This window comes from Streptomyces sp. NPDC127595 (assembly GCF_042671685.1).
Classification (GTDB): Bacteria; Actinomycetota; Actinomycetes; order Streptomycetales; family Streptomycetaceae; genus Streptomyces.
Map to the genome: position 1 here is coordinate 187,552 of NZ_JBHXWK010000007.1, position 105,857 is coordinate 293,408.

Genomic DNA, 105,857 nt, shown 5'->3' on the forward strand with positions numbered 1-105,857 from the left:
CCGGGCACCGCCACCCAGACCCGGCCCCCTGGAGCGACGTCCCTCAGAACGTATCCGGAAGAGCTCGGGGCGAGGCGGGAGTCCTCAATCAGTTGCGCCCCCATTCGACTGAGCAGTTCGTCGGCGGGCAGCAGGCCCACAGAAGCACGGACCTCCCCGGCTGCGATCAATTCGCCGCGGTGTTCTCGCAGTTGCCTCGCCCCGGCGAGTTCGAGGCGAAGCACCGTCTCCTCCCGACCGGAGGCGCTCGTCGTCAGGACGATCTCCGGGAGCCTCTCGAACGGGCTGTTGCGGAGCGACATCCACAACCGGTCGGACACACGACGTGTCAGGCCGGTGTGCACGTGGGAGGTCGCGTCTCGCACTCCCAGGGAGTACGCACGCGCGTCGCACCAGAAGGGACATCCCCATCCGACGTGAGCCGGATGAAGTTCGGTGTCACCTGCCCCCTCTGCCGGTTCGTCGTACTGAAGCATTGCCGCATGCTGGATCCGCAGGGTGTGCAGACGAAGCACTTGGCTCTCCACGTCACGGATGTGGGCGCCGAGCCCATCGAGGTCCAGCTCGGCGCTGCCGCCCTCGCAGTACACCCACACCTCCGGCCGAGGACCGTGAGACCCAGCCTCGTGTTCGTGCAACCAGGCGAGGGTGTGCCGTGAGCATTGTCTGCGGAGCACGCCCGTCCGAACCGGCCGGAGTCCTCAGCTCCGCCGGGGCGCCCAGGTGAGCGCCCCGGCGGTCGTCTACGCAGTTCTCCACGCACCAATCCGGGCATCGGCGCGGAGCCTGTGGCCCCTGCGTTCCTTCCTTCTCCGTGTCGTCGATCATCTCCGGTTCCCTCTCATGCCGCCCTCGGCAACGCGATCGCCATGTCGTCCAGATCCCTGTACACACGGAAGTCGCCGTCGCCGGGTCGCCTGCCGAGCCGCTGGACGATCAAGGAACCGGCGAGTCCCCACCCACGACCTGTCACGGGACGGCGCTCACACCCGACGAGGAGCAGTCCGTCTGTCCCCGGCGCCACGAGGCCGTCGGCCATCGCGACTGCCAGCACCGTCGTGAAGCCCCAAAGATCGGCCCGCACATCCGTCGGCAAGTCGGCCCTGACAAACGCGCAGGGTCTTGGCACACCGTTTCTGTACGGAGCGGTCGCCACCGCGCCCAGACCATCCGGTACCGGACCGTCCGAAGGCAGGATGTCTCCGGCCTCGCCACCGAGATGGTCGGTGATGACTTCTCTGAGGGCGAGGATGACCTCACGGTCCGAGCGCCAGCCGCTGCGAGGCTCCCATTGCGGTCCCTGGAACTGGTCCAGGAAGCTCATCGCCGTCTTCCTCCGGCCAGGGCCGCGTCCTTGTGCGGCGGAGGAATGCGGCGGAAACCCAGTTCGGGTCGCCTCGTCCTCAGAATTAGGTGAGAGAACTCGCCCTGACGGGACGGCTCTCCCATGTGCAGCACTTCGGCGGCCATGTACAAATCCACCACGGTCGGCAGCGCACGCAGTTCCCGCACGACGCCTTCCGGACAGGCCAGATGGTCTGACGCATCGTTGCCTCCACAGAGGAATTGTTTCGCAGAGTTCTGGATGCACGTCATGTCAGGCTGCCTCTGTCAGATCCGTGACAGCCAGGCAGGACGGCAGATCCGGCTGCCCGTGGGCAGAACCCGGGACGAGGAGATAGCGAGCAAGGCGCTCCTCGGCGACCGTCCGCCGAATGCGGCACGCGGTGTATCCGAGGCCGAGACGTCGAGCGGCCGCGGCCAGACCTTCGCCCTCCATACGCGTCCGGCCGATCAGCTCCGCCTCCTCGGCGGTCACGGCCCCGGCGCGGACTGCTCGTTCCAGAACGAGGTCCGGATGGCCGGGGGCAGAGTGCCGAGCATGAAGCATCCAGCGATCAAGCAGAGGAACCGCTCGCACCCCGCCCGTGTACAGGGGCCGGGCTCGGAGGCCCCGGCGGTAGCCGGCCCACCAAAGCCGTGATGCCACAGCGCCCGCGTCGACATCGATGGTCCTGAGCTCGTCCAGAAAGCCCTCGATCACTTCGGCTTCGGCATCGAGGAAGGGCGGTCCGCCTCCCCGCACCACTCGGGCTGCGGCCCCCCGCAGGCCCGGAGCCATCATCCACACCGCGGCGAGCGGCCAGTCGCCTCCGTCACACTGTGTGCGGAAGACCAGTTCGGCCCACACTTCGTCTCTCACGGCATAAGGCGTGGCACGGTCCAGGAGTCGTGTCCGGAGTTCTCTCAACGGGCACCGATGCCGCGAGAGTTCCCTTCCGATCTCGATGTCGATACCGCTCACGTCCAAGGCGAATTCCGCTGATTGGGACTCCAGGTTCCGAAAGGCCGCCTCGACTGAATCCAACGGCGCCCACTCACCGGCCCATGGCATGCGAGATTTCCTTCCTCACGCCGCGACCGGGCCGGCGCTCAGCCGGGAGGTCTCGCTCTGCGATTGCGTCACTGGCCCCCGCTGCCGCCGAGACCTGTGCATGAGGGGCGACGCAAGTTCATCGCCGGTTCCTGACAAGGTGAGGCCCGTCGCACTTCGGGCCAAGTGCTCGGCAACTCGCCGCTCCGCTCTGCCGCGCCGTTTGCTGCATGCCTGATAGCTGATGCCAAGGCGCCGCGCCGCAACCGCAAGCGGCTCCCCTTCGAGCCGGGTGCGACCGATCAGATCGCTTTCGGCCTCACTGATGACCCCTTCCTCGCACAGCCTCAGCAACGCCAGGTCCGGATGACTGGGAGCATGGGGCTCGGCAGGAAGGCATTCGCCGAGGTCGGGCACAATGAGCCCGGTGGCGTCCTGGTCGCTCCGACAGGCGCGATTCGCCCCTCGGAAAGCCGCCCACCACAGCCGCTGCGCCAGTCCGCCGGCCATCGGATCAGCCCTGTCCAACTCGGCCAGGAAGCTGACGACTGCTTCGGCGTCCAGGTCGTCCCAATCCCGGCGCATCCCGCCTGCGTGCCTCCTGTTGATGCCCCGTAGTCCCGGCAGCATCATCCCGATCGCGGCCAGCAACCACATTTCCCGTTCAGCGGCTCCTTGAGCACAACAGGCAATGGCCCGCCAGACCGCGTCCCGTGCCGCCGGTTCGGAACTTGCCAAAAGTCGCGACCTCACCTCGTCCAGAGGCATCGGCCCGGGCGAAGCATCTGGCGCCAACAACGCGCCATCCAGCGTAAGCGGATTCGGGTCGGCGGTGAGTGTATGGAAGGCGGTTTCGACTCTGTCCAGCAGTGAGCGGTTCACGGCAGGCGGCATCGCCTATCTCCCTACGGATTCCCTCACGGCACCGGGAGGTCTGCGCCCCCGATGATCACCCCACTACATAAGACCCTCCCCTCCTCTCATTTGAGACAGAGAGAAATAAAATTCACATTTTGAATCGAATAATAGTTAAGCAAGACGGAAGTTGATCGATTCAAAGATCAAATATGAGCGAGTAGATCACTCAGGGGCAGAGGCCACTGTGCGCTAGTCAAGGCTCAAAGGCACAAAAGTCGGGCTGTGTGAGAGGTACCACTCAGAAGCAGCCGCACTACACGCTCAGGCATCGCGGCGCCCCACTCGGATATCCGAGCTCGACGGCCACATCCGACAGGTCAGGGCCCGTCAGCACCAATGTCCGGCCCCACGATTCATGGCTACGTACGTAGCCATCCGACATCAACCGGTACGGAAGGGGGTTTGATCAAACCCCCTTGCTCCCGGCAAGAAGGCCACTGAGATGCAAGGAACTGGCCATAGACCCTGAGCGGCAGACGAGTCGGGCTATACGCCGGGTTCTGTCGCCCGGTCGCCTCGCGGCGGCCGGGGAGACGGCCATCCATCTAGGGCCGGCGTTGCCGCCGGCCTCGTGCGGTCTACCCGCGGACTCGGGCGGGCAGCCCTCGAACGTCCGCGCAGAAACACCGGGGTGTTTCCTTTTGACCTTGCTCCGGGTGGGGTTTACCTAGCCGCCTGAGTCGCCTCAGGCGCTGGTGGTCTCTTACACCACCGTTTCACCCTTACCGGGGACCGAAGTCCCTGGCGGTCTGTTTTCTGTGGCACTGTCCCGCGGGTCACCCCGGGTGGCCGTTAGCCATCACCCTGCCCTGTGGAGCCCGGACGTTCCTCGGGAAGCACCCCCGAAGGGGACTTCACGCGGCCGTCCGCCCGGCTCGTCTGCCGTGTCGACCATGGTACCGGGCGTACGGCTCGCCTTGGGCCCGAGGCCGCCGTGGCCAGGAAGGAGCCCGCCAGGATCAGGGCGAAGGACGCCGCGACGGCAGCGGTCAGGGACTCGTCCAGGAAGGTCACGCCCGCCGCCACCGCCACCGCCGGGTTGACGTACGTGAAGACCATCGCCCGGGTCGCGCCGGCCTCGCGGATCAGTTCGAGGAAGGCGACGAAGGCGAGGGCCGTGCAGATGACGCCCAGGCCCGCGAGGGAGGCCAGGACCGATGAGGAGGGGACCTCGGAGGGCCAGGTCAGGGCTGCCGCGGGGGCGTACACCAGGGCCGCGAGCAACAGGCACGGGGCTATCAGCTGGAGCGTCGGGACGGGCTTCAGGTAGTGCGCGACGATCAGGGGCGCCGTCGCGTAGCCGATGACGGTGACCAGCATCTCCGCCAGGGAGCGGGCGTCGCCGCCGGTGAGGTGCGGGACGGTCAGGACGGAGACGCCTGCCAGGCCCAGGCCTAGGCCGGTGAACCGCCGGGCGCCGAGCCGCTCCGTGTCGCCGAAGAAGCGGGCCAGGACGACACCGACGATCGGTACGCCCGCGATCAGCAGGCCGGCCGTGGAACTGGACAGATGGCGCTCCGCGTCCGTCAGGGTCCACCACGGGCCGATGATCTCGATGACGGCGAAGGCCAGCATCGGGCGCCAGTGCGTCCGTACGACGCGGAACAGGCCCCCTTGCCGTATGGCGAAGGGCAGCAGGAGCGCGGCACCTAGCGCGCAGCGCGTGAAGACGACCATCGACGGGGAGACCCCGTCCACCGCCACTTTGATCATCAGGTAGGGGATGCCCCAGAGGACTCCCATCAGGGAGAAGAGAAGCCAGCCGCGTGCAGTCATGGGAGCAGTCTCGGCCGCGGCAACGGGCTTGTCTTGAACGCTGTTGCGCTTCGCCTTCGCGGTCGATCGCGGAGCTGGAGCACCGGGAACACACTCGTGCGGTACGCCGCCGGAGTCACCCCCAGCACCCGGCGAAACCAGCGCGTCAGATGTGCCTGGTCCGCGAAGCCCACCAGGCCGGCCACCTCGGCGGGGCGCCGCCCGGCCTCAAGCAGCCCGCGGGCCCGTTCCACCCGGTGCTGGGCGAGCCAGGCGTACGGCGGCATCCCCATCGTCGTACGGAAGGCGCGGAGGAGTTGGTAGCGGGAGAGACCGAGGTCGGCGGCGAGGTCGGCGAGTGAGGGCGGGCTCTGCAGTTCGTCGGCGAGGCGGTCGCGTACGGCGTGCGCGATGTGGCCCGCTCCCGGGATCTCGTCGCACACCGGGCGGGCCGTGGAGTGGCGGCGGGCGAGGGCCGTGAGCAGCCACGGTATGCGGGACTCGGCCTCCAACGGGTCGGGGCAGAGAGCGAGTTCGGTGTGTGCGGTGCGCAGGGCCGCGGCCAGTTCGGGGTCGTCGAGGAGCGGTTCGCGGAAGTGCGGCAGGGTCAGGGTGCCCTCGGCGAGGAGGGCGGCGTCCGGGTACATCGCGCGGTACGCGTAGCCCTCGCAGGCCGCGGGCCCACCCGTGTGCGCCTCACCGGGGGCGAGTACGACGATCGATCCCGGTCCGGTACGGATCCGGCCGCCGCGGTAGTCGATGAGCTCGGCACCGTCGACACAGACCCCGACGGTGAACTCCGCGTGGGCGTGCGGGGCGTACCGGTGCCGGTCGAAGCGAGCGGTCAGCAGATCGAGCGAGCCCCCGTCCCGCCCGAGGGTCGCCCTGGTCCAGAGCGCCTGCTCACGTCCGCCCACCCCGTACTCCTCCGCCATCTCGCGTCACTGTCAGGGGTGGAACACCTGAGCGACCCGCTTCCATGCCGCAAGCGAGTTACGAGGTCAGAGCGTCGCTTGACCCTGCCGCAACGTCAACGTTTCTACTGGGGTCATGCGGATCGGAGAACTCGCCACGGCTGTCGGTGTCACGACGCGGACCGTGCGGCACTATCACCACCTCGGGCTGCTGCCCGAGCCGGAGCGGCGGCCGAACAGGTACCGCGAATACGGGCTGCGGCACGCCGTCGTCCTCGCCCGGATCCGGCGGCTGACCGAGCTGGGGCTCGGGCTCGCCGAGGTGCGGGACGTGCTTGCGGATGACGCGGGGCGCGAGCTCGCCGAGGTGCTCGAGGAGCTGGACGAGGATCTGGCGCGGCAGGAGGAGGCGATCAGGGAGCGGCGGGAGCGGTTGGCTGCGCTGATGCGCGACGGGGTGTCCGCCGAGGGGCCTCTCTCCCCCGAACTGGCCTCGCTGTTCCGGGAGATGGCCGGCGGACCCGAGTCGCCCATGGCCGCGAAGGACCGCGAGATGCTGGCGCTCATCGAGACCGCGGCGTCCCCGGAGGAGCGGCAACGGCTGCTGGCCGCGCTGCGCGACGCGTTCGAGGCGCCGGGCGCGGTGGAGCGGGCGCACGAGGTGTACGCCCTGCTCGACGCGCTCGCGGACGCGGATCCGGCCGACCCGCGCGTGGAGGACGCCGCGCGGGCCATCGCCGACCGTCTGCCGGACGCCCTGCTGCCCGGGAGCAAGGTGGACGGCGACAGCAGTTTCCTGCGCGCCTTCTACGCCGATTTCGCACCGGCCCAGGCAGAGGCGCTCCGCCGCACCATGCGGATGGTCGCGGAGCGACAGCAAGAACAAGAACAAGAACAAGATCAACCGTCACAGTCACAGCCACAGCCACAGCCACAGCAAAGGAGTGCGCCTTGAAAGCCACGTACGGACTCCTACGACTACTGCGGCGGCTCCTCGCGCACGAGTTGCGGCTCCTCGCCAGCCTCGGGCGGTGGGTGGCCCGGCGGCCGCCCCACGGGGTGGGTGACGGGCGCGGGTTCGGGTACGCGCGCGGGCAGGCCGCGATGATGTTCGGGCTCGCGTTCGTGTGCGTCGTCGAGACCGTCGGCATGTCCGTGCTGCTGCGTGACTGGCCGCGCGTGGAGCGGGTCGTTCTCGTCCTCGACGTCTACACCGTCGTCTTCCTGATCGGGCTGTACGCGGCCTGCGTCACCCGGCCGCACGTGCTGGACTCCACCGTCCTGCGGGTGCGCAACGGCGCCCATGTCGACCTGCGGATACCGCTGGAGGACATCGCCTCCGTACGCCGTGAGGTGCGTTTCACCCACGAACGGGAAGAGGGTGAACTGAACCTCCCGGTGGGCGCGCAGACCGAGGTGACCCTCGAACTCGCCACCCCGGTAAGGCACTTCACCTTCCTGGGCCGCGAACAGGTCGTACATCTCGTACGTCTGCACGCGGACGATCCCGACGAACTGATCCGGAGCCTCACGCGGGCGCGAACCGTACCTTCGCCGCTCCCGGGTCAGCCTGTGTGAGCCGTACCCGCAGCCGTTCACCCAGCGGCAGCGGTGCGGGCCCGCCCACCAGTCGGGCGAACACCGCCGGAGAGTCCAACTGCACGGTCCCGACAGTGGGTTCACGTTCCTGTACGTCCACCACGCAGCCGTCGAAGACCTCGCCGATCCGGTCCTTGAGCAGTGCGGCCTCGACGATGTCGACGCACTCGCGCTCGACGGTGCCCTGGCGCCGGGTGCCGTCGGCCATCTCCTTGGGGAGTTCGTTCAGGGCGGCCAACACCCAGTCGGGGGGCGGCTGTTCGGCGACGGCCGCGAGGCAGATCTCGGAGGCGTAGCGGTCGGCGAGGCGGCGGAGCGGGGCCGTGCAGTGGGCGTAGGGCGCGGCGACGGCGGCGTGCGAGGTGACCTCCGGGAGGACGCCGTCGCGGAAGACCGTGTAGCCCGCGCCGCGCAGCAGCGTCGTGCACTCCTGGAGGAAGGCGGCGTGGTGGGGCCGGTGCGGGTCGAGGGAGCGGATGAGCTGCGCGTAGGAGACGTGGTGCGGCCAGTCGATGTGCAGGGCCTTGGCGGTACGGCGGAGCCGCCCGACCGCGCCGTCGGGTGCGGCGGGGAGGGTGCGCAGGACGCCGGTGCCGTGGGCGAGCATGAGGTTGGCCGCCGCCATCCCGGTGAGCAGGGAGATCTGCGCGTTCCAGCCGTCGGCGGGGAGCGGGGCGCGGTAGGCGAGTTCGTACATCCCGTCCTCCTCGACCAGCCCGTCCTTGTCGACCAGCCCGTCCTTGTCGACCCTCCCGTCCTTGTCGACCCTCCCGTCCTTGTCGACCCTCCCGTCCTTCTCGACGATCTCCTGCTCGGGCACGTTGAGCGAGATCCCGCCGCGCTCCACTTCCAAAGCCTCGCGCAGCAGCCCGATGGCCTTCAGCAGCGCCAGCGGCTCCTCGGCCGTCCCGTCGTCGATCCGCCGTTGTACGTCCGCGTAGTCGAGCTTGGCGCGGCTGCGTACGAGGGCACGGCGTACGTCGGTCGTCTCGGTGCGGCCGTCCGCGTCGAGGTCGAGCGTCCACAGCACGGCCGGGCAGGTCTGGTCCGGGAGCAGGCTGGCGGCGCCCTCGGAGAGCTGGGCCGGGTGCAGGGGGACCTTCTCGTCCGGGAAGTACAGGGTGGTCACGCGGCGGTGGGCCTCGGCGTCCAGGGCGCCGCCGGGTGCGACGAACGCGGCGACGTCGGCGATGGCGTACCGGACGCGGAAGCCGCCCGGGCGGCGTGACAGGTGCATCGCCTGGTCGAGATCCCTGGACGTCGGCGGGTCGATGGTGAAGAGCGGGATGTCCGTCGCGTCGTAGGAGGGGAGGCGGGGTGGCCGCGCGGCTTCTTCGAGTACGTCGGGCGGGAAGCCCTCGGGCACGTCCAGCTCGGTACGCAGTGCGCGCAGGGCGGCCCGCAAGGGGGCCTCTGCTGCGCCGGTGACACGGATACGACGGCCAGGCATGGGTCGAGCGTAGGCCGCGCCGCGGCGGGCGGCACTCCGGGCGCGTTCCGCGTACCCCTTAGGCTTGCCCGGGCCAGATCCACCGTAGGGAGATACCACCGTGCTCGTGCTGCTGCCGCCCTCCGAAGGCAAGGCCCCCTCCGGCCGGGGAACCGCGCTGAAACTGGAGTCGCTGTCGCTTGCGGGGCTCACCGAGGCGCGTCAGGCGGTCCTCGACGAGCTGGTCGAGCTGTGCATGGGCGACGAGGAGAAGGCCCGTGAGGTGCTCGGGCTGAGCGAGGGCCTGCGCGGCGAGATCGCCAAGAACACGGAGCTGCGGACGGCGGGCGCGCGTCCGGCCGGGGAGATCTACACGGGGGTCCTGTACGACGCCCTGGACCTGGCCTCGCTCGACCCGGCGGCCAAGCGCCGCGCGGGCCGCTCGCTCCTCGTCTTCTCGGCGCTGTGGGGCGCGGTCCGCGTGACCGACCGGATCCCCCCGTACCGCTGCTCGATGGGTGTGAAGCTGCCCGCGCTGGGGGCGCTGGGCGCGCACTGGCGTACGCCGATGGCCACCGCGCTCCCCGAGACGGCCGGCGGCGGGCTCGTCCTCGACCTGAGGTCCTCCGCGTACGCGGCCGCCTGGAAGCCGAAGGGCGAGGTCGCCGAGCGGACGGCGACCGTACGGGTGCTGCACTCCCAGCTCGTGAACGGCGTCGAGAAGCGGTCCGTCGTCAGCCACTTCAACAAGGCGACCAAGGGAAAGATCGTACGCAGCCTGCTCACGGCGGGCGCGGCTCCCAAGGGTCCGGCGGAGCTGGTGGAGGCGTTGCGGGATCTCGGGTACGCGGTGGAGGTCCTGGCGCCGGGCAGGGCGGGGAGGCCTTGGGCGCTGGACGTGGTGGTTACGGAGATTCACTGAGCCGCCGAGGTCAGTTGAACTCCCGACCACGTCAGTTCAACTCCCGCCTTGTCAGTTCAACTCCCGCCTCGTCAGTTCAACTCCCGCCTCGCCGGCTGAACTCCCGCTTCGCCAGTCGTTGCAGCATGTGCAATGACCTTTGCGCATGCTGCGCACCCCGGGCAGGATGAGCGGTATGACTTCGCCGCTGCCCTCATCTCCGTATGCCTCCGTGCTGGACCTCGCGCCGGTCGTCCCCGTCGTCGTGATCCAGGACGCCGCCGACGCCGTGCCGCTCGCGCGGGCGCTGGTCGCGGGCGGGCTGCCGGTGATCGAGGTGACGCTGCGGACACCGGCGGCGCTCGACGCGATCCGGGCGGTGGCGGCGGAGGTGCCGGACGCGGTGGTGGGGGCGGGGACCGTGCTGTCGCCGGCCCAGGTGACTCAGTCCGTGGACGCCGGGGCGCGCTTTCTCGTCAGCCCCGGCTGGACGGACGTACTGCTCGCCGCGATGGAGGGGTCCGGGGTGCCGTTCCTGCCGGGGGTGTCCACGACGTCGGAGGTCGTGGCGCTGCTGGAGCGGGGGGTGCGTGACATGAAGTTCTTCCCGGCGCAGGCGGCGGGCGGTACGGCGTATCTCAAGTCGCTTGCGGGGCCGCTGCCGCAGGCACGGTTCTGCCCTACGGGCGGGATAGGCCTCGCCTCCGCACCGGAGTACCTTGCCCTGCCCAACGTCGGCTGTGTGGGCGGGAGTTGGATGCTTCCCGAGGATGCGGTCGCGGCACGGGACTGGGGGCGGATCGAGTCGCTGGCGCGGGAGGCGGCGGCGCTGCGGCCCTAAGCCGGAGCCTCCCTGAGGTGGGAGGTGTCGTTGAAGACGCGCAGGCTCGCGTTGCCGTCCGCGTAGTACGCCACCGCGGAGAGGGAGGCAGCGGACAGTTCCATCCGGAACAGGGACTCCGACGGGGCGCCGATCGCGAGGCGTACGAGGGTCTTGATCGGGGTGACGTGGGTGACGAGCAGGACGGTGCGGCCCGCGTACGCGGCGATGAGCTTGTCGCGGGTGAGGGCGATTCGGTGAGCGGTGGCCTCGAAACTCTCGCCGCCGCCGGTGGGTTCGACGTCCGGTGAGGCGAGCCAGGCGTTGAGGTCGTCGGGGTAGCGCTCCCGTACCTCGCCGAATGTCAGGCCCTCCCAGGCGCCGAAGTCCGTCTCTCGCAGGCCGTCCTCGATGACTACGTCGAGCCCGAGGCGGGTGGCTACGGCCGCGGCGGTCTCGCGGGTGCGGGTGAGGGGGGACGCCACGATGGCCTGGATCGTGCCGCGTGCGGCCAGCGCGGCCGCGGCTCGCTCGGCCTGGCCCCGGCCTACTTCCGAGAGGGCCGGGTCCGTGCCGCCGCTACCGGAGAAGCGCTTCTGGGGGGTGAGGGGGGTCTCGCCGTGGCGGAGGAGTACGAAGGTGGCGGGGGCGCCCATGTCCGGGGCCGAGCCCCAGCCGGTTGACGGCGCCGTCGTGGCCACGTTGCGCGCGGCCCGCACGTCGGCATCGGCCTTCGCGGCTGCGCCGCCGGGAGTCTTCACAGTGCGGGCCGTGGGGGGCTGGTCGCGCAGTTCCCCGCGCCCCTCAACGGGCGCTCCCCCACCCGACACTTCAGCAGCCCCGCCGCCGGATGACGAGGAGCTGCCGGGAGTCTTCACAGTGCGGGCCGTGGGGGGCTGGTCGCGCAGTTCCCCGCGCCCCTGAAGGGGCGCTCCCGAACCCGGCGTCTTCAGGGCCGCCCGCACCCTGGCCGCACCCGCCGTCGCGTCCCCCGGCGGACCCGACGGCTCGGGCGGCGCAGAGCGTGCCGCCCTCGCGTCCAGTTCCGCCGTCGAAGTCGACGGCGACCACCGCTCGCCCCGCTTCCCCGCATCCATCGCCTCGTTGGCGAGCCGGTCGGCGTGCTTGTTGCTCTCGCGGGGGATCCACTCGTACGTCACCTGTGAGGGCGGGAGGATCCGTGCGGCCTCCGCTGCGAGGGGCTTCATGTCGGGGTGTTTGATCTTCCAGCGGCCCGACATCTGCTCGACCACGAGCTTGGAGTCCATGCGGACCCGGACGGAGGCGGCTGGGTCCAGTTCGCGGGCCGCCCTGAGGCCGGCGATCAGCCCCCGGTACTCCGCGACGTTGTTGGTGGCGATGCCGATGTACTCGGCGGCCTCCGCGAGCGTTTCCCCGGTGGTCGCGTCGATGACCACGGAGCCGTAGCCCGCGGGTCCCGGGTTGCCCCGGGAACCGCCGTCGGCCTCGACGATGAACTCCCGCACCGCACAAGCTCCTTACAGACTCACAGACTTACAGACTCACGGGCCTACCGGCCTTACAGGCCTGACTCGGACGTGCGCACCAGGATGCGGCGGCAGTTCTCGCAGCGGAGCACGGTGTCCGGGGAGGCGGCCTTCACTTCGTTGACCTCGGTGATGTTGAGCTCCAGGCGGCAGCCCTCGCAGCGGCGCTGGTAGAGGCGGGCCGCACCGACGCCGCCCTGCTGCTGGCGCAGCTTGTCGTAGAGCTTGAGGAGGTCGGCGGGGACGGAGCCCGCGATGACCTCGCGCTCCTTGGTCGCCGTGGCCGCCTCGCTGTCGAGCGACTCGAAGGAGGCGTCCCGGCGCGCGGTCGCGTCGTCGATCTTCGACTGGACGGAGGAGACCCGCTCGGTCAGCTCGGCGGACCGCTCCTGCGCGGACTCGCGGCGCTCCATGATCTCCAGGACGACGTCCTCCAGGTCGCCCTGCCGCTTGGCGAGGGAGGTGATCTCGCGCTGGAGGTTCTCCAGGTCCTTGGGCGAGGACACGGCGCCGGAGTCGAGGCGCTTCTGGTCGCGGACGGCGCGCTGGCGCACCTGGTCGACGTCCTGCTCCGCCTTGGTCTGCTCGCGGGCGCAGTCACTGTCCTCGGTCTGTGCGGCGACGAGCAGGTCACGCAGCTGGATGAGGTCCTTGTTCAGCGACTCGATCTCGGCGTGCTCGGGAAGCGACCTGCGCTTGTGCGCCAGCTGCTGGAGGCGGGCGTCGAGGGACTGGACGTCGAGGAGTCGGATCTGGTCGGCGGGCGCGGCGTTCAGTTGGGGGCTCCTGATGTGTCGGTGGTCGAGGCCGCGTGGGCGGTCCAGGGGTCGGTGACCGTCTTGGAGACGTGGACGCGCAGTCCCCATCCCTTCCGGTCGGAGATCTCGTCGAGCTGGGCGGCGGCCAGCTCGCACCAGGGCCACTCGGTGGCCCAGTGCGCCGCGTCGAGCAGCGCGAGAGGACTGTGGGCGCGGGCCTCGCTCACCGGGTGGTGGCGCAGGTCCGCGGTGAGGAAGGCGTCGACGCCGGCGGCGCGTACGTCGTCGAAGAGGCTGTCGCCGGAGCCGCCGCTGACCGCGACCGTCCGCACCAGCGCCTCGGGGTCCCCCGCGACGCGGATGCCCTGCGCGGTGGCGGGCAGCCGCTCGGCGGCGCGCGCCGCGAACTCACGGACGGTCAGCGGGTGGTCCAGCTCACAGACGCGGCCGAGGCCCCGCCGGCCGTCAGGGTCGGTCGGGTCCGGCACGAGGGGCCGTACGACCCGGAGGTCGAGCGCGCCCGCGAGGGCGTCGGAAACTCCCGGGTCGGCGCGGTCGGCGTTCGTGTGGGCGACGTGCAGGGCGATGTCGTTCTTGATCAGGGTGTGCACGACGCGGCCCTTGAAGGTGTCGGCCGCGACCGTCGTCGTACCGCGAAGGTAGAGCGGATGGTGGGTGACCAGCAGGCCGGCGCCCAGCTTCAGTGCCTCGTCGACGACGTCCTGGACGGGGTCGACGGCGAACAGGACGCGCGTGACCTCCTGGTCGGGATCGCCGCAGACGGTGCCGACCGCGTCCCATCCCTCGGCCCGCTCCGGAGGCCAGAGGGCGTCGAGCGCGGCGATGACTTCAGACAGACGGGGCACGAAGAAAGGCTACCTGGCTCACGCCGGTCCCCCACCGGCCGCGGGCGACTCCGCCGGGACCCCCGGCGACGCACCCACCGCGGTCACCGCGCTCCCGCCACCCGCCGCCCGTCCCGTTCAGCACATCCGCCCCCGTTTCCTCAGGCGAATCTCGACATAGCCACCCTTATGTGTGAAGCGTCCGCCCGCCGGTCCCACGCCCGTGCGTACGAAAACTAGCTTCGTGGCCGGAGGTGACCGAACGATGACGGCCTGTGCCACCGAACCCGGGAACGAGGCGGCTGCGAACGAGCGGGCCGCCCGCCCTGCCTGCGTGATCACCGCGGACGGAACGTACGCGGCACGCCTCGCCCTCGACGGCGAGTCCTGGTATCCGGAGCGCTGGACTCTGGACGGCCCCGAGCCGTACGCCGTACCGCTGCCCGCCCACCAGCCGGAGGAGCCCGGCACCGAGGTGCTGCCGCTGACCGACGGACGGGTGCTGATCCATCGTGAGACGGACGGGCGGCACGCGTTCTCGCTGCTCTATCCGACCGGGCCCGGCACCGGTGAGCTGCCGCTCGGCGCGGTGGAGTGTCCGGACGAGGGGACCCTGCTGCGGCTGCTGCCGCCCGCGCCGGACGGGGCTCACGCGTACGCCCTCGCCGTGGGCCGGGGGTCAACAGCGGTGTGGCAGGTGGCGGGCGGCGCCTTCGGGCCCGAGCATCTGGCCGAGGTGCCGGGCCGCTGCTCGGGCGGGGTGTGGCTGGACGGCACCGGACGCCTGCTGGCCCTGGACCGCTTCCAGGACGGCCACACCAAGACGGTCGTCGTCGATCTGGAGCGCGGCGGCGAGGTGTCCCCGCTGCTCCAGATCGCCGAGAACAGCAACGACCGGCTGCTCCTCGCGGACCCGGACAGCGGACTCATCCTGATCCGTTCCGACGCCCCGTCCCCGGGCCACGACCGGCTCGGCTGGGGTGTCCTCGGCAGCACCCTGCCGATCCGCTTCCCGGAGAGCCTCCATCTGGCCGACCGCGCGGTGACCCCCTTCGCGATCCAGCCCCGCCAGGTGCTGATGCCGGAGAACTGCGCGGTCGCCCTGCGCATCGACGGCCCGGCCGGCACCTGGGTGGGCCTGTGGCGCCCATCGGAACGACAGGTCCACCATCTCCCGGCGCCCGAGGGGTGGTTGACGGGGGCGGGTCTGTGGAGCAGCGAGGGGGTGCTCCAACTTCCTTACGCGACGGGGTCGGTGGCGTACGGGGTGGCGAGGGTGCAGGCGCCCGCGCAACCGGAGCCGGCTCCCCAGGAGCGGGTGACTCCCCGCCCGATCCCCCTCCAACAGGCCCCTCTGAGCGGACGGAAACTCTCAGCCCGTCCGGCGGTTGAGGACGAGGCTGTCCAGGCCGAAGGGGGGTCTGGGGGCACAGCCCCCAGGAACGGGCCGGGCAGGGTCGGCGGGGGCGAAAAAAGCACACCCACAATGACCACGCCCGCCGACAGCACACCCGCCGAAGCCCCCGCCCTGACCGCCGGTTAGAATCCCCCGGCACAAGAAGGATCTTGTCTACGGGGTGAACACAAGATGAGCGACACCAGCACCATGGAAAACCCGGTCACTGACACCCGGGCCGAGGGCCACGGCAGGCACCGCGGCCCGGTGGTCTCCGGCGGGGAAGCAGAGGCGACCCCGCAGGGCCGCCACCGCAAGCCGTCCGACCAGGGCAACCCGGCCTGACGACGACAGGCCGCAGTCAGAACCGGTAACCGGCTACACCACGGCCCCGCCCGCTGCACAGCGAGCGGGGCCGTTCCGTGCGCCAATTGCCCCCGCGAGGAGGGCTATCCGCGCCTGAGCCCCAACACCTCCGCCGCCGCGAACGTCTCCCCCGTCGGCCGCTCGGCGTAGTGCGGGCTGAGCAGCGCGTCCAGTTCGTCGTACGTGAAGGTGTCCTGCTTGCTGTCGAACTTGGCTGCCACCCGCGGGCGTTCGACGATCGCGACCATGCCGCCGTGCACGACGAGAAGCTGACCGTTGACCTGCGCGGCGGCGGGCGAGGCCAAGTAGCCGACGAGCGGGGCGACATGCTCGGGGGCGAGCGGGTCCAGGCCGTCCGCGGGCTCGGCGAATCCGGCGAAGACGTCCTGGGTCATACGGGTCCGGGCGCGCGGGCAGATCGCGTTCGCTGTGATGCCGTACTTCGCGAGAGCCAGTGCCGTGGAGGTGGTCAGCCCGACGACTCCGCCTTTGGCCGCCGCATAGTTGGGCTGTCCCGCCGAGCCGGCGAGGAACGCCTCCGAGGAGGTGTTGACGATCCGCCCGTACACCGGGCCGCCCGCCGCCTTGGACCGCGCCCGCCAGTGCGCGGAGGCGAAGTGGGTGGTGTTGAAGTGGCCCTTCAGGTGCACCCTGATGACAGAGTCCCACTCGTCCTCCGACATCGAGAAGACCATCCGGTCGCGCAGGATGCCCGCGTTGTTGACCAGGATGTCGAGCTTCCCGAACTCGGTGACCGCCAACTCGACCAGTGCGCGCGCCTGTTCGTGGTCGGAGACGTCACCGGTGTGGGCGACGGCACGGCCGCCCGCTCCGCGGATCTCGGCGGCGACCTCCTCGGCGGGGGTGGCCGACGCCTCGCCGGAACCGTCCCGGCCCGGCCGGCCGTAGTCGTTGACGACGACGGCCGCGCCGAGTCGGCCGAGTTCGAGCGCCTCGGCACGTCCGAGCCCACGCCCCGCGCCGGTGACGACCGCGGCCAGCCCCTCAAGTGGCAGTGACATCAAGGTCCTTAGAGGTCGCGAAGAAGATGTGGCCGGGTCAGATCTCGATGCACGTACGCAGCGCCGTGCCCGTCCGCATCTGGTCCAGCGCCTCGTTGATCTCGGTGAGCGGCACCCGGTGGGTGATCAGGCCTTCCAGGTCGATGCGGCCCGCGCGCCACAGGGCGACGGTCCGCTCGTAGGAACGCAGGACGTCTCCGCCGCCGTACATCGAGGGCAGGATCCGCTTCTCGTCGAAGAACAGCTCGAACATGTTGAGCTGGAGGAAGTCGTCCATGGCGCCCGCGCCGACGATGACGAGGGTGCCACCGCGCCGGGTGTTCTCGTAGGCGGTGCGGGCGGTGGCGGAGCGGCCGACGACCTCGAAGACGTAGTCGAAGCCCTCGCCGGCGGTGATCCGCTGCTTGGCGTCGGGGAGTTCGTCCGGGGAGACGGCTTGGGTGGCGCCGAACCTCAGCGCGGCCTCGCGGCGGGAGGCGACCGGGTCGACGGCGACGATCTCGGCGGCGCCCTTGAGCCGCGCGCCCTGGATCGCGGAGATGCCGACGCCGCCGCAGCCGATGACGGCGACCGACGAACCGGCTTCCACGTCCGCGGTGTTGAGGGCCGCGCCGAGTCCGGTGGTGACCCCGCAGCCGATGAGGGCGGCGATGTCGAAGGGCACGTCGTCGGGGATCGGCACGGCGCATCCGGCGTCTACGACGACCTCCTCGGCGAAGGTGCCGGTGCCGGCGAAGCCGAACACATCGCCGCCGGGGCGCTTGAAGTTGGGGGTGCCCGCGTTCATGAACCCGGCCAGACACAGTTCGGTCTGGCCGCGCTTGCAGGCGGGACAGATCCCGCAGGCAGGCAGCCAGCAGACGACGACCCGGTCACCGGCTTTGACGTTCGTGACGCCCTCGCCGACCTCGACGACCTCGCCGGCGCCCTCATGTCCGGGCACGAACGGCGCGGGCTGCGGCAGTATGCCGCTCATCGCCGACAGGTCCGAGTGGCACAGCCCCGTGGCCCGCACCCGGATCCTCACCCGGCCGGGACCGAAGCCCACCGCCTCGATGTCGTCGAGGACTTCCAGCTTGTCCTGGCCTATCTCGTGCTGTACGGCTGCGCGCATGGTGCGGCTCCCCTCAGGAAGGACGTCGGGAAGGACGTCACGGAGATAGTCACGGAGGTACGTCACGGAAGTACCTACGGCAGTCAGGCGTGCTCAACGACCGTGTCGGCGAGGACCGGAGCGTCGTCCCGCTCCACCGCGCTCACCGCCACCTGTACTCCGCCGGGGCGCCGCCACATCCGGATGCGGAGGGTCTCGCCGGGATGGACGACACCGGCGAAGCGGGTCGTGTACGAGCGGACGCGGGCCACGTCCCCGCCGAGCAGCGTGTCGACGACCGCCTTGAGCGTCATCCCGTACGTGCACAGCCCGTGCAGGATCGGCCGGTCGAACCCGGCGAGCTTGGCGAACTCGGGGTCGGCGTGCAGCGGGTTCCAGTCGCCGGAGAGCCGGTAGAGGAGGGCCTGGTCCTCGCGGACGGGGCGTTCGACTTCCTTGTCCGGTGGCCCTGTTGGCGCTTCGAGGCGGGCGGAGGGACCGCGGTCGCCGCCCCAGCCGCCTTCGCCCCGTACGAAGATCTGGGCGTCGTTCGTCCACAACGGGCCCTCGGTGTCGGTGACTTCGGTGCGCATGACGAGGATCGCGGCCTTGCCCTTGTCGTACACCGCGGCGATCCGCGAGGTGGCCGTCGCCCTGCCCTCGACCGGGATCGGGCGGTGCAGGGTCAGGCTCTGACCGCCGTGCAGGACGCGGGCGAGGTCGACCTCGACGCCGGGCATGGAGAGGCCGCCGATCACGCCCGGGCGGCCCGCGCCCGCGACGGTCGCGAAGCTCGGCAGGACGTGCAGCCTGGACTCCAGGGTGTAGCGCAGCTCGTCCGGGTCGGTCGCGGGGCTCTCCTTGTCGGGATTCGCGCCCGCGCCGAGGCCGAGGTGGTAGAGCTGGACGTCCTTGTGACCCCAGACGATCTCTCCCGTCCGGGGCTCGGCGGCGAGGGCCTTGGCGGCATCGATGGGCATGGGGCTCCTGGTCACTCGAGATCGCCGGCAATCGGTCGTTGGTCTCTCTGATCGCCTGTGAAAACCTCGGTGCGGCCGTCCGCACCGGCGGCCGCACCGAGGTCGACGCTGGGCCGTGGAACCCGCCTCTTCTAGAACGCGTTCCAGTCCGGCGACCCCTTGTATAGCCCAGCACCCGGTAGTTGTGAAGACTCCTGACACCATGTCAGATAGGGCCGGGATCGACGAGCCATGACATTTGTCCCGCCCAACTCCTTACAAACACCTCTGCCGAACGGCGCCACCGGTCCGTAGCGTCGCCCTTATCGCATTCGACGAGGGGGAAACGCGATGGCCGGGACGAAGACGAAGACGAGGATGAGGAAGAAGACGACGACGACAAGGACGAGGAAGGGGAAGAGGGACTGTCGCAGCACCACGCTCGGGAAGTCCGGGGAGTCGCGGCACGACGACATGGGCCACCCGCCCAGCGGCCTCGCGCTGCTGCCCTGGCTGCTGATGGGCATGGGCGCGTTCTCCAACCTCGTCCAGGGCAAGACGCCGAACCCCTGGATCGGCGGCCTTGGCCTGGTCGCCTTCAACTCCCTCTACATCCACGTGGTGTTCCGCGCCTTCGCGAAGGAGTGGCGGGAGGCCCGCTCCACCCGGGTGGCTCTCATCCTGATGGCACTGCTGACCTGCGGTCTCGCCATCGGGTACGGCGACACCTGGCTGTGGTTCTTCCCGCTCCTCGGCCTGGCCGTGGGCTCGGTGGTCAGGGGCAAGCCCCTCGGCCGGGTCGCGGTCGGCCTGAGCGTCCTCGCGGGTGCCATCGCCTGGTTCCACGAGGGCTGGGCGGCGGTGAACATCGCGTACGGCACCCTCCTGTCCACCGCGGTGACCGCCGCGATCCTGTCCCTCTCCGACGCGGTACGTGAACTGCGCGCCGCCCGCGAGGAGTTGGCGCGCCGCGCGGTCGAGAAAGAGCGGCTGCGTTTCTCCCGCGACCTGCACGACCTGCTCGGCCACACGCTCTCGGTGATCGTGGTGAAGTCGGAGGCGGCCCGCAGGCTGGCCCACCGCGACCTGGGCGCGGCCCTCGTCCAGGTCTCGGACATCGAGTCGGTCGGCCGCCAGGCCCTCACCGAGATCCGCGAGGCGGTCACCGGCTATCGCGAGGGCAGCCTCGACACGGAACTGGACGGCGCCCGCTCGGCGCTCGCCGCGGCCGGAGTCGAGCCGGCCGTCCGCCGTTCGGGCACACCTCTCGCGCCCCAGACCGAGGCCCTTATCGGCTGGGTGGTCCGCGAGGCCGTCACCAATGTCGTACGGCACAGTGGCGCCACGCACTGCGACATCACCGTCGACAGCACCGCCGAACGCGTCCGCCTGACCGTCACCGACGACGGCACCGCCCCCGCCATCTCCCAGGAACCCGGTACCGGTACCGGCATCAAGGGCCTCACCGAACGCCTCGCCGCGGCGGGCGGCTCACTGGAGGCGGGGCCCGGTTCGCGCGGCGGGTTCACGGTGTCGGCCGAACTTCCTGTGGAGCCGCCGGATCCGATGGGCGTGGCGGATGCGGCGGATGCAGTGGACTCGAGAGAGCCCGGGGAACCTCAGTTGGTCAGCCACCGGGGGTAGCACGATGCGCCGGCCGGGCGCCGTGACGGTGTTCCGGTGTCCTCGCCCTGGCCGCGAAGCTCCTGCGGAAGCCCCCGAGCCATACTCTGACCCCGTGAACGAGATGCCCCGGGACCATCGGCCCGCCAAGTCCATCCGCGTCCTGCTCGCCGAGGACCAGGGGATGATGCGGGGCGCGCTCGCTCTGCTGCTTGGCATGGAGGCGGACATCGAGGTGGTGTCGCAGGTGTCGGCGGGCGACGCGATCGTGGACGCGGCGTTGACCTACCGGCCCGATGTGGCGCTGCTGGACATCGAGTTGCCGGGGATGAGCGGACTGGACGCGGCGGCCGCACTGCGGGACGAGGTGCCCGACTGCCGGGTACTGATCCTCACGACCTTCGGGCGCCCCGGGTATCTGCGGCGGGCCATGGAGGCGGGGGCGGCGGGGTTCCTCGTCAAGGACGGGCCGGTGGAGGAACTCGCCCAGGCGATCCGCCGGGTGCTGACCGGCGAGAGCGTCATCGATCCGGCGCTCGCCGCGGTCGCGCTGAGCGCCGGGCCCAATCCGCTCACCGCCCGCGAGTGCGACGTACTGAACGCCTCGGTGGACGGCGCCACCGTCGCCGACATCGCGGCCAAGCTCCACCTCTCCGAGTCGACCGTCCGCAACTACCTCTCCTCCGCCATCGGCAAGACGAGCACGCGCAACCGCATGGAGGCGATGCGCGAGGCACGACAGCAGGGGTGGCTGTGACTCCACCGGGGCCATACTCCACCGGGGCCATAACGCCGCCACGGACGTAACTCCGCCATGGCCGTAACTCCGACCTTGGGCTGTCAGTGGCGCTCGTTAACATCCCGGAGCATGACCTCAGACTCGCCGACGGGCTACCGCGTCATCACCGCCACCGAAGCGGAGGAGCTGTTCGGCCTGTCCGCCGACGTCAGCCATCCGTTCCAGGACTTCGCGGACGAGCAGGAGATACGGCTGTACGAGGGCGGGCTGGCGGTCGCGGGCAGCCTGGCGGCGGAAGCGGACGGCGACTGGGTGCCGTACAACACGATCGTGGCCGGAGATCTGACGGTCGGCGGCGACCTGGAGTGGTGGGACTCGGCGAGCGGCAACTTCCTGCTGGTCACCGGCAGTCTGCGGGCCCGCAATGTGCTGCTGTCCGGCTGCCCCGACGTGGTGGTGCGGGGCGACCTGACCGCGTCCGGCACCGTCCAGGGCAGCTACGGCGACGACGGCGGATACCTCGCCGTGGCCGGCGACACCCGCGCCGGGACCGTCATCAGCACCCTCTACTTCAACATGCACTTCACAGGGCAGCTGGATGCGCTGCTCATCGCCGACCCCCACCGCACCAACCGGCCCGTCGACTTCACCGACGAAGAGCTGGACGACCTCGTCCTGCCCGGGCTCCTCGACAAGGACGACACCGCCGACGAGCACGCGATCAGCGCCGCACTGCGTGCGGGACAGCCGGTCCTGCGCCCCGGCATCCGCCCCAGCCATCTGGCGGCGCTGGACGAACTCGACGCCCTGCTGCCGCGCGCCGAGGAGATCACCGAGCTCGACCTCTCCGGCCGTAAACTCCGCCAACTCCCCGAGCAGCTCTACGCATTCCCCCACCTGCGCGTACTATCCCTCGCCGGCAACGACGCCACCGGCAGCCTCGCCGGCCTCGACGAGCGCATCGGTGACCTGACCGCCCTGGAAGAGCTCGACCTCTCCGGGATGGGGCTGACCGGCCTGCCCGAGTCCACCGGGCGGCTGCGCAACCTGCGCGTCCTGAACATCTCGGGCAACGACTTCACGGCGCTGCCCGAGCGGCTCGGCGACCTGCCCCGGCTCGAAGTGCTCCGCGCCGCCCACCTGAGCTGCCCGGTCCCCGACACCGTCGCCCGCCTCGGCACCCTGCGCGAGCTGGACCTGTCGAACCTGCAACCCGGCGAGTACGACTCCCTGGTCGCCTTCCCGATGCCCGTGACCGGGCTGACCGCCCTGCGCTCCCTCAACCTCTCGCACGTCTTCCTGGAGACACTCCCGGACGAGCTGCTGGCGCTGACCGCCCTGGAGGAACTGGATCTGCGCGGCTCCCTGTCCGCCCTGCTCCCGCGCCTGCCCGACCTCGCGAAACTGCCCCGCCTGCGGGTCCTGCGGCTGCCCGGCAACACCCCCTGGTCCTTCCAGCCCGCACCCGGCCGCGAGCTCCTCTCCGGCATCTGGCAGATCACGACCCTGGAACACCTGGAGATCGGCCACTGGGGCAAGCAGACCGTCGGCGACCATGTCGTACGCACCCCCTTCACCGCGCTGCCCGACGACGCGTTCTCCCGTATGCCGGGGCTGCGCCGCATCGACCTGTCCTTCAACGAGCTCAGCACCCTGCCCGAGTCGTTCTTCCGGCTCCAGCACCTCGAAGCGGCCGACCTGCGGTACACCGCCCTCGACCGGCCGACCGCCGACCGTCTGCGCACCGTGTTCCCCGACCTCGGGCAGGACCTGCGCAACCCGTCCTGAGGCACCGGTCGGCGGAAGATTCTCGAACGTAGGTTTTATTCTGATGCCGGGTCAGATCTTCATGCGTAGGTCAAGAATTCGTTAGCGCGCCGAAGTATCGGAATAGTTGCCCGGGCACACCGGGTTCACCTTGCACGTATCCCGCACGGATCGTCCACCCCCGTTGCTCTCTCTTCCGGCCTGGAGGCCCCACGTAATGACGCACACGACGACCGAACAGCCCACCCGGAGGCCGAGCGGCGCGATCGTGCCGGTGCTGGCCTTCGCGGGCATCGTGGTCGCGGTGATGCAGACCCTGCTGGTGCCGGTCATCAAGGACCTGCCGGAGCTGCTCGGCACCACGCCCAGCAACGCCACCTGGGTTCTGACCTCGACCCTGCTCGCGGGAGCCGTGGCCACGCCGATCATGGGCCGGCTCGGTGACCTGTACGGCAAGCGGCGCATGCTGCTCCTGAGCCTGTCCGTGATGGTCGTGGGCTCACTGATCGCCGGCTTCACCAGCCAGCTCCTTGTGATGATCGTCGGCCGTTCCCTCCAGGGCTTCGCCATGGGTGCGATCCCGCTGGGCATCGGCCTGATGCGCGACATGCTGCCCCGCGAGAAGCTCGGCAAGGCGATGGCCCTGATGAGCTCCTCGATCGGCGTCGGCGGCGGACTCGCACTGCCGCTCGCGGCCCTGGTCGCGCAGCACGCCGACTGGCACGCCCTCTTCTTCCTCGCCGCGGGCCTCGGCGTCCTCTCCATCGGCCTCACCCTCGTCGCCGTACCGGAGTCCCCGATGCGCGCGAAGGGCACCTTCGACGTCCTCGGCGCGATAGGACTCTCCGCCGGCCTCATCCTCTTCCTGCTGCCGATCACCAAGGGCAGCGACTGGGGCTGGACCTCGGTCACCACGCTCGGCCTGTTCGCCGCGGCGGCCGTCGTCCTGCTCCTGTGGGGCGTGATGGAGCTGCGCGTGAAGGCCCCGCTGGTCGACCTGCGCACCACCGCCCGCCGCGCGGTGCTGTTCACCAACCTCGCCTCGATCATGGTCGGTGTCGCCTTCTACGCCGTCTCGCTCGTCCTGCCGCAACTGCTCCAGCTCCCGAAGTCCACCGGCTACGGCCTCGGCCAGTCGATGGTCGTCGCGGGCCTGTGCGTGGCGCCGCTGGGCCTGACGATGATGTTCACGGCGCCGGTGTACGCCAGGATCTCCGCCAAGTACGGCCCCAAGGTCACCCTGATCCTCGGCATGCTGATCATCGCCATCGGCTACGGCGCGGGCCTCGGCCTGATGAGCGCCGCCTGGCAGACCATCATCATCGCGGTGGTCCTGGGCGCCGGTATCGGCCTCGCGTACTCCTCGCTCCCCGCGCTGATCGTCGGCGCGGTCCCCGCCTCGGAGACCGGCGCGGCGAACGGCCTCAACACCCTGATGCGTTCGATCGGTACGTCGGTGTCGAGCGCCGTCATCGGCATGGTCCTGGCGAACACGGCCGACAACGTCGGGGGCGTCGCCGTGCCCACCATGCACGGCTTCCGGGTCTCCTTCATGATCGCCACGGGAGCGGTGGCCGTCGGCCTGCTGATGGCCCTCTTCCTCCCCCGCGGCCGCCCGGTGACCGCACCGCGGCTGCGCGCCAGCAGCCAGGAGGACGCCGCCCTGGAGCGGGCCCAGGAACTGCTCGGCGGCTTCCGCGGCCGGGTCCTCGACGCAGGCGGCGACCCCGTCGCCCGCGCCAAGGTCACCCTCATCGACCGGCGCGGCCGCCAGGCGGGCGCCACGCTCTCCGCCGAGGACGGCAGCTACGCGCTCGCCGTACCCGCCGAGGGCCCCTACGTCCTGGCCGCCAAGGCCACCGGACACGGCCCGCTCGCCTCCTCGGCGACCCACGCCGGGGACGACCGCACGGTCGACGTGGACCTGGCGCTGCCGGGGAAGACCGTCCGGGCCTGACCTGTCGTACGCCGTCCACCCCACCCCCGTAGCCCCGGGCGCCGGGGGTGTGGTGCACCATGGGGCGCCCACAGACACGTACAAACTGGAGGACCCCCATGCCCGCGGCACCCAAGCCGGAGATCCTCGCCGCCTTCGAGGCCGCCAAGGGGTTCATGCCCATGGGCGAGGGGCTCGCGCTGTACGAGGCCGCCGTCGAGGCCGGACGGCTGGGGCTGCCGCTGCTTGAGGTCGGCACGTACTGCGGGCGCTCCACCGTTCTGCTCGCCGACGCGGCGCGCCAGGCCGGAGTCACGGCGATCACGGTCGACCACCACCGGGGCAGCGAGGAGCAGCAGCCGGGCTGGGAGTACCACGACCCGTCCACGGTCGACCCCGAGCTCGGCCTCATGGACACCCTCCCCACCTTCCGCCGCACCCTCCACAAGGCGGGTCTGGAGGACCACGTGGTCGCGGTGGTCGGCCGCTCGCCGCAGATCGCCGCGTTCTGGAGGTCCCCTCTCGGCCTGGTCTTCATCGACGGCGGCCACACCGACGAGCACGCCTCCGGCGACTACGAGGGCTGGGCGCCGCATGTCGCCGAGGGCGGGCTGCTGCTGATCCACGACGTGTTCCCTGACCCGGCCGACGAGTTCACCGGTCAGGCCCCGTACCGCGTCTACCTGCGGGCCCTGGAGTCCGGCGCGTTCACGGAGGTCTCGGTGACGGACTCGCTGCGGGTGCTGCGGCGTACGGGGCCGGGGATCTGAGCCGGGACTCCCTGGGCGGAAAACGCCTGGAACCATGCCCGCCCTCCGTGCTCCCATGGGCCGCATGATGTCCGCCGACCGACTGCTGGCCTTCGCGGCCATGTCGTTGCTGCTGATCGTGATACCCGGCCCAAGCGTGCTGTTCGTGATCGGACGGGCGCTGGCGCAGGGGCGCCGTGCCGCGCTGACGACGGTCGCGGGGAACACCCTCGGGGCGTACGTCCTCGTCGTGGCGGTCGCTCTCGGGGTCGGGGCCGTCGTGGAGCGCTCGGTCCTCGTGTTCACGGCGCTGAAGCTGGTGGGCGCCGCCTACCTGGTGTACCTCGGCGTCAAGGCGGTGCGCCAACGCCGTTCGCTGCACGCCGCGTTCACCGGTGACGGTCCCGCGCACGGCGGACTGCGGACGCTGTGGGAGGGGTTCGCTGTCGGAGTCGCCAACCCCAAGACCATCGTGTTCTTCGCCGCCGTACTGCCGCAGTTCGTCGACCGGAGCCAGGGGCACGTCACGGCTCAGATGCTGCTGCTCGGTCTGGTCTTCAACGTCATCGCGGTGGTGTGCGACAGCGTCTGGGGGCTGGTCGCGGCCACCACGCGCGACTGGTTCGCCGGTTCGCCGCGGCGGCTCGCCCTGATCGGCGGAGTCGGCGGGCTCACGATGATCGGCCTCGGTGTGACGGTCGCGGCGACGGGCCGAAAGGAGTAGTTCCGCCCGGCGGAGCACGGCAGAGCACGGACGGCGGAACACGGCAGAGCAAGGCAGAGCACGGACGGCAGAGCACGGCGCTCGCGGCACCCCGCGGACCACGTGGCGCGCCGACCCGTAGGGTGGCTCCCGTGTCGTATCTGGGCCCTGAATTCTCTCCTTCCCAGCCGCGCCGTTCCCGGCGCGGGCCGTTGACCGTGGCGGTCGCCGCGCTGGTGCCGGGTGCGCTGGCCGGGTGGCTGGTGTGGCAGGCGGTGGGTGACGACTCCGGGGATAAGGGCGCTCCGCAGCAGGCGCGCGGTACCGCCCCCTCCGCGGCCGGGTCCGCGGAGGCGCCGAGCACCGGCGACGGCAAGGAACCGAGCCCCTCGGCGTCCGCTCCCGCCGCAGCGACCCCCCTCAAGGGCAAGGTCGTCGTCATCGACCCGGGGCACAACCCCGGCAACTTCCAGCACACGGCCGAGATCAGCCGCAAGGTGGACATCGGCACGAACTCGAAGGAATGCGATACGACGGGCACGGCGACCAACGCGGGTTACCCGGAGGCGCAGTTCACCCTCGACGTCGCGCGGCGGCTGCGTACGATCCTGCAACAGCAGGGCGCCACGGTGAAGTTCACCCAGGACGGGGACCGTTCCTGGGGTCCGTGCATCGACGAGCGGGCCGAGATCGGCAACACTGCGCACGCCGACGCGGCCGTCTCGATCCACGCGGACGGCGCGGGCGCCGGCCAGCGCGGTTTCCATGTGATCCTTCCCGGGCCCGTCCACGACGGCGCCGCCGACACCCGCCCGATCGTCGCCCCGTCCCGCGAACTCGGCGAGCGCGTCGCCGACGACTTCGCCCGCGAGACGGGCACCGCGCCCTCCAACTACATCGGCGACGGCACCGGTCTCGACGTCCGGACGGACCTCGGCGGTCTCAATCTGTCAACGGTTCCCAAGGTGTTCATCGAGTGCGGCAACATGCGTGACAGCAAGGACGCGGCACTGCTGACCAGCGACGCCTGGCGGCAGCGGGCGGCACGGGGGATCTCTGAGGGAATCGTGAGTTTCCTGCGCGGGTGACGATCAGTGCCCTCAACCCGGCGGACACCCTGGTGGGACGGGAGATAGTGTCGTCCTTACGATGAGGGGCCACCCCCGCGCTTCACACCACGGCCTTACGGGGACAAGGTGACGGCGACGCCTCCCGACCGACGACGAGACGACCTGCGAAGGACCGACTGAAGTGAATATCCGCTCCCTCACTCGAGGCGACGGCGTGGTGATCGGAGCAGCGGTGTTGCTGTTCATCGCCTCGTTCTTCGCCATCTACTCCGCTGACGGTGCCGAAGGCGTCGACCTCCCCAGTGCCTGGGGAAGCGCGCCGCTGCTCATGAGCGTCTTCCTGGCCGGCATCATCGGCGCCGCGCTGATCGTTGTCTCCCACGGTCTGCCGCAGGTGCCCAAGGTCGTCGGCCTCGACCTCGGCCAGTTCGGCGTCGCCTTCACGGTCTTCGCCGCCTGGAGCGCGCTCGGGAACGTCTTCGACCCGGCGGGCGGCTACAACAACCTGGGTGGCCTCAGCGGCAGTGGCCCCGACGCCGGTACCGGCGCCATCCTCGGCCTGGTCGCGACCCTGATCCTCGCCGGCGCCGCCATCGCCACCCCCCTCGTCCCGGCCCTGAAGGTCGCGCTGCTCCCCGCCCCCAAGCCGGCCGCCCCCCAGCCCTACGGCGGCCAGCCCCAGGGCGGATACGGCTACCCGGGCGCCCAGCAGCCCGGTCAGCCCTACGGCGCGCAGCCGCAGGCGGGCCAGCCGTTCGGTGCCCAGCCCAGCCAGCCGCAGCAGGCGCCGGCTCCGCAGGTGCAGCAGCCGGCCGGGGACTTCTCCCCGTTCTGGTTCGCGGTGCCGGTGCCGCGTCCGCTGTACGCGGAGGACGGTTCGCCGACGCCGATCGCCGAACTGGCGCCGGGCACCTGGTACCTGGCCGTCGAGCAGCGCGGCCCGAGCCTGGTGGCGCAGACACAGGACGGCCGTCGTGGTGTTCTGCAGGACACGTCGGGGATCCAGCGCGGCTGACGCGCGGCACGCTCCCGTGCGGCCCCTCGCCCTTCCGGGCGGGGGGCCGTTGTCGTACGCTCACCCGGCCGACAGCTGACACCTCGTCAGAACAGGGCGTCTGGAGGGCACATGCGACTCGGTCTCGCACTCGGCTACTGGGGCCGGGGCCCCTCCGCCGACCACATACCGCTCGCGCAGGAGGCGGAACGCCTCGGCTACCACTCCGTGTGGACGGCCGAGTCCTGGGGCTCCGACGCCTTCACCCCGCTGACCTGGATCGCCGCGCAGACCTCCCGCATCCGGCTCGGCACGGCCGTCGCGCAGATGGCCGCCCGCTCCCCCACCACCACGGCGATGCACGCGCTCACGCTCGACCATCTCTCGGGCGGGCGCATGATGCTCGGCCTCGGTCTTTCCGGGCCGCAGGTCGTCGAGGGCTGGTACGGGCGCCCGTTCCCGAAGTCGCCGCTGACCGCGACCCGGGAGTACGTCGATGTCGTACGCCAAGTCCTCAGGCGCGAGGCCCCCGTCGAGCTGGACGGGCGCTTCCACTCGCACCCGTACCGCGGCGCCGACGGCACCGGCCTCGGCAAGGCGCTCAAGTCCATCACGCATCCGCTGCGCGCCGAACTGCCCGTCCTGCTCGGCGCCGAGGGCCCGAAGAACATCGCGCAGACGACCCGCATCGCGGACGGCTGGCTGCCGCTGTACTGGTCGCCGACCCGTCCGCAGGCGTACGAGGCCTCGCTGACCGACCTGCGTGACGGCTTCCTCATCGCCCCGATGGCCCGCGCCCACGTCTGCGACGATCTCGCCGAAGGGCTGCTGCCCGTCAAGGCCATGCTCGGCTTCTACATCGGCGGGATGGGGCACTCGGCACGCAACTTCCACGCCGACCTGATGGCACGGATGGGCTTCGAGGAGGAGGCCCGGCGCGTCCAGGAGCTGTTCCTCGCCGGGCGCCGCGAGGAGGCCGTACTCGCCGTGCCCGACGCCTTCGCCGACGAGATCTCCCTCGTCGGCCCGCGTGAACGCATCGCCGAACGCCTGGAGTTGTGGCGCAAGGGCCCGGTGACCGACCTGCTCGTGCTCTCCCCCGACCCGCACACCCTGCGCGTCCTGGCCGAGCTCAACACCTAGCCTCGGCTCTCAGCCACCGCTGAGCCTGCGTCCGTCGGCGCAGGGTGAGCGCCACGATCAGGCGCCGTATCGGTACGGGCACGGGAACCTCCGGAAGGGAACGGCTCTCCCCGGTTCCGGGAGAACACGGCTCTGCCGGCAGCGTCGCCCGGCTCCCCTCCCCCCCCCGTTGCGCCACTTGAGGGAACCCGTTCGGGTTTCACCCACCGTTCTCGGGCAACACGGGGGTCATGTCCTCTCGAAACCGCAACGGTTCCAACCAGGCGGGCAGGGTCATCGCGATCGTCGCCGACGTGATGGCGCTCATCCTCGGTCTCTGGATCCTGATGTACCTATTGGACGCGAACCGCGCCAACGACCTGGTGCAGTTCATCCACGACGTGGCCGCGTGGCTGGCGGGCTGGTCACGTGACCTGTTCACCTTCGACAAGGAGTGGGCGCGCGTCGTCGCGGGCTACGGGCTCGCAGCCGTCGTCTACCTCTTCATCGGCCACGCCATCGCCAACCGTATGCACCGGCACTGAGCACTTGCGCACCTGACGCGTCCTGAGACCCCGGCTGAATCTGCTACCGGCAGCAGTCGGGGTCCAGGCCCGTCGGGAGCCGCTCGCCGCTGAAGACGGCGCAGGTGGGCTCGTCGCCGCCCAGCGCGGCGACGGCCAGCAGCAGCGACCCGGCCGTCCAACTGGTGAGTTCCTCCGGCCAGATGGCCTGGTCCTCGTAGACGTAGCCGGTCCAGTACAGCCCGGTCTTCGGGTCGCGCAGGTGCTGGATGGACTGGAGGATCTCCAGGGCGCGGTCGGACTCGCCCACGGCCCAGAGCGCCAGGGCCAGTTCCGCCGATTCACCGCCGGTCACCCACGGGTTGGGGACCACACAGCGGACGCCGACCCCGGGGACCACGAACCGGTCCCAGCCCTCCTCGATACGGGACTTGGCCTGGGCGCCGGTCAACGCGCCGCCGAGCACCGGGTAGTACCAGTCCATCGAGTAGCGGCCCTTGTCGAGGAACCGCTCGGGGTGCCCGCCGATCGCGTGCCGCAGCGCGCCCACCGCCAACTCCCAGTCGGGCTGCGGTTCTTCACGCTGCTCGGCGATGGCGAGTGCACAGCGCAAGGCGTGATGGATCGACGAACTCCCGGTCAGCAGCGCGTCGTTGACGGCCCGCCCGTCCTCCTCGCGCTTCCAGCCGATCTGCCCGCCGGGCTGCTGGAGCCGGAGCACGAACTCCATCGCCGCGTAGACGGTCGGCCACATCCGGTCCAGGAACGCGTCGTCGCCCGTCGCGAGATAGTGGTGCCAGACGCCCACCGCGACATACGCGCAGAAGTTGGTCTCCAGACCACGGTCGGTGACGTCCGCGAAGTCCCCGTCGGCGTACGCCGCGTACCAGGACCCGTCCTGGTTCTGATGGCGCGCGAGCCACACATAGGCGCGCTCCGCCGCCTCGTGCTCCCCCGCCGCGTCCAGCGCCATGGCCGCCTCGGTGTGGTCCCACGGGTCCAGGTGATGCCCGCGGAACCACGGGATGGCACCGTCCGGGCGCTGCACCTCGAGGATCCCGCGCACCGTGGCGGCAGCCTCCTCGGCGGTGAGGACCCCGGGCAGGACGAGGTGTTCTGTCCGGGGAGTCGTCACCGGCCGGCCACCTCGACGGACTCGGCCGGCTGCGCGACGTCTGCGGACTCGACCGCGACGTCTGCGGATTCGGCTGACTCCGCGGACTCGACCGGCAGGTGCGGCTTGGTCGCGTACGCCACGAAGCTCTTGCCGATCAGCGGGTTCAGCGCGTTCTCCGCGACCCGGGTGGCGAGCGGTTTCTTCATGATGTCCCAGACCAGGAGCTTGTGGTACGCCCGCACGGGCAGCGCCTTCTCGTTGTCGACGCCGAACGCGCACTTCAGCCACCAGTAGGGCGAGTGCAGGGCGTGCGCGTGATGGGTGCCGTACGGCCGGAGCCCGGCTTCCCTGATCTTGGCGAGGAGTTCGTCCGCCTTGTAGATGCGGATGTGGCCGCCCTCGACCTCGTGGTACGCGTCGGACAGTGTCCAGCAGACCTTCTCGGGCCCGTAGCGCGGGACGGTGATCGCGATGCGGCCGCCGGGCCTGAGCACCCGGACCATCTCGGCGAGTACGCCCTTGTCGTCCGGGATGTGCTCCATGACCTCGGAGATGATCACGACGTCGAAGGACTCATCGGGGAAGGGCAGCGCCAGGGCGTCGCCCTCCATGGCCGTCGCGGTGGCCCCTGCGGGCGCCTCGCCCGCCTCCTTCATCGCCGCGAACCACTTGGCGACCTCGCGGATCTCCTCGCCGTTCTGGTCCAGCGCGACCACCTGGGCACCACGCCGGTAACACTCGAACGCGTGCCGGCCGGCACCGCATCCGAGGTCCAGTACGCGGTCGCCCGGGGCGAGCGGGAACCGGGAGAAGTCGACGGTCAGCACGTGGCCCTGCTTTCGCGGTCGGGGGTGGGGGGTGCGGGGGCGCCCGTTGCGGTCGCGGGGGCGGGGGTGCCGGTCGCGGGGGCGCCCGTTGCGGTCGCGGGGTCGGGGGTGCCGGTCGCGGGGGCGCCCGTTTCGGTCGCGGGGTCGGGAGTGCCGGTCACGGGGGCGCCCGTTTCGGTCGCGCGGTCAGGGGTGCCGGCCGCGGGGGCGCCCGCGTCGGGGGCGGGGTCTGTGGTGGCCGCGGAGCGGCCGGGAGGCTGGGGCGCGGAGCGGTGAGGGCCTGGCGCGGAGCGGCTGGGGGGTTCGGGCGCGGAGCGGCCTACGGCTCCGGGCGCAAGGTCGGCCGTGGACCTGGCCGTGGGGCCGCTGGGGGAAGTGCCCGCGGAGCGGGTCATGGCCTCGCGGTAGTGGGTCACCGTGCCCTCGGCGGCTCGGGCCCAGGTGAAGCGGGTCAGTACGCGCGCGCGTCCGGCGGAGCCGAGGCGGGCCCGGAGTTCGGGGTTGCCCAGGACGCGGCTCAGTGCGGCGGCCAGCGCTCCCGAGTCACCGGGGGGTACGGCGAGGCAGGTCTCTCCGTCGGGCCCGGCGACCTCCGGGATCGCACCGCCGGTGGTGGCCACGAGCGGCGTCCCCGTCGCCATCGCCTCGGCAGCGGGCAGCGAGAACCCCTCGTACAGGGAGGGCACGCAGGCGACTTCGGCCGACCGTACGAGGTCGACGAGTTCGGCGTCGGAGATCCCCTTGACGAACTCGACGGCGCCTTCGAGGCCGTACCGCTCGATGGCCTGGGCGACGGGCCCGTCCTCGGCGCGCCTGCCGACGACGACGAGGTGCGCGCCGGGGTGCTCGGTACGTACCTTCGCGAGCGCCTCGACGAGGAAGACGAGCCCCTTGAGCGGCACGTCCGCGCTGGACGTGGTGACGATCCGGCCCGGCACCTGAGGCACTGCGGGATCCGGCGAGAAAAGGTCGGTGTCCGCGCCGATGTGCACGACATGGATGCGGTCGTCGCGTACGCCGAGGTGCTCGACGATCTCCTGGCGTGACGTACCGGAGACGGTGAGCACGGAGGGCAGGCGGCGCGCGACGCGCTTCTGCATGCGCGTGAAGGCGTACCAGCGGCGCACGGACATCCGTCGCTTCCAGCCCTCGGCGGCGTCGATCTCCAACTGCCGGTCGACGGTGATGGGGTGGTGGATGGTGGTGACCAGCGGGGCACCGACATCCCCCAACAGCCCGTACCCCAGTGTCTGGTTGTCGTGGATGACGTCGAACTCGCCGCGCCGGGCCCGCAGATGGTGGCGGGCGCGCAGCGAGAAGGTCAGCGGCTCGGGAAAGCCGCCGGTCCACATCGTGCCGACCTCCAGCGCGTCGACCCAGTCGCGGTACTCACCGCGCCTGGGGGTGCGAAAGGGGTCCGGCTGGCGGTACAGGTCGAGGCTGGGCAACTCGGTGAGACGCAGGGCGGGAAGGCCTTCGTCCAGCACCGGATACGGCTGGGAGCCGATGACCTCGACATGGTGTCCGAGTCGGGCGAGCTCACGCGAGAGGTGTCGTACGTACACACCCTGGCCGCCGCAGAACGGGTTCCCCTTGTAGGTGAGAAGCGCGATGCGCAACGGTCGTTCGCCGTCGGCGGCCGCGCCCTCGCCGGGGCCCGCCTCCATGGCCTCAGCGGTCACTCTCGGCCCCCTTCTCCCTGCACTTTCCCGCGAGATTACGCCGGGACGCTAATCTAGAACAAGTTTCAGACTTGATCGTTCACGGAGCTTTGAATCTACCGGCAGGTAGCCCGGCTGTGAGCGGTGGATCAGGTGATTCACGCCACGACCGCGTGGCGCGGTCACCTGGTCCGCGCGACGGCGGCAAGCCCTGCCGTACCGACTCGTCACTCCTCTCGCTGATGTCACGGAATGTCACGGAACGGGACCCATGCCTGCGGAAGCCAAGGCGGACACGAACAGCGCGCGAACAGACGCACGACCACCGGACTCGCGAGCAGGGTCGGGTGCGGACTCGCAACCGGACTCGCGAACAGGGTCGGGTCCGGACTCGCAACCGGACTCGCGAACAGGGTCGGGTCCGGACTCGCAACCGGACTCGCGAACAAACCCGCGTCCGGACTCGCCCTCCGCCGCGCAGCACCCCCCTCGCCCCCTCTCGTACTCCACCGCCCTCCCCGCCTCCGCTCCGCTCACCGAGCGGCAGGAGGCGCGCCGCCGCCGGATCCTGCACGCGAGCGCGCAGCTGGCCAGCCGGGGCGGTTTCGACGCGGTGCAGATGCGTGAGGTCGCGGAGTCCTCGCAGGTCGCCCTGGGCACGCTCTACCGCTACTTCCCGTCGAAGGTCCATCTGCTGGTCGCCACGATGCAGGACCAGTTGGAGCACATGCACGGCACCCTGCGGAAGAAGCCGCCGTCCGGGGACACGGCGGCCGAGCGCGTCGCGGAGACCCTGATGCGGGCCTTCCGCGCCCTGCAGCGCGAGCCGCACCTCGCCGACGCCATGGTCCGCGCGCTCACCTTCGCGGACCGCAGCGTCAGCCCCGAGGTCGACCAGGTCTCCCGGATGACCACGGTGATCATCCTGGACGCGATGGGCCTGGACGACCCCACGCCCGCCCAGCTCTCCGCGGTCCGCGTCATCGAGCACACCTGGCACTCGGCCCTCATCACCTGGCTCTCCGGCCGCGCCTCGATCGCCCAGGTGAAGATCGACATCGAGACGGTCTGCCGGCTGATCGACCTGACGGATCCGGGCGAGAAGGGCTGATTCACGCGATACGGCTATCCCTCGGAGCACCGAAGGACGGGCTACTCCTCGGGCGGGAACACCGGTTCCGCGCTCCCCAGCAGCGTGATCATGATCGCCTCCACCGGGCACCCCTCGGCCGCCTCCAGGATCTTCTCGTTGGCGTCGGGCTCCGGGTCGGCCGGGTGGGACTGCCTGCCGGTGTCGAGGCGGAACGCGTCCGGGGCGAGGTGCACGCACTGGGCGGAGCCGATGCAGACGGAGCGGTCGACCTCGACCTGCCAGCGGTCACCCATCCCTAGGCCTCCCAGCCGGCCGGCAGGTGGATCATCTTGTGCTCCAGGAACTCGCCGAAGCCCTCGGGGCCGAACTCCCGCCCCAGACCTGAGTTCTTGTAGCCGCCGAACGGGCCGAGCATGTCGAGGCTGAAGGTGTTGACGGAGTAGGTGCCGGTACGGACCTGGCGTGCGATGTCGATGCCATGCGCGACGTCCGCCGTCCAGACGCTGCCACTCAGCCCGTAGTCGGAGTCGTTGGCGATCTTCAGCGCCTCGGCCTCGTCGCCGTAGGGCAGGAGGCAGATCACCGGGCCGAAGATCTCCTCGCGGGCGATCCGCATGGAGTTGTCGACGTCGCCGAAGAGGGTCGGCTCGACGTACCAGCCGCGGTCCACGCCGGGCGGACGGCCGCCGCCGGTAAGGATTTTGGCGCCCTCCTCCTGCCCGATGCGGATGTAGTCGAGGCTGCGCTGCTGCTGCCGCCTGGCGACCAGCGGCCCGACCTGGGTCGCCGGGTCCAGCGGGTCCCCGACGACCAGCGCGCTCGCGGCCGTCGCGAAGGCGTCAGCGAACTCGTCGTAGCGCGAGCGCGGAAGCAGGATGCGGGTCTGGGCGACGCAGGCCTGGCCGTTGTTCATCCAGGCCGCCGAGACGATGCCGGGGACGGATGTCGCGAGGTCCGCGTCCGGCAGGACCACCGCCGCCGACTTGCCGCCCAACTCCAGTGTCACGCGGGTGAGATTGCGCGAGGCGACCTCCATCACCCGCCGGCCCGCCGCGACGGACCCGGTGAAGGACACCTTGTCGATCCCGGGGTGCCCGACCAGGTACTCGCTCACCTCGCGGTCCGCCGGAAGGATCGACAGGACACCCTCCGGCAGTCCGGCATCCTTCGCGATCTCCCCCAACAGGTAGGCGTCCAGGGGCGATTCGGGCGACGGCTTCAGGATGACGGTGCAGCCGGTCAGCAGCGCGGGCGCGAGCTTGGCGGCGGCCACGAACTGCGGCACGTTCCACGGCACCACGGCCGCCACGACCCCCACCGGCTCGCGCCGGACGAGGATCTTCCCGAGGACTCCGTCGCGTGTCTCCTCGTACGTGAAGCCGCGGGCGACCGTGATCGCCGCGTCCCACACCATCATCGCGCCGAGGGCCTGCGCGAGGATGCTCCAGGAGTACGGGGAGCCGTTCTCGGAGGAGATGACGCGGGCGATCTCCTCGTGCCGTAGGGCGATCCCGTCCTTGATCCGGTTCACCACCTCGATCCGCTCGTCGAGGCTCATCCGTGGCCAGGGCCCCTCGTCGAACGCCTGCCGCGCGACCGTGACGGCCCGGTCGACGTCCGCCGTCGAGGCGTGCGGCACCCGCCCGATGATCTCCTCCGTGTGCGGTGAGATCACCTCGATGACGTCCTTGCCCAGGGGGTCCGTCAACTCCCCGCCTATGAACAGCTGTCCGTGTTCAGTGAGTTCGGTCATGGCCGACTGCCTCCCCGGCGACGAGCACCGACTTTCTCTGACGATGCATCAGATGACTAGAACTGATACCAGTTCCGGTGAGTGGAGTCCACGGGTCGGACTCTTCGGGCACCTTGGGCACACAGTCGTCTCGAACCCTTCGGGATCTTCGGGCTCTTCGGGCGCTCTTCGGGCAGACGGTCGTCTCGGGCTCCCATTGGAACTGGTTCTAGTTATAGTTGGCCGGTACCCGGGACGCGGCGATTGGTGGAAGCCCATGACGCAGGTGACCGATCACAGCGGCGGCGTACGGTCGATCCGGGTCCCCATCCCGGACAACCCCCTCGGTCACACACTCGTGTACGTCCTCGACACCGACCGCGGCGCCGTCCTGATCGACACCGGCTGGGACGACCCCGCCTCCTGGGACACCCTCGCCGAGGGGCTCACCGCCTGCGGCACCTCCGTCGCCGAGGTGCACGGCGTCGTCATCACCCACCACCACCCCGACCACCACGGCCTCTCGGGCAAGGTGCGCGAGGCGTCCGGCGCGTGGCTCGCGATGCACGAGGCGGACGCCTCGGTCGTCCGGCGCACCCGGGAGAACCGGCCCGAGCGGTGGTACGCGTACATGACGGCGAAGCTGACGGCCGCGGGCGCGCCCGAGGAGCACCTGGCACCCCTGCGCAGGGCCCGCCCGGGCGCCCTGCCCGGCTTCTCCCCAGCACTTCCCGACCGTGAGATCGTCCCCGGCGAACTCCTCGATCTGGCCGGCCGCCGCCTCCGCGCGATCTGGACCCCCGGGCACACCCCCGGCCATGTCTGCCTCCACCTGGAGGAGACCCACCCCGCCCAACTCCCGGGCAACGGCCGCCTGTTCTCCGGCGATCACCTGCTCCCTGAGATCACTCCGCACATCGGCCTGTACGAGGATCCGGACGACGCCACCGTCACCGACCCCCTCGGCGACTACCTCGACTCCCTGGAGCGCGTCGGGCGATTGGCCCCCGCGGAGGTCCTCCCGGCCCACCAGCACGCGTTCGCCGACGCCCCCGCCCGCGTACGGGAGTTGCTCGACCACCACGAGGACCGCCTGACCGGCCTCCACACACTCCTCGCGGCTCCGCTCACTCCCTGGCAGCTCGCCGAACGCATGGAGTGGAACCGGCCCTGGGACCAAATCCCTTACGGATCACGGAACATCGCCGTCTCGGAGGCGGAGGCGCATGTACGGCGGCTGGTGAAACTGGGGCGGGCGGAAGCGGTGACGGGGACCGATCCGGTGACGTACGTGGCTGTTCAGCCACCGCCGGTCCTGTGTCAGCGGCCGTGGACCGCATAGTCCAGCCCCTCCTCGTACCGCATGGTGCGACCCTCCTCGTACGCCTTCTTGTACGCCGTTTCGCCGATCTCGTCGCGGACCCGGAGTTCGTGCGAGCGGCGGGTGGCGATGAGGTCGGGTGAGTCCATCTGGGCGCGGCCGGTGAGATCCCAGACACGGGCGGCTATGCCGAGGAGGCGGGCGGCGCGGGGGCCGTCGCCGGCCGCGACGACGGCGGCGGCGAGGACGTCCAGGGCGACGGCGGCGCCGACGGTGTTGTGCATCAGGACGTGCCCGGCCAGTGCCGTACGGGCGTTGCGGACCGCCGCGTGGACGTTGCCGGTCGCGAGGTCCGCGTGCGCGACGATTCCGTCGGCGAAGGCACCCGCCCAGGACTCGCCGCACTCCGCACTGGCCTCGCGCGCCTCGTCGGCCACGGTGCGCGCGCGTTCGTAGTCGCCGCCCAGCAGGTGCGTGAACGAGAGCGCGACGCGGACCTGGAGCTGGGCGGCCCCGAACGCGTCCGCCCCGATGGGCAGTCGGGGAGTCGAGGCCAGGACGTCGACCGCTTCCGACAGGCGTCCGCTCAAGGCGATTTGACCGCCCGTCAGATACGCGGCGGCGACCATCGCGACCGGGTCGCCCTGCTCCTGAGCCGCGTCCGCGCAGCGCACCGCCCAGTTGGCCGCGACCTTGAGGTCGCCCTGGAACATGGCGACCGCGCCGCGCACCCACAGGGCGCGGGTGCGGTCGGGTCCGGGGGCCGGATCGGTGGCGAGCGCCACGTCCAGGCAGTGCTGGGCGTCGCGCAGATAGCCGCAGTGCCGCCAGAGGAAACCAACGTCGGCCGCCATTTCGAGGGCGACGCGGCTGTCGGGTTCGGTGAGCGCGCAGTCCACGGCGGCGCGCAGGTTGGCGTGTTCGATGAGGACGCGTTCGCACCAGGCGACCTGGCGTCCGGTGTTCCACTCGGCGCAGCCCTCGCGGGCCAGGCCTCGGTAGTAGTCACGATGGCGCAGGCGTACGGCGCGCTCCTCACCGAGGGCGCGCAGCCAGTCGGCGCCGAACTCCCGCACCGTGTCGAGGAACTGGAAGCGGGCCGGGTCGGTGCGGTGGCGTCGCACGATGGACTGCTCGACGAGCCGGCCGAGCAGCCCGGCGATCCGCCGGGCGGGCAGCGGGCCACCCGAGCAGACCTCCTCGGCGGCACCCACACAGAAGCCGTCGGTGAACACCGAGAGACGGGCCCACAGCAGCCGCTCCAGCGGTTCGCACAGCTCATGGCTCCAGCCGATGGCCGTACGGAGGGTGTGGTGACGGGGTGGTCCTTCGCGGGGCGGGGGTTCGGAGGGCAGCCCTTCGGAGCGTGGGCCTTCGGAGCGTGGGCCTTCGCGGGGCGGGCCTTCGGAGGGCGAGCCTTGGGAGCGTGGGCTTTCGCGGGGCGGCCCTTCGGAGGGCGAGCCTTGGGAGCGTGGTTGTTCGCGGCGCGGGGCTGCGGAGCGCGGCCCTTCGGAACGCGGTCGTTCGCGGGGCGGGGCTTCGCGGTCCTGTGCGTCGGGGTCCCATCCGTCGCGGGGTGAGCCTTCGCGGTCCCGTCCCCCGCGGGACGCTCCTCCACCGTCCCGCCCGCCACGGGACGCCCCTCCACCGTCCCATCCTCCGCCGGACGACCCCCTGCCCTCCCGACCGTCCTGGGACGGACCTCCGCGATCCCGTCCCCCGCGGGACGCTCCTCCACCGTCCCACCCGCCACGGGACGCCCCTCCACCGTCCCATCCTCCGCCGGACGACCCTCCGCCCTCCCGACCGCCGTGGGACGGACCTCCGCGATCCCGTCCCCCGCGGGACGCTCCTCCACCGTCCCACCCGCCACGGGACACCCCTCCACCGTCCCATCCTCCGCCGGACGGTCCTCCGCCCTCCCGACCGTCCTGGGACGGTCCTTCGCGGTCCCGTCCGCCGTGGGACGGTCCTCCGCGATCCCGTCCACCGCCCCCCTGCACGTCACTGCCCCGCGCACCACCGCCCGGCACATCACCGTGTCGCGGTTCATCGCCCCGCGGCACGAGCACGTCGAGGCGGGATGCCAGGTGTTCGCCGAGGCGGCCGTGCAGTTCGGCGAGGGAGAGTTCCGAGAGGCGGACGGCCGCGAGTTCGATGGCGAGCGGGATGCCGTCGAGGTGGCGGCAGACGGCCTCCACCGCGGGCCGGTTGGTGTCGTCGAGCGTGAATCCCGTGGCGGCCGCGCGCTCGGCGAACAGAGCCACCGCGTCGTCGGCGACCGGCAGCGGATCGACCTGGAGCACGCGTTCACCCGGCAGGCGGAGCTGCTCCCGGCTGGTGACGAGGATGCGCAGCCCCGGCAGGGTGGGCAGCAGGGTCTCGGCGAGCGCCACGCAGTCCGCGAGGACGTGTTCGCAGGAGTCGAGGATCAGCAACAGCCGCTTGCCCATGGCCCATTCGGCCACCACCTCGGTGACCGGGCCCGTCGACTGGTCCGCGAGCCGCAGCGCCTCCACGACAGCCAGGCCCACCAGGCCCGCGGTGTGCAGCGCGGAGAGCTCCACCAGCCAGACGCCGTCGGGGTACGCGTCCCGGACCCGGGCAGCCGCCCGGGTCGCGAGCCGCGTCTTGCCGACCCCGCCGGCTCCGACAAGACTCACCAGCCGGCCGACGCCGATCCCGGGGTTCAACTCCTCGTCCAGCCAGGCGAGTTCCTCAGCCCGCCCGACAAAGCCCCGGGTCTCCGGGAGCAGATTGCCGGGACGACCGGATTGGGCGGTGGCCCGGCCACCGCTCTCGCTCTCGCTCTTCTCAGGTTCGTCCCTCGCCGGGCTCGGATTCGGGCTCGCGCTCATGCCGTCTCGTCTCGTCGGACACACCGATGTTCGTCCCGTCGGACACATCGACCAGTCTGACCCGATCACACCCACCCGTTGCCGAGGTCCGACAACTCGGACAGAAAGACGACGTAGCTCCGTCAATTCCGGACACCTTTCGACGAGATGCGATCAACTCCCCGTTGGTGACGGCGCGGAGGCCGATATTCGGTGATTGTCGGGTGAGTGAGGGACGGACGAGAGGGAGCTGGGGAACGGATGGCCGCCACAGGCGGAGGCGGTGGGGGCATCAAGAGGCGGTCCGGGGGCGCCGAGAGGCTGACGCGACGACCGCCGGCCCAGCACACCGAGGAACCTGCACGACTGTTGGCGCCCCCGCCGGGCATCGGAAGACGCACGCGGCGACCAGAGCCGACGCCGGTACCGGTGCGGGTGCCGCTCGGGGCGGAGTGGCGGGCCCGCCGGCTGCTGCTCACCCCGCTGGTCGCCTGTCTGCTGATCGCCCTGCCGGACCTGCTCGTCTCCCAGGTACCGCCGCTCATCACGCTGTTGCTGATCGGGCCGCTGCTGGCGTGCGTCAGGTTCGGGGTGCGGCACACCGTGGTGGTCTGCTGTTGGTCGGCGGCGCTGGGCCTGGCGATGGGCATCGGCGACGGCGCGGTGCCCGGCTTCGAGTTCGGCCTGCGCTGGATCGGACTGCTGCTCGGCTGCGCCCTCACCGTGTACGCGGCCCGGCAGCGCGAGCGCCTCACCATGACACTCGCCCAGGCCCGCGAGGTGGCCCGGATCACCCAGGAGGCGATTCTGCGGCCCATCTCCCGCACGCTGGACGGCACTCAGGTCTGCACCCGGTACCACAGCGCCGCCCGCGAATCGACCGTCGGCGGCGATCTCTACGACGTCGCGGTGACGCCGTACGGACTGCGTGTCCTCATCGGCGACGTACGCGGCCACGGCCTGGACGCCGTCCGGCTGACCGCCGACACGATCGCGGCCTTCCGTGAACTCGCCTACACCGCTCCGACGTTGACCGTCCTGGTCAGCGCCCTCGACACGCGGCTCGCCCCGGAGCTGGGCCCCGAGGACTTCGTCACCGCCGTGTTCGCCGAGTTCGCGCCCGGCGAGGTGCGGCTCGTCAACTGCGGCCACCCGCCGCCGTTGCGCTCCGGACATCGAGTCGAGTTCCTCGAACCCGCCGTCCCCACACCGCCGTTGGGGCTTCGCCCGGAACCGCGCCAGTACCGCGTACGCCTCCAGCCCGGCGACCGCCTGCTCCTCTACACCGACGGCCTGACCGAGGCCCGCGACACCGAGGGCACCCCCTTCCCCCTCCTCGGCGAAGCCGCCCTGGCCCTGCGTGAACCCCTCCCCGAGGAGGCCCTCGACACCCTCTACTCCCGCCTGACCGCCCACACCGGCACCGAACCCACCGACGACCTGGCCCTCGTCCTGTTGCAGCCCACGGCAGCGACGATCCCGGCACGCATCTTCTGAGGTTCAGGGACGAGTCTTCTGGGTTCAGGGACGAGCAGATCCCGAAGAGGGCGGCAGCAGCGTACGGACCAACTCCTCGGCCTCGCCCAGGATCTGGACCTCGGTCTCACTCATCGTCGGGTTGACCGCCCGTCGCTGCCTCGCCTCACTGAGTCCGGCCTCGGTCACGCCGGGTGCGCCGTCGCCGAGCATCGCGACCAGCGTCTCGCGGGCCACCTGAGCGTGGGCTTCACCGGCGACGGCGACCTGGGCGAGGATCACGGCGGACATGCCCCAGTCGAGTCCGGGCGGACCCTCCTCGGCGTTGGCCCAGTCGATGACCTTGGGGCCTTCCGGGGTGAGCATCACGTTGTCGGGGTGCAGGTCCAGGTGCAGGACGCGGACTGCGGGGTCGGCGGAGAGCCGGGCAGGCACGGCGTGCAGGGTGCGGAGCAGTCGGGCGAGGGTGACGCCGGCCTCCTGGGGGCCGAGCTCCCCCGCGACGAACGCCTCCAGCATGGTCGGCCCGGACAGCCGCTCCATCACCAGGTCGGTGCGGGTCGCGAGCCGCACACCCGGCGCCGGAAAACCGTGATCTCGTACGTGTGCCATCACCGCCGCTTCGGCGGTGGCGTCTCCCCATCCCCCGCGGATCCGGCGCAGTACCCACGCCTCGTCTATCTCGTAGACGTCCGCCGAACGCCCCGAGCCGAGCAGTCTCCCCGTTGACCTCATGAGCCGAACCTACCCGGGGCTCACAGGCGGCCCTCAGCGGCCGGCCAATGGGCCGGTAGAGTGAACCAGTCGTCATCACACCCGTACGGGGGGAAGCCGGTGCAAATCCGGCGCTGACCCGCAACCGTGAGCCACGTGAACAGGTGGTGAGCCGGATTGCCCCGCCCGGGACGTGACCGGCTCGCGCCATCGGCAGTCCGCCGGTGGCCGGCACCGTCGAGGCATACGGAGCCGGAGCCGCCCGGATACCAGCGTGCCCGGTGCTGCCCGGCTCCCCCACAGGGGAGAGTCATGATCGTTCGCCGCAGCGCCGCGGTTCACGCAGCGGTACACGCAGCGGTTCACGTCACGAGGCCGGCAGCGCTGTTGGCCGCGATCGCCGTGGCCGGTACGGCGTTCACGCCGACCGCCGCGGCCGCGACCGACGACGCGTCCCCCTCTCCTTCTCCTTCCCTCGCGCTCCCCTCCGGTCTGTACGGCTCCGCCGACCCCACCTACGACGGCGTCTGGCGCCAGTCGCTCGCGCTGCTGGCCCAGCACACGGTGGGCGTGACGCCCGCGGCCAAGGCCGTCGACTGGCTGACCGGGCAGCAGTGCGCCGACGGGTCGTTCGCTCCCTACCGCGCCGACGCCACCGCGAAGTGCGACGCCAAGACGATGGTCGACACCAACAGCACCGCGGCCGCCGTGCAGGCCCTCGCGGCCCTCGGCGGGCACGACTCCGAGGCGGGCAAGGCCGTCGCGTGGCTGAAGTCCGTACAGAACAAGGACGGCGGATGGGGATACGTCGCCGGCGGGGCGAGCGACGCGAACTCCACGTCCGTCGTCGCCGGGGCGCTGGCCGCGACGGGCGAGAAGCCCGTGGACGTGACGTCCAAGGGCGGCAGGTCTCCGTACGACGCCCTCGCGGCACTGTCGATCCCCTGCGACGCGGACGGCGGCGGCGCCTTCGCCTACCAGCCCGACAAGAAGGGCAAGCTCGCGGCGAACGCGGACGCCACCGCGGCGGCCGTGACCGGCGCGCTCGGCCAGGGCTTCACCGGCGCCGACGTGAAGCCGACGAGCGACGGCGTCTCCTGCGAGGCCGCGGACGGCGTCGACCCCGAGCGTGCCGCGCAGAACGGCGCCGCGTACCTCGTCGAGTCCCTCGCCAAGGACAAGTACCTCAAGTCGGCGCTGCCCGGAGCCGAGGACCAGCCCGACTACGGCAACACCGCGGACGCGGTCGTGGCCCTCGCCACCGCCGGCCACGCCGACGACGCGGCCGACACGGTGCGCTGGCTGGAGGGACACTCCGCCCAGTGGGCCGAGCAGAGCGGACCGGCCGCGTACGCGCAGCTGATCCTCGCCGCGCACGCGAACGGGGTCGACCCGCGCGACTTCGGCGGCCAGGACCTCGTCAAGCAGCTGGGCGGGACGGGCCCGGCGGCGCAGGCGGTGTCCGACACCTCCACCGCCCCCAGCGACAAGGCGCAGGAGGAGAAAAGCGACGACGCCGGCCTGGGCGTCTGGTGGATCGTCGGCGTCGGTCTCGTCGCCGGTATCGGCATCGGTTTCCTGATCAGCGGCCGCAACAAGAGGCAACGGCTGTGAGCCGACGTCGTACGACTCCCCTCGTCCTGGCCCTGCTCCTGCTCGCCCTGGGACTCGGTTCCGCGGGGCAGGCCCAGGCCGTCGGCTACCGCTACTGGTCCTTCTGGGACCTGACCGGCGGCCAGTGGACGTACGCGACACAGGGCCCCTCGACCACGCGCCCCTCCGACGGCGACGTCCAGGGTTTCCGCTTCGCGGTGAGCGAGGACTCCCAGCACGCGACGAAGCCCCGCGGCGACGCCGACTTCGCGTCCATCTGCGCCAAGTCACCCGCCCAGCAGGGCAAGAAGCGCGTGGCTCTCGTCATCGACTTCGGTACGTCCACGGACGCGCCGTCCGGCGAGACCCCACCGTCCCCGCGCACGGCCTGCGCCCGCGTCCCCTCCGACGCGACCTCCGCGGAAGCCCTGGCCTCGGTCGCCAAACCCCTCCGCTACGACACCAACGCCCTCCTCTGCGCCATAGCGTCCTACCCACAGACAGGCTGCGGCGACCCGGTCTCCACCGCCACCCGCCCCCAGCCCCCTTCCGCCGACCCCGGCCCGTCACTGAGCCTCCTCGCCGGAGCAGCTGCCGTCGCCGCACTGGCGGCGGCGGCAATCTGGCAGACCCGTCGCCGCAGGAACTGACGTGAGGAGAGGTGACACTGCTGTGGGCAATCGTCCCGCAGGGCGATGGGGGTCCCCCGGCTCGAGCGCAGCCGAGAGTGGGGGAGGGTGGGCACAGCCACCAACGCCGGGTGCCGACAAAACCAGGGCCCGCCTCCGGCGCCGTAACCTCACGCCGAAGACGAACCGAACCAACGCCCTGCACCCCGGCGCCTGGTGGATCTGGGCCCTCGGCTTCGGCACCGCAGCGACCCGCACCACAAACCCCCTCCTCCTCACCCTCCTCATCGGCGTGGCCGGATACGTAGTGGCGGCCCGCCGCAGCGACGCCCCCTGGGCCCGCTCATACGGCGCGTTCCTCAAGCTCGGCATCGCCGTCCTCGGCATCCGCCTGGCGTTCGCCGTAGTCCTCGGCTCCCCCATCCCCGGCACGCACGTCATCGTCACGCTCCCCGAACTCCCCCTCCCCCACTGGGCCCAGGGCGTCCGCATAGGCGGCCGGGTCACCGCCGAGGGCCTGGTCTTCGCGCTGTACGACGGCCTGAAACTGGCCGCCCTCCTCATCTGCGTAGGCGCGGCGAACGCCCTGGCGAACCCGGCGCGCCTGCTGAAGTCGCTGCCTGGCGCCCTGTACGAGGCCGGCGTGGCGGTCGTCGTCGCGCTGACCTTCGCGCCGAACCTGATCGTCGACGCCCAGCGGTTGCGCGCCGCCCGCCGCCTGCGGGGCCGCTCCGACCGAGGCCTGCGCGGTCTGCTGCATGTCGGACTCCCGGTTCTGGAGGGCGCGTTGGAGCGCTCGGTCGCGCTGGCGGCGGCGATGGACGCACGCGGCTACGGCCGTACCGCCGAGGTACCGCCCGCTGTCCGCCGCACCACGGCCGCACTCACGCTGGGCGGCCTGCTCGGCGTCTGCGCGGGGACGTACGGACTGCTGACCGCCGAGGGCGGGACCTACGGTCTGCCCCTGCTGCTCGCCGGGCTGGCCGCGGCGCTCGGCGGACTGCGGCTGGGCGGCCGTCGTTCACTGCGGACGCGGTACCGGCCGGACGCGTGGGGCGTACGGGCGTGGCTGGTCGCGGGTTCCGGCGCCGCCGTCGCCGCGCTGCTGATCGTCTCCGCCTCGTACGATCCGCAGGCGCTGCGCCCGGGCGTCGTACCCCTGATGGCCCCCACCCTCCCCCTTTGGCCCGCGGCGGCGGTCCTGCTGGGCCTCCTGCCCGCCTTCATCACCCTGGCCCCCAACTCGACTTCCAGGAAGCAGCCGTCATGATCCGCTTCGAGGATGTCTCCGTGACGTACGACGGGGCGGCCGAACCCACCGTCCAGGGCGTGGACTTCGAGGTCCCCGAGGGTGAACTCGTGCTGCTGGTCGGCCCGTCGGGGGTAGGCAAGTCGACGATCCTGGGTGCCGTCAGCGGTCTCGTCCCGCACTTCACGGGCGGCACCCTGCGCGGCCGGGTCACGGTCGCGGGCCGGGACACCCGCACACACAAGCCCCGCGAACTCGCCGACGTGGTGGGCACGGTGGGCCAGGACCCGCTGTCCCACTTCGTCACGGACACGGTCGAGGACGAACTCGCGTACGGCATGGAGTCGTTGGGCCTCGCCCCGGACGTGATGCGCCGCCGTGTGGAGGAAACCCTCGACCTCCTGGGCCTCGCCGAACTCCGTGACCGCCCGATCGCGACGCTCTCCGGCGGCCAGCAACAACGCGTCGCCATCGGCTCGGTGCTGACCCCGCACCCGAAGGTCCTGGTCCTCGACGAGCCCACGTCGGCCCTGGACCCCGCCGCCGCGGAGGAGGTCCTCGCCGTCCTGCAACGCCTCGTCCACGACCTCGGCACCACGGTCCTCATGGCCGAGCACCGCCTCGAACGCGTCATCCAGTACGCCGACCAGGTCGTCCTCCTCCGCTCCCTGGGAGCCGCTCCGCTGCTCGGCCCGCCGTCCGAGGTGATGGCGGTCTCCCCGGTGTACCCGCCGGTCGTCGGCCTGGGCCGCCTGGCCGGCTGGTCCCCGCTGCCCCTGACGGTGCGCGACGCCCGGCGAAGGGCGGGCGAGCTGCGCGAACGCCTCACCGCCCCGACGCCCCCAACCCCCGTACCGGCACCCACCCCCGTCGCGAGGCCGATCCTCCGCACCCGCTTCCTCCGCAGGCACACCTCGGGGACCCCAACACCCCACCCCCCGGCCGCAGTCGAAGCCCTCGCCGTCCGCCGCGGTCGCATCGAGGCGCTCCGCCGGGTCGATCTCAGCGCCGCCCCCGGCGAGACGATCGCGCTGATGGGACGGAACGGCGCCGGGAAGTCCACGCTCCTCGCGGCGCTGGTCGGGCTGGTCGAACCGGCGGCCGGCTCCGTGCGGGTCGGCGGAGCGGTCCCGCATCGCACCGCCCCGCGAGACCTCGTACGCCGCGTGGGCCTCGTACCGCAGGAACCACGGGATCTGCTGTACGCCGACACGGTCGCCGCCGAGTGCGCGGCGGCCGACGTGGACGCGGGCGCCGAGCCCGGTAGCTGCCGGGCGCTGGTGTCCGAGCTGCTGCCGGGCATCGGCGACGGCACGCATCCGCGTGATCTGTCGGAGGGCCAGCGGCTGGCGCTCGCGCTGGCCGTCGTGCTGACGGCGCGGCCCCCGCTGCTGCTCCTCGACGAGCCGACCCGCGGCCTGGACTACGCGGCGAAGGCCCGCCTGGTCGCGCTTCTCCGCGCGCTGGCCGCCGAGGGCCACGCGATCATCCTGGCCACCCACGACGTGGAACTCGCCGCCGAGCTCGCCCACCGTGTGGTCATCCTCGCGGACGGTGAGGTCGTCGCCGACGGTCCCACCGCCGAGGTGGTCGTCGCGTCCCCGTCCTTCGCCCCGCAGGTCACGAAGATCCTGGCCCCGCAGCCGTGGCTGACCGTCGCCCAGGTGAGGGAGGCGCTCGCATGACGGCCGACCAGTCCCAGCACCGAACCGAACGCCAGAGCCACCGCTCCCGCCGAACCCAGCGCCAGGCGCGGGCCATCCGCCTCGGCCCCCGCTCCGTCCTCGCCCTCGCCCTCACGAGCGCCATCGGCGTCGCCGCCTTCGGCTGGCCGCTCCTCGCCGACCCGACCTCCCAGGCGAGCGCGCACGCGCAGGACGCGCCCTGGCTCTTCGCGGGCCTCCTGGTCCTGCTCGTCGGAGTCGTCGCCGCGACGATCTCGGAGTCGGGGCTCGGCCCGAAGGCCGTGGCGATGCTCGGCGTGCTGGCGGCGACCGGCGCCGCGCTGCGGCCGATCGGGGCCGGGACGGCCGGGATCGAGCCGATGTTCTTCCTGCTGGTGCTGAGCGGGCGGGTGCTCGGGCCGGGGTTCGGGTTCGTGCTCGGGTCCGTGACGATGTTCGCGTCGGCGCTGCTCACGGGCGGGGTGGGGCCCTGGATGCCGTTCCAGATGCTGGCCATGGGCTGGTTCACGATGGGCGCCGGGCTGCTGCCGGGCCCGGACCGGCTGCGCGGGCGCACCGAGCTGGCGATGCTCGCCGCGTACGGGTTCCTCGCGGCCTTCGCGTACGGCACCGTCATGAACCTCGCCGGCTGGCCCTTCATGGACGCGCAGGCCTCGAACGTGGCCTTCGACCCGCAGAGCACCCTCCCGGCCAACCTGGCCCGCTTCGTCGCGTACTGCGTGGCCACTTCCCTCGGCTGGGACCTGGGCCGGGCCGTCGTCACCGTCGCGCTGACCCTCACGCTCGGCGCGACCCTCCTCAAGGCGCTGCGCCGGGCCACGCGGCGGGCCGCTTTCGAGACCCCGGTCACGTTCGAACCCGGGTGACCCGTGGCGCCCGTCACAGCGTCCGGCAGCACCCCGTACACAGGTGCACGCCGTCCGTCACACGAGGGGTGAGCCGTCCCACAGGACCTTGGTCACATACGAAGCGCGGTAGTAGCCGAAAGTCATGACATGTACGCGCCCGCACCCCCTCTGACCTGGGACTTGAGAGCCACATCACACAAGGCACTTTCTACTCGCATGCGACCACCACTAGTAAAAGGGGTCATTGCGGACGGGCTTCCAGCCTGTTTCTCTGGAGCAGTCGCCAGGCGCCGACGAGCCCACCCGGGCCTCGGCGCCGACGCATTCCCACCACGCACCGCGTGGCTCCGGCATGCGTACGACGACTCCTTGTCCCCGAAGAAAAAGGTTCTCCGTGTCCGTCTCCGTCATCCGTCGCATCGCTTCCCCGAAGAAGGCCCTCACCGCTGTCGCCCTGGCCGCCGCTACGACCGGCATGGTGCTGACCGCGACCGCCGCTCCGGCGCAGGCTGCGACGACCTCGGCCTCCTCCGCCAAGACGATCGCGCACAAGATGATCCCGGACGCCGCGCAGTACAACGCGTTCAGCAAGATCGTCGAGCACGAGAGCGGTTGGGACGTCGACGCCACCAACTCCTCCTCCGGCGCCTACGGCCTGGTCCAGGCCCTCCCCGGCTCCAAGATGGCCTCCGCGGGCTCCGACTGGAAGACCAACCCCGAGACCCAGATCGAGTGGGGCCTCAACTACATGAACGACCGCTACGGCAGCCCGGTCGGCGCCTGGAACTTCTGGCAGGCCAACGGCTGGTACTGAGCCACCACACGCACGCGCAGCAGAAAAGGCGGCGGCCCCGAACCCCGGGACCGCCGCCTTCGTGCACCCTCGCACGGCCCCACGCGGGTCTCACCCGCTCAGAAGACTGATCCGCGCCCATTCCAGGCCCGGCACACCGAAGTGAGCGCTGCCCCGGTCGGCGATCGCCACGAACTCCCATCCCGGAGTGTCCGGCTGCCCGATGCTCGATACGCCCCAGGGTCCGCCCAGCTCCCAGGCCGCCCGGAGGACCTCAAAGACCATGTCCGCGGTCGATCCCGGCGGAACGGCGACAGTGAAGCGGACGTTTTGCAGCCCCGGATCCTTCCAGTACCGCCCGGCGACCGCGTCGCCGAGCTCCAGCGGACAGGCTTGCCGGATCCGGGAAACGACCCTGCTCAGCGCCCTGTCGTTGCCGACCCGCAGAAACACCTGCAGATCCACGGAGACATTCATGCGATGTCGATCGGTACGAGTTCCTCGGCTTCCTCGGCTTCAGCGGCTTCCTCGGCTTCCTCGGCTTCCTCGACTTCCTCGACTTCCTCGACGAAGCGTTCCCGCTTCGGAGTCACGCCCAGAATTCTGAACGGCACCTGCCCCCACCCCCACCCAAGACCGTGTTTCACGAGGTGGCGATCCTCGCACCAGTACATGCCCGAGCGCCACGACCATGGTCAACTGGACCGGTGAGCAATGAGCCACCCATCCGTGATCCCGAAGCTCGCGGCCTGCCGCTCGTTGTCGTGCTGCTTGTACTGACTGTGGTCAGTGGGCTGATCGACGCGGTGAGCTATCTGGGGCTGCACCATGTGTTCACGGCGAACATGACCGGCAACGTGGTCGTGCTCGGGTTCGCCGCCGCCGGGGCGCCTGGTTTCTCGGTGCCCCATACGGCGACCTCGCTGGGCGCTTTCCTGGTGGGTGCGGTGGCCGGAGGGCAGGTCGCGACGTGGTTCAGCGGCGGTTCGCTGCGGACCTGGGCCCGGGTGACGCTCGCCGTGGAGGCGGTGCTGGTGGGCGTGGCGTCGGCGGTGGCCTTCGCGGCCCCGGACGCGAACGGCATGACGTACGCGGTCATCGCCCTCGTCGCCCTCGCGATGGGCCTGCGCAACGCGACGGTACGCAAGATCGGCGTACCCGACCTGACGACCACCGTCATGACGATGACCCTGACCGGCCTGGTCTCGGACTCCCATCTGACCGGCGGCAAGAACACCCGGGCCACGCGCCGAGCCGCTTCGGTGCTCGCGCTGCTCGCGGGAGCGCTGCTCGGCGCGTGGCTGGTGCTCCACCACGGTCTGGGGATTCCGCTCCTCATCGCCGCTGTGGCGGTGGGGGTGCTTGCGGTGACCTCGTCGGGCCGGGAGCGGTGACCGACCGGTAGGACACCCGGTCAGCCCGAGACCCGGTCGGCCCGAGATCTGGTCAGTGAGCGATCTGCGCCTCCAACAGGTTCGGGTCCGTCGCCGTGAAGTACGCCCCGCTGGTGACGTACGCGGTGTTCCCCCGTACCGCGACCGAGGTCGGGTTGGACAGGCCGTCGGCGCTGGTGAGCACCGTCGTGTGGGTGCCGTCGGGCTTCACCAGGTAGACCTCGCTCGCGACGTTGACCGCCGCCAGTATGGTGTCGCCCTTGCCGGTGAACGCGAAGTCGTCCATGCCGGACAGCCCGGTGGCCTCGGTCGTGAAGGTGCCGGCGCTGCCGTCGGCGCGGATGGGAATACGGGTCAGAGTGCCCTGGTCGGTGTTGCCGACCCACACCGCACCGTTGTGCACCTTGATGCCGTTGGAGGCGACTCCGGCGGCGCCCGGATCGAACTGCTCACCCGAGGCCCAGAGCTCGACTGCGTCGGTCTTCAGCGAGACCCGCCAGACTCCGCCCTTCTTGGAGTCGGTGGCGTACAGGGTCCCCGTCTTCTGGTCGAGCGCGAGTCCGTTGAGGGCACCGACCTCGGGAAGGGGCGCGATCAGCTCGGGCGTGCCGCCCGGCTGCAGCCGGTAGATGCCGGAGTTCGCACCGGCGTTGTAGTTGACGTACAGCGTGCCGTCGGAGGTGCGGACGATGCCCGACGCCGACGCCGACCCCGTGGTGGCCGCGGGCAGCGTCGCCAGGACCGTGACCTTGCCGTCCTTGTCGATGTGGGCGATCTGCCGGGCCCGGGCGAAGGTGACGTCGGCGGAACCGTTCGGCTCCACGGTGATGTTCTCGGGCTGCTGCTTGGTGGCGACGTCGAAGTGCGCGACCACCGTCGGGTTGGTCAGCGGTGCGGTGACCGCGAACGCGGGGGCTACCGCGAGCGTCGTCGCCATTCCGGCCGCCAGGACGGTGGTCAGCAGGGACACAGCTCGGTAGGAACGCATAAGAACCTCCACTTAAAGGCAATACGGCCGCCGCCGGGAACACTCCCGCCGGGGCGACGCCCATGCTCACACCTGAAGCTGTCACCGGCCTGAGAAGATCGGCAGGCACCGTGGCATCATGAGCAAACGGAACCAAGTTCCGTTAGCGACGGCGGGCGAGGACAGAGAAAAACTAAGGAGCGGCGGCACCGTGAACGACAGCGAAGAAGGAGCCGGCCACGCAGCCGCCCCGTCCAAGCGCAAGGACGCCCGGCGCAACAACGAGACCCTGCTCGCCGCGGCCGCCGCGGTCTTCGTCACCTCGGGCGTGGAGGCACCGGTACGCGACATCGCGGCCGAGGCCGGCGTCGGCCTCGGCACGATCTACCGCCACTTCCCGACCCGCGCGGACCTCATCATCGCGGTCTACCGGCACCAGGTCGAAGCCTGCGCCGAGGCCGGTCCAGCCCTCCTGGCGACCAGCGCAACCCCGCACGCCGCACTGGGCCAGTGGATCAACCTCTTCGTCGACTTCCTGGTCACCAAACACGGCCTCGCCGCCGCACTCCAGTCCGACAGCGCCGGCTTCGAAACCCTGCACGCCTACTTCCTCGACCGTCTCCTGCCCGTCTGCGCCCAACTCCTCGACGCAGCAGCCACTTCCGGCGAGATCCGCCCCGACATCCAGGCCTACGAACTCATGCGAGGCGTCGGCAACCTCTGCGTAGGCGCCCACAACGACCCCCACTACGACGCCCGCCACCTGGTCGAACTCCTCATCGCGGGCCTACGCCGGGCAAGCTGATCGCCAGCATCCCGGCGTGAAATAAGAGAATTGCGCGGTCAAACCTGCTCGCCAATCTGGAAAGGCAAGTAGGCGCCATACATAAGTGAACATTTGATTCTGTGCCCACTGGACAACCGAATGACGGCCGTCAAGGCAAACAAAAAGGTCCAGACCCCCACAGGAACGAAAACCCACTCGAGGCCACCCACGAAAAGGAAGACCAGGCAGGCGACCAGCCACACCAAAATCCCCCACCAAGCGTCTCTGATCACCTCTCCCCAACCGATTCGCAGTCCGGACTCGCCACGATCGACCAGATAATCAAGGCGAATGTGTTCGAGCGTCTCACACCGACTTCTGTCCATTGCCACCACAGTTTCCACACCGCCGAGATCACCGTTGTCATCGGAACCGGAATTATTCGTCGGTCTCAGACGCCGCTCGCGTCCTCGAAGACCAGGCGCATATCCGGATGGGCGGGGTCCTCGCGAGGAATGCCGGGCGGCAGCACGGGTGCGAGTGCCGTGAAGGCCCCGCGCATCGCGTGGTCCGAGTATCCCGCCAGAGTCTCCGACGCCTGCAGCAGCAGCCCGCCGCTCCTCAGCTCCTCCACCCGGTGGAACGCCCCGGTCGCGGCCAGCCCCTGCCGAGCGGCCAGCTCGCTCGGCACACCGGTGACCCATGAATAGCCCCGCAGATACGAGCGGGCCTCCCGCAAGGACTTTCTGCGGCTGCGCCGCAGACCCGCTTCGAGGTCGGTGGTGTACGAGAAGTTCCCGTGCTCCACGCGAGCGAAGACCGGGTTGCCCCCGTCGAGCGCCTCGGCCAGGAAGTCGACAACGCCTGAGCAGAGGGCCGGATCACCGATCCGGTCACCGGCCGTGAGATCCACGGCAAGCCCCGTATGAGAACCTCCGCGCCCTTCGTGCGAGCTGGCCACCCGCCCGAAGTCCTCGGTCCAGTCGTCCTCTTCGTCCTCGTCCGGCAGCGAGGAATGGAAGCCGACACTGGCGTAGAACGGATGCCGTCGCAGTTGGTCGCTCAACGCCGGCAAATTCTCGCGTACGTCCTTCAGACGGAAGTCCCTCCCACCGCTCATCGACTCGGTGATGAGCGCGTAGGATCCGCTGGTCTCCTCCCTCCCGTCGGAGAAGAAGTGGCCGATCGCCGACCGGTACCAGGAGACGAGAACCTCGCCGCGCGCGACGGGCGCCTGTTCGTCGATGGTTGCCCGGATGGTCACATCCATGCCCGGCGACTCGCCTTCCCGGTTGAGCCACACACCGACACCGATCCCACGGCGCCCCGGCAAGGGCATCCGTCCAGATCGGCGAGGAGGTCCAAAGGGTTCACGCCAGAGTCCAGTCCGTCGTTTCCATCGGAAACCGAACCTACCCGTCCCAGTGATGCAGCCGACACGAACCACCGAATCACGTCGTCACTGAAGGGTCAGCACCTGGTTCTCGTCCTCCTGCGTGGCCCACAGGACGGTCTTCCCTCCGGATTCGCCGGTCCACATGGTGGCCGTGCAGCCGTCCTCGAAGCGGAGCAGTACGGAGGTGGAGTCACCGTCGTCGATGGAACTCCACGTGCCGTCACCCGACTTCATCCGGAGTCCGTCCAAGGGGCAGGAGAAGTACTTCAGATTGAGGCCAGTCGCTGAGAAGCCCTTGTCCTCCTTCAACGCCAACTCGGCTGCCTCGCCTGTCCAGTTACGCACCAGGGAGCCGCTCTGGACCAGTTTCCCCTCCGGATACCGCCCATAGTCTGTCGACACGTAGCAGCTGGACACCAGCAGGACCGCCACGGCGGGTATCGCCACCTGCCGCAAAGCCACCCACAGCCAGGCTCTACGGCACTTCGCGCCCGGCTGATCTCGGCGCTCGCTCACCCATATCCCGTTCATCAGTTGAGACCGCGCCTCAGAACCATGCGCAGTCCTCTGCGGTTGAACGTCCTCCAGCACTCCGTCACATTGTGACCGCTGTTGTCACGCGTGCTGTGGTTCTTCCCGTTGAAGAAGGTGAAGAAGAAGGTGAAGAACACGTCTCCACCCTGGAGTGGAACGGCGCCTTCTGCGCGGGAATCCGCTTCGTGTGGCCAAGGGCAGCGGCCCCGTAGTCGATCGTGGGCTTGCGAAACTCCCGGTTCCCTCCCCCCTTGTCGACCTTCGACGGGCTGTAGGGGGCCCATCGACCCCTGGAGCCGGCTCGTGCCCGGGCTCCGACACCGTAGTGGGGCGGGCCCGGGGGGCATCGCCGGCCTTGAGCTTCGGGTTCCTGCCGCAACCGCCGACGGCCCCGGCCTCCTTCCCGTCGACCAAAGGACGACTACAGCCGCTGAATGATCGTCCCCGTAGCCAGCCCCCCACCCGCACACATAGTCACCAGCGCGAACTCCTTGTCCCGTCGCTCCAGTTCATGCAGGGCCGTGGTGATCAACCGCGCCCCGGTCGCCCCCACCGGATGTCCGAGGGCGATCCCGCCGCCGTTGACGTTGACCTTCTCCAGGTCTTGTTCGAAGACCTGGGTCCAGCTCAACACCACTGACGCGAAGGCCTCGTTGATCTCGACGAGGTCGATGTCCTTCAGGGACATGCCGGCCTTGCCGAGCACCGCGCGTGTCGCGTCGATCGGGCCGTCGAGGTGGAAGTGCGGGTCGGCGCCGACCAGAGCCTGGGCGACGATCCGGGCGCGCGGGCGGAGCTTCAGCGCGCGGGCCATCCGCTTGGACGCCCACATGATCGCGGAGGCGCCGTCCGAGATCTGGGAGGAGTTGCCGGCCGTGTGGACGGCGGTGGGCATGACCGGCTTCAGGCGGGCCAATGCCTCCATGGACGTGTCACGCAGACCCTCGTCACGATCGACGAGCCGCCACATGCCCTGCCCGGCCCGCTGTTCCTCCTCCGTCGTCGGCACCTGCACCGCGAAGGTCTCGCGCTTGAAGCGTTCCTCGGACCAGGCGTTGGCGGCACGCTCCTGCGAGATCAGCCCGAGCGAGTCCACGTTCTCGCGGGTCAGACCCCGATTGCGTGCTATGCGCTCCGCCGCCTCGAACTGGTTCGGCAGGTCGACGTTCCACTCGTCGGGGAACGGCTTGCCCGGCCCGTGCTTGGACCCCGACCCCAGCGGCACCCGCGACATCGCCTCGACTCCGCAGGAGATCCCGACATCGATGACGCCCGCCGCGACCATGTTGGCGACCATGTGCGAGGCCTGCTGCGAGGAGCCGCACTGACAGTCGACCGTCGTCGCGGCGGTCTCGTACGGCAGGCCCATGGTGAGCCAGGCGATACGGGCGGGGTTCATGGACTGTTCGCCGGCGTGGGTCACCGTGCCGCCGACGATCTGCTCGACGCAGTCGGCCTGGATCCCGGTGCGGCCCAGGAGTTCACGATAGGTCTCGCCCAGCAGGTAGGCGGGGTGCAGATTGGCGAGCGCGCCGCCGCGCTTGCCAATGGGGGTGCGTACGGCTTCGACGATGACGGGTTCCGCGACCATGGGGGCTCGTCCTCTCCTTGGGCCTGTCCACCCGCGCGGCGCGGGCGTCCCGGCCACCCGCCGCGCCGAACTAGTACGCGTTCTAGTTCTGTCTGCAGTCTGCTGAGCAAACCCCCGGCGCCGCAAGGGTCGTGCAGCCGTGGAAGTCGCGTTCCGTACGAATCCCGCACACGATTCGGGCTGCCGTGCCCCTTGCGAGTTGTAGAACCCGTTACTACCTTCACGGCAGCCTCCAGTCCCTGATGGGCCGTCAGAACTGTCGGAACCGTCGGGGACACCGAGAAGAAACCAGAAGGCCGTCTGAACGGCGGGAGTTGCCGATGCCCTGTCCAGCGCTGCCCGACGGGTTCGATTTCACCGACCCCGATCTGCTGCACCACCGGGTGCCCCTCCCGGAGTTCGCCGAGGTGCGCGCGACCGAACCGGTCCACTGGATCGCCCAACGGCACGGAATAGCCGGCTTCCAGGACGACGGCTACTGGGCTGTGACGCGGCACGCGGACGTCAAGTACGTCTCCACACACCCCGAACTCTTCTCCTCGTTCCTCAACGCCGCCGTCATCCGCTTCAACGAGCACATGAAGCGCGAATCGATAGAGGTCCAGCGCCTGATCATGCTCAACATGGACCCGCCCGAGCACACCCGGGTCCGCCAGATCGTGCAGCGCGGCTTCACCCCGCGCGCGATCCGCTCACTGGAGAACGCCCTGCGCACCAGGGCCGCTTCGATCGTCGAGAGCGCGCTCGCGGGCGCCGGCCCCGACGGCGCCTTCGACTTCGTCACCCAGGTCGCAAGTGAACTGCCCCTCCAGGCCATCGCGGAGCTCATCGGCGTCCCGCAGGACGACCGCGCCAAGATCTTCGACTGGTCCAACAAGATGGTGGCGTACGACGATCCGGAGTACGCGATCACCGAGGAGGTCGGCGCCGAGTCGGCCACCGAACTCATCTCGTACGCCATGAATCTCGCCGCCGACCGCAAGCAGTGCCCGGCCAAGGACATCGTCAGCACGCTGGTGGCGGCGGAGGACGAGGGCAACCTGGCCTCCGACGAATTCGGCTTCTTCGTCCTGCTGTTGGCCGTCGCCGGCAACGAGACGACCCGCAACGCCATCACCCACGGCATGCACGCCTTCCTCACCCACCCCGACCAGTGGGACCTCTACAAGCGTGAACGCCCGAAGACCACCGCCGAGGAGATCGTCCGCTGGGCGACCCCCGTCGTCTCCTTCCAGCGCACCGCGACCCAGGACACCGAACTGGGCGGGCAGCAGATCCAGAAGGGCCAACGCGTCGGCATCTTCTACTCCTCCGCCAACAACGACCCCGAGGTCTTCGACCGGCCGGAACTCTTCGACATCACCCGCGACCCCAACCCTCACCTCGGCTTCGGCGGCGGAGGCCCGCACTTCTGCCTCGGCAAATCCCTCGCCACCCTGGAAATCGACCTCATCTTCAACGCCATCGCCGACGCCATGCCGAACCTCCGCCTCGCCGGCGACCCCCGCCGCCTCCGTTCCGCCTGGCTCAACGGCGTCAAGGAACTCCAGGTCAGCCCCACGTAACGTCGCATTAGGGAACGCCAGGTCAGCCACCCATAAAACGCCCACCCACGCTCGGGCCGACGGCCTCCCGGCACCGTCGGCCCGTCTCACCGGAGGCAGAGGCACCCCCGTCTGATCACTGCTTCACCAGAAGCTCCTCTTCGAGGAGGCTCCGGGTCGAATCGGTCCACGGCGCGGGTTTCCACGTGCGCGGATCGAGTTTGACAATCACGCGGCGACCATGGGCGTGCACGGTTTCTTCGGAATGAAACCGGAAGGCGAACGTCGCGCTGGTCCTGCCCAGGTTTTCGATCCAGAATGTGATCTCAACCGGACCGACTCCCCTAATGGATTGTTCAAATGTCACGGCCAGCTCACGAACGACGACGTTGATATCCTCATGCCCATAAGTGAGCCCCACTCCGGTGAAGTAGGAAGTAATGGCACGTTCGAGGATCGCCGCATACTTGCCGTGGTAAAGCATGCCGAAAGCGTCGAGATCATCAAAGAAGATTCCGACGGTTTCCGTGTGACTCTTCTGATCGCTCATCTCATGATCGTAGGTGCGTGCGCAGGAGGTCGCCACGTAAACCATCGGCTCGAAGGGCCCGTTCGACCGGTATTTCGAGACCCTTGGGAGTCGTCCTGCGCCCCGGCGACCCCGCTATTCGGGGCTGGAGCTGGGCATCCGCCTTCGCCCGACCCGGCCTCCCCCGAGTTCCCGAATTCTTACCAAACTCACAGCGTGCGCACTACGTACCCGCCGGTCTGCGAGAAGACTGGGAAGACGCTTTGCCGGCCGCAGGGTTCGACCGGAGCGAGAAAACCGTGTGGATCACCGAAGGCGCCCTCCCATGCCTGCAGGCCATACCCCCGGGGGCTAGTACTCCAGCAGCACTTTGACGTTTTCCCTGTTCAGGGGCGTTTTGGGCGAGTGTAGTGGGCCGGTTGACGGTCCGTTTCCTCTTTCCCGGACCGCCCCTCGATCGTGTGCAGCCGCCGCTGATGGTGGCAACGGCGGGGCAGCCTCCTGGCGTGATCGACGAGCGTGCAGTTGAGATCTGGAACGACGAGCTCGAGGAACCGTTCCTGCGTACCGGCCACCGCTTCAGGCGCGTCGAGCCGCGTCGCAGGATGCGTGACTACATCCGTGGACTGCTGGGCCCGGTCGGCCGCAAGAACGGCTGGCAGCTGGCCGAGTACGCCGGACACCGCACACCCGACCGCCTCCAGCGGCTCCTCAACGGCGCCCGCTGGAACGCCGACGACCTCCGCGACGACCTGCAGCACTACGTTGCCGAACGGCTCGGCGAGCCCGATGGGATCCTCATCCTCGACGACACCGGCTTCCTCAAGAAAGGCACCACCTCGGCCGGCGTGCAGCGCCAGTACTCCGGCACCGCCGGCCGCACCGAGAACTGCCAGATCGGCGTGTTCGCCGCCTACGCCACCACACGCGGACGCGCCCTGGTAGACCGGGAGTTGTATCTGCCCAAGTCCTGGACCGACGACCGCGACCGCTGCCGCGCCGCCCACATTCCGGACGAGCGGGCCTTCGCCACCAAGCCCGACCTGGCCAAGACCATGGTGCTGCGTGCGATCACCTCACCACTGCCGATCGCCTGGGTGACCGCAGACTCCGCCTACGGCCAGGAGTGGCGGCTGCGCCGCATGCTGGAGGAGACCGGCCTGGGGTATGTGCTCGCGGTCCCCAAGTCCCAGCAGGTGCCGCACTTCGGACGCATCGATCACCTCTTCTCCCAGGCCCCCGACGAAGCGTGGGAGCAACGTTCGTGCGGTGACGGCGCGAAGGGTCCGCGCGTCTACCACTGGGCCGCCCTGCAGATCACCTCCATCGAGGACTTCGACGGCGAGATGCCCACCCACCAGCGGTGGGCGCTGGCACGCCGCAGCATCAGCAAACCCGGGGAGATCGCCTACTACCTCTGTTACGCGCCGCTCGGCACCGCGGTCGAGCACCTGGTCCGTGTCGCCGGGATGCGCTGGGCCATCGAGGAAGCTTTCCAGGCCGCGAAGAACGAGTGCGGCCTCGACCAGTACGAAGTCCGCCGCTACACCGGCTGGATGCGGCACATCACCCTGGCCATACTGGCTCACGCGTTCCTGGCCGTGATGGCCGCCGACGCTGCGGCAAAAGGGGCAGCAGAAACGGTTCCTGCCTCGCGCCCCTCACCGTGGCAGAAGTTCGGCGGCTCCTGGCAACTGGCCACTCATCCCTCGCCGTTCACCAACACCTCACCAGTGCACGCGCCCTGAGATGGTCACACTGGCGCAGACGACGTCAAGCCGTCGCCCGCCGTTGCCACCATCAGCGGCGGCTGCACACGATCGAGGGGCGGTCCGGGAAAGAGGAAACGGACCGTCAACCGGCCCACTACACTCGCCCAAAACGCCCCTGAACAGGGAAAACGTCAAAGTGCTGCTGGAGTACTAGTGCTCCAGCAGCGTTTCGCTATTCCTGCTGGTCAGGTGCAAGCTGCCAGGAGCTTGCGGATTTCCGCCACGCAGAGGGGCGCGAGGAGGCCGGAACTGTTTCTTCGACCGGCCGGAACTCTTCGACATCACCCGCGACCCTAACCCCCCACCTCGGCTTCGGCGGCGGAGGCCCGCACTTCTGCCTCGGCAAGTCCCTCGCCACCCTCGAAATCGACCTCATCTTCAACGCCATCGCCGACGCCATGCCGAACCTCCGCCTCGCCGGCGACCCCCGCCGCCTCCGCTCCGCCTGGCTCAACGGCGTCAAGGAACTCCAGGTCAGCCCTACGTAACGCGCACATCCGCGCTCGGGCCGACGACCTCCCGGCACCGTCGGCCCGTCCCGTGGGAGGCAGGAGCACCCACCACCCCTACGCCCCGCCCCTGCCTCCCCCGCCAGCACCTGCACGACCCGCGTGACCACCTGCGAACGCCGCACGGTACGCACGCGGGCTCGTCGCGAGCCGCGCCGCGAAGTGCTGCCGCATGGTGATCTCGCTCCCGAAACCCGCCCGGCGCGCGACCTCGGGCATGGCCAGGCCGGTCCCCTCCAGCAGCCGCTGCGCGGCCGCGACCCGCTGATCCAGCAACCACCGCACCGGAGTTGACCCGGTGGCCGCCACGAAGTGCCGCGCGAACGACCGCGGCGACATCCCGGCGCGCGCGGCGAGCCGCGGCACGGTGAGCGGCTCGTGGAGATGCCCGAGCGCGTACTCCCGTACGGCGGCCAGCGCGTCCGCGTCCGGGTCGGCCGGTGCGGCCGGATGCTCGATGAACTGCGCCTGGGTGCCGGTCCGGAAGGGCGCCGTCACCATCGAACGAGCCACCGCAGCCGCTGCCTGCGCACCATGAGCGGTACGGATGAGATGCAGGCACAGGTCGATCCCGGCGGCCGTCCCCGCCGCCGTCCAGATGTTGCCGTCCTCGACGAACAACGCGTCAGGCTCGACCCGCACCCCCGGATGCCGTTCCCGCAGCAGGTCGACCAGGTTCCAGTGCGTCACCGCGCGCCGGCCTTCCAGCAGCCCCGCCTGCGCCAGCGTGAAGGCGCCGCCGCACAGCGCGGCGATGGTCGTCCCCCGGGCATGGGCATGCCGCAGCGCCTCCAGTACGGGTCCCGGCGCGGGTGTGACGTGATCATCCAGCCCCGGAACGACGATCAGCTCGGCCCTCGCCAGCCACGCCGGCGTCCGGTCCGGGGTGACCGCCAGTCCGCCGCGCATCGCCACGGGAGCGGGGTCGGCGGCAACCCGCCGCAACTCGAAGGCGGGTGCGCCGCGGTCGGTACGGTCCACGCCCCACACCTCGGTGATCACGCTGATGTCGAAGGCCCGGACGCCGGGGAAGGCGAGAAGGGCGATGCGGTGAACGCCTGTCGTCGACTGAGTCACTCTGGCAGTAAACCATCGAACGCTGACTTCCTGCCTCCTGGGGCGAGCTCATCAAGGTCGGCACGATGGTCCCCATGGAGATCACAGAGAACGCAGCGCTGGTAGTGGTGGACGTACAGCAGGGCTTCGACGACCTCGAGTCCTGGGGCCCGCGCAACAACCCCGCCGCCGACGAGAACATCGCCTCCCTCATCGCCGCCTGGCAGGACACCGGCCGCCCGGTCGTCTTCGTACGGCACGACTCGACCAAGCCGGACTCGCCGCTGCGGCCCGGACAGCCCGGCAACGACCTCAAGGGGTACGTCGAGCAGCGCCGCGGGCTCGGCAAGGGCCCGGAGCTGTTCATCACCAAGACGGTGAACTCGGCGTTCTACGGCACACCCGACCTGGACGCCTGGCTCAAGGCGAAGGGCATCACCCAGATCGCCATCGCCGGCATCCAGACCAACATGTGCGCGGAGACCACGGCCCGCATGGGCGGCAACCTCGGCTATGACGTCCTGTTCGCCTTCGACGCCACGTACACCTTCGACCAGGCGGGCCCGTTCGGCTGGAACCTGACGGCCGACGAACTGTCCCGAGCGACGGCCGTGACATTGCACGGCGGAGGCTTCGCCCAGGTGGTGACGGCGGAGGCGCTGGTGTCCGCAGCCTTCTCCGCATAGCAAGTCATTAGCAAACGCACAGTAGGCCTGCTTAACGTTTGTCCGTGCACTCACCCCCACAGGAGAGACGATGAGCGAACCCCCGCAATCCCCCGTTGTCGACGAGCTCGGCTGGACCGCACTTGTGGTCGCCGCGGCGCGGTCCATCGAGACGCACCACGTCAACGGCCTGATCAGCGACCCCTACGCGGAGCGCTTCGTAAAGGCCGCCGACGCGACACACCAGCTTCCCCTGCGCATTGAAGACGTTGAGCAAGGCGACGACGATCCCGTCTGGGGACGTGGCGGAAGGTACTTCGGACTGCGCTGCCGCGCGTTCGACGATTTCCTTCTCAAGGCGAATCACGACGGAATTCAACAGGTGGTGCTACTGGGCGCAGGGCTGGACATGAGGGTTGCCAGGCTCGACTGGAAACCGGGCACCGCTCTCCATGAAATCGACCGGCCCGCCGTGCACCGCTTCAAGCGAAGCGTTCTCGCGGAGACCGACGCAAGCACGGTCGTTGATCACCACTACGTACCCGCAGACCTGGAAGAAGCCTGGGAAGACGCTCTGCTGACGTCGGGGTTCGACCGGAACAGCAAAACCGTATGGTCCATCGAAGGTGTCGTCCCGTATCTGTCCGCGGACACCGAGACGCGCATGTTCGCGGCGATCAGCGCGGCATCGGCCCCAGGAAGCCGGCTCGGCTACGAGATCCTTGTCGACCAGGACAAGGAAGAGCTGCGCGCCAGCGAGATCTACGCCGAAACCAAAGAGAAAATGGGCGTACACCTCAGCTCACTGTTCAACTCCGACGCCCGCCCCGACTCCGCGGAAGCACTGCGCCGGACCGGGTGGGAGCTGTCCAGCCACCCCGTTTCCCATTTCACCGTGAAATACGGCAGGGGGCCGGAGCCCGACGTCCATGACGCCATTGAGAAATCACGATGGATCATGGGTGAGAAGACCCGGTAGGCCGTATCCCCGGGGGGCTAGAGCCGGGTGACGAAAGCGGCGAAGGCGGCCGGGGTCAGGGTGAGAGCGGGACCGTCGGGAACCTTGGAGTCGCGAACGGCGATGGTGGCGCAGGGGGTTGGGGCGATCTCTACGCAGCTAGCGTCCTGGTCACCGCTGTACGTCGACTTGCGCCAGGCCAGGGGGCCGAGCGGGGCGCACTCGACGCACGAGCCGCCCGTGTCGGTGCTGTAGCTCGACTTACGCCACCGGACGCCGGTCAGATGAGAGTTGCTGCCCATAGCGTTCCTCCATCACATGCCGGATCAGCTTCGCTGTGTCCTTGATGGACAGAGCAGCGGACTGCAAATGATCGTAACGGAGCGAACGAGACTCGACCGCATCAGGATTGGCGGTCGCATGCCCCGTCTCGTAGTCCTCGCTGTAGACGATGGCTGGGTCGTTCGAGAAGCGGAAGAGGTCGAACGACCCAGGGAATCCTGCGTGGGTGCCCACCGAGAACGGCAACACCTGGACGTTCACGCGCGGGTTCTTCTCAAGGGACAACAGCCGCAGGAGTTGGTTCCGCATGACCTCCTGGCCGCCGATCTCCTGGTAGAGCACCGTCTCGCTGAACACCGCCCAGAACACAGGCGGCTTGCCCTTTTCGAAGATCCGTTGTCGTGCCAGACGCGCGGCGGTCCGATTATCCAGGTCGCTGTCGTCCACCGCCCCGAACACGGCCCGCGCGTACGCCTCGGTCTGCAACAGGCCATGCACCAACTGCGGCTGGAACACCAAGATCTCTGCCGCCCGCGCCTCAAGCTCCGCCACCTGCTGAAACCACCCCGGCAACTGACTCCGCAACACCAGCCCCACCAACCGCGACAACAACCCCCCGGTCCCCAGCGCCGCGTCCGCCCGCTCACTGAGATGCCGGAACTGACCGACCCCACCGGCCTGGCGATCACCGAGCGCTCTCCAACGTGCTGCGTCATGTCCCGGACCGCCGCTGCGAGTTGCTGGTCCTGCGGCAGCCGTACGGCGTCCGCGTCGAGGTGTCGGACAACTCGGCTGAACTCCCGACCGTCGCGGCCCCCGACGACGTCTCGGAGGGCGGCCGTGGCCTCGTCCTGGTCGAGGCGATGGCCGACGAGTGGGGGGGTGGAACCGACCGGCGACGGCAAGACGGTGTGGTTCGAGTGCGGTGCGGACATGAAGGTGTGACGCCACGCGACCGACGAGCGTCATGGAGTGATCTGGCTCACATGCTGTCACAGCGGTCGGTCACGCGGTGTCTTGAGGCCGAACCCCTTGAGACGAAGGAGACATCATGACTGAGAACACCGATGTGGTCGTGATCGGCGGCGGATACGCCGGCGTGATGGCGGCCAATCGTCTGACGCGGCGCGACGACGTGACCGTGACCCTGATCAATCCGCGCCCGACCTTCGTCGAGCGGATCCGCCTGCACCAACTGGTGGGCGGGACCCATGACGCGGTCGTGGACTACAGGAAGATCCTGGCCGACGGGGTCCGGCTGATGGTCGACACCGTGACACGGATCGACGTGGCCGGGCGCGATGTGACCCTGGCGTCGGGCGGCACGGTCGGCTACGACTACCTGATCTACGCGGTGGGCAGTGGCAGCGCCGACCCAAGAGTGCCCGGAGCGGCCGAGTTCGCCTACCCGATCGCCGGCCTGGAGGAGGCGGAGCGACTGCGGCCGGTCCTCGGCGCCGCGTCCGCGACGGCCCCGGTGACGGTGGTCGGAGCCGGTCCGACCGGCATCGAGACCGCCGCCGAACTGGCGGAGGCGGGCCGCGCGGTGACCCTGGTCTGCGGAGGAGTGCTAGGCCCGTATCTGCACCCTCGGGGGCGACGCTCGGTCACCAAGCGGCTGGCCAGGCTCGGTGTGACCGTGCTCGACGGCCCCGACACGAAGGTGACGGCGGTGACCCGCGATGCCGTACGGCTCGCTGACGGCCGCGAGCTGCCGAGCGAGGTGACCATCTGGACCGCCGGATTCGGCGTGCCGGACCTTGCCGTGCGCAGTGGGCTGAGCACCGATGCCCTTGGGCGCCTGCTCACGGACGAGACGTTGACGAGCGTGGACGACGTACGCGTCGTGGCGGCCGGAGATTCTGCGGCGCCGTCGGGTCTGGCGCTGCGGATGAGCTGCCAGGCCGCGATGCCTCTCGGCGCTCGGGCCGCCGACACGGTGGTCAGCCGGATCGCGGGTGAGGAGCCCTCGGCCCTCAACCAGGTGTTCGCCGGCCAGTGCATCAGCCTGGGCCGACGCGCGGGCATCTTCCAGTTCGCCCACAGGTACGACGTCGCCGTGTGGTTCCACATCGCCGGTCGCCCCGGCGCGAAGCTCAAGGAGTTCGTGTGCACGAGCATCGTCAAGCACCTGGCCGACGAGGCGGGCAAACCCGGTGCGTACAGCTTGCACCACGTCTCAGGAGGCGCCAAGCGCCGGCAACTGCTGGGGGCCGAGCGCGGCGAGGCACCGGTCGCCGCTGAACGCGTGGCCTAGGCCACGCACGACACCCGAATCACCTCACGAGGCAAAGGGAGCCCCGATGAACCTCACTCTCTGGATCACGACCGGACTGCTGGCCGCGGTGGCCCTGGCCGGCGGCATCAGCAAGGCGTTGGTGCCCACGGAGAGGCTGGCCGCGCAGCACGGCGGGGAATGGACCGAGCAGGCCGGTACCGGCTTCGTCAAGAGCCTCGGGATCGTCGAACTCCTGGCGGCGGCAGGCCTGATCCTGCCCGCCGTGCTCGACATCGCACCGGTCATGGTGCCGGCGACCGCCGTCTGCTGGGCTCTGCTCATGGTCGGTGCGATGATCACTCATGGCCGCTTCGGTCAGTTCAGGCTCGTGATGCTGAACCTGGTCTATCTCGCACTCGCGGTCTTCATCGCGTGGGGCCGCTTCGGCCCTGAGCCCTTCACCGGCTGACGAAGATGTGAACCGCTGCCTTCAAAAGACATGAACGGCTGCCTACGAGAGGGGACAGGACATGAGCGACCACGTCACCGACCCGGCGACCGAGACGTTCGTCGCCCACCGCAACCTGCTCTTCACCGTCGCCTACGAGATGCTCGGATCGGCGGCCGACGCCGAGGACGTACTCCAGGAAACCTGGCTGCGGTGGGTCAAGGTCGATTTGGAGCAGGTGCGCGACCAGCGCGCCTACCTGGTCCGGATCACGACCCGGCAGGCGCTCAACCGGCTGCGCACGATGAACCGCCGGAAGGAGGCGTACGTCGGCCCCTGGCTGCCCGAACCGCTGCTCACCACGCCTGACGTGGCCGAGGACGTCGAACTCGCCGAGAGTCTGTCGATGGCGCTCATGCTCGTCCTCGAAACACTGGCGCCCACCGAGCGCGCCGTCTTCGTGCTGCGCGAGGTCTTCGATGTCGGCTACGAGGAGATCGCGGCCGCGGTCGACAAGAGCCCCGCGGCCGTCCGCCAGATCGCCCACCGCGCACGCCTGCACGTCGATGCCCGCCGTCCTCGCGAGACGGTCTCGCCGAGCAGGACCCGGGCGGCTCTGGAGTCGTTCCAGCGGGCAATGGAAACCGGGGACCCGCAGGGCCTCCTCGATGTGCTCGCCCCGGAGGTCGTCCTGATGAGCGACGGCGGCGGCATCAAGCAGGCGGCGCTGCGGCCGATCACCGGCGCGGACAAGGTGATCCGCTTCATGGCCGGTGGTCTCGCCAAGCACCCACACTCGATCACCGTCGTTCCCACCCTGGTCAACGGCAACCCGGCGCTCCTCGTACACCTGGACGGCGAGATCGACGGCATCATGGCGATCCGTGTCGAGGACGCACACGTCACCAGCCTCTACTACGTCCGCAACCCGGAGAAGCTGACCCGCGTCCAGTCCGAGACCCCGCTCACCCTGCGCTGAGCTGAGCCGCACACCCTCTCGGCGCTCACAACAACCCGAGTTCCCGCGCCCGCAACGCCGCCTGCGTACGGTCCCGCAGCGCCAGCCGGCTGAGGATCCGCGAGACGTGGTTCTTCACCGTGCCCTCACTGAGGTACAGGCGGGCGGCGATCTCGCGGTTGGTGTGGCCGTGGGCCAGCAGTCGCAGGATGTCCGTCTCGCGCGGGCTCAGCGGGACGGTGGGGGTCGCGGCGGCCGGCAGGGCCGCGGTGAGGTGGGGGGCGACGGTGGAGTCGAGCTGGGTGACGCCCGCGTGGGCCAGGCGTACCGCCTGGGCGAGTTCCTCGGCGGGCAGGTCCTTGAGTAGGTAGCCGTGGGCTCCGGCGCGCAGGGCCTGGACGACGTACTCCTCGTCGTCGAACGTCGTCAGCATCACGACCCGGCTCTCCGGCGCCGGCCGCGCAGCACGGCCACCGCCTCGACGCCGTCCATCACGGGCATGCGTACGTCCATGAGGACGACGTCCGGGCGCAGTTCGAGCGGAGCTCACCGCGCTGCACCGCCGGCAGAGCCCGGCCACGGGCCGCTTCGGGGACGTGGCCCACACGGTGAACCTCATCGGTCTGGGCCTGTTCGGCGGCGCCGCGTTCGCCGCGAACCTGGTCCTCTTCCACTTCGACGGGGACGTCATCGACAAGTGCCTGGCCGACGGCCCCACGGTCCCCGTACTCATCGGCTCCGCGACGATATTCGCCCTCGGCTGCGCCCTGTTCGGGGCGACGCTGGTCCGCGCCCGGGTGTTCCCGAGGCTCCCCTCCTGGGGCTACGCCGCCGTCCTCCCCCTCTTCGGCTTCCTGACCTCGCTGCCCGACTCCCTGCTCACCATCGCCCTGCACGTCCTGGTCGGCGCCGTCCTGATCCGGCTCTCGGCGGCGCTGTGGCGAACCGCGCGGACCCGGGAAACGTCGGAGCCGGCGGCCAGGCTTTAGGGGTTCCGCCAGGGTCTGCGGGTGCCTCGTACAGCTGACGCCTCGCCATCACCGCGCACAGTGCCCCGGGCGGGCGTAGACGACGATCTGTGCGCCCAACACCTGGGTGCGCTCGCAGACCTCGAAGTACGCCTTCAGCGTCTGCCGTTTGACCACCTCCTGTGCGAAGGGGTCGAGCGGCTGCCCCGGGGGATCGGTCAGCGCGATGACCCGATCCTCAGACAGGATGCGCTGCCGGATCGCCTCGGCGGAGAGTTCGGTCCCCTGGAGGGTGCGCGAGGCCGCCGGGGACTCAGCGAGGGCGAGGTCGTCCACACGCCCGTACACGGATGGGTACGACAGCAGCCACTCGCGGCGCCGGGCAGGCATGAACAGAACGCCATCGCCCTCTCGCGCGGAATTCTCCACGGCGTGCGCGACCGCAACGACGTCGTCCTTACGGCTCTCGGGCGAGCGCACCATCAGCGACCACGGCAACAGGACCGCGACCGCCGTCGCGGCCAGCAGGCAGGCGGTCAGGACACGGGCGGCGGGGGCGAGTCGGTGCCGTTGGCCGATCACCCACCCCAGCGCTGCCCCGGCCGGCAACGCCAGTCCCGTGAAGCTGTACAGCACGTACCGGTCGACGTACCACGGCTTGACGAGCGAGATCACCATCAGCAGGCCTGCCGGGGCGATCAGCAGGGGGACGGACAGCCGGACCAGGGCGACGGCCTCGGCGGAGGCCGTGCCCGCGAGCCCGCGCACGAGGAGCCTGCAGAGCAACACGCCGATTCCCGAGATCACCGCGAACTGCAGCCACGCGGTCACACTGGGCCGCCCGAGCCAGCCCAGTTGCTGTTCCGCCTGCGCCGCGCTCGCCACCGCCAGGGGCAGCAGGCTCGCCGCCACACAGGCTGCCGCGATCCCCCAGCTCCGCCAGACCTGCCGAGGCACGCGTGACCACCACAAGGTCAAACCGTGCGCAACCAGAGCCAGGGCCGCGAACTCGTGCAGCCAGCAGGCGAGGCCGAGTGTGAGGGCGTACGCCGTCCACCAGCGGCCTCGGGATTCGCCGGTGCCGCGCACGAAGAAATACGTCGCCCATGTGACACCCGCGGTGACCAGCGCGTACGAGCGGCCCTCCTGCGCGTACTGCTGCGTGACCGGCAACAGGACCAGGACGAGCCCCGCGAGCGTGCCTGTCCGGCGTCCCGCCAGCCTTGCGCCGATCGCCCCGACTCCCGCCGCCGCCACGGCAGTCGCCACCGTCGAAGGCAGCCGCAGGGCCAGGAGCCCGCCGTCCCATACGGCGAACACCGCGTGCATGAGGAGGTAGTACACGCCGTGCACGGCGTCGATCTGACCCAGCAGTCCCCAGAGTTCGCCCAGTGACCGATGAGCCACCTGGTAAGTGACCGACTCGTCGCGCCACATGCTGTCCTGCCGGCCGATCCCCCACAGCCCCAGGGCCAGCGCCGCCGCGGCCGGGACAGCCGTCGGCACGACCCGTCCCGTCCTGCTCCACCGCCGGGTCCCGGGCACGGCGGGCCGGAAGCCGCTGTCACGCGGAGGTGTCTCTGCGGTGTCCAAGTACTGCGTGATGATTTCCTCCGGAAAAAGGGGTCGGTCAACCTCCCGTGTACGAACGCTCCATGGTGTGCACCACTCGGGCATCGGGCGGGTACTCGTCCTTGACGACCGCGACACCGGCCGCACGCGGCCCCGACAACACATAAACCAGCCCGAACCCGGCCCCGATCACAACCGCCCCGCCCACCGCGTCCAGCACCCAGTGGTTGCCGGTCGCGACGATCGCGGACAGGGTGAAGAGCGGATGCAGCAGGCCCAGCGCCTTCATCCACCGCTTCGGGGCCATGACGACGATGATGATGCCGCACCACAGGGCCCAGCCGAAGTGCAGCGAGGGCATGGCCGCGTACTGGTTGGTGACGGCGGTCAGGGCGCCGAAGTCGGGGTTGTTGAGGTCCTGCGTGCCGTGCACCGTGTCGATGAAGCCGAGGCCCGGCATCAGGCGGGGCGGCGCAAGGGGGTACAGCCAGAAGCCGAACAGGGCGAGCAGGGTGCCGAGTCCGAGCGTGGCGCGGGCCCAGCGGTAGTCGGCCGGGCGGCGGGCGTAGAGGACCCCCAGGATGGCCAGGGGCACCACGAAGTGGAACGACGTGTAGTAGAAGTTGAAGAAGTTCACGAGCCACGGAATACCCGCGACCGCGTGGTTGATGGTGTGCTCGACGTCGATGAAGAGCGCCTTCTCCAGCGTGTGGATCTGATGGCCGTGTTCCTCGGCGGCGGGACGGCCGCCGCCCGCCGCGAGCCGCACGGAGGAGTAGGCGGCGTAGAACACGCGGATGAGGAGCAGTTCGAGCAGCAGGCTGGGCCGGGTGAGGGCTCTGCGCCAGGACGGGAGCAGCGGTACGCGGGCGAATCTGGCGGGGCGGGCGGGCGCGTACAGCGTGGCGTCGGGTGCCCGGAAGTAGGGCGACTGCAGCGAAAGGAACGGCACGGCGCACGCGGCGGCGAGGGCCGCCAGCAGCACCACGTTGTCGCGCAGCGGGTACAGCGCCGGCATGTTCGGCAGCAGCATCTTCGCGGGCAGTGTCATGACGAGGATGATGACCACGGGCCACATGTAACGGTCCGAGGTCTTCCTGCCGACCCGCCCCACCACCGCGAGCAGCACCCACAGCAGCTGGTGCTGCCAGCTCGTCGGTGAGACGGCGACCGCGACACAGCCGGTGATCGCGACGGCGAGGAGCAGCTGTCCGTCGCGCGCGTACCGTACGGCGCGGCGCAGGCCGAGGACCGCGACGGCCGCGCCGAGCAGCAGGAACAGGCCGATCTCCAGCGGGCCTTGGAGGCCGAACCGGAGCAGTGCGCCGTGCAGCGACTGGTTCGCCAGACCGTCGGCTTCGCCGCCGAGGCCGACGCCCGCCAGGTGGTGCACCCAATAGGTGTACGAGTCCTGTGCCATCGCGGCCCACGCGACCGCGGTACAGGCGGCGAAGGAGACCCCCACGGACACGGCCGCGCGTCTGCGGCCGGTGAACCAGAGCAGCGGTGCGAAGAGCAGCACGGTGGGCTGGAGGGCGGCGGCGAGGCCGATCAGGACGCCGCTGGCCCGCTGCCCGCGTACGGCGAAGCAGCCGAGCAGGACGAGCAGCACCGGGATGATGCTGGTCTGGCCGAGGTAGAGGGTGTTGCGCACCGGCAGCGACAGCATCAGCAGGCTGATCGTGACGGGCGCGGCGAGCAGGGACGCCCGCCGGGTCACGGGCTTGGGCAGGGCGCGCGCGGCGACCAGGCCCAGCGCGACGACCAGCAGCAGGGTGCCGAAGGTCCAGCCCCAGCCGAGGGCCTGTTCCGCCGAACGGGTGAGAGGCTTGAGGACGAGTCCCCCGAAGGGGGTGCCGGTGAACTGCGTCGAGTCGTACAGCGACCCCTTCACATGCAGCACGCCGTTCGCGCCGACCCAGGTCTCCAGATCCGTCAGCCGCTCCCCTTTCGGGGTGCTCAGGACCGCGGCGAGCTGTCGTATCGCGAGGACCGCGGCGATCACCCACAGCCCGATACGGACAGCCCTCAGCCGCGTCTTCGCCCGCTCGGCCGCCCCCGCCCCGAAGGCATTACCCGCTCTTCCGCCGTGCTCCACATTCGCCACGCCGCGCCGGCCCTCCCGCCCCGCTCGTCCCACGCGTCCCATGCGCGGATTCCTGTCCCGGTCCCCATGAGGTTCGCACCGCCTCCGGTGAAAGACGCAGGCAACCCCCTCTTCACCTGACGTCCTTCCATCTTTTGTCCGGATGACGATAGTGGGCGAACGGTTCACTCCCGCCCCGGGTCCGCGACGCGGATCACAGAGAGCCGCCCAACACCGCCTGGGCCTGGCTCGAAACCGCTGCCACCCGACCGGGTTCCGGGCGTGAACCCGGCGAAACCCGCTGACAACCCCCGGCTTCCGCGACTAGATTCCCCCAGGGACTAGTTAGCGCATCTAACTAGGCATACGAAAGGCATGGTGCATGACCGAGTCGCAGCTCTGGAACGACGTCGACGACTACTTCACCACCCTCCTCGCCCCCGCCGACGAGACCCTGACCGCCGCACTCCGCGACAGCGACGCGGCCGGACTGCCCCCCATCAACGTCGCCCCGAACCAGGGCAAGCTGCTTCAGCTCCTCGCCCAGATCCAGGGCGCCCGCCGCATCCTGGAGATCGGCACCCTCGGCGGCTACAGCACGATCTGGCTGGGCCGCGCCCTCCCGGCCGACGGCCGCCTGATCACCTTCGAGTACGACCCCACACACGCCGAGGTCGCCCGTGGCAACCTCGCCCGCGCGGGCCTCGACAAGATCGCGGAGGTACGGGTCGGGCCCGCCCTGGAGTCACTCCCGAAGCTGGCCGAGGAGAACCCGGAGCCGTTCGACCTCGTCTTCATCGACGCGGACAAGGTGAACAACCCGCACTACGTCGAGTGGGCCGTCAAGCTCACCCGGCCGGGCAGCCTGATCATCGTCGACAACGTCGTCCGGGGTGGCGCGGTCGCCGACGCCGGCAGCACCGACCCGAGCGTGCGGGGCACCCGGGCCGCCCTCGAACTGATCGCCGCGCACCCGAAGTTGAGCGGTACGGCCTTCCAGACGGTCGGAAGCAAGGGGTACGACGGGTTCGCGCTGGCACGCGTACTGGCCTGAAGGCACCAGTCACACCTCGTGGTAGAAGCCCACGTTCACGCTGTACGGGCCGGTGCGGTCCAGGATGACGATCTCGCCGGAGCTGCCCGCGGGAAGCCTGGCCGTACCGCCGTACGGGAGGGGCTGGGTCACCTGGCCCGCCAGGGTCAGCCGCACCTCGGAGGAGGGCTCGGGCTGGGAGCCCTGCAGCCAGGTGACCTGCCAGGAACCGTCCGGGCCGCACAGGAACTCCAGGTGCACCCTGGACACGAACAGCCAGTCGTCCGGGGTCACGAGACGGCACACGGCCTTGTCCCGGCCCACCCGCAGCAGGGCGCCGGGATCGCTCGGCGCATCCGCCATCAGCATCCCGGCCGTCGCACCCGCGTCCGCCCCGGTGACCGATGCCATGGTGAGTTCGAGCACGTGCGCTCCTTCGGTTCCTGCCGGTCCAATTGTCCACCTGCGGAGCGTCCTTGACGCGCCGCCGCCGAATGATAGTTCGCCCCGTCGCCCCTGCGCGCAGCCTCCGGCACAATGGACCCATGACCGAGCGCAAGCCACCCGGTGTCAGCTTCGAGACGTGGGTCGACAGGCAGATCCGTGAAGCGGAGGCGCGCGGGGAGTTCGCGGATCTCCCCGGTGCGGGCAAGCCGATGCCCGAGATCACGGACACGTCGTACGACGAACTGTGGTGGATCAAGCGGAAGATGGTCCGCGAGGGCCTGTCCGTGCTGCCTCCCACGCTGGCCCTGCGCAAGGAGGCCGAGGACGCGCTCGCGGCGGCTTCCGCGGCGCCCTCGGAGCGGGTCGTGCGCCGCATCGTCGAGGACATCAACGCCAAGATCCGCGAGGTCATGTTCAAGCCACCGCCGGGCCCTCCCCTCGGGCTCAAGCCGTACGACGTCGAGGCGATCGTCCGGGAGTGGCGCGAGCGCCGGGAAGGTCCGGCCGCCGCCGCCCGGTGACGACTGAGGCCGCGCCCCGGGACATGGTCCGGGGTGCGGCCTCACTGGTGCCTGTTGTGCGTCCGTACGTCGGGGGCTTCGCGTGGGTGCGTGCGTCGCCGGGGTCAGAAGCGGAGCAGGCGTTCCGTCACCTCGCGGTAGTCCCGCAGGGCGATCCGGAGCTGCTCGGTGTCGGCGCCGTTGCCGGTCTTCTCGTCGGCCTTCTTCTCGCCGGTCTTCTGCTGCCAGGCCGTACGCAGCGTGCTGCGCCGCCGGGTGACGGCGTCCGAGAAGCGTGCGGCGAGCTCCTCCAGCACCTGGTCGGCCTCCGCCACGGAGTCCCGGGGGCCGTCGACGAACCCACCGACCGCGTGCCGCATCCGCAGCTCGAACTTGTCGCACTCGTCCTGCGGGAGGAGGCGGGTGTCGTGGTCGTGGTGCTGCTCGCGATCGTGGTCCGGGAGCTGCCGGGTTTCCTGCGCGGTGGGCCGTGCGTGGGCGCCCGAGGTCGTGGCGCCCTTGCCCTCGCGGGTCGCGCTCTCCCGTGTCGCGCTCTCCCGTGCGGCGCTCTCGCGTGTCGCGCTGTCGCCGGTCTCGCGGTCGAGGGCGCCCTCGCGGGAGCCCGTGCCGGGGGTGGCGGCGGGGCGGAGCGGGTCCGTCCGGCGTGCGCTCGTGTCCTCGCCCAGCGGGGACTTCTGGCCCGCCGGAACCTCGCGGGCCGACGCGGTCTCACCGGACATCGGGGGCACGCGGCCCTTCATGGGGTCCGAGGGGGTCGGGTCGGAGCGGGTCGGATCCGAACGGGTCGCGTCCGAGCGAGCCGTGTCCGACCGGGCCGCGTCCGAGCGAGCCGTGTCCGAGCGGCCCCCATCGGGCCGGGTCGCGTCGAGGCGGGTCCCGTCGGGACGTGACTCCTCGCGGCGTGACTCCTCGCTGCGGGTCGGGTCCTTGGTGCCGTCGTCCGATATGTCCTTCACGTTTCTCAACTCCCCTTCGCCTGGCGCTTGTTGAACGACCAGGGCAGGTGGGATCGGCCCTCGGGAGCGGAGCCCTCGGGGCGGGTGGCTGTGGTCCGGTCGATGGACGACTTCTCGTCCGCGTCCGTCCGGTGACGGGGGGCGTCCTGGCCGCCGGGGGTCACCAGTTCCTCGAAGAGGACACGGGCCTCGATCATGGCCTCGCGCAGCTCTTCGGTACTGCCATGACCGTCCGGGACGCGGGCCTGCGCGGCCCGGTGCACCCGGCGGTAGCCATGGACGTGGGGGCCGTGGTGGACGGAGAGTGCCGCGTACTGCTCGTCGTACTGGCCGCCGTCGGGGAACCCCCGGGCGCCGGCCACTTCGCCGAGCAGCTGGTCGGCCTCCGCCACGGCTTCGCGCGGCGACTCGACGAAACGTTCCTGGGCGGCCGCCCAGCGGGCCGCGTACTGCTCACGGACCGCGGGCTCGAGCGCCCGCTCCCGCAGCGAACCGTGCCGGCTCACGCGTTCCGCGAGGTCCTGCTCCGCGGCCTTCACGTCACCGTCGTGCCGGGCGACGGCCCGGTCGTATTCGGGCCCGAAGCGCCGCTGCAGGCTGCGCCCGCCCTGCGGCCTTCGAGCGAGGAGGGTCACGGCGGCCGCGACAACGACAACGGCCGCCACGATCACGATCAGAGCGATGATCACGCCTGTGGACATGGGTGCCTTCCAAGGTATTCCCGGCCCAACGCCGGACCGGTTCACCCACCGGGTTGCCCGCACAGCGCCTCTCAAACAGTGCGCGCCACAGGGCCGCCCACCGAAATCCGCTTGCCCGCCCGGCCCAACACCCCACGACAATGACCGCCATGTCTGTTCCCCGCACGCCACCTTCCTGGACCATCGCCCCCGAACCCTTCGACTCCCCGGCCGCCGCCGCGCTCTGGCGGGCGTACTACACGGAGGTCAGCGACCGCTGGTACCTGCTGTACAAAGGGCACCCGACGGATCCCGAGGAGCTGGAGCGGGAGGTCGCCGCCGACACCGGGGACTGTTTCGTGCCGCCGGGCGGGGTGCTGCTGGTCGCGCGGTACGACGGTGCGCCCGGCGGCACTGCGGGCGTGCGGATGCTCGACGCGAGCACCGGTGAACTGAAGCGGGTCTTCGTGCGCGAGGACCTGCGCGGCAAGGGCGGCGCTCCGCTGCTCCTCGCGGCGGCCGAGGAGGCGGCGCGCGGCCTCGGCGCCGAGCGGCTGGTTCTCGACACCCGCGGTGACCTGGTGGAGGCGCGAGCACTCTACGCACGGCACGGTTACGTGGAGACCGCGGCGCACAACGACGACGTCTACGCCGAGCACTGGTTCGAGAAGCGGTTGGGGGTATCGGGCGGGTGAGGGTCAGGTGGTGGGGCGTGCCACCGTGCCGTTGTGGGGGCGCTCTCCGTCCGAGCCGCACAGCTCCGCGTTCAACTCCTTGACCAGGCCTGCCAGATCGGCCGGGCGTTCCGGGCCCCACCAGTCGCCGAGCAGCTCGGCCAGGGACTCCTCACGCGCCTGGGACAGCTTCCCGGCGGCCGCCCGGCCCTCGTCCGTCAGCACGAGGTCGAGTCCCTCGCGGACGGCGAGCCGGCGCTCCTCGATCTGCCGGGCCGCGGCCATCACCACGGGCAGTGGTACGGCGCTGCCCTCGGCCAGTCGGGCGGGCTCGGCCCACCCGTACTTCCTGATCCGCAGCAGCAGCCAGCTCGCGGCCGGCAGCAGGTCGTACCCGGCCCGCGCGGTGATCTTCTCGTAGATCTCCCGCCGCCCCTCCCGGGTGCCGAGCACGGACAGCGCCCGGCACACCTCGTCGTACGACGAACGCTGCACCGGGTTGCTCGCGAGCGTCTGGGTGGCGTCCGGCGCCGTGACCGACCCGCGCAGCTTGTCCTCGCGCAGGAACCAGGCCAGTACGAAGCCCAGCAGGGCGACCGGGGCGGCGTACAGGAAGACATCGGTGATGGAGGAGGCGTACGCGTGCACGACGGGCGGTCGCAGCGCGGGCGGCAGGTCTGCGATGCCCTTCGGGTCGGCCTTCAGCGTGTTCACGCTGATGCCCGTCGGGAGCTGCTGTCCGCTCAGCGCGCTCGTCAGTTTCTCCCCGAGGCGGCTCGCGAAGATCGAGCCGAAGATGGCCACGCCGAACGAGGCGCCGATCGAGCGGAAGAAAGTGGCGCCGGAGGTGGCGACGCCCAGATCCTCGTACGAGACCGAGTTCTGCACGATCAGCACCAGCACCTGCATGACCAGACCGAGGCCCAGTCCGAAGACGAAGAAGTACGCGCTCATCTCCCAGGTGCTGCTGAACTCGTCGAGCTGGTGGAGCAGCAGCAGGCCGAGTGCCATGACCCCCGTACCGGCGATGGGGAACACCTTCCAGCGGCCGGTACGGCTGACGATCTGCCCGGCGCCGGTGGAGGCGATGAGCAGGCCGAACACCATCGGCAGCATGTGCACGCCGGACATCGTCGGCGTCACACCCTGGACGACCTGGAGGAACGTCGGCAGATAGGTCATCGCGCCGAACATCCCGAAGCCGACGATGAAGCTGATGACGGCGGCGAGGACGAAGGTGCGGATGCGGAAGAGCTTGAGCGGGAGGACGGGTTCGGCCGCCCGGCGTTCCACGTTGACGAAGACGACGGCCAGGACGACGCCCAGCACCGCCAGGCCGATGATCTGCGGGGAACTCCAGCCCCAGGTGGTGCCGCCGAGCGAGGCCACCATGATCAGGCAGGTGGCGACCGCGGCGATGAGGAAGGTGCCGAGGTAGTCGATGACGTGCTTCTTGGTGCGGACCGGGATGTGCAGGACGGTCGCGATCACGGTCAGCGCGACGATGCCGATGGGCAGGTTGATGTAGAAGACCCAGCGCCAGCTGAGGTGTTCGGTGAAGAGCCCGCCGAGGAGCGGGCCGAGCACGCTCGACATACCGAAGACCGCGCCGAACAGGCCCTGGTACTTGCCGCGTTCGCGCGGCGAGACGATGTCTCCGACGATCGCCATCGACAGCACGATGAGTCCGCCGCCGCCCAGGCCCTGCAACGCCCGGAAGGCGATCAGCTGCGGCATGTTCTGCGCGAGGCCGCACAGCGCCGAGCCGATCAGGAAGATCACGATCGCGGTCTGGAAAAGCCTCTTCCGTCCGTACTGGTCACCGAGCTTGCCCCACAGCGGGGTCGCCGCGGTCGACGCCAGCAGGTACGCGGTAACCACCCATGACAGGTGCTCCATGCCGCCCAGGTCGCTGACGATGGTCGGCAGCGCGGTCGACACGATCGTCTGGTCGAGGGAGGCGAGCAGCATGCCGAGCAGCAGTGCGCCGATCGAGACGATGACGCTGCCGTGCGCGGTTTCACCGGCGTCGGTGGCGGCCGCGTCGCGCCGCCGGTCGGCGCTCTCGTTCACGCCCCGGGGGGCGTGGCTCCCACCTTGTCCCAGCGGTGCGGGGTTCCCGCTCTGTCCCAGCGGTGCGGGGTTCCCGCTCTGTCCCAGCGGTGCGGGGTTCCCGCTCTGTCCCAGCGGTGCGAGGTTGCCACTCTGTCCCAGCGGTGCCGGATTCCCACCCTGCGGCCCGGGCTGCCCGCCGTCCGTGCCGTGCCCGTCCTCGGTCATGCGGACCTCCCGCCGGTCCCCGCGTCTCGGTCATCCCCCATCCTGATCGGTGTGACCAATTATGGCCTGTTGAGTCCCGATAGCCCTGTGAGTCCTGTGAGCCCTGTGAGTGCCGTGAGCTCTGTGAGTCCTGTCTGCTCCTGCGGAAGGTGAGATTCCGGGGGCTCCGGGGAGATTGCGTAGGACTTACGGATAATCTCTTGAGTTCCTCAGGGGAGGAGATGGCCTCAGGGGGAGGAGAGGGGAGGGACCCACCCGTGACTGAACCGGACAGGCATGTCTGCCCCGAGTGCACGGCACCCCGCACACGGCAGGGCACCCCGACGTGCGACTGCACCCAGCGGGCGTCGGACGCGCTGCGGGATGTGCGTACGGCGGAGGCGGCTGCGGCGGAGGACTTCGATCCGCTGCGGATTCGGCCTTACGTGGAGTTGGAGGCGGGGGAGGTGGGTACCGGCACCACTGCTCTCGTGCCGAAGTACGCGCCGGTGCCTGTCACCGCGCCGGAGCTTTCCGAGGGGGCCTCGGCGGCGACGATGCGGCTCGCCGCGGTGCCGGGTGGGGCCGTGGTCGGGGTTGGGGTTGAGGCCGAGGCCGGGGTCGGGGTGCGTCTGGATGCGACGCCTCCGCGTCGGCGGCGCCGGTTCGTGTTCCTGGGCGTTGGCGGGGCCGCGGTCACGGTGTTGGCCGCTGCGGGGTTCGCGAGCGGGTTTTTCATGTACGAGTCTCCCTCTCGGGACGAGGCCGCGCCGGACCTCATACGGGCGAGCGTGCCGGACGCGCCGCCCTCGTCCGCCTCCGCGTCACCGTCCGCGAGCGAGTCGTCGGCGGCGCCGGTGCCGGCCGCCCCGGCCCCCTCGCCCAGCACGAGCCACTCCCCCACGGCGCCACCCCGGTCGAGTCCCGTCGCAATCCCGTCCTCCTCAGCCACCCCGACGCGGACGACCACGACGGAGAACGCCGACGACGCGGTGGAGGCCACCGGCGTCGCCCCGGGCGACGAGCTCGAGGCCCAGAGCCTGCGCCGCGGCGACCAGGGCCCCGAAGTCACCGAACTCCAGCTACGCCTCACCGAGTTGGCCCTCTACATCGGCGAAGCCAACGGTGACTACGACAGTCAGGTGGAGGAGGCCGTGACCCGCTACCAGTTGGCCCGGGGGCTCACGGCCGACGAGCTGGGCGTGTACGGCCGGACGACCCGCACGAGCCTGGAAGCGGAGACGACGGAGCCGTGAGCGCGTCCGGCTGAGCGGGGGTCGGGGGCGCGCCGGTACGTCCCGCCCGTCGCCGCCGGATCAGACGTCGGACAGTGGAGTGCGGGTCCGGTGACGCGAACGTACGCGACGGGCATCTGGACGTACTGACACGCCCCCTTCCGCCGTCTTGCGGCTGCGGGTGGCGGTGGCGGTGGCGGTGGCAACATCTTGCCTTCCCGATCCCCCACCCACCCACGGGGGCTGCACCCTTCAACCCCGGCCGGGGGAGAGATTTTCAGCCCGTCCGGCGTTTGAGGACGAGGCCGTCCAGGCCGATGCGGGGGGTCTGGGGGCGGCAGCCCCCAGGAACAAGGGACGGGTAGGGGCGGAGGGGGCGAAAAAACCCATGGCCCACACCGCCCCGTCACCCCACATGCAGCCGGATCCCCCCACCCCACATGGCCTCCACCCGCACCTCGGTCAGGTCCCGGACGAGGACGTCGGGCCGGTGAACGCCCGCCCGAGGGCCGACCCCGACGACACGCATCCCGGCGGCACGCCCCGCCGAGATCCCCGCCCCGGAGTCCTCGAAAACGACACAGTCCTCAGGCGCGACGCCAAGCTCGGCGGCACCCTTCAGAAACCCCTCGGGATCCGGCTTGCTCGCCCCGACGGACTCGGCGGTGACCCGCACATCAGGAAGGGCGAGCCCCGCCGCAGCCATCCTCGCCGTGGACAGCCCCACGTCCGCGGACGTCACGAGCGCGTGCGCCAGCCCCGCGGCGACGAGGGAGGCAAGAAACTCCGAAGCGCCCGGGATCGCGAAGACGCCGTCCATGTCGGCGGTCTCCTCGGCAAGCATCCGCGCGTTGTCGGCGTAGTTCTGCTCCATCGGCCGGTCCGGCAGCAGCACCGCCATGGAGGCGTACCCCTGCCTGCCGTGGACGACCTTCATGACCTCGTCCCCGTCCAGCCCGTGCCGGTCGGCCCAGCGGCGCCAGCAGCGCTCGACGACGGCATCCGAGTTGACGAGAGTGCCGTCCATGTCCAGCAGGAGGGCGCGGGCGGTCAGAACGGTGGGAGCCGTCATCGGCATGCTCCAGAGCGCGAGAGACGTGAAAACGGAACGTGGATAAGGAACGGGGTAAGGAACGTCGAAACCCAGTAAACCCAGTTAAGGGGACCGGCTACCGCCCCCCAGGGGACAAGGTGACCCCGCCCGCCGGTCAGGGAGTGCGGACGGGAGTCACTTTGTTCCCCAACCATACAAAATGGGAGACTCCGGCGCCACCGCCTCCGACCAGGCATTCAGTCACCCCGCCCGCGTACGGTCACCTTCCGGACGGTGGGGGGACATCACCAGGACACCACGGGGACAGCCGGGCACGAAGGCGGAAGCCAGACCACCCACCTCAGCCCGTCACCGCCTCGAACAGACTCCAAACCCCCAGCCCCAGCATCAGCACCGCCGCCACCTTGGTCACCAGGCTCAGCGGCACCCGCTTCATCAGCGCCTTGCCCCCGACGATGCCGAGCCCGGCGACCGCCCACAGCGCGAGGACCGCACCGAGGCCGACGGAGAGCGGATCGTCGTAGCGGGCCGCGAGGTTCGCCGTCATGATCTGGGTGAGGTCACCGAACTCGGCGACCAGAATGAGCATGAAACCCGCCCCGGAGACTCTCCAGAAGCCCTGGTTCTCGGGCTTTCGGACCTCCGTCTCGTCCTCGTCCTTCTTCAGCAGCAGCACCGCGGCGCCACCGAGGAAGAGCACACCGGTGAGCGCGTGCAGGATCTGCTGCGGCAGCAGGGTCAGGACGCTGCCCGCCGCCACGGCGAGGGCGACATGGAGGGCGAAGGCGGCGGCGACGCCGGCGAAGACGTACGAGGCGCGGTAGCGGGTGCCGAGGACGAGTCCGGCGAGGGCCGTCTTGTCGGGGAGTTCGGCCAGGAAGACGACGCCGAAGACGAGCGCCATCACACTGAAGCTGATCAAAATTCCTCAATCGGTCGGGCTGCCCCACCGAGAGTCTGTGCTGCGCTGCGACACCTCGGCATGGCAGCGCACAAGGAGCCCGGGCCGAAAGGCACAGGCGGTGCACTGCTTGCCGAAGGTCTCGCTGGCCGGCCCCGTGTGACGAGGCCTGCCTCCGGGCGCCGGCTCAGACAAGCTGAGCAGTATGTCGACGGTCCGGCGAAGAGCTACTCCCCTTCTGCGCCATCCATCGTACGGGATGGCCGCACGGGCTCCGCAGGGTCCTCGCCCGGGACGGCGACACGGACTCCGTAGGCCCTCCGCCCGGGACGGCCGCACGGACTCCGTAGGGCCCTTCGTCCGGAATGGCCGCACGGGCGCCGCAGGGCCCCAGGTCCCACCACAGGCGTAGCAGTTCTCGTACGTCAGAACCGTTGATGTGTCATGCGCACGTCACTAGCTTCTCACCTGGCACACACCTGCTGGAAACACGCCGCCGCAAGCATGTGCTCGCTCGCCCCCAACGTCCCCCCGCCCCAATGGAGTTCGCATGCCCAAGGTCTACGCGCGTCGACGGCTGAGCATACTCGCAGCAGTCACCGGTCTGATAGCCATGGTCGGGATATTCAACGGCCCGACCGCCTCCGCCGCGCTGCCCACCCCGGTCAGCGCCGCCACCGCCCGCACCTACCTCGCCTCCCTCACCGTCGCCACCGAGGACCGCACCGGCTACGACCGTGACCTGTTCAACCACTGGATCACGATCTCCGGCACCTGCAACACCCGCGAGACGGTCCTCAAGCGGGACGGCTCCGGCGTCGTCACCGACTCCGCCTGTGCGTCCACCAGCGGCAGTTGGTACTCCGTCTACGACGGCGCCACCTGGACCGCCGCCTCCGACCTCGACATCGACCACCTCGTGCCGCTGGCCGAGGCCTGGGACTCCGGCGCCGACAGCTGGACCAGCACCCAGCGCCAGAACTTCGCCAACGACCTGACCCGCCCGCAGCTCATCGCGGTCACGGACAACGTGAACCAGGCCAAGGGCGACCAGGACCCGGCCACCTGGATGCCGTCGCGCACCGCCTACGCCTGCACATATGTCCGCGCCTGGGTCCAGGTGAAGTACTACTACGACCTCTCGGTCGACACCGCGGAGAAGACCAAGCTGACCTCGGTCCTCAGCGGCTGCTGATCCGGCGCGATTGTTAGCAGGTCGGATCCCGGAACCTCCCCGCCGGCCTCCGTCGTTCCGTACCGTACGGGGCGACGGAGGAGGCTGATCAACTTGGCGGAACTGCGCCTGGGACCCCTGCTGAGGTACGTCGACGGCTCGTCCGCGACCTTCTGGGTCGAGACGAGCCGTCCGTGCACCGCCGAAGTGCGCTGCGCCGACGGCAGCAGCGGCGAGGCCCGGACCTTCCAGATCGCCGGACACCACTACGCGTTGGTGCAGGTGAGCGGACTGACCCCGGGTACGAAGACGGCGTACGAGGTGCGGCTGGACGACGTACCCGTGTGGCCGCTGCCCGACTCCGCCTTCCCGCCCTCGGTCGTCAGCACCCCCGACGGCGAGACCGTCCGGGTCACCTTCGGCTCCTGTCGCTGGGCCGCGCCGCCCGACAACGAGAAGGACCCGGCGGGCCCGGACGCGCTGGACACCCTGGCGGCCCGCATCGCCAGAGCACCGGAAGGCGAACGCCCGGACGTTCTCCTGCTGCTGGGCGACCAGGTGTACGCGGACGAGGTCTCCCCGGCCACGCTGAGCTGGATCGCGGCCCGTCGCAGCCTCGACGACCCGCCGGGCCAGCAGGTCGCCGACTACGAGGAGTACACCCGCCTCTACTACGAGTCCTGGCTCGACCCCGAGATCCGCTGGCTGCTGTCCACCGTGCCGAGCTGCATGATCTTCGACGACCACGATGTCATCGACGACTGGAACACCAGCGCCGCCTGGGTCTCCGACATGCGCGAGACGCCGTGGTGGCGTGAGCGCATCCTGAGCGGGCTCACGTCGTACTGGGTCCATCAGCACCTCGGCAACCTCTCGCCGCGCGAGCTCGCCGAGGACCCCCTGTACGCCGCTGTCCGGGAGACCCCGGACGGCACCGACGTGCTGCGCGCCTTCGCCGCGCAGGCGGACGCCGACCCCGCCTCCGTCCGCTGGAGCTACCGCCGCGACTTCGGCCCCGTCCGCGTCGTCATGCTCGACAGCCGCGCGGCCCGCGTCCTGGACGAGCAGAACCGCCGGATGATCGACCCCGGCGAGGCACAGTGGCTGCGCGAACAGGCGCTGGAAGACCCCGGATCGTACGACCATCTCCTCATCGGCACCTCCCTGCCCTGGCTGCTTCCCCCGCTCATACACGACGCCGAGGCCTGGAACGCGGCGCTGTGCGTGGGTGAACGGGGCGAGCGGTGGGCGCGGTTCGGGGAGAAGGTGCGCAGGGCGGCCGATCTGGAGCACTGGGCGGCGTTCCCGTCGTCGTTCACGGCGCTCACCGAATTCATCGCCGAGGTGGGATCGGGGGACGACGCCCCGGCCACGGTGTGCGTGCTGTCCGGGGACGTACACCACGCGTACATCGCCGAGCCGTCCTGGGTCGACGGCCCGCAACCCGACTCCCGGGTCCTGCAGTTGACCTGCTCCCCCGTGCACAACTCCATCCCCCGCTACATAAAGTTCGGCTTCCGTTTCGGCTGGAGCCGGCTGGGGCGCAAAATCGGACACCGGCTCCGCCGGCACGGCCGCTGCCCGCACCCGCCCGTCGACTGGGGCAGGACCGGCGGCCCCTGGTTCGGCAACCAGCTGATGACCCTGACGCTGCGCGGGCGTTCCGCTTCCCTGCGCCTGGATCAGGCACAGGTCGAACGCAGTGGGGACGTCCGCCTGGAGACGGTGGACGAGTCGGTGCTCACCCCCTGATATGCGTATTTCGTACGGTTGTTGTGCGCGTTGTCCCTGATGCTCGTGAGGCATCCCACATGCGGCGCCGAGGGTCTGCCCCGGGTCTCGGCCCCCGCACCGTACGACGGCATGATGAGGCGGACCGTCCGCTTCCGGTGGGCGGTCCGCCGCCTTGCACCCCCACATGCCGGGAGTCACCTTCTTGTCCGTACCGCCCGCACCGCCCGCCGCGCCCACCGGAAACCGCCATGTCTCCGTCGCCCTCGTCGGTGCCGGGCCACGCGGCACCAGCGTCCTGGAGCGCCTCTGCGCCTCCGTGCCGGAACTCCTCGCCCCCGGTGTGCGCCTGACGGTCCACGTCGTCGATCCCGCCCCACCGGGACCCGGCCGCGTCTGGCGCACCAGGCAGTCACCGCATCTGCTCATGAACACCGTGGCCTCGCAGGTGACCCTCTTCACCGACGAGAGCGTGGACTGCTCGGGGCCGGTGCGCCCGGGGCCGAGCCTGCACGACTGGGCGGACGGCGCGCTCGGCCCGAACGACTATCCGACCCGCGCCCAGTACGGCCACTACCTGGAGTGGGTCTTCGGCGAGGTGGTGCGGGAGGCGCCGCCCGAGGTGCGGGTCGAGGTGCACACCGCCCGTGCGACCCGGCTCGACGACGCACGCGACGGCCGCCAGACGCTCACCCTCTCCACCGGCCGCACCCTGTCGGGGCTCGCCGCCGTGATCCTCGCGCAGGGCCATCTGCCGGTCCTCGCGGACCCCGCGGAGCAGCACCTCACCTCATACGCCGAACGGCACGGTCTGCGCCGCGTCCCGCCCGCCAATCCGGCCGACGTCGACCTCTCCCCGCTGGCCCCCGGCGAGCCGGTCCTGCTGCGCGGTCTCGGCCTCAACTTCTTCGACCACATGGCCCTGTTGACCACGGGCCGCGGCGGCCGCTTCACCCGCACCCGCGAGGGCGGCCTGCGCTATCTCCCCTCGGGCGAGGAGCCCCGGCTGTACGCCGGCTCCCGGCGCGGCGTCCCGCACCAGGCCCGCGGCGACAACGCGAAGGGCCCCTACGGCCGGCATCTGCCCCTCGTGCTCACCGACAACGTGATCGCCTCCTTCCGCAAGCGCGCGGACTCCGGTGACGCGCCGGACTTCCTGCGCGAGATATGGCCTTTGGTGGCGAAAGAGGTGGAAACGGTCTATTACGAGGGGCTGTTGGAGAGGCAGGAGTTGGGGAAGTTCAGGACCCGGTTCCTCGCCGCGCCCCATCGGAGCCTCCAAGAGGGTCTGATTCTGGCCGAGTTCCGCATCACTTCCGCCAACCGCTGGTCCTGGGACCGCATTTCTCGCCCCTACGCCGGACAGGTCTTCGCGGGCCCGGGCGCCTGGCGGAACTGGCTCCTCGGACATCTGCGCGAGGACGCCGAGGAGGCCGCGCGCGGCAATGTCGAGGGCCCGCTCAAGGCCGCCCTGGACGTGCTGCGCGACCTGCGCAACGAACTGCGCCGGATCGTGGACCACGGAGGGCTCTCGGGGGTTTCACGCCGGGAACACCTGGACCGTTGGTATACGCCGCTCAACGCGTTCCTCTCCATCGGGCCGCCCCGGCAGCGCGTCGAGGAGATGGCGGCGCTGATCGAGGCGGGTGCGCTGACCGTTCTGGGACCCCGCCTCGGCGTGCGGGCGGAAGACGGGGCCTGGGTCGCGCACTCCCCCGACGTGCCGGGTTCGGCCGTACGGGCGACCACACTCATCGAGGCGCGGCTGCCGGACGCGGATGTGCGGCGGACCGCAGACGAGCTGCTCGGGCGGCTGCTGAAGACCGGCCGGTGCCGTCCGCACACCGTCGACGGTTACGAAACCGGAGGCCTGGACGTAACACCGCGCCCTTACCGTCTGATCGACCGTCAGGGCCGCTCGCACACACGGCGGTTCGCGTTCGGCGTGCCCACGGAAGGGGTGCACTGGGTGACCGCGGCCGGGGCCAGGCCGGGCGTGGATTCGGTGATGCTTTCGGACGCCGACGCGGTGGCGCGGGAGGTGCTACGGGTCGCACGACGGGGCGCACCACGTGCGGCGACGACCGACACGGAAACGCAAACGGAAGCGCGAAAGGAAGCGGATCCGTGGCCGAATGTTGAACTTGCAAGCATCGATTAGGCGCACCTACCGTAAATGGCTCACTCGGTTCCGTCCCCACGACCGGTCCGTCCCACCGGACCGGCCCGACCGAAGGAGTCACTTATGAGACCCGGCCTGTCCGGACGCCTCAACAGCGCCCAGCCCTATGCCATCGCCCTGTTCCGCATCGTCGTCGGCCTCCTCTTCGCCTGCCACGGCGCCGCCTCGCTCTTCGGAGTCCTCGGGGGCGCGGTGGGCGGCGGCAGCATCGACGCCGGCACCTGGCCCGGCTGGTACGCGGCCGTCATCCAGTTCGTCGGCGGCATCCTGGTACTGCTCGGCCTCGGCACCCGCGCCGCCGCGTTCATCGCCTCGGGCTCGATGGCGTACGCGTACTTCGACGTGCACCAGTCGGGTGCCCTGTGGCCCATCCAGAACGGCGGTGAGGCCGCGGCGATGTTCAGCTGGGCCTTCCTGCTGCTGGTCTTCACCGGCTCCGGCGCCTTCGGCCTCGACCGCTTCCTCGCCTCCCGCACGTCCTCGGGCTCGGACTCGACGGAGTCCGCGGACGAGCGGACCTCGGAGCCCGTCACGGCCTGACCGCTCGCGCGACGGCGCCCGGTCCCTCCCTCGCACGGAGAGTTCGAGCGAACACGCCCGACCCCTCCCTCGTACGGAGGGGGCGGGCGCCGTCGTAACCGCTCAGCCCGTCCCGGCAACCCACCCGAACGGGACCGTGAAGCAGGCCACCCTGGAGCCGGCCATACCCGGCGCGGAGTGCAGGACCACGGAGGAAGCCTCGCCGCGCCTGAAGTTCCAGTCGTGCCGGGCGCTCGCCCCGCCGTCGCCGCGGCCGTCGGCGGTGAAGTCGAGCCAGACCTCGTTGTCGGCGTTGGCGTAGGCGGGGTCCGTCGGCGGCTGCACGGGGTCCTTGCGGTGCTGGTAGTGCCCGCCCGCGGCGGCGGGATCGGCGCCGCACGGCTTCTGGTGCACATGCACGCCGTACGCGTGCCCTGGCGTCAGGCCCTCCACCTTCAGCCGTACGGTCGTGGCGCCACTCGCCTCGGTGCGCTGGCTCACCTCGATCCGGGCGGCCGCGGGCACGAGGTTCGTGTCGTACGTCAGTGCCGCCGACGGGACGAGGGCGGTGGGCGGCGCGAACCGCGCGTCCGTCTTCATCCAGTAGCCGTCGGGCGCGGCCGTACCGCTGCCGCCCGTCGCCAGTACGGCCGACGCCAGAGCGCCGACGAATATCCCTGCCACCATCGCTGTCCAACTCCTCTTGGGCTTGTGCGCACCCCCGCCGAATCGATCCCCCTTCCGTTGGTACGGGAAGTCGGCGCGGTGCGCCGTGCGGAGACGGCAGCCGGGTGAACGTGGGGCGAGAGACCCACGAGCCCCCCGTGGAACTCCTGTCACATCCGCGGCGTACGCTGTATGGCTGTCACAGGCCGCCTTGCCGCTCCCCGCTACGCCGCGGCGTGGTTGTGCCTACGGGGGGAAGTACAGGGGAGTGTTTCGGGTGCTGGAGAGTGTGGGGCTGCTGACAGGCAGCCCATGGATCTACGTGGCGGTGGCCACCTCGGTCCTGCTCGACGTCTTCCTGCCGGTGCTGCCGAGCGGCGTGCTGGTCATCATGGCCGCGACCGCCGCTGCGGCGGGTTCCGCGACCGGCGATGTCCCGCAGGCGGTGCCCGACATCCTGTTCCTCACCCTGTCCGCGGCCACCGCCTCCGTCCTGGGCGACCTGGTGGCGTACCGCCTGGCCTGGCGCGGCGGCGAGCGCCTGGACCGGGCCATCGCCCGCTCCCGCCGCCTGACCAGTGCGCAGGAACGTCTCGGCGCGGCCCTCGCGCGAGGCGGCGGCCCGCTGGTCGTGATCGCCCGCTTCGCCCCGGCCGGCCGCTCGGTCGTCTCGCTCGGCGCGGGCGCCGCCCACCGCCGGGTCCGTGAGTTCCTGCCCTGGTCGATCCTCGCGGGCCTGTCCTGGGCCGTGTACAGCGTCGCCCTCGGCTATTTCGGCGGCCAGTGGCTGGGCACGACGTGGCTCGCCACGGGGGTCTCGCTCGTGGCGCTGTTCGGCGCGGGGGCGGGGGCGGCGTACCTGATGCGGCGGCCCGCACCCGAGGAGTCGGGGAGCAGCGCCTAAGCGCTGTGGGCTGCCGCCCCGCGTACTTCGAGGCCGTCCAGGAGTTCGGCCGTGGCCGCCGCGATCGCCTCGACCGCCTGGTCGAAGACCTCACGGTTGTGGGCGGCGGGGGCGCGGAAGCCGGACACCTTGCGGACGTACTGGAGAGCGGCGGCGCGGATCTCCTCCTCGGTGGCCTCTTCGGGGATCACGGGCGGACGGAGTGTCTTGATGCTGCGGCACATACGTCCAGTGTCGCGCGTACAACGGGGCTGTGTCCGGCGCCCGGGGTATCGGTACCTCCGTACCGGCTGCGATGATCCGTTCCGAGGCGGCCACCCTTCCCGGGGGCCGACCGGCGAGAGGATCGAACGACCATGGAGACAGCACAAGTCACGCCCATGACCGTCGCGGTACTGGGCCCCGGCGGCGTCGGCGGACTGCTCGCCGCGCTGCTGGCCCGCGCCGGGCACCGGGTGATCTGCCTGGCGGGCGACGAGACCGCGCGGACGCTGGGCGCGGACGGCATCCGCGTACGCAGCGGGCACTTCGGCGACTTCACGGCGCGGGTCGAGGCGGACACCGAACTGCGTGAGCCCGTCGACGCGTGCCTGGTCGCGGTCAAGGCCACGGCGCTCGACGCGGCCCTGGAGCGCGTCCCGGCGAAGGCGACGGGCGACGGCCTGCTCGTACCGTTCCTGAACGGTGTCGAACACCCTGCGATCCTGCGCGAGCGCTACGGCCCGGGCCGGGTGGCCCCCGCGGTGATCCGCGTGGAGTCGGCTCGCGTCGCCCCGGGGCTGATCGAACACGGCAGCCCCTTCGCGGACGTCGACCTGACCGGCGAGACGGTGAAGCGGGAGCGGCTGGACGCTCTCGCGGGGGCGCTGGCGGGGGCAGGGCTCGGCACCCGCGTCCAGCCCGGCGAGGCGGCGGCGCTGTGGGCGAAGATGTCCTTCCTCGCGCCGTTCGCTCTGCTGACCACCCGGTACGGGCTCCCCCTGGGCGACGTACGCACCCTCCACCGCGAGGAGTTGGCGGCGCTGGTCGCGGAGACGGCGGCCGTCAGCGCGGCGTGCGGTGCGCCGGCCGACCCGGCGGCCGCCCTGGCCCGCTACGACGACTTCCCGGCCGCCACGAAGTCCTCCATGCAGCGCGACGCGGAGGCGGGCCGCCCGCTCGAACTGGACGCGATCGGCGGGGCGTTGCTGCGGGCCGCCGAGCGGTACGGGGTGCCTGTGCCGGTGGCGAGCGGGCTGGTGCGGGAGTTGGCCGCGACGGCGGGCCACTGACCCCCGGGCCTCGTCAGGGGCGGGTCTTCGCCAGCAGCTCGACGATCTCGGCCGTCGTCCCCGTCTCGCCGAGGCGGGGGAAGATCCGCTCGACGCTGTTGCGGTGGGTGTCGGCGTCGAGGTCGGACATGGCGTCGGTGGCGAGGGTGACGTGGTAGCCGTGTTCGTGGGCGGCGCGGGCGCTGGACTCCACGCCGATGCTGGTGGCGATGCCGCCCAGCACGATCTGGGTGATCCCCCGGCGGCGCAACTGCACATCGAGGTCGGTGCCGTGGAAAGCACCCCAGTTCCGCTTGGTGACGGTGATGTCCTCGGGGTGCCCGGCCAGCTCGTCGGCTATGCGGTCCCAGCCCTCCGGCCAGGTACGGGACTGGCTGCCGCCGTCCGTGCGACCGGGCGCGGCGTCCGCCCCGTCGGCGGCGAATGTGACCCGTACGAGGATGACCGGGAGGCCGTGGCCGCGGAAGGCGTCGGCCAGTTGGACCGCGCGCTCCACCACCTCGGCGGCGGGGTACGGGGTCAGGGCCGGGTTTCCGACGATCCCGTTCTGGAGGTCGATGAGGACGAGCGCGGTACGGGGGTCGAGGGTGCTGAGGGCCATGGTCAGGCCTTTCCGGGAACGGGTGTGATGGTGCGGAGGGAACGGTCGAGCAGGGTCACCGCCAGGAGCAGCACTGCTCCGGCGAGCATGAAGAGGGCCAGGTCGTGCAGCCCGTGGGCGTCGGCGCCGTGGGCGAAGAACGTCGCGGTGGCGGCCGAGGCGCCCATCGCGCCGAGGTAGGTGAAGGTGCGCAGCAGTCCGGCGGCGGAGCCGATGCGGTCGGGGTCTGCCTGCCGGTAGAGGGCGTTCTGGTTGGCGAGGCCGAGGAGGCCCTGGGGTACGCCCATGAGGACGCCGACGGCGGCGAGCAGCCAGACGGGGCTGCCGGAGCCCACCACCAGCAGCAGCGAACAGGCGGCGATCTGTACGAGAGCGCCGACGACGAGCTTGGCGCGGACTGCCTCCCGCCGTCCGGTGGCGGCGGCGACGGCCAGCGCGCTCAACGACAGCGGCAGCAGGAGCAGTCCGGCCGCGGAGGCGTGCAGCCCGCCGCCCTCCTCCAGCCACTGCGGAAAGCCGTACAGGAATGCGTAGACGGCGGTGAAGCTCAGGAACTGGCGCAGGAAGGTGGTCAGCATGGGCAGGTTGCCGCCGAGCACCCGCAGATCGATGAAGGGCTCCGCGACGCGCAGTTCCCGCAGGACGAGCCCGGTCCCCGCGGCGGCCGTCACCCCGAGCAGATACAGCCCGGCGATCCCCGGCTTCATCAGGAACACCATCAGCGAGACGAGCATCGCGGCAAACAGGACCATGCCCACGAGGTCCACCGCCCGCTTCGTACGCGGTACTTGGAGCCGGTGCCTGGGCAGTCGCAGCGCCCCGAGCACCAGACAGGCCAGCGACAGCGGGACGTTGACGGTGAAGATGACGCGCCAGCCCCCCGCACCGATGAACAGTCCGCCCAGGGTGGGCCCGATGGCGACAACGGTCTGGTTGGCGACCGACAGCGCGGTCAGCACACCGGCCGGGCTGTCCTGCCCGGTGCGCTCGGCCTCGCTCCGGGTGAGGGACATCGACGCGGGGTACGCGGCCGACGTACCGAATCCGAGCAGCACCCGGGCGGCGATCAGCACGCCGAGGGACGGGGCGAGGGCGCCCAGCAGTCCGGCGGCACCCACCAGCGCCGTACCGATGAGGTAAAGGCGACGGGGTCCGTACGTGTCGACCAGCCGTCCGATGACGGGCTGGCCGACGGCGGTCGCGAGGTAGAGCGCGGAGACGAGCCACGCCGTCTCCGACGCCGGCGCCCCGAAGGCGGCCCCGATCGGCACCAACGCCACCGCGATCATCGAGGAGTTGACCGGGTTGAGGATGGACCCGAGGACCATCGGGGCGATCAGCCGCCGGTCGAAGCCGGCGGGTGCGGTACGGGGCGGCCGGCTGGAGCGGGCGAGTTTCGGTATCACGGGCGGGTGAGCCGCCGTTCCAGGAGGTTCACGGGCGGGTGAGCCGTTCCAGTACGGCCATCGCCTCGACGACGGTCTGCCGCTCGGCCTCCGTGCAGCGGTCCTGGAAGGCCCGGGCCAGCCATTCCTCGCGGGCCTGCCGGGTGCCCTCGACGCGCTCGCGACCGGCGGCGGTCAGCGTGACGAGCTGACGCCGGCCGTCCGAGGGGTCCGGGTTGCGTTCGACGAACCCCTGCTCGTCGAGCGCGGCGAGCGTGGCGGCCATCGACTGCGGGCGGACCCCCTCGGCCGTCGCCAGCGCACTGGCCGTGGCGGCCCCGCTCTTGCTGACCAGCGTGAGCGCGGACACCTGCGAAGGCGTGAGGTCCTCCGCCTCGGAGACCTCCCTGATCCGCCGCCGCAGCCGGCTGAACGCCACGCGCAGATCACGGGCGGCACGGGCGGCGGACCCGGAGATGCCCTCGCCGCCGTCGATCTCGTCCTCGATCTCGTCCTCGTCCATGCGCCCAAGCTAATTCCTTCAGTCCAGACTGTCCAGTCTGGACTGAACAGCCTTGCCTGAGGAACTCCCCCGCAGATCCGGATGCACGCCGACCCCTCGGCGACGTATCGTCACCGATGTCTCAGACATGGAGCCAAAATGACCACACCGCGGGACCTGTTGATCATCACCATGGATGTCTCGTCCAGCCGTCCCGTCGAGCAGGGCGACCTGTCCCTGGCCCTCGCGGGAGCCGAACTGGTCGACCTCCTGGGCGCCCAGGCCCTCACCCTGGACGACGACCGCATCGTGCCCGGCCCGCAGGGGACCCTGGACGATCACCTGCTGGAAGAGGCCGCGTCCTCGCTCGTCCGGGAGCAGCCGTACGAGTCGGTCGAGGACCGGCTGTGGCGCCGGGGTCGTGATCTGTCCGCGGCCTATCTGACCGACCTGGGAGCCGGGGCCCACCTCAATCCGCGACGCCACCGCTGGCTTCCCGGCCGGACCGACCGACCCGAACTGCCGGACTCACCGGCCCGTCGCCACGCGACCGACCGCCTCGCCTCCGGCGAACCCGTCCTCGCCGCCCTCGCAGCCGCCGTCGGCGTCCAGGACGAGCGCCCCGAAGAGGCCACACGCATCACCGACGACGCGATCGCCACCGTACTGGCCGCCGTGAACGACGCCATCACAGAACTGGAATCCGTACGTCAACGCAAACGCGTCGAGGACGCGGCCTTCGACAACATCTGGCGGGGCATGTAGAGCGGCGGGACTGCTCGACGGCACTCGTACGCCCGGCGAGAACCCCGGGGAGGAGTGGTGACGGACACCGTCGGGGCTCGCTCCCGCGCGGATTTCTGCCGGACCGATCAGGATGGCCAGTGGGACCGGCGGTAGGGCCCAGGGCAGATACTTCCGCACCTCATGAGGAGGCCGGCTCGTGGTTGAGTCGCAGGCCGTGATCGTGCCACCGGCCAGGGCCACCGTGTTTCTGGTGGCCACCCTTACGCCGGGCCAGGAGGACACGGTCCGCGATCTGCTGGAAGACCTCTCGGGACTCCGGCGTTCGGTCGCCTACCGCGCACCCGACGACGAGCTCACCTGTGTCGTCGGCATCGGATCGACTGCGTGGGACCGGCTGTTCAGCGGGCCGCGTCCACGGGAACTGCATCCGTTCGTGGAGTTGGCCGGTGAGCGACACCGGGCCCCGTCCACGCCGGGCGACCTGCTGTTCCATGTGCGGGGCCGCCGTATGGACCTCTGCTTCGAGCTGGCCCGGCTGATCGCGGAACGGCTCAGCGGCGCGGTCACGGTCATCGACGAAGTGCATGCCTTCCAGTACTTCGACGAGCGCGACCTGCTCGGCTTCGTCGACGGCAGCGAGAACCCCGAAGGACAGCTGGCGGCCGAAGCCGTGTTCATCGGCGACGAGGACCACGCCTTCAAGGGCGGCAGCTACGTGATCATCCAGAAGTACCTGCACGACATGACGGCGTGGAACGCCCTGCCGTCGAACGAGCAGGAGAACGTCATCGGGCGGACGAAGCCCGACAACATCGAACTCCCCGACGAGGTCAAGCCCGTCGACTCGCACGTGGCGCTCAACGTCATCACCGACGAGGAAGGCAACGAACTCAAGATCGTGCGGGAGAACATGCCCTTCGGCACTGTCGGCGACGGCGAGTTCGGCACGTACTTCATCGGATACGCACGTACCCCGCGGGTGACCGAACGGATGCTGAGGAACATGTTCCTCGGTGACCGGCCGGGCGTGCACGACCGCATCCTCGACTTCTCGACCGCGCTCACCGGATGCCTCTTCCACGTGCCGACGGAGACCTTTCTCGACGACCTTCCCGACCTTCCCGCGGCTCCCGGCGAAGGCGTCGTCTGATCGCGTCACCTGATCGCGTCACCTGTTCCCTTCGTCTGATCCCGTCGTCTGATCGCGTCACGTGATCCCGTCGTCTGATCGCGTCGCCTGTTCCCGTCGCCTGTTCCCGACGCCTGATCGCGTGGCGTGGCAGCGTCCGAGCCCCCGGCATAGCCTGAGGAGAAGTGCCGGGGACCGGTCCACGCCCGGCCGGTGAGAGGGTGAGAGTTTTGACTGCCTCCCATGACGACCAGGCGGGGCCGGAGCCCCAGGACGCGCCGGAGCCGCACGACGCGGTGAAGCCCCAGGACACGCGGGAGCCCCGAGTGGGGCCCGAAGCCGAGGGCGATCCGTCTTTCCACCCCTACCACCACCCCGCCGCGGGCTGGGGTGCGGCCAGGAGCGTGAGCAAGGTCCTGGTGCACGAGCGTGCTCTCGTGGACGGGCCGCGGGCGATCATGCGCATGAACCACGAGAACCGTGGCTTCGACTGTCCCGGCTGTGCCTGGCCCGACGACACCAAGGGCCTGCACCTGGACATCTGCGAGAACGGCATCAAGCACGTCACCTGGGAGATGACCCACAAGCGGGTCGGCCGGGAGTTCTTCGCCGCCCATTCCGTCACCGAGTTGTCCGGCTGGAGCGACTTCGCACTGGAGGACGCGGGCCGGCTGACCGAGCCGATGGTCTACGACCCCGAGTCGGACCACTACGTCCCGATCGGCTGGGCCGACGCGTTCGAGCTGATCGGCGGCGCCCTGCGCGCACTCGACAGCCCGAACCAGGCGTCGTTCTACACCTCAGGCCGCCTCGGCAACGAGGCCACGTTCCTCTACCAGTTGATGGCCCGCGAACTGGGCACGAACAACCTGCCCGACTGTTCGAACATGTGCCACGAGGCGAGCGGCCGCGCGCTGCGGGCGTCGCTGGGGACCGGCAAGGGGACCGTCGACCTCAAGGACTGGGAGGCCACCGACGCCCTGTTCATCATGGGTGTCAACGCGGCCTCCAACGCGCCCAGGATGCTGACGGCGCTGGCCGAGGCGTACCGCCGTGGCGCCCAGATCGTGCACATCAACCCCCTGGTCGAGGCGGCCGCCACCCGGACCATCGTGCCGCACGACTTCACGGACATGGCGCTGAACAAGTCGACGCGGACCAGCACCCTGAACCTGCAGCCGCGGATCGGCGGCGACATGGCGCTCATGCGCGGTATCGCCAAGGCGATCCTGGAGCAGGCCAGGACCGACCCCAAGTCGCTGGACCAGGAGTTCATCGACCGACACACCACGGGCTTCGACGAGTACCGGGCCCGGTGCGAGGAGACCTCCTGGGAGGAGATCGAGCGCCAGTCCGGGGTCGGGCGGGACGGCATCCTCAAGACGGCGCGCGTCTACCGCGACGCCGACCGGAGCATCTTCAGCTGGTGTCTGGGGATCAGCCAGCACGAACACGGCGTCGACACCGTCCGGGAGATCGTCAACGTCCTTCTGCTACGCGGCAATCTGGGCCGCGAGGGCGCGGGACCGTCCCCCGTACGCGGGCACAGCAACGTCCAGGGCAACCGGACCTGCGGCATCGACCACCGGCCCACCGAGGAGTTCCTGGCGCGACTCGCCGACGTCTGCGACATCGACCCGCCGGCCGCGCACGGTCTGGACACCGTCGGCACCATCCACGCGATGCACGACGGGGACGTCAAGGTGTTCGTCGGCATGGGCGGCAACTTCGCGCTCGCGGCGCCCGACACCCCGTACACCTACGAGGCACTGCGCAAGTGCGAGCTCACCGTCCAGGTGAGCACCAAGCTCAACCGCAGCCATCTCGTCCACGGCGCCCGGGCGCTCATCCTGCCGTGCCTGGGCCGTACCGAGAAGGACCAGCAGCGCCGAGGCGTCCAGAGCACCTCGGTCGAGGACTCGATGAGCATGGTCCACCTGTCCGTCGGCATGCGGCGTCCGGCCTCGCGGCAACTGCTGTCCGAGCCTGCCATCATCGCGGGGATCGCCCGCGCCGCCCTGCCGGACGGCTCCACGCCGTGGGAGTGGTACGTCGAGGACTACGACCGCATCCGCGACACCATGGCCCAAGTCCTGGACGGTTTCGAGGACTTCAACCGCCGGGTACGCCTGCCGCTCGGCTTCCGGATCAAGCAGCCCGCCCGCGAACTGGTCTTCCTCACGCCGTCGGGCCGCGCCGAGTTCTCCGCCGCACCGCTGCCCGACGTGGTCCCCGCCCCCGGCACCCTCGCGCTGGCCACCCTGCGCTCCCACGACCAGTGGAACACCACCATCTACTCCGACAACGACCGCTACCGCGGCATCAAGAACCTCCGCACGCTCGTCTTCATGAACACGGACGACATGCGCGAGCGCGGCATCTCCGAGTTCGACCCGGTCGACATCACCAGCACCGCCAAGGACGGCACCCACCGCCACCTCGACGGCTACCTCGCCATCCCGTACGACATCCCGCACGGCTGCGCAGCCGGCTACATGCCGGAAATGAACGTCCTCTGCGCAATCGGCGACTACAGCACCCAGAGCGACCAGCCCCTCATGAAGCACGTCAAGGTGACGATCACCCGCGCGGGCTGAGCGGCGGAGCGGGCCGCGAAGCTGTGCCCGTCATCGCTTCGGCGCGAACGTGGGGCTTCGTACCCTCCTTACGCATCCTCCGCCGAGTCCTTGTAGCGGTCGCGCATGGCCCTGCTGGCGGCCGGTCCCGCCGTGAAGACGAAGGTGTCGCTGTCGTCGAGCCGACGTCCGGTCCGGGCATCGACGACGACGGGCTCGACCTCTTCACCGCTGTCCGCATCCACGAGGATCATGCTGCGCTCCCCCGGCGCGAGGCGGGAGTTGCCCCACGCGGCCAGGGCGACGATCACCGGGCGCAGTGAGCGCCCCGTTGGGGTGAGTACGTACTCGTGGCGTACGGGGTTGGTCTGGTAAGGCCGGCGCTCGAGCAGTCCGTCCGCGACCAGGGTCTTCAGCCGGGCGGTGAGCATGCTGGAGGAGATGCCCAAGTTCTCCTGGAACTGGTCGAAGCGGCTGTAGCCGTCGAAGGCATCGTGCAGCAGGAGCAGTGTCCACCACTCGCCGACGTGTTCCACCGTCGTGGACAGCGGGCACTCCCGGTCCTCCAGCCTGATCCGGCTCGCCACGGCGACCATCCCCTCAGTTACTGCTAAAGTCGAAGTTAGTAGCTCTCATTTTAGCAGCAACGTGGGCGGTGCCAGGCATGCCCGCGCCCGGGACGGAGCACATCGTGACCACATCCCTCAGCGAATCCCTCGAAGGGCGCCGTGCCCTCGTCACCGGCGGCACCCAGGGCAGCGGAGCCGCGATCGCCCGACGCCTCGCCGAGGCCGGAGCGACTGTGCTCGTCACCGCCCGCAGCAGCCCCGGTGGCATCGAGGAGAAGACGTTCATCGCGGCCGACCTGTCCGCAGCCCAGGGCGCGGCCCATGTGGTCTCCGAGGTGGAGGCCCGCCTCGGAGGGGTCGACATCCTGGTCAACACCCTCGGCGGCTCCGAGGCACCCGCCGGAGGATTCGCGGCGCTCGGCGAGGACGACTGGGCGCGGGAACTGAACACCAACCTGCTGGCCGCCGTCCGCCTCGACCGGGGCCTGCTCCCCGGCATGATCGAGGCCGGCAAGGGCGCCATCGTGCACGTCACCTCGATCCAGCGGCGCATGCCGCTGTGGAACGCGACCCTGGCGTACGCCGCCGCCAAGGCCGCCCTGACCACCTACAGCAAGGGCCTGGCCAACGAGGTCGCCCGGCACGGTGTCCGCGTCAACACCGTCTCCCCGGGCTTCGTACAGACCGCCGCCGCCGACCGCCTGGTCGCCAGGATCGCCCAGGACGCCGACATCACCGAGGAAGCGGCGCTGGGCCGGCTCATGGACTCCCTGGGCGGCATCCCACTCGGCCGCCCCAACCGGCCCGAGGAAGTGGCCGAACTCGTCGCCTTCCTCGTCTCCGACCGCGCCTCAGCCATCGTCGGCGCCGAACACGTCATCGACGGCGGCACCACCCCGACGGTCTGAACCCGTCAAACCATCCCGCTATAACACCGCCACCACATTGAGGACCCCATGCCCCGCAACGAACCCCAGGCCATCAACCCCGACGCCCTGCCCGAGGTCGTCACCCGCTACCTCACAGCCCACCGCGCTCGCGACACCGCCACCGCCATCACCGCGTTCACCGACAACGCCACCGTGACCGACGACGGCGAGACCCACGAGGGCGCCGCCTCCATCGAGCACTGGCTGAGCCGAACAGCGACCGAATTCACCTTCACCACCCAACTCATCGGCGCCCACCGGACCGACGCGTCCCACTACACAGCCACCCAGCACCTCGAAGGCGACTTCCCCGGCGGCACGGTCGACCTCCACTACCGATTCACACTCCGAGACAACCTCGTCGAACGCCTTGTCATCGAACCGTGAGCCCACACGTGCGCTTCTGCTGACGCTCGCTTCCAGATCAGCGCGGGTGGGTCCGAGGAGCCGAGCCGACGAGCCATGAGGTCACCGTCGGCGCAGGGTGGAAGGATCCGGATATCCCCATGCGTTTTCGCTTGCCGAGCCACGGTCAGCGGCCAGTTCAACCGATGATGAAGCTGGCAGACGTTGTGTCTCCACTTCGCCGCGTGGAAGGAAGAGACCGAATCGCGCCTCTATGAGCGACAAGGTATGGCGGTCCCGGTCGCGGTAGGGCTCGTCTTCTGATCGTGCGTACTCACCATCCGGGTGCAGCACGCCGGCGGCGACCAGCTCCGGCAGCAACAGGTTCGGTTGATCCCCCCAACGCCATACTTCTTCGCCGATTCCGAACCCGCAGACGTCCTTCCCGTCCCTCGCGTAGGAGAACATCGCCGGCGGATGGTCCGGGGAAGGATCCAGATGGATCGCCTCCACACCGCTTCGGGAGATCTCAGCCAGCCGGCGGCCCCCGTCACCCAGCCCGTACTCAACGGCGAATGCCCAACCACCGCACGCACCGACCCGCACAACGTCATCGTCATCCGTCGCCAGGTCCAGGACCATGTGCCATGCCTCTGTGTCAGTGATCGGTTGCACGACCGATCCCGGCACGCCCCCCATCCGCACGCCCAGCTCCTCCGGCGCGACGCCGCGCGCGAACACCACGCCATGCCGCCAGTCGCCCTGGTCCACCAGCCACTGAATACCGTCAGCCATGACGCCCTCCCCACAGGCACAAGTGGCCCCTCCATCCGCGCCCACCCTAGCCACGGGAACCGACAAGCCCAGGACTGTCAGTCGAGCCAATGCCTCCAGCGGGCACGGGGCGGATAGCAGCGGCCCGAGTCAACGGCCTGTTGGTAAGCAAGGTCGGCGCGTTCCTTGTCCGACAGCACTCGGCCGTTCGCGTCGGGGAGATCGTGCCCGTGGCCGTCGGTGAGTCTGGAGAACGCGACGATGCAATCGGGGCGCACGGTCTGTGCCGCATACCAACCCAGCGTCGCGGTGCCCAGGGCAACGGCTGCGCAGACGATGACGAGTAACCGCCGCGGGCTGCCGGCTCTGTGCGGGATCACCGGCGCATCGTACTGAGTCGAGGTTCGACGGCACGCACGCAGAGTTCCGTGGCACAGGACACCGGTCCCACCCGTTCGCGTGAAGTCCCCGAAGGAACTCGCATCCCAAAATCGAACAGGCGTACCATTGCCGCGTGGCTGCGACCTATGACTTTCCGAGTGACCTCCTGGCCGGTCAGGAGGAGCTGCATCAGGTCCGGGCCGAGCTACTGGCCCTGCTGAAGCGACTCCCCTGGTCGGTCGAACCGCTGGACGGCTTCAGCGACGCCAACGGCTGGCGCAAGGTGGAACGCCCCGCCTCCCCCGGCTGGACCGCCGACGAACAGGCCGAGGTCGAAAAGCTCCGTCAGCGGGAGCGCGAGCTCGCCGTGTTCGTGACCTGCCACCGCTTCTGGTCGGAGGTCACCCCCGGGGATACGGTCGACGCGCGCGCGAGCCTCAAGCACGCCCACGAGGACCCGGCGTGAACGCGCCGGCTCAGCCCGCCTTCGGCGAGGTCCGAGGAGCCTGAGGCGTGCGAAGGAGGGTCCGCCGGAGCGTCTCGAAGGCGGTGGGCCGCCGACGGTCCGCCAGGAAGTCCCGTACGCGAAGAGCGCACTCCCGCGGGCTGAGAAGGCTGCTGTCGACGTCGAGATCGTGCAGTTCATGGGAGTGCACCTCGCCGTACTGCATGGCGGCCAGCCCCGCCTGCCGGTCCCCGCGTTCGCTCTCCCGGCGCTCCAGCTCGGGCAGCGGGCATCTGACCCCGACCAGCACCGTGTCCTCGGGCACGAGCAGGCCGAGAAGGTCGAGAAGCCGCCAACGCCGGCTCAGCGGATGATCGACGACGAGGTTGTTGCCACCGGCCGCCATACCCGCGACCGCACGGTGGAATCCCTTGGCCGTGCGGTCGATCTCCGCCTGAAGATCCTCGTCGGGTATCTCTCCACCGCCGCGCATCGAATGGAAGGCGTGCACCGGCATGTGGAACCAGGTCCCGTCGAGTACGTCAAGGAGCTCCCGGGCGATGCTGCTCTTCCCCGAACTGGACGTGCCGTTGAGGAGAATCACGGTGCCCCCGGCCACGGTCTCGGGGATACGTGCGTAGTCCGGTCCCGCGGTACCTGGAGCCGCCGCCTCGGTCGCCATAATGTCTGTCGCCCCTCTCTCCCCCCCCGTACAGCCATGATCTCGAACCGGGCGGCCCGGAGAACACCGGTTTTCAACGGTGCCGGCCGACCGGATAGGCCGCCTGAAAGGCCAGCCGCCGATCCGCGCCCTCACCAACGGCCACGAGGAAATCATCGAGAGCCAGGAACTCCTCCCAGGTCGTCCTGCCACTCGCCTCACTCAGCCGCCCGACCACGAGGTCTGCCAACTCAGCGACCCGCTTGTTCTTCCAGACCTTGTCGGCCACGCTCACCAGCAGATCGCCGATCCCGATGTCCGGTCCGCCCCACGCCGCATGAGTCCCCGCGAACCGGGCCAGCCCCGCACTGAAGCCGTTGGCCAACAGCAGTTCGCGTCCGGCCTCCTCGTGCGCGGAGCCGAGCCCGGACAGCTCACCGACGTGCACCGTCTTCCCTATGTCATGCGTGGCCGCCCCGAAGAGCACGGCCTCACGGTCGAACCGCAGCGCCGGCTGCCGCTCCTCCACCCAGTCGACGAGTTGGTGCGCAACATCGTGAACGGCTCGCAGGTGGGCCGCGAGGCGCGGAGGGGCGTCGAGACTCTCCAGGAGTTCCGCCACTCGGTCCGGCAGCGGGCGCAAGGGCGGTTCGCCACTGTCGTGGAGGGCCCGCAGCAGGAGAGGGTCGGGAGTCGTCACCGCGACAGGATAGTGAGGCGGGACATGACTAAGGCCCAAATCTCCGGGGTCATACCCCGCTGACCTGGGCCTCGTTCATGTCCCGAACCTGGTGGGCGCGGACGGTTTCGAACCGCCGACATCCGCCTTGTAAGGGCGGCGCTCTACCACTGAGCTACGCGCCCAGGACGAGTCGACAGCCTACATTGCCAGGGGGGATGCCCCGCAAACCCGTATCCGGGGGCCAGGTTCGGGAGCGGCCGGGGACCAGCCCGCGATCGGTTCGGGGGTTTTCCCCACCCCTTATCCGGGAGCGGTCCGGATCCCCCCGCGGCCCGCGGATCCGTAGGTTCGAAGAGCGTCGGAAGAGCAGGTGCCCGAGAGGCCCGGCGCACGTCGCCGTACTTCGCAGGGGGAGATCTTCATGGCTCGCACAGCACGTACTCGCACAGCACGGACCCGGACCCGCTCGAACCTGACCAGCTCGAGCCGGATCCGCTCGACGCGTACCCGCGCCGTCGCCGTCACCGGCGCCGTGGCCGTCGTCGCTCTGCTCGCCGTCGGATGCGGTGCCAGTGCCGGGGACGACACGGAACCCGAGCACCGGTCCTTCGCCCTGAGCGGCCGTACGCTCACCGTCGACTCCGACGACTCCGCGCTCGACCTCGTCGTGGCGGACTCGGACGAGGCCGACAAGGTCGAGGTGACCCGCTGGTTCGAGGGCAGCGTCGTCATCGGCGGGGACCCGAAGGTGACCTGGAAGATGGACGGCGACCGGCTGGTGCTGCGGATGAAGTGCTCGGGTGTGGTCGCCGACTGCTCGGCCAGGCACCGGATCGTGGTGCCGCGCGGCGTCGCCGTCACCGTGAAGGACGGGGACGGAAGCGTGAACGCGCAGGGGTTCAAGGAGCCGCTGAGCATTCGTACGGGGGACGGTTCGGCCCGGGTGACGGGCTCCTCCGGGCCGCTCAGCATCCGTACGGCGGACGGATCCGTACGGGTGAAGGACTCCTCCGGGACTCTGGAGCTGCGTACCGGCGACGGATCCATCCACGCGAGCGGCGTCGACTCACGGCGCGTCCAGGCGCGTACGCAGGACGGCTCCGTACGGCTCGAACTCGACGCCGTACCGGACCTCGTGGAATCCCGCACCGGGGACGGCTCCGTCACGATCGCGCTGCCTCAGGAGACGTACCGGGTGACGACCGAGACCGGTGACGGCTCGGTGGATGTGTCGGTGCCCCGGAGCGACGCCAGTTCGCATGTGGTGTCCGCCCACACCGGCGATGGGAAGATCACGGTGCGAACCGCGAACTAACCAGCCCGTGTGTTCGTCCTTAACGGGTGGGAGAATGACACCGGGCAGGGCGGATGACCACACGGGAGAGGGATGTGACGGCGACACCTTCACAGCCGTACACGGCGTCTGTGCCATGCGCGCAGGCAGAAGGTGGTCCCCGCCCGCCGGGCTCCGGGGCACGCCGCACATCCGGCGTTCCGTACGCGGTTTCCTACGCCGTTCGTGACGCGCTGACCCTTATGGCCCTGCCGCTGCTCGTCGCGCTCGCGCTGCCCGCGGCCTTCGCCGGCGGCGGCACCCGGCGCTGGTTCGGCGGGCGCGCCGAGGGTCAGCGGGCCGAGGCGCAGGCCGCGAAGGACGCCGCCGCGGCCGCCTTCTACGAACTGGACACCGCCCAGCGCGATCTGCGGATCTCGATAGAGACCATCACGGCCGTCGACGCCTCCCCGGCGGCCCGCCGCGCCGTCTCCGACTTCGAGGCGCTGGGGCGGCGCATCGACGAGGCCAGCCAGCAGTACATCACCGCCGTCGACGCCCACGACCTCGACCGGGACGAGCTGGAGGCCTCGGTCGCCACACGGGCCCGCACCGAGCTCAGCGCCGCCAAGGACGAGCTGGGCCGGGTCAAGACGGAGCTGGACCGGTTCGAGCAGGGGCTCGGGCCGCTGCTCGGCAAGGCCGAGACGCAGCTCGCCCGGCTCGCCCCGTCCGTGGAGCGCGCCCGCCAGGCCCTGCTGGCCGCCTCGAACGCGCTGGACGGCGTACGGGGGTCGGGACTCAAGGCCGACGACCTCGCCGCCCGGCTGGCCGCCCTCGGGCCCGAGCTGACCAAGCTCAACCAGGGCGCCGGGCAGCACGGCGTGCCGGAGACGCTGGAGCGCGCCGAGCGGGTCTCGAAGGAGGCCGAGGCGGTACGGGCGGAGGCGGAGCGGCTTCCCGAGCGGGCCGCCGAGATCGACCACCGGCTGGTCTCGCTGCGGACCCGCGCGCAGGCGCTGACCACGCGATCCGGGCAGGTGGAGCCGGTACTGAGCGAGCTGCGGCGCCGGTTCTCGGCGGCCTGCTGGCAGGACCTTCAGCACGTACCCGAGCAGGCCGCGGAGAGCGTACGGCAGGCCGAGCTGAAGCTGAAGGAGGCGCGGACCGCGCGTGACGAGCAGCGCTGGCCGGACGCGACCTCCCTGCTGTCCACCGTCCGCGCGCTGCTCAACAACACGGACGAGGCGGTCTCGGCGGCGGGCGACCGGCTGCGGCGGCTGAACGCCGTGGCGAAGGATCCGCAGCAGGAGATCGACCGCACCCGCTTCGCCATCCGTGACGCCCAGCGCCTGGCCATGGCGGGCCGCAACACCCCCGACCCGCGCCAGGCCCGCCCCCTCGACGAGGCGGTGGCCCGCCTGGAGCGTGCCATCACCTCGCTGGAGGGCCGCCACCCCGACTACTGGCACTTCCTGACCGAGACCGAGGCGGTACGGCAGACGGTGGCGCGGGTGGTCTCACAGATCCGCGAGGAGCGGGGCGGCGGGGCCTGAACAAGCCGGGTACGGCTCCGAGGCTCGGGGACGGAAGGGCCTGAACACCGGGTACGGCTCCGAGGCTCGGGGGACGGAGAGGTCCGAACAACCGGGTACAGCTCCGACGCTCGGGGGACGGAAGGGCCCGAACAACCGGGTACGGCTCCCACGCTCGCGCCGGGCGGACGGAGGGGCCCGGACAACCGGGTACGGCTCCCACGCTCGCGCCGGGCGTACGGAGGGGCCTGACCACTCCGTACGCCCCGGGGGTGGCGGTCCACGTGTCCCGGGCGGATCCTGAAGGTGCGTACGGCCTCCGCTAAATGCGTGAGCGTGAGGAGGCGGACATGGCCACACACGCAATTCGCCCGGGAACCAGACGGCGGCGGATCAGCTTCGACGAGCATCTGCCCGTCGATCACCGCCTCAGCACCTTCTACCGGATCGGCGCGGGCCTGATGGGCCTGGTACTGCTCGCGTTCGGCATCCTGGGGCTCATCGACAAGGTCGGCTTCTTCGACACCCGTGGGGACCAGGTCGCGGGGCTGAGCACCAACGGCGCGCTCAGCGTGCTGTCGATCTGCGTCGGGCTGCTGCTGTTCGCGGGGATGGTGATCGGCGGGAACTTCGCCTCCACCCTGAACATGGTCCTCGGCGTCCTCTTCATCCTGAGCGGCTTCGTGAACCTGGCGCTGCTCGACACCGGCGCCAACTTCCTCGCCTTCCGCATCCAGAACGTGCTGTTCAGCTTTGTGGTGGGCGTCATGCTGATGTTCTTCGGGATGTACGGAAGGGTCGGTTCGGCCCTGCCCCACGACAACCCGTACTGGAAGGCCCGCCATCCCGAGCGGCAGGAACACGAGCAGCGGCTGCGGGCCAAGGCGCACGCACTCGCCCTCCAGCGGGCGAGCGGGCGTGAGCTGCGCAGGTGAATCTCGTCGCGGCGCGGGGCACCCGCTAGCCTGTGCCGCATGCCTCGCTATGAGTACCGCTGCCGGACCTGCGGCGACACGTTCGAAAAGAGCCGCCCGATGGCGGAGTCCGCCGCCCCCGCGGCCTGCCCCGCCGGCCACGACGACACGGTGAAGCTGCTGTCAACGGTCGCGGTGGGCGGTTCGGCCTCGGCGCCCGCACCCGCCCCGGGTGGCGGGGGCGGTGGCGGCTGCTGCGGTGGGGGCTGCTGCGGCTGACCGACGAGTGTTTCGCCCCCGCCGCCCCTACCCGTCCCATCTCTGGGGCTCCGCCCCAGACCCCATGGGGTTGCCTTTCGACCGCGGGCCGGTGGGGGCCTGTCGCGCAGTTCCCCGCGCCCCCAATCGCCCCCGCCGCCCACACCCATCCCATCCCTGGGGCTCCGCCCCAGACCCCATGGGGTTGCCTTTCGACCGCGGGCCGGTGGGGGCCTGTCGCGCAGTTCCCCGCGCCCCCAATCGCCCCCGCC

At 70.4% G+C, this 105,857-nt stretch carries 100 protein-coding genes, 1 tRNA gene, 1 other RNA gene, 4 pseudogenes and 1 riboswitch; of the genes and pseudogenes, 57 read left to right on the forward strand and 49 right to left on the reverse strand.

Annotated elements, in window-relative coordinates:
- Nucleotides 1-841: 841 nt before the first annotated feature.
- The 6 genes and pseudogenes from ACFVKT_RS23430 to ACFVKT_RS23455 all read right to left on the reverse strand — a co-directional run bounded on the left by ACFVKT_RS23430 (nt 842) and on the right by ACFVKT_RS23455 (nt 5,982).
- A complete protein-coding gene (locus ACFVKT_RS23430; RefSeq protein ID WP_385734499.1) occupies nt 842-1,324 on the reverse strand; it encodes a hypothetical protein in 483 nt (160 codons plus the stop codon).
- Nucleotides 1,325-1,597: 273 nt separating this feature from the next.
- Complete coding sequence (locus tag ACFVKT_RS23435) at nt 1,598-2,203, reverse strand: hypothetical protein (protein WP_385734501.1); 606 nt, start codon at nt 2,201-2,203, stop codon at nt 1,598-1,600.
- A 207-nt stretch (nt 2,204-2,410) separates the two neighbouring features.
- Nucleotides 2,411-3,268, reverse strand: coding sequence for a hypothetical protein (locus ACFVKT_RS23440; RefSeq protein WP_385734503.1), 858 nt, complete (start codon nt 3,266-3,268; stop codon nt 2,411-2,413).
- A gap of 497 nt (nt 3,269-3,765) precedes the next feature.
- Nucleotides 3,766-4,170, reverse strand: an RNA gene (gene rnpB, locus ACFVKT_RS23445) — RNase P RNA component class A.
- Between the two features lie 118 nt (nt 4,171-4,288).
- A pseudogene (locus tag ACFVKT_RS23450) lies at nt 4,289-5,068 on the reverse strand (DMT family transporter); the annotation flags it as partial.
- Complete coding sequence (locus ACFVKT_RS23455) at nt 5,065-5,982, reverse strand: AraC family ligand binding domain-containing protein (RefSeq protein WP_385734505.1); 918 nt, start codon at nt 5,980-5,982, stop codon at nt 5,065-5,067. The pseudogene ACFVKT_RS23450 and the gene ACFVKT_RS23455, both read right to left, overlap by 4 nt.
- A gap of 115 nt (nt 5,983-6,097) precedes the next feature.
- On the opposite strand from ACFVKT_RS23455, the gene ACFVKT_RS23460 reads away from it, so the two are divergent.
- Complete coding sequence (locus tag ACFVKT_RS23460; protein ID WP_385734507.1) at nt 6,098-6,916, forward strand: MerR family transcriptional regulator; 819 nt, start codon at nt 6,098-6,100, stop codon at nt 6,914-6,916.
- On the forward strand, nt 6,913-7,539 hold the full coding sequence (locus tag ACFVKT_RS23465; protein ID WP_385734509.1) for a hypothetical protein: 627 nt from the start codon (nt 6,913-6,915) through the stop codon (nt 7,537-7,539). Before ACFVKT_RS23460 ends, ACFVKT_RS23465 begins: the two co-directional genes overlap by 4 nt.
- Here ACFVKT_RS23465 and ACFVKT_RS23470 read toward each other — a convergent pair.
- Entirely contained in the window at nt 7,490-9,010 is a 1,521-nt protein-coding gene (locus ACFVKT_RS23470; protein ID WP_385734511.1) for an RNB domain-containing ribonuclease, read from the reverse strand. The genes ACFVKT_RS23465 and ACFVKT_RS23470 overlap by 50 nt on opposite strands.
- Before the next feature lie 100 nt (nt 9,011-9,110).
- On the opposite strand from ACFVKT_RS23470, the gene yaaA reads away from it, so the two are divergent.
- Nucleotides 9,111-9,911, forward strand: coding sequence for a peroxide stress protein YaaA (yaaA, locus tag ACFVKT_RS23475; protein ID WP_385734513.1), 801 nt, complete (start codon nt 9,111-9,113; stop codon nt 9,909-9,911).
- A 175-nt stretch (nt 9,912-10,086) separates the two neighbouring features.
- Nucleotides 10,087-10,731, forward strand: coding sequence for a bifunctional 4-hydroxy-2-oxoglutarate aldolase/2-dehydro-3-deoxy-phosphogluconate aldolase (locus tag ACFVKT_RS23480; RefSeq protein WP_385734515.1), 645 nt, complete (start codon nt 10,087-10,089; stop codon nt 10,729-10,731).
- Here the strand turns inward: ACFVKT_RS23480 and ACFVKT_RS23485 are convergent.
- Genes ACFVKT_RS23485 through ACFVKT_RS23495 form a run of 3 tightly spaced genes read right to left on the reverse strand, consistent with a single transcriptional unit; the run spans nt 10,728 to nt 13,842 of the window.
- Complete coding sequence (locus ACFVKT_RS23485) at nt 10,728-12,197, reverse strand: bifunctional RNase H/acid phosphatase (RefSeq protein ID WP_385734517.1); 1,470 nt, start codon at nt 12,195-12,197, stop codon at nt 10,728-10,730. The genes ACFVKT_RS23480 and ACFVKT_RS23485 overlap by 4 nt on opposite strands.
- 53 nt (nt 12,198-12,250) lie before the next feature.
- Entirely contained in the window at nt 12,251-12,994 is a 744-nt protein-coding gene (locus tag ACFVKT_RS23490) for a zinc ribbon domain-containing protein (protein ID WP_385735014.1), read from the reverse strand.
- Nucleotides 12,991-13,842: a Nif3-like dinuclear metal center hexameric protein gene (locus tag ACFVKT_RS23495; RefSeq protein WP_385734518.1), complete on the reverse strand. Its 852-nt coding sequence runs from the start codon at nt 13,840-13,842 to the stop codon at nt 12,991-12,993. Before ACFVKT_RS23495 ends, ACFVKT_RS23490 begins: the two co-directional genes overlap by 4 nt.
- A 244-nt stretch (nt 13,843-14,086) precedes the next feature.
- On the opposite strand from ACFVKT_RS23495, the gene ACFVKT_RS23500 reads away from it, so the two are divergent.
- Nucleotides 14,087-15,364, forward strand: a complete 1,278-nt coding sequence (locus ACFVKT_RS23500; protein ID WP_385734519.1) for a hypothetical protein — start codon at nt 14,087-14,089, stop codon at nt 15,362-15,364.
- A 45-nt stretch (nt 15,365-15,409) separates the two neighbouring features.
- Complete coding sequence (locus tag ACFVKT_RS23505) at nt 15,410-15,562, forward strand: hypothetical protein (protein WP_385734521.1); 153 nt, start codon at nt 15,410-15,412, stop codon at nt 15,560-15,562.
- Between the two features lie 104 nt (nt 15,563-15,666).
- Here the strand turns inward: ACFVKT_RS23505 and ACFVKT_RS23510 are convergent, their stop codons facing one another.
- The 3 genes from ACFVKT_RS23510 to ACFVKT_RS23520 all read right to left on the reverse strand — a co-directional run bounded on the left by ACFVKT_RS23510 (nt 15,667) and on the right by ACFVKT_RS23520 (nt 18,678).
- Nucleotides 15,667-16,605 carry a 3-oxoacyl-ACP reductase gene (locus ACFVKT_RS23510; protein WP_385734523.1) on the reverse strand — a complete coding sequence of 313 codons (939 nt, stop codon included), beginning with the start codon at nt 16,603-16,605 and terminating at the stop codon, nt 15,667-15,669.
- Nucleotides 16,606-16,642: 37 nt separating this feature from the next.
- Nucleotides 16,643-17,719: a Zn-dependent alcohol dehydrogenase gene (locus tag ACFVKT_RS23515; protein ID WP_385734524.1), complete on the reverse strand. Its 1,077-nt coding sequence runs from the start codon at nt 17,717-17,719 to the stop codon at nt 16,643-16,645.
- Nucleotides 17,720-17,802: 83 nt separating this feature from the next.
- On the reverse strand, nt 17,803-18,678 hold the full coding sequence (locus ACFVKT_RS23520) for a MaoC/PaaZ C-terminal domain-containing protein (RefSeq protein WP_385734526.1): 876 nt from the start codon (nt 18,676-18,678) through the stop codon (nt 17,803-17,805).
- 357 nt (nt 18,679-19,035) lie between these two features.
- Between ACFVKT_RS23520 and ACFVKT_RS23525 the strand changes: the two genes are divergently transcribed.
- From ACFVKT_RS23525 to ACFVKT_RS23570, 10 genes are all read left to right on the forward strand, one after another.
- The gene (locus ACFVKT_RS23525) at nt 19,036-20,301 is read left to right on the forward strand and encodes a sensor histidine kinase (protein ID WP_385735016.1); all 1,266 of its coding nucleotides are present in this window, start codon (nt 19,036-19,038) and stop codon (nt 20,299-20,301) included.
- A gap of 103 nt (nt 20,302-20,404) precedes the next feature.
- Nucleotides 20,405-21,037 (forward strand): response regulator, encoded by a 633-nt coding sequence (locus ACFVKT_RS23530; protein ID WP_385735018.1) that lies wholly within the window; start codon nt 20,405-20,407, stop codon nt 21,035-21,037.
- Between the two features lie 111 nt (nt 21,038-21,148).
- A complete protein-coding gene (locus ACFVKT_RS23535; protein WP_385734528.1) occupies nt 21,149-22,807 on the forward strand; it encodes a hypothetical protein in 1,659 nt (552 codons plus the stop codon).
- Between the two features lie 196 nt (nt 22,808-23,003).
- Entirely contained in the window at nt 23,004-24,743 is a 1,740-nt protein-coding gene (locus tag ACFVKT_RS23540; RefSeq protein WP_385734529.1) for an MFS transporter, read from the forward strand.
- A 98-nt stretch (nt 24,744-24,841) separates the two neighbouring features.
- Nucleotides 24,842-25,492: a class I SAM-dependent methyltransferase gene (locus tag ACFVKT_RS23545; RefSeq protein WP_385734531.1), complete on the forward strand. Its 651-nt coding sequence runs from the start codon at nt 24,842-24,844 to the stop codon at nt 25,490-25,492.
- Between the two features lie 55 nt (nt 25,493-25,547).
- Nucleotides 25,548-26,195: a LysE family translocator gene (locus tag ACFVKT_RS23550; RefSeq protein ID WP_385735020.1), complete on the forward strand. Its 648-nt coding sequence runs from the start codon at nt 25,548-25,550 to the stop codon at nt 26,193-26,195.
- A gap of 131 nt (nt 26,196-26,326) precedes the next feature.
- Complete coding sequence (locus ACFVKT_RS23555) at nt 26,327-27,262, forward strand: N-acetylmuramoyl-L-alanine amidase (protein WP_385734533.1); 936 nt, start codon at nt 26,327-26,329, stop codon at nt 27,260-27,262.
- Between the two features lie 163 nt (nt 27,263-27,425).
- Nucleotides 27,426-28,259, forward strand: a complete 834-nt coding sequence (locus ACFVKT_RS23560; RefSeq protein ID WP_385734535.1) for a hypothetical protein — start codon at nt 27,426-27,428, stop codon at nt 28,257-28,259.
- A gap of 111 nt (nt 28,260-28,370) precedes the next feature.
- On the forward strand, nt 28,371-29,381 hold the full coding sequence (locus ACFVKT_RS23565; RefSeq protein ID WP_385734537.1) for an LLM class F420-dependent oxidoreductase: 1,011 nt from the start codon (nt 28,371-28,373) through the stop codon (nt 29,379-29,381).
- 230 nt (nt 29,382-29,611) lie between these two features.
- Entirely contained in the window at nt 29,612-29,905 is a 294-nt protein-coding gene (locus ACFVKT_RS23570; protein ID WP_385734539.1) for a hypothetical protein, read from the forward strand.
- Between the two features lie 43 nt (nt 29,906-29,948).
- Here the strand turns inward: ACFVKT_RS23570 and ACFVKT_RS23575 are convergent, their stop codons facing one another.
- From ACFVKT_RS23575 to ACFVKT_RS23585, 3 genes are read right to left on the reverse strand one after another with little or no spacing between them, the layout of a single operon-like run.
- Nucleotides 29,949-31,019 carry a prenyltransferase gene (locus tag ACFVKT_RS23575; protein WP_385734541.1) on the reverse strand — a complete coding sequence of 357 codons (1,071 nt, stop codon included), beginning with the start codon at nt 31,017-31,019 and terminating at the stop codon, nt 29,949-29,951.
- Nucleotides 31,016-31,828, reverse strand: a complete 813-nt coding sequence (locus tag ACFVKT_RS23580; protein ID WP_385734542.1) for a class I SAM-dependent methyltransferase — start codon at nt 31,826-31,828, stop codon at nt 31,016-31,018. Before ACFVKT_RS23580 ends, ACFVKT_RS23575 begins: the two co-directional genes overlap by 4 nt.
- Nucleotides 31,822-33,510: a glycosyltransferase gene (locus tag ACFVKT_RS23585; RefSeq protein WP_385734544.1), complete on the reverse strand. Its 1,689-nt coding sequence runs from the start codon at nt 33,508-33,510 to the stop codon at nt 31,822-31,824. The genes ACFVKT_RS23580 and ACFVKT_RS23585 overlap by 7 nt, the downstream gene beginning before the upstream one ends.
- A 496-nt stretch (nt 33,511-34,006) precedes the next feature.
- Between ACFVKT_RS23585 and ACFVKT_RS23590 the strand changes: the two are divergent.
- Nucleotides 34,007-34,600: pseudogene (locus ACFVKT_RS23590) on the forward strand (TetR family transcriptional regulator); the annotation flags it as partial.
- 41 nt (nt 34,601-34,641) lie between these two features.
- Here the strand turns inward: ACFVKT_RS23590 and ACFVKT_RS23595 are convergent.
- Entirely contained in the window at nt 34,642-34,875 is a 234-nt protein-coding gene (locus tag ACFVKT_RS23595) for a ferredoxin (protein ID WP_385734546.1), read from the reverse strand.
- A gap of 2 nt (nt 34,876-34,877) precedes the next feature.
- Nucleotides 34,878-36,335: an aldehyde dehydrogenase gene (locus ACFVKT_RS23600; RefSeq protein ID WP_385734548.1), complete on the reverse strand. Its 1,458-nt coding sequence runs from the start codon at nt 36,333-36,335 to the stop codon at nt 34,878-34,880.
- A gap of 256 nt (nt 36,336-36,591) precedes the next feature.
- Between ACFVKT_RS23600 and ACFVKT_RS23605 the strand changes: the two genes are divergently transcribed.
- On the forward strand, nt 36,592-37,656 hold the full coding sequence (locus ACFVKT_RS23605) for an MBL fold metallo-hydrolase (protein WP_385734550.1): 1,065 nt from the start codon (nt 36,592-36,594) through the stop codon (nt 37,654-37,656).
- Here the strand turns inward: ACFVKT_RS23605 and ACFVKT_RS23610 are convergent.
- Entirely contained in the window at nt 37,635-40,493 is a 2,859-nt protein-coding gene (locus ACFVKT_RS23610) for an NB-ARC domain-containing protein (RefSeq protein WP_385734552.1), read from the reverse strand. The genes ACFVKT_RS23605 and ACFVKT_RS23610 overlap by 22 nt on opposite strands.
- A 408-nt stretch (nt 40,494-40,901) precedes the next feature.
- Here ACFVKT_RS23610 and ACFVKT_RS23615 point away from each other — a divergent pair, with 408 nt between their 5' ends.
- Complete coding sequence (locus ACFVKT_RS23615; RefSeq protein ID WP_385734554.1) at nt 40,902-41,969, forward strand: PP2C family protein-serine/threonine phosphatase; 1,068 nt, start codon at nt 40,902-40,904, stop codon at nt 41,967-41,969.
- A gap of 24 nt (nt 41,970-41,993) precedes the next feature.
- Here the strand turns inward: ACFVKT_RS23615 and ACFVKT_RS23620 are convergent, their stop codons facing one another.
- Nucleotides 41,994-42,683: a phosphotransferase gene (locus ACFVKT_RS23620; RefSeq protein ID WP_385734556.1), complete on the reverse strand. Its 690-nt coding sequence runs from the start codon at nt 42,681-42,683 to the stop codon at nt 41,994-41,996.
- Between the two features lie 89 nt (nt 42,684-42,772).
- A riboswitch (cobalamin riboswitch) is annotated at nt 42,773-42,845 on the forward strand.
- A gap of 129 nt (nt 42,846-42,974) precedes the next feature.
- Here ACFVKT_RS23620 and ACFVKT_RS23625 point away from each other — a divergent pair.
- The 6 genes from ACFVKT_RS23625 (at nt 42,975) to ACFVKT_RS23650 (ending at nt 49,480) form a co-directional block, all read left to right on the forward strand.
- On the forward strand, nt 42,975-44,276 hold the full coding sequence (locus tag ACFVKT_RS23625; protein WP_385734558.1) for a prenyltransferase/squalene oxidase repeat-containing protein: 1,302 nt from the start codon (nt 42,975-42,977) through the stop codon (nt 44,274-44,276).
- Nucleotides 44,273-44,905 carry an SCO2322 family protein gene (locus tag ACFVKT_RS23630; protein ID WP_385734560.1) on the forward strand — a complete coding sequence of 211 codons (633 nt, stop codon included), beginning with the start codon at nt 44,273-44,275 and terminating at the stop codon, nt 44,903-44,905. Before ACFVKT_RS23625 ends, ACFVKT_RS23630 begins: the two co-directional genes overlap by 4 nt.
- A gap of 22 nt (nt 44,906-44,927) precedes the next feature.
- Nucleotides 44,928-46,154, forward strand: a complete 1,227-nt coding sequence (locus tag ACFVKT_RS23635; RefSeq protein WP_385734562.1) for an energy-coupling factor transporter transmembrane component T — start codon at nt 44,928-44,930, stop codon at nt 46,152-46,154.
- Nucleotides 46,151-47,818: an ABC transporter ATP-binding protein gene (locus tag ACFVKT_RS23640; protein ID WP_385734564.1), complete on the forward strand. Its 1,668-nt coding sequence runs from the start codon at nt 46,151-46,153 to the stop codon at nt 47,816-47,818. The genes ACFVKT_RS23635 and ACFVKT_RS23640 overlap by 4 nt, the downstream gene beginning before the upstream one ends.
- Nucleotides 47,815-48,684, forward strand: a complete 870-nt coding sequence (locus ACFVKT_RS23645) for an ECF transporter S component (protein ID WP_385734566.1) — start codon at nt 47,815-47,817, stop codon at nt 48,682-48,684. Before ACFVKT_RS23640 ends, ACFVKT_RS23645 begins: the two co-directional genes overlap by 4 nt.
- Before the next feature lie 376 nt (nt 48,685-49,060).
- A complete protein-coding gene (locus ACFVKT_RS23650) occupies nt 49,061-49,480 on the forward strand; it encodes a transglycosylase SLT domain-containing protein (RefSeq protein ID WP_385734568.1) in 420 nt (139 codons plus the stop codon).
- Nucleotides 49,481-49,570: 90 nt separating this feature from the next.
- Here the strand turns inward: ACFVKT_RS23650 and ACFVKT_RS23655 are convergent, their stop codons facing one another.
- On the reverse strand, nt 49,571-49,936 hold the full coding sequence (locus ACFVKT_RS23655) for a hypothetical protein (RefSeq protein WP_385734570.1): 366 nt from the start codon (nt 49,934-49,936) through the stop codon (nt 49,571-49,573).
- Nucleotides 49,937-50,166: 230 nt separating this feature from the next.
- Between ACFVKT_RS23655 and ACFVKT_RS23660 the strand changes: the two genes are divergently transcribed.
- Nucleotides 50,167-50,853: a YoaK family protein gene (locus tag ACFVKT_RS23660; RefSeq protein WP_385734572.1), complete on the forward strand. Its 687-nt coding sequence runs from the start codon at nt 50,167-50,169 to the stop codon at nt 50,851-50,853.
- A 52-nt stretch (nt 50,854-50,905) separates the two neighbouring features.
- On the opposite strand, the gene ACFVKT_RS23665 is transcribed toward ACFVKT_RS23660, so the two are convergent.
- Complete coding sequence (locus tag ACFVKT_RS23665) at nt 50,906-51,841, reverse strand: SMP-30/gluconolactonase/LRE family protein (protein WP_385734574.1); 936 nt, start codon at nt 51,839-51,841, stop codon at nt 50,906-50,908.
- 190 nt (nt 51,842-52,031) lie between these two features.
- Here ACFVKT_RS23665 and ACFVKT_RS23670 point away from each other — a divergent pair, with 190 nt between their 5' ends.
- Nucleotides 52,032-52,625, forward strand: coding sequence for a TetR/AcrR family transcriptional regulator (locus ACFVKT_RS23670; protein ID WP_385734576.1), 594 nt, complete (start codon nt 52,032-52,034; stop codon nt 52,623-52,625).
- 412 nt (nt 52,626-53,037) lie between these two features.
- On the opposite strand, the gene ACFVKT_RS23675 is transcribed toward ACFVKT_RS23670, so the two are convergent.
- The 3 genes from ACFVKT_RS23675 to ACFVKT_RS23685 form a co-directional block, all read right to left on the reverse strand.
- Complete coding sequence (locus ACFVKT_RS23675) at nt 53,038-53,856, reverse strand: hypothetical protein (RefSeq protein WP_385734578.1); 819 nt, start codon at nt 53,854-53,856, stop codon at nt 53,038-53,040.
- 189 nt (nt 53,857-54,045) lie between these two features.
- Nucleotides 54,046-54,498, reverse strand: a complete 453-nt coding sequence (locus tag ACFVKT_RS23680) for a hypothetical protein (protein WP_385734579.1) — start codon at nt 54,496-54,498, stop codon at nt 54,046-54,048.
- Between the two features lie 439 nt (nt 54,499-54,937).
- Nucleotides 54,938-56,107, reverse strand: coding sequence for a steroid 3-ketoacyl-CoA thiolase (locus tag ACFVKT_RS23685; protein ID WP_385734581.1), 1,170 nt, complete (start codon nt 56,105-56,107; stop codon nt 54,938-54,940).
- Nucleotides 56,108-56,427: 320 nt separating this feature from the next.
- On the opposite strand from ACFVKT_RS23685, the gene ACFVKT_RS23690 reads away from it, so the two are divergent.
- The gene (locus ACFVKT_RS23690) at nt 56,428-57,672 is read left to right on the forward strand and encodes a cytochrome P450 (RefSeq protein ID WP_385734583.1); all 1,245 of its coding nucleotides are present in this window, start codon (nt 56,428-56,430) and stop codon (nt 57,670-57,672) included.
- 115 nt (nt 57,673-57,787) lie between these two features.
- Here ACFVKT_RS23690 and ACFVKT_RS23695 read toward each other — a convergent pair whose 3' ends face one another.
- Nucleotides 57,788-58,201 carry an acyl-CoA thioesterase gene (locus tag ACFVKT_RS23695; RefSeq protein WP_385734585.1) on the reverse strand — a complete coding sequence of 138 codons (414 nt, stop codon included), beginning with the start codon at nt 58,199-58,201 and terminating at the stop codon, nt 57,788-57,790.
- A 17-nt stretch (nt 58,202-58,218) separates the two neighbouring features.
- Between ACFVKT_RS23695 and ACFVKT_RS23700 the strand changes: the two genes are divergently transcribed.
- The 3 genes and pseudogenes from ACFVKT_RS23700 to ACFVKT_RS23710 all read left to right on the forward strand — a co-directional run.
- Nucleotides 58,219-58,554, forward strand: coding sequence for a class I SAM-dependent methyltransferase (locus ACFVKT_RS23700; RefSeq protein WP_385734587.1), 336 nt, complete (start codon nt 58,219-58,221; stop codon nt 58,552-58,554).
- 135 nt (nt 58,555-58,689) lie between these two features.
- A complete protein-coding gene (locus ACFVKT_RS23705; RefSeq protein ID WP_385735022.1) occupies nt 58,690-59,928 on the forward strand; it encodes an IS701 family transposase in 1,239 nt (412 codons plus the stop codon).
- 280 nt (nt 59,929-60,208) lie between these two features.
- Nucleotides 60,209-60,440, forward strand: a pseudogene (locus tag ACFVKT_RS23710) (steroid C27-monooxygenase); the annotation flags it as partial.
- 78 nt (nt 60,441-60,518) lie between these two features.
- On the opposite strand, the gene ACFVKT_RS23715 reads toward ACFVKT_RS23710, so the two are convergent.
- On the reverse strand, nt 60,519-61,538 hold the full coding sequence (locus tag ACFVKT_RS23715; protein WP_385734589.1) for a GlxA family transcriptional regulator: 1,020 nt from the start codon (nt 61,536-61,538) through the stop codon (nt 60,519-60,521).
- Between the two features lie 74 nt (nt 61,539-61,612).
- Between ACFVKT_RS23715 and ACFVKT_RS23720 the strand changes: the two genes are divergently transcribed.
- The gene (locus ACFVKT_RS23720; RefSeq protein ID WP_385734591.1) at nt 61,613-62,203 is read left to right on the forward strand and encodes a cysteine hydrolase family protein; all 591 of its coding nucleotides are present in this window, start codon (nt 61,613-61,615) and stop codon (nt 62,201-62,203) included.
- Between the two features lie 70 nt (nt 62,204-62,273).
- On the forward strand, nt 62,274-63,161 hold the full coding sequence (locus ACFVKT_RS23725; protein WP_385734593.1) for an SAM-dependent methyltransferase: 888 nt from the start codon (nt 62,274-62,276) through the stop codon (nt 63,159-63,161).
- A 17-nt stretch (nt 63,162-63,178) separates the two neighbouring features.
- Here ACFVKT_RS23725 and ACFVKT_RS23730 read toward each other — a convergent pair whose 3' ends face one another.
- Nucleotides 63,179-63,442: a DUF397 domain-containing protein gene (locus ACFVKT_RS23730; protein WP_385734595.1), complete on the reverse strand. Its 264-nt coding sequence runs from the start codon at nt 63,440-63,442 to the stop codon at nt 63,179-63,181.
- Nucleotides 63,402-64,070: pseudogene (locus ACFVKT_RS23735) on the reverse strand (DUF5753 domain-containing protein); the annotation flags it as partial. The gene ACFVKT_RS23730 and the pseudogene ACFVKT_RS23735, both read right to left, overlap by 41 nt.
- A gap of 403 nt (nt 64,071-64,473) precedes the next feature.
- Between ACFVKT_RS23735 and ACFVKT_RS23740 the strand changes: the two are divergent.
- From ACFVKT_RS23740 to ACFVKT_RS23750, 3 genes are all read left to right on the forward strand, one after another.
- Nucleotides 64,474-65,679, forward strand: coding sequence for an NAD(P)/FAD-dependent oxidoreductase (locus ACFVKT_RS23740; RefSeq protein WP_385734597.1), 1,206 nt, complete (start codon nt 64,474-64,476; stop codon nt 65,677-65,679).
- A 46-nt stretch (nt 65,680-65,725) separates the two neighbouring features.
- A complete protein-coding gene (locus ACFVKT_RS23745; RefSeq protein ID WP_385734599.1) occupies nt 65,726-66,109 on the forward strand; it encodes a DoxX family protein in 384 nt (127 codons plus the stop codon).
- Nucleotides 66,110-66,170: 61 nt separating this feature from the next.
- Entirely contained in the window at nt 66,171-67,067 is an 897-nt protein-coding gene (locus ACFVKT_RS23750; RefSeq protein WP_385734601.1) for an RNA polymerase sigma-70 factor, read from the forward strand.
- A gap of 25 nt (nt 67,068-67,092) precedes the next feature.
- Here the strand turns inward: ACFVKT_RS23750 and ACFVKT_RS23755 are convergent, their stop codons facing one another.
- The gene (locus ACFVKT_RS23755) at nt 67,093-67,479 is read right to left on the reverse strand and encodes a LuxR C-terminal-related transcriptional regulator (RefSeq protein ID WP_385735024.1); all 387 of its coding nucleotides are present in this window, start codon (nt 67,477-67,479) and stop codon (nt 67,093-67,095) included.
- Nucleotides 67,480-67,642: 163 nt separating this feature from the next.
- Between ACFVKT_RS23755 and ACFVKT_RS23760 the strand changes: the two genes are divergently transcribed.
- Nucleotides 67,643-68,035, forward strand: a complete 393-nt coding sequence (locus ACFVKT_RS23760; RefSeq protein ID WP_385734603.1) for a hypothetical protein — start codon at nt 67,643-67,645, stop codon at nt 68,033-68,035.
- A 48-nt stretch (nt 68,036-68,083) separates the two neighbouring features.
- On the opposite strand, the gene ACFVKT_RS23765 is transcribed toward ACFVKT_RS23760, so the two are convergent.
- Together ACFVKT_RS23765 and ACFVKT_RS23770 are read right to left on the reverse strand one after the other, a co-directional pair.
- The gene (locus tag ACFVKT_RS23765; protein ID WP_385734605.1) at nt 68,084-69,520 is read right to left on the reverse strand and encodes a glycosyltransferase family 39 protein; all 1,437 of its coding nucleotides are present in this window, start codon (nt 69,518-69,520) and stop codon (nt 68,084-68,086) included.
- A gap of 124 nt (nt 69,521-69,644) precedes the next feature.
- On the reverse strand, nt 69,645-71,693 hold the full coding sequence (locus tag ACFVKT_RS23770; RefSeq protein ID WP_385735026.1) for a bifunctional glycosyltransferase 87/phosphatase PAP2 family protein: 2,049 nt from the start codon (nt 71,691-71,693) through the stop codon (nt 69,645-69,647).
- 361 nt (nt 71,694-72,054) lie between these two features.
- Between ACFVKT_RS23770 and ACFVKT_RS23775 the strand changes: the two genes are divergently transcribed.
- Nucleotides 72,055-72,726 (forward strand): O-methyltransferase, encoded by a 672-nt coding sequence (locus ACFVKT_RS23775; protein ID WP_385734607.1) that lies wholly within the window; start codon nt 72,055-72,057, stop codon nt 72,724-72,726.
- A gap of 9 nt (nt 72,727-72,735) precedes the next feature.
- Here the strand turns inward: ACFVKT_RS23775 and ACFVKT_RS23780 are convergent, their stop codons facing one another.
- A complete protein-coding gene (locus tag ACFVKT_RS23780; RefSeq protein WP_385734609.1) occupies nt 72,736-73,131 on the reverse strand; it encodes a hypothetical protein in 396 nt (131 codons plus the stop codon).
- Between the two features lie 119 nt (nt 73,132-73,250).
- Between ACFVKT_RS23780 and ACFVKT_RS23785 the strand changes: the two genes are divergently transcribed.
- The gene (locus ACFVKT_RS23785; protein WP_385734611.1) at nt 73,251-73,673 is read left to right on the forward strand and encodes a DUF1992 domain-containing protein; all 423 of its coding nucleotides are present in this window, start codon (nt 73,251-73,253) and stop codon (nt 73,671-73,673) included.
- 104 nt (nt 73,674-73,777) lie between these two features.
- Here the strand turns inward: ACFVKT_RS23785 and ACFVKT_RS23790 are convergent, their stop codons facing one another.
- Nucleotides 73,778-74,629, reverse strand: coding sequence for a hypothetical protein (locus tag ACFVKT_RS23790; protein WP_385734613.1), 852 nt, complete (start codon nt 74,627-74,629; stop codon nt 73,778-73,780).
- Between the two features lie 5 nt (nt 74,630-74,634).
- Nucleotides 74,635-75,330, reverse strand: a complete 696-nt coding sequence (locus tag ACFVKT_RS23795) for a hypothetical protein (RefSeq protein ID WP_385734615.1) — start codon at nt 75,328-75,330, stop codon at nt 74,635-74,637.
- 149 nt (nt 75,331-75,479) lie between these two features.
- Between ACFVKT_RS23795 and ACFVKT_RS23800 the strand changes: the two genes are divergently transcribed.
- Complete coding sequence (locus ACFVKT_RS23800; protein WP_385734617.1) at nt 75,480-76,004, forward strand: GNAT family N-acetyltransferase; 525 nt, start codon at nt 75,480-75,482, stop codon at nt 76,002-76,004.
- Nucleotides 76,005-76,007: 3 nt separating this feature from the next.
- Here ACFVKT_RS23800 and ACFVKT_RS23805 read toward each other — a convergent pair whose 3' ends face one another.
- Nucleotides 76,008-78,263 (reverse strand): DHA2 family efflux MFS transporter permease subunit, encoded by a 2,256-nt coding sequence (locus ACFVKT_RS23805; RefSeq protein WP_385734619.1) that lies wholly within the window; start codon nt 78,261-78,263, stop codon nt 76,008-76,010.
- A gap of 257 nt (nt 78,264-78,520) precedes the next feature.
- Here ACFVKT_RS23805 and ACFVKT_RS23810 point away from each other — a divergent pair, with 257 nt between their 5' ends.
- Complete coding sequence (locus tag ACFVKT_RS23810; RefSeq protein ID WP_385734621.1) at nt 78,521-79,498, forward strand: peptidoglycan-binding protein; 978 nt, start codon at nt 78,521-78,523, stop codon at nt 79,496-79,498.
- Nucleotides 79,499-79,883: 385 nt separating this feature from the next.
- Here the strand turns inward: ACFVKT_RS23810 and ACFVKT_RS23815 are convergent, their stop codons facing one another.
- Together ACFVKT_RS23815 and ACFVKT_RS23820 are read right to left on the reverse strand one after the other, a co-directional pair.
- Nucleotides 79,884-80,555 (reverse strand): HAD family hydrolase, encoded by a 672-nt coding sequence (locus ACFVKT_RS23815; RefSeq protein WP_385734623.1) that lies wholly within the window; start codon nt 80,553-80,555, stop codon nt 79,884-79,886.
- A gap of 316 nt (nt 80,556-80,871) precedes the next feature.
- On the reverse strand, nt 80,872-81,453 hold the full coding sequence (locus tag ACFVKT_RS23820; protein ID WP_385734625.1) for a TMEM165/GDT1 family protein: 582 nt from the start codon (nt 81,451-81,453) through the stop codon (nt 80,872-80,874).
- A 529-nt stretch (nt 81,454-81,982) separates the two neighbouring features.
- On the opposite strand from ACFVKT_RS23820, the gene ACFVKT_RS23825 reads away from it, so the two are divergent.
- The 4 genes from ACFVKT_RS23825 (at nt 81,983) to ACFVKT_RS23840 (ending at nt 87,059) form a co-directional block, all read left to right on the forward strand.
- A complete protein-coding gene (locus tag ACFVKT_RS23825; protein WP_385734627.1) occupies nt 81,983-82,627 on the forward strand; it encodes an HNH endonuclease family protein in 645 nt (214 codons plus the stop codon).
- A 93-nt stretch (nt 82,628-82,720) separates the two neighbouring features.
- Nucleotides 82,721-84,358, forward strand: a complete 1,638-nt coding sequence (locus tag ACFVKT_RS23830; protein WP_385734629.1) for an alkaline phosphatase D family protein — start codon at nt 82,721-82,723, stop codon at nt 84,356-84,358.
- A gap of 166 nt (nt 84,359-84,524) precedes the next feature.
- Nucleotides 84,525-86,498, forward strand: a complete 1,974-nt coding sequence (locus ACFVKT_RS23835; RefSeq protein ID WP_385734631.1) for an FAD/NAD(P)-binding protein — start codon at nt 84,525-84,527, stop codon at nt 86,496-86,498.
- Between the two features lie 96 nt (nt 86,499-86,594).
- Complete coding sequence (locus ACFVKT_RS23840; RefSeq protein ID WP_385735028.1) at nt 86,595-87,059, forward strand: DoxX family protein; 465 nt, start codon at nt 86,595-86,597, stop codon at nt 87,057-87,059.
- A 102-nt stretch (nt 87,060-87,161) separates the two neighbouring features.
- Here ACFVKT_RS23840 and ACFVKT_RS23845 read toward each other — a convergent pair whose 3' ends face one another.
- A complete protein-coding gene (locus tag ACFVKT_RS23845) occupies nt 87,162-87,725 on the reverse strand; it encodes a superoxide dismutase family protein (protein WP_385734633.1) in 564 nt (187 codons plus the stop codon).
- A 256-nt stretch (nt 87,726-87,981) separates the two neighbouring features.
- On the opposite strand from ACFVKT_RS23845, the gene ACFVKT_RS23850 reads away from it, so the two are divergent.
- Nucleotides 87,982-88,608 (forward strand): DedA family protein, encoded by a 627-nt coding sequence (locus ACFVKT_RS23850; protein WP_385734635.1) that lies wholly within the window; start codon nt 87,982-87,984, stop codon nt 88,606-88,608.
- Here ACFVKT_RS23850 and ACFVKT_RS23855 read toward each other — a convergent pair.
- A complete protein-coding gene (locus tag ACFVKT_RS23855; protein ID WP_385734637.1) occupies nt 88,605-88,832 on the reverse strand; it encodes a DUF2277 domain-containing protein in 228 nt (75 codons plus the stop codon). The two genes, ACFVKT_RS23850 and ACFVKT_RS23855, sit on opposite strands and share 4 nt — an antisense overlap.
- A gap of 132 nt (nt 88,833-88,964) precedes the next feature.
- Here ACFVKT_RS23855 and ACFVKT_RS23860 point away from each other — a divergent pair, with 132 nt between their 5' ends.
- On the forward strand, nt 88,965-89,879 hold the full coding sequence (locus ACFVKT_RS23860; protein WP_385734639.1) for a ketopantoate reductase family protein: 915 nt from the start codon (nt 88,965-88,967) through the stop codon (nt 89,877-89,879).
- 13 nt (nt 89,880-89,892) lie between these two features.
- Here ACFVKT_RS23860 and ACFVKT_RS23865 read toward each other — a convergent pair whose 3' ends face one another.
- From ACFVKT_RS23865 to ACFVKT_RS23875, 3 genes are read right to left on the reverse strand one after another with little or no spacing between them, the layout of a single operon-like run.
- Nucleotides 89,893-90,480, reverse strand: a complete 588-nt coding sequence (locus tag ACFVKT_RS23865) for a hydrolase (protein WP_385734641.1) — start codon at nt 90,478-90,480, stop codon at nt 89,893-89,895.
- Nucleotides 90,481-90,482: 2 nt separating this feature from the next.
- Nucleotides 90,483-91,886: an MFS transporter gene (locus tag ACFVKT_RS23870; protein ID WP_385734643.1), complete on the reverse strand. Its 1,404-nt coding sequence runs from the start codon at nt 91,884-91,886 to the stop codon at nt 90,483-90,485.
- A gap of 28 nt (nt 91,887-91,914) precedes the next feature.
- A complete protein-coding gene (locus tag ACFVKT_RS23875; protein WP_385734645.1) occupies nt 91,915-92,388 on the reverse strand; it encodes a MarR family winged helix-turn-helix transcriptional regulator in 474 nt (157 codons plus the stop codon).
- Between the two features lie 138 nt (nt 92,389-92,526).
- Between ACFVKT_RS23875 and ACFVKT_RS23880 the strand changes: the two genes are divergently transcribed.
- From ACFVKT_RS23880 to ACFVKT_RS23890, 3 genes are all read left to right on the forward strand, one after another.
- Nucleotides 92,527-93,132 carry a GPP34 family phosphoprotein gene (locus tag ACFVKT_RS23880; RefSeq protein WP_385734647.1) on the forward strand — a complete coding sequence of 202 codons (606 nt, stop codon included), beginning with the start codon at nt 92,527-92,529 and terminating at the stop codon, nt 93,130-93,132.
- Between the two features lie 178 nt (nt 93,133-93,310).
- A complete protein-coding gene (locus ACFVKT_RS23885) occupies nt 93,311-94,264 on the forward strand; it encodes a Dyp-type peroxidase (RefSeq protein ID WP_385734649.1) in 954 nt (317 codons plus the stop codon).
- Between the two features lie 275 nt (nt 94,265-94,539).
- Complete coding sequence (locus ACFVKT_RS23890; RefSeq protein WP_385735030.1) at nt 94,540-96,840, forward strand: FdhF/YdeP family oxidoreductase; 2,301 nt, start codon at nt 94,540-94,542, stop codon at nt 96,838-96,840.
- 68 nt (nt 96,841-96,908) lie between these two features.
- Here ACFVKT_RS23890 and ACFVKT_RS23895 read toward each other — a convergent pair whose 3' ends face one another.
- The gene (locus ACFVKT_RS23895; protein ID WP_385734651.1) at nt 96,909-97,415 is read right to left on the reverse strand and encodes a winged helix-turn-helix transcriptional regulator; all 507 of its coding nucleotides are present in this window, start codon (nt 97,413-97,415) and stop codon (nt 96,909-96,911) included.
- Between the two features lie 68 nt (nt 97,416-97,483).
- Here ACFVKT_RS23895 and ACFVKT_RS23900 point away from each other — a divergent pair, with 68 nt between their 5' ends.
- Together ACFVKT_RS23900 and ACFVKT_RS23905 are read left to right on the forward strand one after the other, a co-directional pair.
- Nucleotides 97,484-98,296, forward strand: coding sequence for an SDR family oxidoreductase (locus tag ACFVKT_RS23900; protein ID WP_385734653.1), 813 nt, complete (start codon nt 97,484-97,486; stop codon nt 98,294-98,296).
- Between the two features lie 48 nt (nt 98,297-98,344).
- A complete protein-coding gene (locus tag ACFVKT_RS23905) occupies nt 98,345-98,704 on the forward strand; it encodes a nuclear transport factor 2 family protein (RefSeq protein ID WP_385734654.1) in 360 nt (119 codons plus the stop codon).
- 81 nt (nt 98,705-98,785) lie between these two features.
- Here the strand turns inward: ACFVKT_RS23905 and ACFVKT_RS23910 are convergent, their stop codons facing one another.
- Both ACFVKT_RS23910 and ACFVKT_RS23915 read right to left on the reverse strand, forming a co-directional pair.
- Nucleotides 98,786-99,457, reverse strand: coding sequence for a hypothetical protein (locus ACFVKT_RS23910; protein ID WP_385734656.1), 672 nt, complete (start codon nt 99,455-99,457; stop codon nt 98,786-98,788).
- Between the two features lie 77 nt (nt 99,458-99,534).
- Nucleotides 99,535-99,816, reverse strand: a complete 282-nt coding sequence (locus ACFVKT_RS23915; RefSeq protein ID WP_385734658.1) for a hypothetical protein — start codon at nt 99,814-99,816, stop codon at nt 99,535-99,537.
- Nucleotides 99,817-99,950: 134 nt separating this feature from the next.
- Between ACFVKT_RS23915 and ACFVKT_RS23920 the strand changes: the two genes are divergently transcribed.
- The gene (locus tag ACFVKT_RS23920; protein ID WP_385734660.1) at nt 99,951-100,283 is read left to right on the forward strand and encodes a hypothetical protein; all 333 of its coding nucleotides are present in this window, start codon (nt 99,951-99,953) and stop codon (nt 100,281-100,283) included.
- 10 nt (nt 100,284-100,293) lie between these two features.
- Here the strand turns inward: ACFVKT_RS23920 and ACFVKT_RS23925 are convergent, their stop codons facing one another.
- The 3 genes from ACFVKT_RS23925 to ACFVKT_RS23935 all read right to left on the reverse strand — a co-directional run bounded on the left by ACFVKT_RS23925 (nt 100,294) and on the right by ACFVKT_RS23935 (nt 101,787).
- A complete protein-coding gene (locus ACFVKT_RS23925; RefSeq protein ID WP_385734662.1) occupies nt 100,294-100,944 on the reverse strand; it encodes an AAA family ATPase in 651 nt (216 codons plus the stop codon).
- 73 nt (nt 100,945-101,017) lie between these two features.
- Entirely contained in the window at nt 101,018-101,623 is a 606-nt protein-coding gene (locus ACFVKT_RS23930; protein WP_385734664.1) for an HD domain-containing protein, read from the reverse strand.
- A gap of 89 nt (nt 101,624-101,712) precedes the next feature.
- Nucleotides 101,713-101,787: transfer RNA gene (locus ACFVKT_RS23935), tRNA-Val, on the reverse strand.
- Between the two features lie 239 nt (nt 101,788-102,026).
- Between ACFVKT_RS23935 and ACFVKT_RS23940 the strand changes: the two genes are divergently transcribed.
- From ACFVKT_RS23940 to ACFVKT_RS23955, 4 genes are all read left to right on the forward strand, one after another.
- Nucleotides 102,027-102,920, forward strand: a complete 894-nt coding sequence (locus ACFVKT_RS23940; protein WP_385734666.1) for a DUF4097 family beta strand repeat-containing protein — start codon at nt 102,027-102,029, stop codon at nt 102,918-102,920.
- Between the two features lie 74 nt (nt 102,921-102,994).
- Entirely contained in the window at nt 102,995-104,434 is a 1,440-nt protein-coding gene (locus ACFVKT_RS23945; RefSeq protein ID WP_385734668.1) for a hypothetical protein, read from the forward strand.
- 329 nt (nt 104,435-104,763) lie between these two features.
- A complete protein-coding gene (locus tag ACFVKT_RS23950) occupies nt 104,764-105,348 on the forward strand; it encodes a DUF4383 domain-containing protein (protein WP_385734670.1) in 585 nt (194 codons plus the stop codon).
- A 39-nt stretch (nt 105,349-105,387) separates the two neighbouring features.
- The gene (locus tag ACFVKT_RS23955; protein WP_385734672.1) at nt 105,388-105,606 is read left to right on the forward strand and encodes a zinc ribbon domain-containing protein; all 219 of its coding nucleotides are present in this window, start codon (nt 105,388-105,390) and stop codon (nt 105,604-105,606) included.
- Nucleotides 105,607-105,857 lie beyond the last annotated feature (251 nt).

Bases quoted from the DNA above. Each gene is read 5' to 3' on its own strand.
- ACFVKT_RS23860 (WP_385734639.1), top strand. From the start codon at position 88,965: ATGGAGACAGCACAAGTCACGCCCATGACCGTCGCGGTACTGGGCCCC.
- ACFVKT_RS23675 (WP_385734578.1), bottom strand. From the start codon at position 53,856: ATGGATGTGACCATCCGGGCAACCATCGACGAACAGGCGCCCGTCGCG.
- ACFVKT_RS23525 (WP_385735016.1), top strand. From the start codon at position 19,036: ATGAGGAAGAAGACGACGACGACAAGGACGAGGAAGGGGAAGAGGGAC.
- ACFVKT_RS23610 (WP_385734552.1), bottom strand. From the start codon at position 40,493: ATGAGCGCGAGCCCGAATCCGAGCCCGGCGAGGGACGAACCTGAGAAG.
- ACFVKT_RS23440 (WP_385734503.1), bottom strand. From the start codon at position 3,268: ATGCCGCCTGCCGTGAACCGCTCACTGCTGGACAGAGTCGAAACCGCC.
- ACFVKT_RS23545 (WP_385734531.1), top strand. From the start codon at position 24,842: ATGCCCGCGGCACCCAAGCCGGAGATCCTCGCCGCCTTCGAGGCCGCC.
- ACFVKT_RS23940 (WP_385734666.1), top strand. From the start codon at position 102,027: ATGGCTCGCACAGCACGTACTCGCACAGCACGGACCCGGACCCGCTCG.
- ACFVKT_RS23905 (WP_385734654.1), top strand. From the start codon at position 98,345: ATGCCCCGCAACGAACCCCAGGCCATCAACCCCGACGCCCTGCCCGAG.
- ACFVKT_RS23685 (WP_385734581.1), bottom strand. From the start codon at position 56,107: ATGGTCGCGGAACCCGTCATCGTCGAAGCCGTACGCACCCCCATTGGC.
- ACFVKT_RS23745 (WP_385734599.1), top strand. From the start codon at position 65,726: ATGAACCTCACTCTCTGGATCACGACCGGACTGCTGGCCGCGGTGGCC.
- ACFVKT_RS23955 (WP_385734672.1), top strand. From the start codon at position 105,388: ATGCCTCGCTATGAGTACCGCTGCCGGACCTGCGGCGACACGTTCGAA.
- ACFVKT_RS23520 (WP_385734526.1), bottom strand. From the start codon at position 18,678: ATGCCCATCGATGCCGCCAAGGCCCTCGCCGCCGAGCCCCGGACGGGA.
- ACFVKT_RS23645 (WP_385734566.1), top strand. From the start codon at position 47,815: ATGACGGCCGACCAGTCCCAGCACCGAACCGAACGCCAGAGCCACCGC.
- ACFVKT_RS23480 (WP_385734515.1), top strand. From the start codon at position 10,087: ATGACTTCGCCGCTGCCCTCATCTCCGTATGCCTCCGTGCTGGACCTC.
- ACFVKT_RS23845 (WP_385734633.1), bottom strand. From the start codon at position 87,725: ATGGTGGCAGGGATATTCGTCGGCGCTCTGGCGTCGGCCGTACTGGCG.
- ACFVKT_RS23620 (WP_385734556.1), bottom strand. From the start codon at position 42,683: ATGAGGTCAACGGGGAGACTGCTCGGCTCGGGGCGTTCGGCGGACGTC.
- ACFVKT_RS23500 (WP_385734519.1), top strand. From the start codon at position 14,087: ATGACGGCCTGTGCCACCGAACCCGGGAACGAGGCGGCTGCGAACGAG.
- ACFVKT_RS23530 (WP_385735018.1), top strand. From the start codon at position 20,405: ATGCCCCGGGACCATCGGCCCGCCAAGTCCATCCGCGTCCTGCTCGCC.
- ACFVKT_RS23750 (WP_385734601.1), top strand. From the start codon at position 66,171: ATGAGCGACCACGTCACCGACCCGGCGACCGAGACGTTCGTCGCCCAC.
- ACFVKT_RS23460 (WP_385734507.1), top strand. From the start codon at position 6,098: ATGCGGATCGGAGAACTCGCCACGGCTGTCGGTGTCACGACGCGGACC.
- ACFVKT_RS23775 (WP_385734607.1), top strand. From the start codon at position 72,055: ATGACCGAGTCGCAGCTCTGGAACGACGTCGACGACTACTTCACCACC.
- ACFVKT_RS23515 (WP_385734524.1), bottom strand. From the start codon at position 17,719: ATGCGCGCAGCCGTACAGCACGAGATAGGCCAGGACAAGCTGGAAGTC.
- ACFVKT_RS23925 (WP_385734662.1), bottom strand. From the start codon at position 100,944: ATGGCGACCGAGGCGGCGGCTCCAGGTACCGCGGGACCGGACTACGCA.
- ACFVKT_RS23470 (WP_385734511.1), bottom strand. From the start codon at position 9,010: ATGCCTGGCCGTCGTATCCGTGTCACCGGCGCAGCAGAGGCCCCCTTG.
- ACFVKT_RS23695 (WP_385734585.1), bottom strand. From the start codon at position 58,201: ATGAGCGATCAGAAGAGTCACACGGAAACCGTCGGAATCTTCTTTGAT.
- ACFVKT_RS23835 (WP_385734631.1), top strand. From the start codon at position 84,525: ATGCCGGGAGTCACCTTCTTGTCCGTACCGCCCGCACCGCCCGCCGCG.
- ACFVKT_RS23730 (WP_385734595.1), bottom strand. From the start codon at position 63,442: ATGGGCAGCAACTCTCATCTGACCGGCGTCCGGTGGCGTAAGTCGAGC.
- ACFVKT_RS23550 (WP_385735020.1), top strand. From the start codon at position 25,548: ATGGGCCGCATGATGTCCGCCGACCGACTGCTGGCCTTCGCGGCCATG.
- ACFVKT_RS23655 (WP_385734570.1), bottom strand. From the start codon at position 49,936: ATGAATGTCTCCGTGGATCTGCAGGTGTTTCTGCGGGTCGGCAACGAC.
- ACFVKT_RS23595 (WP_385734546.1), bottom strand. From the start codon at position 34,875: ATGGGTGACCGCTGGCAGGTCGAGGTCGACCGCTCCGTCTGCATCGGC.
- ACFVKT_RS23895 (WP_385734651.1), bottom strand. From the start codon at position 97,415: ATGGTCGCCGTGGCGAGCCGGATCAGGCTGGAGGACCGGGAGTGCCCG.
- ACFVKT_RS23565 (WP_385734537.1), top strand. From the start codon at position 28,371: ATGCGACTCGGTCTCGCACTCGGCTACTGGGGCCGGGGCCCCTCCGCC.
- ACFVKT_RS23795 (WP_385734615.1), bottom strand. From the start codon at position 75,330: ATGTCCACAGGCGTGATCATCGCTCTGATCGTGATCGTGGCGGCCGTT.
- ACFVKT_RS23880 (WP_385734647.1), top strand. From the start codon at position 92,527: ATGACCACACCGCGGGACCTGTTGATCATCACCATGGATGTCTCGTCC.
- ACFVKT_RS23570 (WP_385734539.1), top strand. From the start codon at position 29,612: ATGTCCTCTCGAAACCGCAACGGTTCCAACCAGGCGGGCAGGGTCATC.
- ACFVKT_RS23825 (WP_385734627.1), top strand. From the start codon at position 81,983: ATGCCCAAGGTCTACGCGCGTCGACGGCTGAGCATACTCGCAGCAGTC.
- ACFVKT_RS23855 (WP_385734637.1), bottom strand. From the start codon at position 88,832: ATGTGCCGCAGCATCAAGACACTCCGTCCGCCCGTGATCCCCGAAGAG.
- ACFVKT_RS23625 (WP_385734558.1), top strand. From the start codon at position 42,975: ATGATCGTTCGCCGCAGCGCCGCGGTTCACGCAGCGGTACACGCAGCG.
- ACFVKT_RS23510 (WP_385734523.1), bottom strand. From the start codon at position 16,605: ATGTCACTGCCACTTGAGGGGCTGGCCGCGGTCGTCACCGGCGCGGGG.
- ACFVKT_RS23755 (WP_385735024.1), bottom strand. From the start codon at position 67,479: ATGCTGACGACGTTCGACGACGAGGAGTACGTCGTCCAGGCCCTGCGC.
- ACFVKT_RS23430 (WP_385734499.1), bottom strand. From the start codon at position 1,324: ATGAGCTTCCTGGACCAGTTCCAGGGACCGCAATGGGAGCCTCGCAGC.
- ACFVKT_RS23540 (WP_385734529.1), top strand. From the start codon at position 23,004: ATGACGCACACGACGACCGAACAGCCCACCCGGAGGCCGAGCGGCGCG.
- ACFVKT_RS23600 (WP_385734548.1), bottom strand. From the start codon at position 36,335: ATGACCGAACTCACTGAACACGGACAGCTGTTCATAGGCGGGGAGTTG.
- ACFVKT_RS23665 (WP_385734574.1), bottom strand. From the start codon at position 51,841: ATGCGTTCCTACCGAGCTGTGTCCCTGCTGACCACCGTCCTGGCGGCC.
- ACFVKT_RS23900 (WP_385734653.1), top strand. From the start codon at position 97,484: ATGCCCGCGCCCGGGACGGAGCACATCGTGACCACATCCCTCAGCGAA.
- ACFVKT_RS23800 (WP_385734617.1), top strand. From the start codon at position 75,480: ATGTCTGTTCCCCGCACGCCACCTTCCTGGACCATCGCCCCCGAACCC.
- ACFVKT_RS23875 (WP_385734645.1), bottom strand. From the start codon at position 92,388: ATGGACGAGGACGAGATCGAGGACGAGATCGACGGCGGCGAGGGCATC.
- ACFVKT_RS23535 (WP_385734528.1), top strand. From the start codon at position 21,149: ATGACCTCAGACTCGCCGACGGGCTACCGCGTCATCACCGCCACCGAA.
- ACFVKT_RS23455 (WP_385734505.1), bottom strand. From the start codon at position 5,982: ATGGCGGAGGAGTACGGGGTGGGCGGACGTGAGCAGGCGCTCTGGACC.
- ACFVKT_RS23690 (WP_385734583.1), top strand. From the start codon at position 56,428: ATGCCCTGTCCAGCGCTGCCCGACGGGTTCGATTTCACCGACCCCGAT.
- ACFVKT_RS23815 (WP_385734623.1), bottom strand. From the start codon at position 80,555: ATGCCGATGACGGCTCCCACCGTTCTGACCGCCCGCGCCCTCCTGCTG.
- ACFVKT_RS23725 (WP_385734593.1), top strand. From the start codon at position 62,274: ATGAGCGAACCCCCGCAATCCCCCGTTGTCGACGAGCTCGGCTGGACC.
- ACFVKT_RS23950 (WP_385734670.1), top strand. From the start codon at position 104,764: ATGGCCACACACGCAATTCGCCCGGGAACCAGACGGCGGCGGATCAGC.
- ACFVKT_RS23785 (WP_385734611.1), top strand. From the start codon at position 73,251: ATGACCGAGCGCAAGCCACCCGGTGTCAGCTTCGAGACGTGGGTCGAC.
- ACFVKT_RS23910 (WP_385734656.1), bottom strand. From the start codon at position 99,457: ATGGCTGACGGTATTCAGTGGCTGGTGGACCAGGGCGACTGGCGGCAT.
- ACFVKT_RS23505 (WP_385734521.1), top strand. From the start codon at position 15,410: ATGAGCGACACCAGCACCATGGAAAACCCGGTCACTGACACCCGGGCC.
- ACFVKT_RS23805 (WP_385734619.1), bottom strand. From the start codon at position 78,263: ATGACCGAGGACGGGCACGGCACGGACGGCGGGCAGCCCGGGCCGCAG.
- ACFVKT_RS23640 (WP_385734564.1), top strand. From the start codon at position 46,151: ATGATCCGCTTCGAGGATGTCTCCGTGACGTACGACGGGGCGGCCGAA.
- ACFVKT_RS23720 (WP_385734591.1), top strand. From the start codon at position 61,613: ATGGAGATCACAGAGAACGCAGCGCTGGTAGTGGTGGACGTACAGCAG.
- ACFVKT_RS23865 (WP_385734641.1), bottom strand. From the start codon at position 90,480: ATGGCCCTCAGCACCCTCGACCCCCGTACCGCGCTCGTCCTCATCGAC.
- ACFVKT_RS23605 (WP_385734550.1), top strand. From the start codon at position 36,592: ATGACGCAGGTGACCGATCACAGCGGCGGCGTACGGTCGATCCGGGTC.
- ACFVKT_RS23740 (WP_385734597.1), top strand. From the start codon at position 64,474: ATGACTGAGAACACCGATGTGGTCGTGATCGGCGGCGGATACGCCGGC.